Source organism: Sphingobium chungangianum, assembly GCF_977014255.1.
The window spans coordinates 557211-667758 of record NZ_CDRNIV010000006.1; the positions used below are offsets into that span (position 1 = coordinate 557211).

Here is a 110548-nt window from a genome sequence, read left to right on the forward strand (position 1 = left end):
TGATCGCCGCAGGGTGGCGCCTGTTCACCATGCCATGGAAGCGCGCGTTGAAGATTGGCGCGGCGGTCGCGATGGTCATCCCCATTCCCTTGCTGTTTCTCTTGCCTGCTTTGATGAACCCGGAGCGGCCCTTTGCCGATCTGCTGCGTGCTATCGGTATTGCCCTGATGGCAGGCGGCACCGTGTCATTGCTGGGGGGCATGTCCGCGGCGTGGCTGCGCAAGCGCAAGGCGTGAGTTTTCGGACGCAGATACTGACGCTTTACCCGGAAATGTTTCCGGGACCGCTGGGCGTGTCGCTGGCGGGGCGCGCTCTGGCGGAAGGGAAATGGTCGTGCGATCCGATCCACATCCGCGATTTTGCGACCGACAAGCACCGCACCGTGGATGATACGCCTGCTGGCGGCGGCGCGGGGATGGTGTTGCGCGCCGACATCCTTGGGCTGGCTATCGATCATGCGCTGGCGCAGGGGCCTGACCTGCCGGTGATCGCCATGACGCCGCGCGGCAAGCCGATCACCCAGGCCCGCGTGCGCGAACTAGCGGCGGGTCCGGGCGCGACGATATTGTGCGGGCGGTTCGAGGGCTTTGACGAGCGTATTTTCGAGGCGCGTGCCGTGGAGCAGATCAGCATGGGCGACATCATTTTGTCCGGCGGCGAGATGGGCGCGCTGATGCTGCTCGATGCTTGCATTCGGCTGCTTCCCGGAGTAATGGGCGCGGCTTCCAGTGGGGATGAGGAGAGCTTCGAAAGCGGCCTTCTCGAATATCCGCACTATACCCGGCCCGCTTTGTGGGAAGGGCGCGCGATCCCTGAAGTGTTGCGATCGGGGGATCATGCGAAGATCGCCGCCTGGCGGAAACAAAGGGCGGAGGATGACACACGGCTAAGGCGGCCGGACCTTTGGGAACGTCATATCGGCGTTCGGGACCAGCCGCCCTCTGGTGCGCAACGCAAAAGGTAGGACTTTAAGTCATGAACTTGATCCAGCAGATCGAGGCCGAAAACATCGCGGCTCTCGCCAAGGATATCCCGGAATTCCGCCCCGGCGACACGCTGCGCGTCGGCGTGAAGGTCATCGAAGGTGACCGCAGCCGCGTCCAGAATTATGAAGGCGTGTGCATCGCCCGCTCGAACAAGGGCATGGGCAGCAACTTCACCGTGCGCAAGATTTCGTTCGGTGAAGGCGTGGAGCGCGTGTTCCCGCTCTACTCGCCGAACCTCGATTCGATCACCGTCGTCCGCCGTGGCGTCGTGCGTCGTGCGAAGCTCTATTATCTGCGTGGCCGTACCGGCAAGCGCGCTCGCATCGCCGAGCGCCGCGACGTCCGCACCGAGGATTGATCCTCCTCACGGCTTTACGGTCGCTAAGTTGAACAGGCGGCGCTCGCAAGAGCGCCGCCTGTCTGCTTTTGGGGCCGATTGACCTGATCAGATACTATTGGACTTCGGCAGGAAGCGTCGCCTTTTCTGGTCGCGTCTTCCACAATGACCAGCCTACGCCGCCAGCAAGGATAGCGAAGGTGACGGCCAGCGAGACCGGCGGCGGGATTTTGGCCAGGCCCAACGCGTCGGCGACAAATATCTTCGATCCAATGAAGATCAGCAGCAGGCTGAGCGCATATTTGAGATAGTGGAAACGCTCCACCATCGCGGCCAGGGCGAAATACAGCGCGCGCAGGCCAAGGATCGCAAAGATGTTGGACGTATAGACGATGAACGGGTCCGTGGTGATCGCGAAGATCGCCGGCACCGAATCGACCGCGAACACCACATCGACAAATTCGATCATGACCAGCGCCAGGAACAGCGGCGTGAAGAACAAAGCCATCTTTCCGGTCCGGGGATCGACCTGCCTCACCCAGAAATGCCGACCGTGCAGAGTGTCGGTCACCCTCATGCGGCGCTTGACCCAGCGCAGCACCGGCGACGCGCCGACGTCATAGTCCTTTTCCGCGGTCAACCACATCTTGATGCCGGTCGCGATCAGGAAGGCGGCGAAGAAATAGAGCAGCCAACCCCATTGCTGCACCGCCGCCGCGCCGAAGCCGATCATCACCGCGCGCAACAGGATGACGCCCAATATGCCCCAGAAGAGCACCCGATGCTGATAGAGACGCGGTATGCCGAAATAGGTGAATATCATCGCGATGACGAAGACATTGTCCATCGCCAGGCTTTTTTCGACCACAAAGCCGGTGACGTAATTGAGGCCCGCCGTCGCGCCCATCTGCCACCATATCCAGGCACCGAACCCAAGGCCGAGAAGGATGTAGAAGGCGGAAAGGGTAAGGCTCTCGCGCACGCCAATCTCGCGTTCGCGTCGGTGCAGGACGCCGAGGTCCAGCGCCAGCAGCGCGATCACGATGCTAAAAAAGGATAGCCACATCCAGAGCGGCGTACCGAGCCAGACCAGAGATAGGAAATCCATGGCGTCAGCTCCCGTTCCAGGCGGGGCGCGCCATCGACCGGCGCAGGCGCGCGTTCAGTTGATCCCTGCGCTGCAACAGCCTTTCGATGCGGCGGGGATCAGGCGCTGAGCGCAGTCGCTCCATCCGCAGCCGGTCATCGACGCGCTGCGCCAGAAGCATGAGAATAAAGGTAAAAGGCTTCATATGTGCCATCCTCTTTCGTGCGTTTCGCTCGATCGGATGACAGGGAGGGATAAGGAGCCTGCACCGGTGTCACCCGATGCGGTCCGACATCACGTCGCTTCTAGGGAGAAGCAGCGCCAGAGGGGCCCGGTCCGCAGAGATTGGAATAACCGGTTCGCGGGCGGGGCGCAAGTCCGGCGGGCGACCTAGGGCTGATCGACATTCAGTTCTGGCGGCCTGCAAATGGCGGTTCTCCGCGCTTCCGGTGCTCACGTACTTTGAGTACGCTGCGCTCCGGGTCGCGGAAAATCACCATTTTCGGCTCGCCATCTCCTGAATGTCGATCGGCCCTAGTGCTAGGCTGGTTGTCGGCTCGTGAACCACAGCCCGCCCAAGCTGATCGCGGCTGCCGCTGACATATAGAGGCCGACGAGCGCCACGCCCTGCACCTGGATCAGCCAGGTGGCGACGATCGGGGCGAGTGCGCCGCCGATGATGCCGCCGAGGTTGAAGGAGAAGGAGGCGCCGGTGTAGCGCAGCTGGACCGGAAAGAGGTGGGGCAGATAAGCGCCCAATGGCCCGTAGACGAAGCCCATCAGGAACAGGGCGAGGCTGAGGATCAGGAAGATCGGTAGCAGCTGGCCCGTGCCCATGGCGGGGCCGAAGATGACGCCCATCAGGACGGTGCCGATGCAGCCTGCGACCAGCACGCGGGTGGGGCTGGTCTTGTCCGCCCACCATCCGGCGATGATGATGCTGAGAGCCATGAAAAGGATCGCGCCGAGCTGGATCGCCAGGAAGGTCTCACGATCGATCTTGAGGGTGGTGGTGCCATAGCCAAGGGCAAAGGCGGTCGCGATATAATAGACGGCGAAGCAGGCGACGACGGCGAAGGTGCCCGCGATCGCTGCGCCCAAGTGGTTCGAGAGGAGCGTCGCGAGGGGGAGTGCGGGCGGCGGCGCTTCGGCTTGGGCGGCGGCGAACTCGGGGGTTTCGGTGAGTTTCAGGCGGACCCAGAGGCCAAGGAACACCAGCACCGCGCTGCCAAGGAAGGGCAGGCGCCAGCCCCAGGCGAAGAAATCCTTGTCCGTCAGGAACATGCCCAGGATCAGGAATAGGCCGTTGGCGGCGAGGAAGCCGACTGGCGCGCCGAGCTGGGGGAACATGCCGAAGCGGGCGCGCCATCCGGGCGGGGCGTTTTCCACCGCCAGCAGCGCCGCGCCGCCCCATTCGCCGCCAAGGCCGAAGCCCTGACCGAAGCGCAGGATGCACAGGATGAGCGGCGCCCACCAGCCGATCATCTGGTAGGTAGGCAGAAAACCAATGGCGAGCGTCGATCCGCCCATCAGCATGAGCGAGGTGACGAGCGTCGCCTTGCGGCCGATGCGGTCGCCATAATGGCCGAACACCGCCGCGCCCAGGGGCCGGGCGAAGAAGGCGAGGGCGAGGGAGCCATAAGCGGCGAGCAGCTGCGCCGAAGGGGAGGAGGCGGGGAAGAAGAGGGGGCCGAACACGAGGCTGGCGGCGGTGGCGTAGATGTAGAAGTCGTAAAACTCGACCGCCGTGCCGATCAGGCTGGCTGCCAGCACCCGCTTGTGGCGCAGCATCGCGCCTATTCCGTCCGCAGCCATGTCTTCCCCGCCCCTTGCCATGTCTTAAGTCTTCTTCGCTCGTTTCTGGTTCAGCAGTTCATAGGCCATTACAGCACAGGCCACGGCCGCGTTCAGGCTGTCCGCTTTGCCCAGCATCGGCATTTTTACCAGCTGGTCGCACTCGGCCTCATAGGATTCGGGCAGGCCCTGCGCTTCGTTGCCGACGAGCAGGAAGGAGGGGCTGGCATAGCGCGGCTCCTGATAATCCTGCGTGGCCTTGAGGCTGGTGCCGATGAGTTCGCCCGGACCCTGCCGCAGCCACGCCAAGAATTCGCCCCAGCGCGCCTGGGTGATCGACTGGGTGAAGAGCGCGCCCATGCTGGCACGGACGGACTCTACCGAGAAGGGGTCGACGCAATCGTCGATCAGGATGAGGCCGCCAGCGCCCACCGCGTCGCCGGTGCGCAATATGGTGCCGAGGTTGCCGGGATCGCGGAGCGACTGGGCGACGATCCAGATGTCGGCCTTGCTTCGGTCGAGCTTGGCCAGCGGGGTCAGCCGGTCACTATAGACGCCGACGACGGCTTGCGCATTATCCTTGCCGGAAATCTTGGAAAGAATGTCCGGCGTGGTTTCGATGACATCGCCGCCCGACGCCTCCATCGCCGCGATCAAGTCGGCGGCGAGGGGATGGGTCGACCCGGCGTGGAAGAGCATTTCCGGCAGCACGCCTTCCTCGCGCGCTTCGGTGAGGATGCGTAAGCCCTCGGCCAGGAAAAGCCCTTCGGCCTTGCGGAACTTCTTTTCACGCAAGCTGCGGACACGCTTCACCAGCGGGTTGGAAAATCCGGTGATCTCGCGTGCCACTGCGCCTGCTTTCCTCCTTGGAATGAGGCGGCCTCTCTATCGGGCCGGGGCGGAGCGCGGAAGAGCTATTCTTCGCCGAACTTGTCTTCGACCAGCGTGACCAGCTTTCCCAGCGATTCTTCCGCGCTGGGGCCGGTGGCGCTGATGACGATCGAATCGCCCAGCGCCGCGCCCAGCATCATGAGGCCCATGATCGATGTGCCGGTCACTTCGCTGCCATCCTTGCGCACGGTGATCTGGGCGGGAAGGCCGCTGGCCAGCGTCACGAACTTGGCGCTGGCGCGCGCGTGGAGGCCGCGCTTGTTGCTGATCAGGACTTCCTGACTGATTTCGCTCATGTAGTGCTGCCCAACAATTCGGATGCGACGCTGATATATTTTTGGCCGGCTTCACGCGCGGCGGCGACGGCCTGGCGCACGTCCATGACCTTGCGCGCGCTTTCCAGGCGGATGAGCATGGGCAGGTTGATGCCCGCGATAACCTCGATCTCGCCCGCCTTCAGCAGCGATATCGCAAGGTTGGACGGGGTGCCGCCGAACAGATCGGTGAGGAGGATGACGCCAGAACCGTCATTCACCCGCTCCACCGCCGAAGCGATGTCGGCGCGGCGCACCTCCATATCGTCTTCCGGGCCGATGCAGATGGTCGCGATCTGCTGTTGCGGGCCGACCACATGCTCCATCGCGACGACGAATTCCGTCGCCAGCGACCCATGAGTGACGAGAACAAGTCCTATCATCTACTTACCGGCCCACATTGTTTCATGATTTAAGCTTTCGGGCCTCCCGGCTCGCGCTTCTCCAGACTATCCTGGGGCGCTGATTCCATATTGCGGTGCGAGACCGTGGGCGAAAAGCCCGCCTCTTGCAAGTATTTGGCGACCCGTTCGGCGACATGGACCGAACGGTGCCGTCCTCCGGTGCAGCCGAACGCGACGGTCACATAGGATTTGCCGCTGTCCTCATAGCGGGGAATGAGCAGGGCCAGCAGTTCCTCCATCCGGTGCACTGCTTCCTCATAGGCGGGGTCTTCGATGATATAGGCGGCGACATCGGGGTCCAATCCGGTCCGGGGCCGCAGTTCCGCTTCCCAATGCGGATTGCGCAGGAAGCGCATGTCGAAGACCAGATCCGCGTTCAGGGGCACGCCCCGCGAAAAGCCGAAAGATATGATCGTCAGCACCGGGGCAGACAGCCCCTCGCGCGAAAAGCGGTTGCGGATTTCCTGTTGCAGCGCGTTGCTTGTCAGGCTGGTCGTGTCGATGATATGCGTCGCCCAGCGGCGCAGCGGATCGGTCAGCTCCCGTTCGCGGGCGAGCCCGTGGGTCGCGGGGCGATCCGAAGCCAGCGGGTGACGGCGGCGCGTCTCGGCGAAGCGGCGCTCCAGTTCCATGTCGGAACAGTCGAGAAAGAGCGTCTCGACGTCATGGCCTTTGCGCGTTCGCAGGGCCTTTATGCGCTGAACGATCGTGTGCGCATCGAACCCACGGGTCCGCGCGTCGATGCCCAGTGCGAGGGGACGGTCATCCAGTTCCTCGTGACCGGCGGGCACGGGCGTGTCCAGTAGCCGCTCCAGCAGGAGGAGGGGAAGGTTGTCCACGACTTCCCAGCCCATATCCTCCAGCGTCTTGAGCGCCGTCGTCTTGCCCGCGCCGGAAAGGCCGGACACCAGCAGGATGGTCTTGGGCGTCCGTGCGGTCACGCCAGCCCCATCGTTTTTAGCGCGAGTTCGACCTTGATCGGCGCCGATGCTTCAAAGGGTGAAACCTTGACCACCGGCAGGGGGGCACCGGCGACGAGCCATTCTTCTGGGTCGCCCGGCATGCGATCAATGTCCTGCGAAAGGTCGATGATCAACGCCAGCCGCGCCCCGTCGATCGACGGCAAGTCTACGACTCCGACGCCGCGCACCTCCATCTTTCCGGCGATCGTGGCTGGCGCGGACGCCTCCAGCTGCCCCCCGCTGGATCGCACGATGGTGTAATCGTCGCTGATGAGCGTGGCGCCGCGGTCGATCAGACGCAGGGCGAGATCCGATTTGCCCGCGCCGCTCGCGCCGCAGATCAGCACGGCCCGCCCGTCTATCGCGACGCTTGTCGCATGCATTGTTTCGGTTGAGTCTTGCGCCGCCATGTCCCTGAACGCATCCTAGACCTTGAGACGGTGCGTGTGAATCGAATTGACGCAAAGAATTCACGCAAAGGTCAAAAACTTCGAGCAGCCGTCCTATTCCGAGACAATACCGGGGTCGCGTTCAACCCCCATGGGAAGGCGCAGCATGAAACAGGCGCCCTGCTGATTATCCTCGCGGTCGGCAATGCTGATCTTGCCCTGATGCCCTTCGACGATGGACCGGGCGATGGCGAGGCCGAGACCTGAATGCTTGCCGAAGCTCTCCATTTCCGGGCGGACACTATGAAAGCGGCGGAAGACATGCTCGCGTTGGGACTCGGGTACGCCGGGGCCTTCATCCTCGACGCTGACGAGGACTTCATGATCGGCCACGGTCGCGACGATCTGCACCAGCCCGCCATCGGGTGAGAAGGAGATGGCGTTGTCGATCAGATTGTCGAGCACGCGGAGCAGGCGCTGCTCTTCACCCAGCACGACGGCGACATCCTTGCGCGGGCGGGCGAAGGCGAGGCGGATGCCGCGCGGAACGCCCCTTGCCTCGCGCGCGACCACCATGCGCTCGATGAGGAGGCCGAGGTCGATCGGCTCGAACCGGGTGCGGGAAAGCTGCGCGTCGATGCGGGAGGCTTCGGCAATGTCGGTGACGAGCCGGTCCAGCCGCCGCACGTCATCCTGGGCAATCGCCATCAACTGATCGCGCAGTTCCGGCTTGTCGATCCGTTCCAGCGCGTCGAGGGCGGAGCGGAGCGAGGCGATGGGGTTTTTAAGCTCATGGCTGACATCGGCGGCAAAGGCGTCGGTGGCGTCGATCCGCTGTCGCAGCGCGTGGCTCATGTCCGACAGCGCGCGGGCGAGCATGCCGATTTCGTCGCGCCGCTCCGGCAAGCGGGGCACTGTGACCTCCCGCGCGCGGCCAAGGCGGACGCGTACCGCTGCGCGGGCGAGGCGCTGCAGCGGCTGCACAATGGTCCGGGCGAGGAAAAGCGACAGCAGCACCGACGCCAGCACGGCCGTGGCGATCACGATGCCCAGCCTCAGCCGCTCGGCGCGCACCGTCCGGGTGATGTCGCGGGCATTTTCGGTCGCGAGGAGGCTGCCGCCGTCCTTCATGCCTGTAGCGGCGGAGATCATGAAGGTGCGGTCGGGCGCATAGCGGTTCATCGCCTGCGGCTGGCCGGTCTTGCGGGCGAGCAGCAGCTCTGGCCAGGCATTGGCGCGATCGATGGCAGGTTCTTCGAAATTGGGCGGTCGGTCGGCAAAGACGACGCGGTCCACCGCCTTGTCCAGAAAACGCGCGACATGGCGGCGCCACCCTTCTTCCGACGGCAGGGTCAGCCGGTAACGAGGAGCATCCATAGCAAAGCTGTCGGCGATCAGCCGTCCGTCCGGTCCATAGCGGCGAACGCGATCACGCGTCTGCCTGGCATAGGCGGCGATCAGGGCATTGTGCCGTTCGGCCGGTGCCGTCTCCAGGCCGATCGCCAGCAGCTTCAACTCGCGCGCGGACTGGTCGAGGCGCGCGTCCACGATCCGGGTGCGATAGCTGTCCAGATAGAAGAAGCCGCCCGCCAGCAGGGCCAGCGCGAACACGTTGACCGCCAGGATGCGCGGCGTCAGGCTGATCCGGCCCGACCAGCGCAACCCGCCGTCCTGCGGATCACTCTTCGGAGAATCGGTATCCGGCGCCATAGAGCGTATCGATTGCGTTGAATTCAGGATCGGCCTCACGGAATTTGCGGCGGAGCCGCTTGATGTGGCTGTCGATGGTGCGGTCGTCGACATAGACGTCATCCTGATACGCCGCATCCATCAACTGGTTGCGATTCTTGACGACGCCGGGGCGCGCCGCAAGTGTTTCGAGGATCAGGAATTCGGTAACGGTCAGCGTCACGTCCTGGCCCATCCATTTGACGCGATGGCGGGCGGGGTCCATTTCAAGCCGTCCGCGTATGATCGGGTCGGCTGCGGGCTCGTCACTGGCATCGGCCATCCGGCCCACCTCCGCCCGGCGCAGGATGGCGCGGATGCGGGCGATCAGCAGGCGTTGGGAAAAGGGCTTGGCGATATAATCGTCGGCGCCCATGGCAAGGCCCAGCGCTTCGTCCAGCTCATCGGTCTTGGACGTCAGGAAGATCACAGGCATCTGGCTTTTTTCGCGCAGGCGCCGGAGCAGTTCCAGGCCGTCCATGCCCGGCATCTTGATGTCGAACACGGCAAGATCGGCCGGGTTGTCGAGCAACGCCTTCAGTGCTGCCTCCGGGTCCGAATAGAGGCGCGTCATGAAGCCCTCGGCCTGTAGCGCGATGGACACGGAAGTCAGGATATTCTTGTCATCATCCACAAGGGCGATGGTTGGAGTCATGCTTCTTCCCAATGATCTTGGCCGCCCTGCTCAGGCCTTCCTGTCCAGCGTTAGACGATGGCTGCCCTGCTCGCAAGAAAGGGGTAGGACGGCAATTATGCGGTTTGCGCCACTTAATCTGGGACAAACGGCTTGCTGGCGGGATTTGACGCTGGGGGTGCAAAGGCTTATTGGGCCTCCCATCTGCAGGAATGTCGCCGCCCACAAGGGAGAGCGGCGCTGGGAGCGGATCGGTCGCAAGCGTTCGTTGTTGGCGAGCCGGAGTAATCACATCAGGAGCTAAGGCGTGCAGGCCAAATCCTCAATTACCCTGGATCAGCAGGGCATTTCCACGACCGCTGAACAACATTGGAATCTCGGCACTGCGCCGCTCGTCGAAGCTGCCATCGCAAATGGCGAGGGCATCCTGTCGAAGGATGGCCCGCTGGTCGTGAAGACCGGCAAGCACACCGGCCGTTCGGCCAACGACAAGTTCATCGTCAAGGACGCCGAGACCGAATCGACCGTATGGTGGGGCAAGACCAACGTTCCCATGACGCCGGAGCATTTCGCCGCGCTGAAGGAAGATTTTTTCAAGGCGCTGGGCGAGAAGAGCAAGCTCTACGTCGCCGACCTGTTCGGCGGTTCGCAGCCCGAGCATCGTGTCAACGTCCGCGTCATCAACGAACTCGCCTGGCACAATCTGTTCATCCGCACGCTGCTCGTGCGCCCTGGCCACGAAGAGCTGAGCGCCTTCGCGCCTGAATATACGATCATCGACCTGCCCTCCTTCCGGGCGGACCCGGCGCGTCACGGATCGCGCAGCGAAACGGTGATCGCGGTCAATTTCACCGAAAAGCTGATCCTGATCGGCGGCACCAAATATGCTGGCGAAATGAAGAAGTCGGTGTTCGGCATCCTCAACTATCTGCTGCCGACCAAGGGCGTGATGCCGATGCACTGTTCGGCCAATATCGGGTCGAACGGCGACACGGCGGTCTTCTTCGGCCTGTCGGGCACCGGCAAGACGACGCTGTCGGCCGACGCCAGCCGCACCCTCATCGGTGATGACGAGCATGGCTGGTCGGACACGGCGGTCTTCAATTTCGAAGGCGGCTGCTATGCCAAGATGATCAACCTGTCGGCCGAGGCTGAACCGGAGATTTTCGCCACCACCAAGCGTTTCGGCACGGTGTTGGAAAATGTCGTCATCCACGAGCATACGCGCGAGATCGACCTCGACGACAACAGCCTGGCTGAAAACAGCCGTGGTTCCTATCCGATCGACTTCATCCCGAATGCCTCGGAAAAGAATCTGGGGCCGGTGCCCAAGAACATCATCTTCCTGACCGCCGACGCCTATGGCGTTCTGCCGCCGATCGCGCGGTTGACCCCGGATCAGGCGATGTATCACTTCCTGTCGGGCTACACCGCTCGCGTGGCGGGTACGGAAATCGGCGTTACCGAGCCTTCGGCGACCTTCTCCACCTGCTTTGGCGCGCCGTTCATGCCGCGTCACCCTTCGGTCTACGGCAACCTGCTCAAGGACCGGATCAACAAGGGCGGCGTGACCTGCTGGCTGGTCAACACCGGCTGGACCGGCGGCAAATATGGCGTTGGCAAGCGCATGCCGATCAAGGTGACGCGCGCCCTGCTGAACGCGGCACTGGACGGCAGCCTCAATGATGTCGAGTTCCGGATCGATCCCAATTTCGGGTTTGAGGTGCCGGTCGCGGTGCCGGGCGTTGATGCGACCATCCTTGATCCGCGTGCGACCTGGGCCGATCAGGCGGCCTATGACGAGACGGCGGGCAAGCTGGTTAAGCAGTTCGTGGACAATTTCGCCCAGTTCGAAGAGCATGTCGATGCTTCGGTGCGGCAGGCTGCGCTGACGGCGGCCTGACAAGCGGGCTGCCCGCTTCCGAAGGTTGAAAAAGAGCCGGGAGCAGTGCTTCCGGCTCTTTTGCTTTCGGGCGGCGGCTTGCGGTGCTATTCTGGTGCCCAATTCAACGGGATTATGGCGATGTTTGACCAACTGATAAACAGCGTGGGCGGATTGGAAGCAGTGGCGGCGAAGCTGGGGCTTTCGGCCGAGCAGATGCAGGCGCTGATGACCGAGATTGGCGGCAAGATCGCGTCTGGTGAAACCGATGTCGCGGCGCTCGCCACCACGGCGGCCGAACATGGCGTGTCGGCGGACAAGTTGCAGGAACTGTTCGCGCAGTTCGGCGGCCCCGAGGCGATTCTGGGCAAGCTTGGTGGCCTGTTCGACAGCGATGGCGACGGCAGCCCGATCGGCGAACTCAGCAGGCTGGCCAAGGGGCTGTTCGGCTGAAAATCTGGCTGAAGCTGGCGGGGCATGATCGTCAGCTATCGGCCATGAAAGTTTTTTCACCTTGCCTTGGCGGGGCTGAAAAGGCATTCGCGCCGCCATCACTTATTGCGAAAGCCACGCAACTGGCGTCCTGACCGGGCGTTGGCGAAGTGGATTTGGCAGGAGACAAGGTTTTGAGCGACGTGACGATCGAAAAGCCGGTACTGGAGCCGACCGGCGCCCTGACTGTCGAAACCGTGCTGTCGGTGCGGCATTGGAACGAGCATCTGTTCAGCTTCCGCATCAGCCGCCCGGCAAGCTTCCGCTTCCGTTCGGGCGAGTTCGTGATGATCGGGTTGCAGGGCGACAATGGCAAGCCGCTGCTGCGCGCCTATTCCGTGGCGAGCCCCGCTTGGGACGAGGAATTGGAGTTCCTGTCGATCAAGGTGCAGGACGGGCCGCTGACGTCCAAGCTCCAGCTGATCCAGCCGGGCGACCAGATCTATCTTGGCCGCAAGCCGACCGGCACGCTGGTGACCGACGCGCTGCTGCCGGGCAAGCGGCTGTTCATGCTGTCGACCGGCACCGGCCTGGCGCCCTTCCTCAGCCTGGCGCGCGATCCGGACGTGTACGACTTTTATGAAGAGGTCGTCGTGGTCCACTCCGTCCGCCGGGTCAGCGACCTTGCCTTCCATGACGAGATGACCGGCAAGCTGGCGGAAGACCCGCTTGTCTCCGAACAGGCCGCGAACCAGTTCCATTATGTGCCGACCGTCACGCGCGAACCGTTCCGTAACAATGTGCGCATCGACAAGCTGGTCGAAAGCGGGGCGCTGTTCGAAGGCATCTCGGGCGACAAGAAGTTCAACCCGGAGACTGACCGCGTGATGATGTGCGGCAGCATGGAGATGATCAAGCAGTTCGCCGCGTTCTTCGAGGGCGAAGGTTTTGTTGAGGGCTCCAACGCGGCGCCGGGCGCTTTCGTGATCGAGCGTGCTTTCGTCGGGTAAACGGGCGGAGGTCAGTGGTACGGGAGGGGCTGGCGGCGACGCTGGCCCTTTTTGTTGGGGTATGGGCGAACCTCTGCGCAGGACCATTTGTAATCACTGCACTTCCGTCATCCCAGAGAAAGCTGGGATATCGTGAGGCTAGGCCGAGCGCCATCGACTGAGATGCCAGCTTGCGCTAGCATGACGGGATGGGAGTGTCGGCTAACGACCATATCCAGACAGTGACATTGCCGCCGACAGCAAAAAAGCCGACATTTTCACCTCATGGCGAAGGCCACGCCGTAAACGAAAGAAGCTACGCAGAATATGTAAGCCGCGAATGCGGCCATGCCGTAGGGCTTGATTGCTCGAAAAGTCACAACAGCCGTAGCTAACGCTAAGGCCACGAAAAATCCGCCAACGAGCCAAGGTGATTGCTTCCCCATCGAAGGCAGCATCGAAATATACATTAGAATACCGAAGCAGAGCGCGCCGAACGTTGGCTTAATCCATTCGATCATTCCACGCTCTCTCCGGCGGTCGGTAACGTGACCTTTATGACCTAAACCGGCCAGTCCGCAATCCACCCGTTCAAGTCATCACTCTCCCGATTATGGGAGGGCTAGGTGAGGGTGCGAGCGGAGCGAGCTTCTGGGTTATGCCTCACATAACAAGGCAGATGTTGCGCCAGCCCACCCCCTGACCCCTTCAAACGAGTCCCGTGCCTCGTTTGAACGCTAGCGGGAGGGGGGATGACACCTCAGGCTAATTCCACCTTTAGCACCGACGCCTCCGCTCCAACCACGCGCACCCGGCTCCCCGCTGGCGCGTCGGGGCCTCGGCAGGACCAGACGCTGTCGCCCACCTTCACGCGGCCGTGGCCTGCTTCGATGGGTTCGACCACCAGCACGATCTCGCCGATCAGGCGGGCGGTGCGGTCATTGAGCAATGGGTCCTGCGAGTTCACAGGATTGGCTACATACCAGCGGCGACCGCCCCAGACCGACACCAGGCAAAGCAGGGCGAAGATCAGCAATTGCACCGGCACGGACACCGGCAGCAGCAGCGCGATCAGCCCCGTCACCGCCGCCGCCAGCGCGACCCAGATCAGGAACACGCCGGGGATCATCACTTCGGCCACGCCGAGCAGGGCGGCGAAGACCAGCCAGCCCCAATGATCGTCCAGCATGCCGAGCCAGTCCATCAGCTCTGACCCTGCGCGAAGGGGCTGCGGCGGGGCGGAGCGGGGGGCGAGGTCGGTGCGCCGTCACCGCCCAGCGCTTCCTTGGCGAGCGCGCCAATGCCGCCCAGCGTGCCGATCAGCTGCGTCGCCTCTACCGGGAACAGGATGGTCTTGGCATTGGGCGAGGTGGCGAATTGGCTCACCGCATCGACATATTTCTGGGCGACGAAATAGTTGATCGCCTGTGCGTTGCCGTTCGCGATCGCTTCCGACACCATCTGGGTCGCCTTGGCCTCCGCCTCGGCCTCGCGTTCGCGCGCTTCGGCGTCGCGGAAGGCAGCTTCGCGGCGGCCTTCGGCTTCCAGGATCTGACTTTGCTTCTGCCCTTCGGCCTTCAGGATTTCAGAAGCGCGCAGACCTTCGGATTCCAGGATCAGCGCGCGCTTTTCGCGTTCGGCCTTCATCTGGCGGCCCATGGCGTTGACGATGTCGGCTGGCGGGCGGATGTCCTTCAGCTCCACGCGCGTGATCTTGATGCCCCAGGCGTTGGTGGCATGATCCACCACCGAGAGGAGCCGGGCGTTGATCTCGTCACGTTTGGAGAGGGTTTCGTCGAGGTCCATCGAGCCCATCACCGTGCGCAGGTTGGTGGTCGCCAGCTGCATGATCGCGACATACAGTTCGGAGACTTCATAGGCGGCCTTTGCGGCGTCCAGCACCTGGAAGAAGACGACGCCATCGACCGACACCATGGCGTTATCCTTGGTGATGATCTCCTGCCCCGGAATATCGACCACCTGCTCCATCATGTTGATCTTGCGCCCGACGGCGTAGAAGAAGGCCGGGTAGAAATTGAGGCCAGGGCGCGCGACTTCGGTGAAACGGCCGAAGCGTTCTATGGTATATTGATAGCCCTGACGCACCACCTTGACGCTCACGGCCAGATAGAAGAGCACCAGGAAAGTCACCGTTAGCGCGAAGGTCGTCAGCATCTTTTTCCCCCTTAAGAAGCGCTTGACTATGACGCGGATTCGTTAACGGGGAAAGTCAAACCGTCACGAAGGCGGTTGGGCCATACAGGAGACTGCCATGTTGCTGCGCCACGCCCGATCGTTGCTGTTCCTGCCGGCGTCGAACAGGCGCGCCATTGCCAAGGTGCGTACGCTTTCCTGCGACATGGTCATGCTGGACCTGGAAGACGCGGTGGCTGATGACCGTAAGGAAGAGGCGCGCGCCAACGCGGTCGAAGCTGCCGCTGAAGGCTTTGGCAAACGGCTGTGCGCCGTGCGGATCAATGCTGAAGGGACGCCGTGGCACGGCCCGGAAATGATCGCGGTCAAGCGTTCCTCGGCCAACTATGTCATCCTGCCCAAGGTCGAAAGCGGCAAGCAGGTGCGCGACGTGTTCAGCGTCTGCCAGAAGCCGGTCATCGCCATGATCGAGAGCGCGGCTGGCGTTCTTGCCGCCACGTCGATCGCGGCGGAGGAGGGCACGGCTGGACTGTTCATGGGCACCAATGACCTGCGGCAGGACCTTGGCATTCCTCCTTCGGCGGGTCGGGAAGGGCTGAGCTTCGCCTTGCAGTCCGTGATCCTGAGCGCGCGGGCGGCGCGGATTGCGGTATTCGATGGCGTGTTCAACCGGCTGGACGATGAAGCGGGGTTCGAAGCGGAATGCGCCGCCGGGCATGCCCTTGGTTTTGACGGGAAGACGCTGATCCACCCGAGCCAGGTGCCGGTCGCCAATCAGGTGTTCGGGCCGGACGCGCAGGCGGTGGCTGATGCCCGGCGGCTGATCGAGGCGGCGACGGGCGGGGCTGAGCGGTTTGAGGGGCGCATGATCGAGGGGATGCATGTTGAGGAGGCCCGGGCGCTTGTTGCTCGGGCTGAGGCGGCGGTGGGTTGAGCCATCTTGTTCCCCTCCCGCAAGCGGGAGGGGTTAGGGGTGGGCGCGAGCGAAGCGAGCTTCTGAACTCGCGTCAAATGCAAATCTGGCGTTGCGCAGGCCCACCCCCGACCCCTCCCGCCTGCGGGAGGGGGGATATGGCCTCTATCGCTCCGTAGCGTTGGCCGCATTCCCCGCCTCTGAAGGCTCCGCCACTCCCTTCGCCGCAAAAACACGCAAGCTATCCAGCACCTTCTTCGCGATCGGCTGATATTGCTCGCTCAGCATCTCCGGGTAAACGAAGGTGGCGGTGACGATCCCCCCGTTCGGCTGGCGGAGCAGGCGGACGGCGACATTATTGCCTTCGCCATCGTTTGCCGTGCCGCGATATTCATTGTCGCCGATAAAGTCGCCATCGACGCCTTCTGAACCGCTGCTCATCGATTGGACAACCTGCTGGAGCGTCTGCTGTTCTCCGTTGCGCTGCCAGAAGACGCGGACGTCGGCGCCTGCGCCGGGGTCCTGAAAGACCGTGCCATCGGGCGTGCTTGCGGCGGCATCCTGTTCCCAGCCTTCGGGGAAGCTGACCGAAAAGCCGCGATCGTCATTCACATAATTGCGGTTCTCGGCAGCCTCCGCCTTGCTCTCCGCCAGCGCCTTTGCCGTGGCGGCATTGGCTGCGGCGGCCAGTTCCTCCTGGCTGGGCATATCCGACACCGGCTCGGCGCGTCCGCAGGCGGCCAGCAGGAGGACGGAGAGGAGGGCGGCTTGGCTGAGCTTTTTCATGCCCTGTCCAAAGCATAGGCGGCCCGACATTTCAACGTCGCAACGATGCCGAGCGGCGGATGAGCGCTGCGCCGCGACGGGCGCGGTTCAGGCGGCGCTGTCGATCCCGAGTTCGGCGAGCTTGCGGTAAAGGGTCGAACGGCCGATGCCGAGGCGGCGGGCGACCTCCGTCATGCGGCCGCGATAATGGCCGATGGCGAGGCGGATGACATCCGCTTCGATCTCCGCAAGCTGGCGGACATGGCCGTCGCCTTCGAACAGGGTGATGCCGGCCGCTTCCCGGTGCGTCTGCGGCACGGTGCGCAGGCGGGGATGGAGCGGCTCGCCACTGGCGCGCGTCCGGATGTGGGCGGCGATCTGTGGAAAATCCTGCGGCGTCAGGGCGTCGCCTTCGCACAGGACGGCGGCGCGGAAGAGCGCGTTCTGAAGCTGGCGCACATTGCCCGGCCATTCATGCTGCATCAGCAGCGCGAGCGCATCGTCGGTCAGGCCCAGGCCACGCAGCCCCGGCTGGGTGGCGATGCGGGCCAGAAGATGACGGCAGAGCGCGGGCACGTCGCCGATCCGCTCCCGCAGCGGCGGGATGGTCAGCTGCACGACGTTCAGACGATAATAGAGGTCCTCGCGGAAGCGGCCCGCTTCGATTTCATCGACCAGCCGCTTGTTGGTGGCGGCGATGATTCGCACATCGACATGGACCGGCCGCCGCGCGCCGAGGGGCTGCACTTCACCATCCTGAAGGACGCGCAGCAGCTTCACTTGCGCGTCGAGCGGCATTTCGCTGACTTCATCGAGGAAAATCGTGCCCATGTCGGCGGCGACGAACTTGCCGACCTGACGCTCGAAGGCGCCGGTGAAGGCGCCGCGTTCGTGGCCGAACAGGTCGGATTCGACCAGGTTGGCCGGGATGGCCCCGCAATTGACCGTGATCATCGCCTGCTTGTGGCGGGGCGAGGCCGCGTGAATGGCGCGGGCGATGACGTCCTTGCCGACGCCGCTTTCGCCTTCGATCAGGACGGGCACGCGGGCGCGCGCGGCCTTTGCCGCAATGGCGAGGGCAGCGCGGAATTGCGGCGCGGCGCCGACCACATCCTCGAACGACAGGGCGGCGGAGATTTTTTCGGTGAGCGGGCGCAGTTCGCCCTTGCCATGCTCCTGCGACAGGGTGGCGTTGAGCGCGGCGAGCAACCTTTCGGGCGCGACCGGCTTGGCCAGATAGTCTGTCGCACCAGCGCGCATTGCATCGACGGCAACCGCTACACTGTTATGCGCGGTCAGGATCAATATGGGCAGGGCAGGGCGGCGGCTGCGCAATTCGCGGACGAGGCCGGTGGCTTCCGGACCCGGGATCCACTGGTCGAGCAGCACCGCATCGAGCCGCATGCCGTCCTGCGTGCCGAGCATGGCGATCGCCATGTCACCGTCGCTGGCGAAGATCGTGCGCCACCCGGCGCGTGCGGCGAGCGCCGACACAAGCCTGCGCTGGGCAGGCTCTTCATCGATCAGCATCAGCATGGGAACGCCGTCGCGCGCCATCTTACCCCTCTTCTTGTTTCGTGGCAGCAGCCTAGCCCAAGGGGGTAAAGGCGCCCTTAACCGGAAAGTTTTTCTTGCGTTGTTTCGAGGTTGAGGGGGGAGAACCTTGTCGATAAGAGGGGCGCGCTTAAAAACACAGGCGACTAAGGGAATGGAAATGGCGTCAGAAGGAAATATGGAGAGCGCGACCCAGACCTATTCGGGGTTCGTGTCCCTCGTGAAGTGGGGCACCACCGCATGCGTGGTGCTGGCTGCGATCGTCGTCCTGCTGATCTCCAGCTAAGACTGGAGCGGCGAGGGGGATGTCGATGAAGATCGCAATCATCAAGGAGCTTGCCGAAGGTGAGCGCCGCGTGGCCGGTACGCCGGAAACCGTCAAGAAGTTCAAGGCGCTGGGCGCCGATGTCGCGGTGGAAGCAGGCGCGGGCCTGACCGCCGCCATCGCTGACGCCGACTATGCCGCGATGGGCGCAACGATTGCCGATCGCGCCGCGACGGTGGCGGGCGCGGACATTATCCTGGGCGTTCAGGGGCCGGACGTCGCGACCATTACCGGCGCGAAGCCCGGCGCGTGGATCGTCGCGGGCCTCAACCCCTTCGTGGAGCGCGCGCGCGTCGATGCTTATGCATCGGCGGGTTATGAGGCGCTGGCGATGGAATTCATGCCGCGCATCACCCGCGCTCAATCGATGGACATACTTTCCTCGCAATCGAACCTTGCTGGCTACAAGGCGGTGCTGGACGCGGCGGCCGAATATGGCCGCGCTTTCCCGATGATGATGACGGCGGCGGGCACGATATCCCCGGCCAAGGCGTTCGTCATGGGCGTGGGCGTCGCCGGGCTTCAGGCGATTGCCACGGCCAAGCGGCTGGGCGCGCAGGTGTCGGCGACCGACGTGCGCTCCGCCACCAAGGAGCAGATCGAAAGCCTTGGCGCGAAGGCGGTTTTCGTCGAAAGCGTCGCGGGTATCGAGGGCGAGGGCAAGGGCGGCTATGCCACCGAAATGTCCGAGGATTACCAGAAAGCGCAGGCCGAACTGGTGTCCAGCCACATCGCCAAGCAGGACATCGTCATCACCACCGCGCTGATACCGGGCCGGGCCGCGCCGCGCCTCATCACCGACGCGCAGATCGCGACGATGAAGCCGGGCAGCGTGATCGTCGATCTCGCCGTCGAGCAGGGCGGCAATGTCGAGGGCGCGGTGCTGGGCCAGGTGGTCGAGCGTCATGGCGTCAAGATCGTCGGGCACAAGAATGTGCCTTCGCGGCTTGCCGCCGATGCGTCGGCCCTGTTCGCGCGCAACCTCTATAATTTCCTCTCCGCCTTCTGGAACAAGGACCAGAACGCGCCGGTGCTGGACGAGGAAATCGGCAATGCCATCCGTCTGACGCAGGGCGGCAAGGTCGTCAGCGACCGATTGCAGTAAAGGGCTGCTCCTCTCCCGTGCCTTGCGCGGGGGAGGAGGTCTTCGTTTTAGGGACGAGCAGTAGCGGCGGCCCTGCCGTGCGAATCTCCGTTTCGATCGGCCTCAACATGACCTTCAAAAGGCAGGAATGAGCGGGCTTCTCCTCTTCTATTTCCTTCTTGCCTGCGCGGTTGGTGCGATAGCCGCGTGGCGCCTGTCGATGGACGAGCTGAGCGGCCGAGTCGTCCCGCTATTCCTGCTCACCCCTGCTGGCATTGCCGGAACTCTGGTGGTTGCGGCGGAAGTGAGCAGCAGTTGGGCGCGCTATCTGAGCCTGATCGCCCTCATTCTTGCCAGCGCTTCCTTTTGCGGCGGCTATGTCGCGACGCGCCGGGCTGAAAAATCGCAACAGGCGGAAAAACGCCCGTGAGCCCGAGCTTTGACGCGATCATCCTTGCTCAAACCGTGGCGGCGGCGCTGTTCGTTTTCGCGCTGTGGCCGCTGGGCACCGTGGCTGGCAGGCGGCGGCGCCAGACGGCTCTGGCAGGGACGGTGATCCTGTCCGCAGCCGCCGTCTACGACATGGACGTGCTCAACGCGCCGGAGATTATCGGCGCGCTACTGATCGGCGGGGCGTTTGGCCTGTTACTCGGACGGGAATGGCCGGAAAGCCGGTTGACGGCGCTGCTGACGATTTTCGCCGGGTTTGCGGGAGCGGCGATGATTTCCGCCGCCGCCGCCGCTTGGCTCAATCCCTTCGCCTTCGGACTGGTTGATGAGGGAAGCGCCGATGTCGCGACGCGCCATTTGCTGGCTCTCGGCGCGGTGGCGCTGACGGGAAGTGGCGCCTGTGCCGCTGCTGTCTTCGCGCTGCTGAGGCGAGGGGGCGGAAATATGGCATTGCTCGCGATCAGCATCGGCATGGTCGGCTGGGCCGCCGCAGCCTTCGCTTTTCTGCTGGAAAATATGGGCCTGGCCGTTGCCGGAGGGCTTGGCGGAGCGGCGGGAACGGGAATCGCGCTGCGCTTATGCGGTGGCGCGCGCGGGAAGGGGCTTGCCGATGCGCAGGCCCGTCCGTAACGCTGAAGCGGACAGACGCCGGGGCACTCCCGGACGGCAATTGGGGTAAGGCGCACCATGCAGAAGCTCGGCCTGATCGGCGGTCTCAGCTGGACATCGACGGCACGTTATTATCAGATCATCAATCAGGCGGTGTACCGCGCGAAGGGCGGGCAGCACAGCGCGCCCCTGCTGATCGAAAGTCTCGACTTCGCCGACATCGGCCGCTCCACCACGGAGGAGGAGTGGGCGCATGCCGCGCAGGTGCTGACCGCGTCCGCCCGACGGCTGGAGCAGGCGGGGGCCAAGGCGCTGTTGATCTGCGCCAACAGCATGCATCGCGTCTATGACGAAGTGCAGGGCGGGGTGGACACGCCGATCATCAACATCGCCGATGCGGTCGGCCGCAAGATGAAGGCCGACGGCGTGCAAAGGGCCGCGCTGATCGGCACCCGCAACGTCATGACCGAGAAATTCTACCGCCAGCGGCTGGTTGGCCATGGCATTTCGCTGCTGCCTGCGGACCTGGAACTCGCCGAGCGGATCGACCGCATCGTTTATGAGGAACTGACGATCGGCAAGGTCAGCCGCGAATCCGAACGCTATATGCGGTCGGAATTGACCGACATCGCCAAGGAGAATGTGCAGGCGGCGATCCTTGCCTGCACCGAACTGGAAATGATCGTGGATGTGAAGGCGAACGTGCTGCCTATCTATGACGGCACGGCGATCCACGCGCGGGCCGGGGTGGATGTTATCCTGGGCGACTGATCCCTTCAGAGCATCGTGCGCCTGTCTGAATTACCTAACCCGTTCGGGCTGAGCTTGTCGAAGCCCTCTTCTTTCGAGAGGAAACAGAGCCCTTCGACAGGCTCAGGGCGAACGGTAACGGGGTGCGATGTTCCAGCCGATCAAAGGGAACGGCTTGGCCGAGCAGACAAGAAAAGGGGACGCCCTCTCGGACGTCCCCTTCCTCCCCTTTTTAGCTTGTCTCAGAATGCCGTGCTGATCGAGCAGGCCGCAGGGCCAAGGATCACGACGAACAGCGTCGGCAGAATGAAAAGGATGAGCGGCACCGTCATGATGGCGGGCAGACGCGCGGCCTTTTCCTCGGCGCGCATCATGCGTTCATGGCGGAATTCAGCGGACAGCACGCGCAAGGCCGAAGCGAGCGGCGTGCCGTATTTTTCCGTCTGGATCATGGTCGTGACCACGCCCTTGATCGCATCCAGCTTCACGCGGTTGGCTAGATTTTCGAAGGCCATGCGCCGTTCGGTCAGGAAGCTGAGTTCTATCGCCGTCAGCTGGAACTCGTCACCCAGCTCGGGATAGGCCTTGCCCAATTCCTTGGCGACGCGGCTGAAGGCGGCATCGACGGTCAGGCCCGCTTCGGCGCAGATGACGAGCAGGTCGAGTGCGTCGGGCAACCCCTTGCGGATCGCGGCGGAGCGCTTCTGGATCTTGTTGTCGATGAAGATGTCGGGCGCCTTGTAGGCCAGTAGCAGAGCCACGGCGAAGGCCATGAAACGCTTCGCGCCGCCCCAGTCGGGATAAATGCCGACACCGTAGAGCAGCAGCGCGGCCAGACCGCCGATGACGATCGGCAGCACCATGCGACCGAAGATGACGGCGACCGCCAAATCCTTCGACCGGATGCCCGCCTGCGCCAGCTTCAGCTGGGCTTCCTTCAGCTGGTCGTCCTGCAACACCTTCAGGCTGGACAGGAAGGACCGCATCTGGTCGGTCGTCTGGCTCTTCTTGACCAGCTTGGCGCGGCGGCGCGCGGTGGACGCGGTGATCCCCGCCTTCAACTGTTCGCGCCGTTCATTGAGCGCCTTGACCCGCTTTGCCATCGGGTCGCGCACGGTCATCACCGTATAGAGCACGAACAGCATGGCCAGCGTCGCCATGGCGGCAAGCAAGGTGCCGAAATCCGTGGCGTTCATGCCGAAAAGAGTGCCGGCGGGGGAAGCGGTTTCCATGTCTTTCTATCCCCCGTCAGATTTCGAAGTTGATCATCTGCGCCATGATGAAGACGCCTATGCTCATCCAGCACATGCCGCCCAGACCGATGACCTGCATCGTCGACATCCCAAACAGGCCGGCCGGATCGGGCGTGAAGAAGGGGTGCATGTAACTGAAGTTAATGTAACAGATCATGCCGAACACCAGGAACGGCAACGCGCCGATAATGTAGGCCGACGCCTTGGATTCCGACGACATGGCGCGAATTTTCAGCTTCATCTGCGCGCGCTGACGCAGCACGGTCGCGAGGTTGGACAGGGTTTCGGCAAGGTTGCCGCCCGTTTCCCGCTGGATCGCGAGGCTGATGACGAAGAACTGGAATTCCGGCGTGCCGAGGCGATCGGCCGTTTCCTGCAACGCCTGATCCATCGTCTTGCCGATCTTGATGCGTTCGGTGATCAGCTTGAATTCCTCACCCACTGGCCCAGGCACTTCGTTTGCCACGACGCCCAGCGTTTCGGTGATGGGCAGGCCCGATCGCAGACCGCGTGTCAGCAGTTCGAGCGCGTCGGGGAATTTCATCGTGAACTGCATCACCCGCTTCTTGATCAGGCGGCCGACCCACATGTGGGGCAGGGCGAGCCCTGCGGCCAGGCTGACCATGATGGCGAGCAGCGGAGCGAAGCCGCGCACGAACAGAAAGGCGCAGATGCCCAGAGCAATGAAGGCGCAGGAGGTCATATATTGGCTGACCGTCCATTTCTTGCCGGTCATGCGGATGCGCTTGGCCAGATTTTCCGGATTGGGAACCAGCGAAACGAGCATCTTCATCTCGTTGCCGGGCTGCCGGTTGGAAATGGCCTTGCGCATGCGCGCTTCCATCAGCGCGTCGGTCGATCCGCTGTGACGTTCGCGGATCAGGGCGACACGGCGCTTGCTGGCCTTTTCAGCCGAGGGGCCAGCAAAGGCCATCGCTACCAGACCCAGGAAGGCCGCCAGCAGCATGATCAGCAATATCGAATTGCTCATGGTATCGCCCGTTCCGTAAAGGGGCATGCCGCCAGATGACGGCATGCCAGAACCAAATCTAGGCCTTGGCCTTGTCCTTGCGCGCCGGGATCAGCCCCCGGAGGTCGCCGATCTTGCCGAGCAGGGAGTCGCCCTTTTTCTTTGCGGGCTTGCCATCGACGGCTTCGCTATCCTCGGCGGCCCCCATGGTGGCGTCGAGCAGGCTGACGCACGCGGCGCCGACCTTGCTGCCCTTGGCCGCCTCGGCCAATGTCTTGCCCAGCTTGGCGGCCTGCGCCGCGACCCGCAGGTCGAAGGGGATCAAAATGTCGACCTTGCGTTCGATCGAGGTTTCGAAATCCTTGCGGCTGATTTCCTGCGCGCCTGCATGGACGCGGTTCGCGACCACGATCACGCGCGTTTGGGGCGCGTTGCTTTTCAGCCAGGACAGGATGCGAATCGAATCGCGCGCCGCCGCCAGGGTCAGTTCCGTAACCACCACGGCGACGTTGACGTCGCTCATCAGGTGCGGATGCTGGATCAGCATATGGCGCGGCAGATCGACGACGCTGCATTCAAACGCGGCGCGGAATTCCTCCAGCAGCTGGTAGAAGGCGCCGCCATCGGTCAGCATCGGCTGGCTGATCGGCGCTTCGGCCGACAGGATGGCCAGCGTGTCGCTGGCGCGCACCATCGCGCGTTCGATGAAAAGACCATCGATGCGGCTGGGGTTATCAATCGCGTCGGTCAGGCCACGGCCCGGCTCCAGGTCCATCGCCAGCGCGTTGGTGCCGAAATGAACGTCGAGGTCGAGCAGCGCGGTTGGCCGCTTCTGCTTGTCGCTGAGCAGCCATGCGAGCGAAGTCGCGATGCTGGAAGCGCCGACGCCGCCGCGCGTGCCGATGACCGCTGTGGTGAGATGAGGCCGTTCGGGGCCTGCGTCGCGCGGGGCGAAGAACACGGCCTGCGCTTGTGCCAGTGCGTCGCGCAGCTGATCCGCGCCAAAGGGTTTCAGCAGATAATCCTGAATGCCGCTGGCGACGAGGTCGCGGTACAGGCGTACGTCATTGACCTGACCGGCGGCGATCACCACCGTGCCGGGTTCGCACACTTCGGCAAGGCTGTTGATGTCGTTCAGCGGGTCGCCGCTTTCGGACATATCGACGAACAGGATTTGCGGGCTGGCGCTGACCGACAGGCTCTGCACGGCATTGCGCATGCCGCCCTTGTTCACCTTTTCCGGTGCCCAGCCCATCTCGGCCGCGACCATCGCCAGCAGGTCGTGGCTATGATCGTCGCAAACAAAGGCGTGGAAGGGATCGCGCTGTCCAGACATGGCAGGTTTCCAGGGTGCGTTCATGATCAGCGTCCTAAGTTCTTGAGATCGCCCGAACCGGTCGGCGTCTTTTCACGGTAGGTCGAAATGGCCCGGTTGGATGTCGCTGTGCGCAGGTCGCTTTCGCTGCTCTGGCCGCGCACCAGATCTTCAGGATTGGCGACCATCGCGGCAAGATTGCTGTTCACGGCGCAACCGTAGTTGGAGGTGGCGCCGAGCTGGGATTCGGTTTCCTTCTTGCTCGACCAATCGGGGCAGCCGGGCACGCGTGCCGTTGCACGGCGCACCACCAGCCGGACGCTGCCAGCAGGCGCGGAGCCTGCCGCAGCGGAGCTGTCCTCACCCACCAGCATGCCGTGGCGGGCGACGACATCGGCGATGCTTTCGCGCAATTCAGGACTGTAATAGGCATCGGTAACAATCGCGACCTGATCGCCATAGCCAAGGCCGATGGAAGCGAACCAGTCGTCCAGACGCCGCGCTTCCGAAGGGGCAATGGCGCCGTCAGGGCCAGCCTGAACGTCGAAAGTGTAGGTATCGTGGCTGACGACCGGCTGATGCACCGATTCGACCCCGCGATTGACGCTGGAATTGCAGGCGGCAAGCGGCAGCGCCAACATGGCGAGCGTGCCGAAGCGGAGGATATTTTTGGCGGACAGGGAAGTCATGACTGTCGTCCTTCCGATCAGAAGCTGAAGCCAGGCGCGGCGGCGGCTTTCGCCGAACGCTTGCCTGAGTCGCGGGGAGCTGCCGCCTGCGGGTCGGACGCCGGCGCCGGGCCGGGTTCGCGGCGTGGCAAGGGCGCGCGCGCGCCGCTCACCCCGTCATTCCCCTGCTGGAGCAGAAGGCCCTGGGCAATATTGGCATTGCGGAAGCCATCGGTCGGCAAGTGCACGTCCGACGCGTTCATCGGCTTCACCAGATAAGGGGTGACGACGATGACCAGTTCGGTCTCATGACGCTGGAACCGGCGTGACTTGAACAGGCTGCCAAGGATCGGGATTTCGCCGAAGCCCGGCGTCTTGCTGATCGAGTTGGCGGTGTCGTTGTTGAGCAGGCCAGCGATCATGAAGGCCTGGCCCGAACCCAGTTCGACGGTAGTTTCAGCCGTGCGGCTCTTGAGCGCCGGGACGGTGGTGTTCACCGAGAAGTCGAGGCTCGACACGGTGGGGCGTACGCGCAGCGAGATGCGGCCATCGGCCAGCACGGTCGGCGTGAAGGCAAGCTGCACGCCATATTGTTTGAACTCGATGCTGTTGCCCTGCGTGCCGTTGCTGACCGTGTAGGGATATTCGCCGCCCGCCAGGAAGCTCGCCGTTTCACCCGACAGCGCGGTCAGGTTCGGCTGGGCCAGCGCGGTGGCAAGGCCGCTCGATTCGGCAAGGTCCAGCGCACCCGCGACATCCATGCCGAGCAATTTGGCTACGAAGCCGAGCGACGTGGTGCCGTCGATCGGGCTGTTGAACGTCCATTGACGAGTGATATCGCCATTGGGAAGGCCCGGCACGAAACTACCTGAAGTCGCGAAGCCACGATCGGATCGGTTCATGTAGCCGCTGAAGTTGCCTGATCCCGTCCCCAGACCCCTCAGATTTACGCCGATCTGATGCCCTATGTCGCGGCTGACTTCCGCGATCTTGACCTGAAGATTGACCTGAAGCGGCGTCGCGGTGCGCAGGCGGCTGACCACGGTCACTTCCTTGCCCACAAAGGCCTGCGTCAGCCGTTCGGCCTCCGCTGCATCTTCTGGCGCGGCGACGGTGCCGGTCAGCAGGACCATGCCGTTCATCTTATTGACGGCGATGGCGGCCTCGGGCATCGCGAGCTTCAGCATTTCGTCGATATTCGACAGGTTGTTGCCGACCCGGACGGTGCCGGAAAACAGCACCTTGCCGTTGGTCGCGGTGGCGAAGACGGTGGTTTCACCGGCTGCCTTCGCGATCAAATAGAGCTGGTTCTGGGCACGGACATGGACGTCGACCACATTGGGGTCGCCGATCACCACGTCGGACATCTTTGCGCCGAGGTTGATGACTTTGCTGCCGCCCACCGACATCAGGATCGCATTGTCCTGCATCGATGAAGGTGCGGCGTTGAGTGCGGTGGTTGGCGTGGCGGCCATGGCGGCGGCGAGGCCGAGAGCGATGGCGGGGCCGATGAGCGGTTTGACCGCCTTTTTGCCCGCATCAATGTTGATACGCTTCATCTTATTTCCCCCCGACCGGAACGACGGTCACATTGGTGCCGCGAGCGATGCGGATCACAGGTCCGCTGATGCCGCCCGCGCTGGCCGGTGCGCCGCCCCCTGCGGGCACTTCGACACCGGCGGTCTGCACTGGCTTGGCGGGGACGGAACTGCGCTGGTAGCGAGACACGTCGGCGCCGGTGGAATAGGTGCCGCCCTTGTCGACCGGACGGGCCGCAAGCTTGGCTATGATCTTCTTTTCCGCGTTCGGATTGGCACCATCGGGCAGATCGACGTCGGCGCCAGCGATGGCGGCGTCGAGGTCCGATGCATTGTCGGCGATCGAACGGAGTGTCAGCGACAGCGAACCGATGGTTTGCGCCACCGCGATCTTTTCCGCGATCTTGGGCGTCACTTCGATGGTGACGTTGGAATAGGTTTGTACGACCGGCTTGCCGTCCGCGCCCAGCGCATCCATGCGCTGATCGGTGGCGAGTACGCGGAGGTTACGCAGGATAGTCTCGGAAACCTTCAGCGGGTCACCGTCGCCGCCGCCCGCCACGCTCTGCGTCAGCATCAGGTCGACGCGGTCGCCCGGAAAGACGAAGCCCGCGACCGAATTCTGCGCTGAAACAGGAACGGTGACGGCACGCATGCCCGGCCCGAGCGCTGCGGCAAGGAAACCGCGCTCACCCGGCTTGATCACCGAACCCACGGTCATCGGCTGACCGGCCGAGATGGCGGTGCGCACGACGCTGCCCGCCAGCTTGGCGGGATCGGTCTGGCCCTGAATGTAATAGGCCTGCTCCACCAGATCTTTCGGCCATGGCTGGAAGCGGAAGCTTTCCGCGTCGAGGATGGTGCCCACTGGGAGCGCCTTGGTCGCGACCAGCACATGAGGCTGATCCGCTTCCACCGGCATGGATGAAGCACTAGCCTGGGGCGCGCTAGACGAACTCAGCATGTTGCGCGCGAGAAGAGCTGTTGTGACCGCTATGATAAGCGCCCCCGCCAGCAGCACGATTTTCTTGCCGTCCATGATGAAATTCGCCTCCCTCAGTCAGGCAAGTGTCGCCCGAGCCCCGAATTTTACGCAAAATGGTTAAGATATCGTTCGCCAATCAACCAAAGGGCTGCGACCGATATTGCGATACCGTAAGGAATCTGGGGCTGGCCCAGCCGTCGGGTCGTCCGGTGGTGGACCACGGTGACGATCGTCACCACGCCCCCGACCATGGCCATGACCATCAACATCGACAGCACGGCCTCCCATGGGAACCAAAGCGCCAGCGCGCCCAGCAGTTTGACATCGCCCCCGCCCATGCAACCCATGGCGAAGAGCGCGGCGAAAAGCGCGAACACGGCGAGGGCCAGTGCGACCTGCAAAAGCATGCCGGGCCAGACCGGCATGCCATTGGCGATCCACCACAGTGGAGCCAGTCCAGCGATGACCAGGTTCAGCCGGTTGGATATGATCCGGGACCGCAAATCCGTCACCGATGCGATGACCAGCAGCACGCCAAGGGCGCACAGCAGCGCCGTCGTGAAATATTCCCCCGTCATGAATCTAAACCCTAGACCGAATGGCTTACCAAACCGTAACCATGCGCCCCATGGATTCGCCCGTGTCTGTTCCCCCGGCCTTTGACCGTCGCGCATGGCCGATGGACGGGCGGCTCGATTACTGGACCGCGCCCGATGGCTGGCCGTTGCGCCGCTATCGGCTGGGCGAGGGACAGCGCGGTCGATTGCTGATGCTCGGCGGGCGCGGCGACATGATCGAGAAATATCTGGAAGTCATCCATCACTGGGCGGACCGGGGCTGGGTGGTCACCGCCTTTGATTGGCGCGGGCAGGGCGGCTCGGGCAGGCTGAGCAGCGATCCGCTCTGCGGCCATATCGACGATTTCGCGCTATGGGTTGCGGACCTGGAGGCTTTCGTCGCCGATTGGCGGGCGCAGGGGACAGGGCCATGCGTGATCGTAGCGCACAGCATGGGCGGGCATCTGCTGCTGCGCGCGCTGGCCGAGGGCATGGCCCCGCCCGACGCTGCGGTCGCCGTCGCGCCAATGATGGGCGTCCACACCACGCCGCTGCCACGCTGGCTGGCGGTGCTCATCGCCCGGACCATGTGCGCGCTCGGCTTGTCCCATCGGCAGGCCTGGACCCAGAAGGAAAATTCGCAGCGGCAACGGGCCATGCGGCAGAAGCGGCTGACGCATGATCCGGAACGTTATGCCGACGAACTCTGGTGGCGCGATCATAGTCGGGACGTGGCGCTTGGATCGCCCAGCTGGCGCTGGGTGTTGGAGGCGCTGCAATCGACCTTCGCGCTGGAGAAGGGCGGCAAGCTTGAGCGCATCGCCGTGCCGTTGCTGATCCTTGCCACCAGTGCCGACCGGCTGGTGTCCACGCCCGCCATCCGCCGCATCGCCGCGCGCATTCGGGGCGCGCGCCTGCATGTCTATGGGCCAGAGGCGGCGCATGAGATCTTGCGCGAAATCGACCCGGTACGGCTGGATGCCCTGCGGCGGATCGATGCCTTTCTGGATGAGAACGCGCCAGCATGAGCCGTTTCGACATCGTGATCGTCGGCGGCGGCATAGCAGGCGCCAGCCTGGGCGCGGAACTGGCGGGTCAGCCATCCGTGCTGATCCTGGAACAGGAGGAAAGCGCGGGCTATCACGCCACCGGCCGCTCCGTCGCTTTCTGGGAGGAAACCTATGGCGGGCGGCAGGTGCAGCCGCTCACCACGGCTTCCGGGCCGTTGTTGCGCTCCCCCGATCCGGCTTTTGCAAGCCGATCCTTTCTCACGCCCCGGCAGACGCTGTTCGTCGGGCGGGAGGCCGATAGGGCAGAGCGCGACCAGTTGATGCGGGAATTTTCGGGCTGCGTCGACCTGCGCCCTGTTGATCCCGCCGCGCTGGTAACGGGGCTGCGACCCCATTGGACGATCGGCCTGCTGGAACCGGGCGTGTGCGACATCGACGTCGCCGCGCTGCACCAGGCGTATCTGCGGCGCTTCCACGCGAAGGGCGGCAAATTGCGGCTGGGCACTGCTTTCGAACAGGCGACCCCAACGCCGGGCGGCTGGCGCATTCAGACGAACGGCGGCGTCATCGATTGCGGCATCATCGTGAACGCCGCTGGCGCATGGGCCGATGATGTCGCACGGCGCAGCGGCGTCGCGCCCATCGGCATAGCCCCGCTTCGCCGCACCGTCGTGCAATTGCGCGTGCCCGCCATGCCGTCACCCGACCTGCCACTGGTCATGGACCTTGGCTCCAGCTTCTATTTCAAGCCGGAAGGCGAGGGGCGCATCTGGCTGACCCCGCATGATGAAGAACCTTCGCCGCCCTGTGACGCCGCGCCCGAAGAACTCGCGGTGGCGCAGGCGATCGCCCGTTTCGAAGATGTCGTGGCCTGGCCGGTCGAGGCGGTGGAACGCAAATGGGCGGGGCTGCGCAGCTTCGCGCCGGATCGCGCGCCTGTCTATGGCTTTGACATCGATGCACCGGCTTTCTTCTGGTTCGCGGGGCAGGGCGGTTTCGGCATCCAGACCGCACCCGCAGCAGCGTTGCTGGGATCGGCGCTGGTGACCGGCGGATCGATGTCCGAAGCGGTGAGCGGGATCGATCCCGCCGCTTATTCTCCCGCCCGTTTCAAGTAAACTAAGGCCGGGGTACGGCTATTCGGAACGAAGAGGCGGCCATCACGTTGGGTCAATGGCCGCGCCCATATAGATGGGATACAATAAAGATGCGGCCGATCCTAAAGCATTTTCGAAGCGGATGGTATCATCTGCTGGGTAAGAAAATGCGGAAAACAAAAGACAATTAGAGCATGATCCAATTCAGTCTGATCGGCTCATGCTCTAGGAGTAGGAGAATGCCGTGATGAGAAAGTCGATATTATCAGGGTCGGTCCTGATCCTGTCAGGACTGTTTATGGCAAGTAGCAGCACCAGCTTTGCTCAGCCAACAGAGGAAATTATCGTGACGGGTCGCTATAGCGACGCCCAATCCCTTTCACAGAATGTCAGTTATGCCGATCTCGACCTCAGCACAAAGGCCGGGAAGGACGAACTGCGCCACCGTGTCGCGCTGACCGCCCGCTATCTGTGCGACAAGCTGGGCGAATCGGGTTCCTCGTCAGCCGTCGTGCCCAGTTGTCGGGATGCCGCGGTGAAGGACGCGATGGGACGGGTCGGCACGGTCGAAGAGGGCTTTGCGCCGCGTGGGACGACATGGGTCGCCGGTACGCGCTGGCAACCGCCTTATCCTGCGGACTGGACAGCAAAATATCCCTGAGCCCTGTCGGGGGAGCGGCGTTTCGCTCCCCCGTTCATATGCGGAAGAGTTCGGCGGCCGCGCAGGCGAGTTGATCGGCGCGCTCATTTTCAGGGTGACCGGCATGGCCCTTCACCCATTGCCAGCTGACCTTATGCGGCGCGGCTGCTGCCAGCAGAGCTTGCCATAGCTCGGCATTCTTGACCGGCTTGCGATCGGCGGTCTTCCAACCGTTCTTCTGCCAGCCGAACACCCATTTGGTGATGCCGTCCATCACATATTTGCTGTCGGTGTAGAGCGTCACTTGGCAGGGCCGCTTGAGCGCATTCAGCGCTTCTATGGCGGCCGTCATTTCCATGCGGTTATTGGTGGTCTGTGCCTCTCCGCCGGAGATTTCTTTTTCCGTGGTCCCAGAGCGCATCACCGCGCCCCAGCCGCCGGGGCCGGGATTGCCCTTGCACGCGCCATCGGTGAAGATTTCGACCTGTGACAGCGCGTTCACGCTCGCAGCAACTCCGCCGGAGCGGTCTGCGCATAGAAATCCAGCCGCCGCAGATAGGCCAGCGGGTCCTTGCGCGTGACCAGCGCGTCGGCGGGCGTGTTGATCCAGTCATAGGCTCTCGTCAGCAGGAAGCGGAGCGCCGCACCCCGGCACAGGATCGGGAAGGCGGCCTGCTCGGCATCCGAAAGCCCATGCGCCGCCTGATAGCCAGCGAGCATTGCGGCCGACCGATCGGCAAAGAAGTGCGCGCCATCATTGCTGAACACCCATGCGCTGTGCGTGACGGCCAGGTCATAGGCGCGGATATCGGTGCAGCTGAAATAAAAGTCGATCAGGCCCGTCACCTCATCGCCCAGCATCAGCACATTGTCGGGGAAAAGGTCCGCGTGAATGACGGCGCGCGGCAGCTCGGCGGGCCAGTGCGCGTCGAGATAGACAAGTTCATCCGTGACCCGCTGGCCAAGGCCGGGCGCGATATCATCGAAATGGTCGCCGCACTTTGCCGCCAGATCGTGCCAGCCAGCGATGTCGAGCGCGTTGCGGCGTTCGCCCGCAAAGCCTTCCGCCGCGCGATGCAGCTGGCCCAGCGCCGCGCCTGCGGCTTTCGCCTGTCCGGCGGTCGGCTCGGTGACGGATATGCCGGTCAGGAACTCGATCAGGCAGGCGGGTCGTCCGCCGAGCTGTTGCAGGCGCTTGCCCTCTCGGTCCGCGATAAAGCGCGGCACCAGACAGCCGCGCGCGCCGAGATGATCGAGCAGGTCCATGAAGAAGGGCAGATCCGCTTCATCCACCCGCTTCTCGTAGAGAGTTAGGATATAGCGGTGGCCATTGCCGTCCGCGCCGGTGGTTTCCAGCAGATAGTTGCTGTTTTCCACCCCCTCGGCGATCCCCTTGGCGGAGACCAGCCGTCCCGCGTCATAGCGAGTCAGGAAGGCGTCGATTTCCTCGGCCGGGACATGGGTATAGACCGCCATAGTCTTACGCCGCTCCCAATTCGCGGGGAAGCTTGAACGAGATGGTTTCGCGCGCCGTCTCCACCTGCTCCTCCGTCACGTCGAATCGGGCGGCGAGCCGGTCCACGACTTCGCGCACCAATATTTCGGGGGCGGAGGCGCCTGCGGTCAGGCCGAGGGTCGCTACATTCTCCAGCCACGCAAAATCGATGTCGTCCGCGCGCTGGATCAGCCGGGCCGGCGTGCCCTCGCGTTCGGCCACCTCGACCAGACGCAGCGAGTTGGAGCTGTTGGGCGCGCCGATCACATAGACCGCGTCGCAGGCGGCGGCGATCGCCTTCACCGCCGCCTGTCGGTTCGACGTCGCGTAGCAGATGTCCTCGCCCTTGGGCGCGTGGATCGACGGGAATCGGCGCTGAAGCGCTTCGACGATCGCCGCCGTATCGCCCACCGACAGGGTGGTTTGAGTCAGAAAGGCAAGATTGTCGGGATTTTCGGGGATGAAGCTCTCCGCATCCTCGACCGTTTCGATCAATGTCATGTTGCCTGCATCGACCTGCCCGAAGGTGCCGACGACCTCGGGATGTCCCTTGTGACCAATGAACAGAATATGGCGCCCTGCCTCGACCTGCCGCTCTGCCTGCCGGTGCACCTTGCTGACCAATGGGCAGGTGGCGTCCAGATAGTCAAGGCCGCGTTCTTCCGCCTTTGCAGGCACCGCCTTGGGCACGCCGTGGGCGGAAAAGACCACGGGTACGCCGTCGGGCACCTGATCCAGTTCCTCGACGAAAATCGCGCCCTGCGCCCGCAGATTGTCCACGACATATTTATTATGGACGATCTCGTGTCGGACATAGACGGGCGCGCCATATTTCTCGATCGCCTTTTCGACGATGATGATGGCGCGGTCCACGCCAGCGCAAAAGCCGCGAGGGGCGGCGATCAATAGCTTTAAGGGAAGACGGGCGGTCATGGCTGCCGCTTAGGCCAATGTCGCGCCGGAAGGAAGGGGTGAGGGGAGGCGCGTTCCTTTCGGTTGCGTGAGCGGCGGGGTGCGGATAAGAAGCCCCAGCCTGTTCCCAAGGGATTGCCTCGTGACCTTTTCTCGACTTGCGCTGACCGGAATGCTCGCCCTTGCCCTTGCGGGCTGCTCGCGCCGGGGAGAAATCGATGCCACGGGTGGCGTCGTCGCCGTCCGCTCGGCCTGCCCGACCGCCGCGATCCCCGCCTATACGGGTGACGTGACGCTGTTCAATCCTGCTGGCAGCACCGACGCCCGCGCGATCGACGTGGTGGCGAACATCACCGACCTGCGCGCCACCTGCTCGGAAGGGGCGCAATTCTACAGCGAGGCGACCTTCACGGTGAACGCCCGCCGTTCCGACGCCACCGCCGCGCGGCAGGTGACACTGCCCTTCTTCTCCGCCGTGGTGCGTGGCGGCAACGCCGTCGTCGCCAAGCGCGTCGGTCAGGTCGTGCTGGACTTCCCCGCTGGTCAGTATCGCGCCACCGCGACCGCGAAGGCAGGCTCCTATGTCGATAAGGCCGCAGCGACGCTGCCCGCCGACATTCAGGCGAAGATCACGCAGAAGCGCAAGGCGGGCGATGCCGACGCGGCCATCGATCCCTTCGCCCAGCCCGACGTCAAGGCGGCGCTGCAACGAACCAGTTTCGAGCTGCTCGTGGGCTTCAACCTGACCCAGGACCAGCTCCGATATAACGCGACACGTTAAGAGCGAACCCAATCTTCCGTTCGCCCTGAGCTTGTCGAAGGGCTCTACTTCTTGCAGGGAAGGATGACGCTTCGATTTTAGCCCAGCCCGGACGGGTCTTGTGCTTTTCGAGGAAACACCCTTGTCTCTCTACATTCGTTTCACTGCCCATCTGAATGCCGTGCTGGACGCGCTGGAGGCGGATGGCACCTTGCCCGCTGGTCTCAATCGCAAGCCGGTCACGGTCGAGCCGCCCCGAGATGCCAGCCATGGCGACCTCGCCACCAACGCGGCCATGGTCCTCGCCAAGCCCGCAGGCACCAACCCGCGCGCGCTGGCGGAAAAGATCGTCGCGGGCCTGCAAAAGCTGGACGAGGTGGAAAGCGCCACAATCGCTGGCCCCGGCTTCATCAACCTGGCGCTGAACGACGCCACCTGGCGCGCGGAACTGGCGGCGATTCACGCCGAGGCTGCGGATTACGGCCGATCCGACACGGGCAAGGGCGTCACCGTCAACGTCGAATATGTCTCCGCCAACCCCACCGGCCCCATGCATATGGGTCACTGCCGAGGCGCCGTCGTCGGCGATGCGCTCGCGACCCTGCTCGAATATGCCGGGCACAAGGTCATTCGCGAATATTATATCAACGACGCAGGCGGCCAGGTCGATGTGCTCGCCCGCTCGGCCCATGTCCGCTATCGCGAAGCGCTGGGCGAAGATGTGGGCGCGATCCCGGAAGGCCTCTATCCCGGCGACTATCTGGTCCCAGTCGGCCAGGCGCTCGCCGCCGAATATGGCGACAAGTTCGTAGGCGCACCCGAAAGCGAATGGCTCGTCCCGTTCCGGACCAAAGCGGTGGCCGCGATGATGGAGATGATCCGCAGCGATCTCGCATTGCTTGGCATCCACCACGACATCTTCGCGTCCGAAGCCGAACTGCAAGCCGCCGGAAAGCCCGAAGCCGCCGAGAAATGGCTGCGCGATCATGACCTCGTCTATGACGGCGTCCTCGAAGCGCCCAAGGGCGAAACGCCCGAAGATTGGGAACCGGTCGAACTTCCCCTGTTCCGCTCCACCAAATTCGGCGACGATCAGGACCGCCCGATCAAGAAGTCGAACGGCGCCTGGACCTATTTCGGTGCCGACATGGCGTACCATTTCCAGAAGGCGCAGACCGCCGACCAGCTGATCGACATTTGGGGCGCCGACCATGCGGGCACGGTGAAGCGCATCCAGGCCGCCGTCGCCGCGCTGACCGAGGGCAAGGCGCGCTTCGACGTCAAGCTCATACAGATGGTCCGCCTGCTGCGCGAAGGCGAGCCGGTGAAAATGTCCAAGCGCGCGGGCAATTTCGTGACGCTCGCCGATGTCGTCCGCGAAGTGGGCAAGGACGTCGTCCGTTTCACCATGCTGACGCGCAAGGCCGACGCCCAGATGGACTTCGACTTTGCCAAGGTGGTGGAGGCGTCGAAGGACAATCCTGTCTTCTACGTCCAATATGCCCACGCCCGCATTTCTTCGCTTGGCCGCCGCGCCGAAGAGGCACAAATTGCACTTCCCGCGCCCGACCTGTCCCGCCTTGGGACTGAAGAACTTAATCTTGTTAAGTTAGCGGCGCAGTTCCCGCGGGTGGTGGAAGGGGCTGCATCGGCCCGTGAGCCGCATAGAATCGCTTTTTATCTCAACGACTTGGCTTCTGAATTCCATAGCTGGTGGAATTTGGGGAACGACAATCCGCGCGCCCGCGTCATCCTGACGGACGATCCGGACGTAACTTCTGCGCGCCTTTTCTTAAGCCGTGGAATCGGGCAAATCATCCGTAATGGCCTAGCCCTGATGGGCGTGGCTGCGGTGACGGAAATGCAATAGCCAAGCGGAGGCACGGATAAATGGGCGACTTTGCGAGGGGGCGGCTCGATCTGGACGACGACGAGCGTCTGCCCTGGCTGGAGCCTGGTATCGAGGATGAGGAGGATGAGGGCCTGTCCCCCGTCCGCCTTCTCGGCTTCATCCTGGTTGCGCTCGTCCTGCTGGGCGGCGTGGTCGCTGGCGTGTGGCTTCTCAAGAATCGTTCGGCAGGCGGCGGCGAAGGCAAGCTGATCGCCGCGCCTGCGGGCGACTACAAGGTTCCCGCGCGCGAGGCCGATGCGAAGAAGTTCGAGGGCGAGGGCGATGCCAGCTTCGCCGCCAGCGAAGGCGTCTTGCGCGATGGCCGCATCGATCCCAGCCGTGTGCCTGAAGCGCCCGTGACCGCCACGGCTCCTGCAAAGACGCGCCAGGCCGTGCCCGGCAAACCATCGCAGAGCGTAACCGCGCGCGTTGCCGACGAAACCAACGTCCGCCCCGCCGCCGCGCAGCCCGTGCACAAGGGCGGGGCCGTGATCCAGCTCGGCGCCTATGGCAGCCAGTCCGGCGCGCGCGATGCCTGGACCCGCCTCTCCAAACGCTTCGCCTATCTCGCCCCGCTCACCATGTCGGTCGAGCCTACGGAAGTCGGCGGCAGCACCCTCTACCGCCTCCGTGCGACGGCGGGGGCTCAGGCGAATACGCTCTGCGGCAAGCTCAAGGTGGCTGGCGAAAGCTGCATCGTGGTGAACTAAGCACCTTGTTCCCTCTCCCCTTCAGGGGAGAGGGCTAGGGAGAGGGGAACAACGGTGCGGGATCGAAAGTCGCTAGGTTTTGCAAAGCAACTGCGATCTACCCTAACCCCCGCCGAAACCTGCCTCTGGTATCACCTGCGCGCTAAGCGCTTCGTTGGTGCCAAGTTCCGCCGCCAGACCGTAATTGGCCCGTACATAGCCGACTTCACGTGTCGAGCTGCGATGCTCGTAATAGAGATTGACGGCGACACCCATGGCTCAACCGACGAATATGACGCAGATCGCACTGTCTATCTAAGCGAGCAAGGCTGGAGCGTCATCCGCTTCACCAACACCGATGTTATGCACAACCCGGAAGCCGTCCTTTCAACGATAGCTCAGCGCATTCCCCTCTCCCTAACCCTCTCCTCTGAAGGGGAGAGGGAACATGTCGCTCCTTAACTCTCGCCTCAACAACCCCTTCGACACGACGCTCCTTCGCCGCTACCATCCGCCCTCATGAAACCGGTAATCTTCGGCCTCTCCGGCGAGATGCTCACTGCTGACGAACGCGCCTTCTTCGCCGATGCGCAGCCTGCGGGCTATATCCTCTTTCGTCGCAACATAGCCGACCGCGCCCAATTACGCGCGCTGACGGACGACCTGCGCGCCCTCCACGGCCGCGACGATCTGCTAATCATGATCGATCAGGAAGGCGGCCGCGTCGCCCGCATGCAGGCGCCTGTCTGGCCCAGCTTCCCGCCCGGCGCCGTATTCGATCGCCTCTATGACATCGCCCCGTCCAGCGCGATCGCAGCCGCCCGCGCCAATGCCCATGCCATCGCGGTGACGCTGGCCGAAGTGGGCATCAATGTCGATGCACTCCCCCTGCTCGACGTGCGGCAGGACGGGGCCAGCGACATCATGGGCGACCGCACCTTGGGCGCCGAGCCGATGCGGGTCGCCGCGCTTGGCCGCGCTACTCTCGAAGGATTGGCCAGGGGCGGGGTCGTCGGCATCATCAAGCATATGCCAGGCCATGGCCGCGCCATGGTGGACAGCCATCATGAATTGCCGATCGTGACCGCGAGCGAGGAAGAACTCGCCATCGACCTCGCGCCCTTTCAGACATTGAAGGACGCAGCCATCGGCATGACCGCCCACGTCATCTATACCAGTTGGGACCCGGACTTGCCCGCCAGCCTCTCCGCCTCGGTGATCGAAACGATCATTCGTCAGCGGATCGGCTTTAACGGCCTTCTCATGTCGGACGACCTCGACATGAAGGCGCTGAACGGCAGCATTCCCGAATTGGCGGCGGGCGTCGTCGCGGCCGGGTGTGACCTGGCGCTCAACTGCTGGGCGCGGATGGAAGACATGATCGGCATCGCCAATAGTCTTCCCGATATCAGCACGCAGTCGAAGGCCCGGCTAGACCGCGCCATGGCGTCGGCGCAACTCGATCAGGACAGCCCGCCCCTCGAACAGCTGCTTGCCACCCGCGACAGCCTACTCTCCGTGGTGGTTGCGTGAAGGCGAACGCCATCGGGTTCCTTCCGGCGAAGCCACGGAGAGGTCTTGCCACCGACGAAGCCGCTAATCCCGCTGCCCTCATCCTCAATTTTCAGGCAACTTTCAGAGCGCTGCGCGCGCCTCAAACCCTCCGCGTCTCCGCGCCTCCGCGTGAAAAATCACTCTTCGCGCAGCCCACGCGCCAGAGAGCCGCCTGAACCATGGACGACCTCTTCATCCCTCCGCCGCAGCCACGCGAAGACATGCTGAACGTCAGCTTCGAAAGCTGGGAAGGGCCGCTTGACCTTCTCCTCGCGCTGGCTCGGTCACAGAAGGTCGACCTGCGGGAAATCTCTATCCTCGCGCTGGTCGAACAATATCTGGCCCATATTGAGGGCGCGCGGAAGCTGAAGCTGGAGCTGGCGGCCGATTATCTGGTGATGGCGGCGTGGCTCGCTTACCTCAAATCCTCGCTGCTGCTGCCCAAGCAGGCCCAGCCTGATCCCAACCCCGACGAACTCGCGCTGCGCCTGCAATTGCGGCTTCAGCGGTTGCAGGCCATGCGAGAGGCCGGTGCCCGCCTGATGGCGCGCGATCGCGTCGGCCGGGACGTGTTCGTCCGCCCCCGTCCGGAGGGGCTTCGCCTCGTGCGCAAGGCGAAATGGGCCGCCAGCCTCTACGATCTATTGCAATGCTATGGGCAGGTGCGCGCGCGGACGCAGCCCGTCGTCCACATGGTCGTCGCTCGGCCGGTCATGACCCTCGACGAAGCGATCCAGCGTGTCAGCGCGCTGGTCGGGTCGGCGATCGACTGGACGGTGCTGGAATCCTTCCTGCCCGATGGTCAGGACGGGCCAATGGCGCGTTCGGCGCTCGCCAGCAGCTTTGTCGCGGCGCTGGAACTGGCGCGGCAGGGGCGGCTGGAAATCCAGCAGGACGGTATTTTCGAGCCCATTTACCTGCGCGCCGCGCTACCCGAACAAAGTGGGGGACGTTTGTTGTAATGCAGGAACCGGACGATTTCATGCGCGCGGTGGAGGCCGCCCTGTTCGTTGCTGAACATCCGTTGACCACCGTCGAATTGCGGCAGCATGTGGGGGATGCCGGGGACATCGCCGCCGTGCTTGCCGCGCTGTCGGATCATTATGCCGGGCGCGGCATCAATCTCGTCGAACGCGGCGGGCGCTGGCATTTTCAGACGGCGGCGGACCTTGCCCACATCCTGCGGCGGGAAAAGGATGAGACTCGCAAACTGTCCCGCGCCGCGATGGAGACGCTGGCCATCATCGCCTATCATGAACCTGTCAGCCGCGCGGAGGTCGAGGCCATTCGCGGCGTGCAGGTGGCCAAGGGAACGCTGGACGTGCTGATGGAAGCGGGCTGGGTCCGGCCAGCGGGCAGGCGGGAAGTGCCGGGCCGTCCACTGATTTACGCCACCACGCACGAATTTCTGTCACATTTCGGTCTTAGCAGCCGCCGGGATCTGCCGGGCATGGACGATCTGCGCGCTGCCGGATTGCTCGATCCCGTCGATCTCGCGCTGGAGGGCCTGGGGGCTCAATCCGTTCTGGAAAATGATGAGGAAGAAGCCTAGAAAGGGCTTACTGTCAGGAGAAAGTTAAAATGGGTTCCTTTTCGTTGATGCACTGGGTCATCGTTCTCCTGGTGGTCATGCTGTTGTTTGGCGGCGGCCGTATTTCTGGGCTGATGGGCGACGTTGCCAAGGGCATCAAGAGCTTCAAGAAGGGTATGGCCGACGATGACGACGACATCGCGCCCGCCAAGCCTGCTACGCGGATCGAAGGACATCGTGTTCCTGAACAGGACGCACCGACCGCCACGTCCGAAGAAAAGACCAAGGCCTGATTTTCATTTCACGCCCAAGCGGTAGGCGCGCATGTTCGATATCGGTTCGACCGAACTTCTGCTGATCGTGATCGTCGCGGTGGTCGTGATCGGTCCAAAGGATTTGCCGCGCGCCTTGTACAAGGTGGGGCAGATCGTCGGCAAGGCGCGCGGAATGGCGCGCCATTTCCGTACCGGCATCGATGCCATGGTGCGGGAAGTCGAGGTGGAAGAACTGGAAAAGAAGTGGGCCGATCAGAACCGGCGCATCATGCAGGAACATCCGGCCGACGCTTCCGCCACTCCCGCGATGGAGCCATTGCCGGCCTCTTCGAACGATCCCGCGCCCGCCGCCACCACATCTCCGCCGCCCTTCGTGGCGCAATCGGCGCCCGTTGCTCCGGCTCCTGCTGCCGACGGCCCACCCTATATCGCGGCGCAGTCCGCTCCGGCCGGTAAGGGCGACGCGCAGGCATGAAGGATATCGACGATTCCAAGGCGCCGCTGCTCGACCATCTGATCGAACTACGCGGGCGCCTTCTGAAATGCGTATGGGCGTTGTTCATCACCGGCGCGGTCTGCTTCTATTTTTCCGACAAGCTCTTCGCCTTTCTGGTGCATCCTTTGAAGGAAGCCTTTGGCGACGCGGGCGGGCGGCTGGTCTATACCAAGCTGTACGAGGCCTTTTTCGTGCAGGTGAAGGTGGCGATCTTCGGCGCTTTCTGCATCTCCTTCCCGATCATCGCGAACCAGCTTTGGGCCTTCATCGCGCCGGGCCTTTATGCCAAGGAAAAGAAGGCGTTACTGCCATTTCTGGTGATGACCCCGGTGCTGTTCCTGATGGGCGCCAGCCTGGCTTATTATATCGTGATGCCGACCGCGTTCCATTTTTTCCTTGGATTCCAAGGAAAAAGCAGCGGTCTTCAGGTAGAGGCGCTCCCCAGCGCCGATGCCTACCTTACGTTAGTTATGCAGTTCATCCTTGCATTCGGCATCAGCTTCCTGATGCCCGTCCTGCTGATGCTGCTCAATCGCGCCGGTTTCGTCACCCGCGCCCAGTTGATTGGCCTGCGCCGCTATATGATCGTCGGCGCCTTCATTCTCGCCGCCGTACTGACGCCGCCCGACGTCGTGTCGCAGCTGATGCTCGCCATTCCCCTATTGCTGCTTTACGAAATCACGATCGTCGCGATCTGGTTCACCGATCGCAAGCAGGCGCGGGAAGCTGCCGTCGCAGCCGCGGACGGAGCCGACGCTTCCACCAGCTAAAAAAAAGGCCCGCCATTAGGGCGGGCCGCAAGGGTGGGAGCCTGTTTACGCTGCTTACTTCGCCGCGTCTTCCACGGCCGCGCCAGCGCTCTGCACGTCTTTGCCAGCGCCTTCGACGGTGTTGCATGCAGCCACCATCAGCGAACCGGTAAGCAGCAGAGCGGCAAGGATCTTCTTGGTCATGGTCGTCTCCTAGGAAAAAACTCGAGCCGGACAGCCTCGCTATCCAGCGGCTGAGGAGGAGAACCCACGGCCGCGAAATACGTTCCGCATCCGGAAATATCTGATTTTGAATGGAAAAGGCCCAAAAAATCTGAGCCCGGAACGCGTCGGGGGGGGGGAGATGCGTTCCGGGCTCATGTTTTTTTGGATAGCAAGAGCGGGGGGCAAAAGATTTGCTATCCGGTATGCAGAACCCTCCATCACAAGATTTGGTTCCGCTGTTTTGCAATTCGGCTATATTTTTTATTTTCTAGCAAAATCAGCTATTTGGAGAATGCATGGGAAAATATCTCACGCTGGCTTCTTCAGATGAGCGGCCGTCCGCTATTTCTATATTCGGGCCGGATGGTAGACGGCGGGAGTGTGTCCTGAGGCGCTGGGGGCGGAACGATAATAGGTGCTGTCACATCGGCACCGACGGGCTCGGCGTAACGCTCAGCGATGCGTGGACTCGTCGGCCAAGCGCGAACAGAAGGGCCGGACTGCCATTCCCGGCCGGGATAGGGGGTGCGAAACGCCGCCTCCGTGCCGTTATATCCGGGCATCTGATAGAAGATGTGCGCGCCGATCACGGCGACGGCGCGCTTCGATGCAGCCCATCCTGGCCGCACTGCCAGCGTGTGGTAGAAGGTCGCGAGCCCCACTGGGGCATAGACACGGCCCGCAAGCGCCTGTTCCGCTATGCGGCGGGCGCGCGTCCAGCTTTGCACATGGTTGGCCCGGCCCATGGACCCGTCGCAGCTGAAGGTGAATTGACACAGGGAATCGGTGCGCTCCGACCCCTGATAGACGACGCCGCATACGCTATGGGGCCAGAGCGGATTGCGAACGCGGTTGAGAACAACCTGAGCGACGGCGCGCTGGCCTTCTTCGGGTTCGTTGCCCGCCTCATAATAGATGGCGGAGGTCAGGCAGTGGATTGCCCGGTAGCTGTCCAGCGGCGTTTGCCCACGAAAGGCTGCGGCTGGAGCGGCATCGACGTTGCCGAGCTTCAGGACATGTGGGCTGTTGCCGGGTGAAGCGGGCAAATCCTGAAAGATGCCGTCAACGAAGAAGTAGGCAGAACCGGGGAAATTTTCGCCCGGCTTTTCCGCGACAGCATCGCGTGACGCTGCGTCAGCCAGCATATCTAGCGGAGCGGCAGTGATCAGGCGCGGCAAGGCAAGCGCGATCACCGCCAGCGCGGCTAATGCCATATGCCATAATCGCGCGCGCGCCATGTCTGAAGCCGTCTGCTTTCACAAATTCATCGCGGCGGTGTGCCGCACGACCCGTCCTTAGCGCAAAAGCCTTGCCACTTTCTTCCCGCCCGATGCGATCTTTGTGCGGCAATGAAAACGGCTCTTTGGGTGGATGAGCATTCCCTTGCTTGGCAAGCGTGCATCCGCTCCGCTATGCGGGGAACATGCTGGTTCAGAATGATAGCCTCGCCCTGATTGGCAACACGCCGCTGGTACGCCTTACCGGCCCATCGGAAGAGACGGGCTGCGACATCTTCGCCAAGTGCGAATTCGCCAACCCCGGCGCGTCGGTAAAGGACCGCGCAGCGCTCTTCATCGTCAATGATGCGGAGGAAAGGGGCTGTTGCAGCCGGGCGGCACCATTGTCGAAGGGACAGCGGGCAATACCGGCATCGGGCTTGCGCTGGTAGCCAATGCGAAGGGCTATAAGACGATCATCGTCATGCCCGAGACCCAGAGCCGGGAGAAGATGGACACGCTGCGCGCACTGGGCGCGGAACTGGTGACCGTGCCTGCGGCGGCCTATTCCAACCCCGGTCATTTCGTCCACACGTCGCGCCGGATCGCCGAAGAGACGGAGAATGCGGTCTGGGCCAATCAGTTCGACAATATCGCGAATCGCAAGGCGCATATCGTCGGTACGGCCGAGGAAATCTGGCTACAGCTGGAGGGGCAGATCGACGGCTTCACTTGTGCAGCGGGCACTGGTGGCACGATCGCTGGGGTCGGGCTCGGCCTCAAGGCGCATGACGAGAATATCACCATCGCGCTGACCGATCCCTATGGCGCGGCGCTCTATAATTATTATGCCCATGGCGAGTTGAAGGCGGAAGGGTCGTCGGTGGCCGAGGGCATCGGGCAGGGCCGTATTACCGCCAATCTGGAAGGCGCGCCGATCGACACGCAGTTCCGCATTTCCGATGAGGAAGGGCTGCACTGGGTCGAGCGATTGCTGGCGGAGGAAGGGCTTTGTCTTGGCCTGTCCTCAGGGATCAACGTCGCAGGCGCGGTGGCGCTGGCGAGAGAGCTGGGGCCGGGCAAGCGGATCGTCACCATCCTGTGCGACACAGGCTTCCGTTATCTGTCCACCCTCTACAATCGTGAGTGGCTGGAAGCGAAGGGCTTGACGGTCTTCCCCTGGCTCGCGCACAATCGCTGATCGCCGACAAGGGTCGCGGCGACAAGATAAAGAGCGCTTAATGGCTGAACATCCCCGCCGACAGGAAGGGTTGCAGCGTGTCCAGATCGGCCTGACGGGGCTGGCGGGCGTGGTGCTCCTCGTAGGTTTGGCGAATATCGTGATCGACAAGGCGCGGATCGATGATCCGGCGGTGCCACCGCCGACCGTGCCGACCCTGGACGTCAATGCAGTCGCGCCCAAGGAACCTTTGGCGGAGCTGGGCGTGCAGCCCGCGCCGGAACAGCAGCCGATCGTCCCGGATCTCCAGCCGGACCCCAATCTGAGCAAGCCGATGGATCGCGACCCACAGCCATCCGGCCGCTGAAGGTCCGAACCGGGCCGTGCATTGCTTGAAGGCGGCGCCACGCACATTCCTGATGCTTTGGCTGGGATCGGCGCCGGTCCTGCTCAGTGGCCCGCGCTGATCCCGGTTCCAATCGCTGTCATGCTGGGCTGGAGGCTGGGTGGCTTCGCGCGGTATGGGCCGAGGACACTGATCGGCGGGATTTTCTGGGCAATGTTGGGATTAGCGATTTTGGCGCGGTTAAGCTGTTGACGCGGGGAGGTGTTGCCTTGCCAAACTCGTCTCAAGGAGCGCGAAAATTGATATAGAACCAGAACAAAACGGGATTTCCCAAAATCTCCCGACTTTTCCCTTTTCTTGTGCCCCGGCCCTTGGTATCTAATTCGCATAGGGGTTTGTCAGGCTTTGCTAGTCCTGCGCACCGGGCCGCAATGACGCGGGTTGGTGAGCGGCTGCCTGCGCCCTTGCGAACAGAGGGGCAGCAGTCCGCACGTGCCGGAAATCATTCTCTTTACAGGCAACGCGTTCAGCGTAGCGGACGGCAAGGGCCGTTTCGTGCTGCCTCTGGAGATGCGTCGGCAGGTCAAGCTGTCCAGCGGCGGCGAAACGCGGCTGTATCTCTCCGTCCATGGCGACAACCCCTGCGCCACGGGCTTTGGAGAATCGCATCGCCGTTTCCTGTTCACCGAAGTCGAGGAACTGGCTCGCGAGGCAAGGGCGCACGGCCGCGACTATAATGCCGATCTGGAACTTGAACGCCGACTCGGCACGATCGAGGAAGTGAATTTCGACGACGGCGGCCGTTTCGCCATGCATCCCGACATCAAGGATGAATATGGCATCACCGATGCTGTCTTCTTCTATGGCGTTGGCCGTTACATCCAGATCTGGAAGCCGGAAACGCTGGTCGACAGCAAGGATCGTCCGGAATTGATCCGCAATAAGGTGCGCCGCTGGCTGGACCAGCGGACGGCGGGGGACGGCAAGTGACCGCTCCTGCCGATCTGGATCGTCACATCCCGGTTCTGCTCAATGAAGTGCTGCATGCCCTCGCCATCAACCCCGGCGAGATTCATGTTGATGGCACGTTCGGCGCGGGCGGTTATTCCAGTGCGATGGCGGAACGGGGCGCGAAGGTTTTTGCCTTCGACCGCGATCCCGACGCCATCCGGGAAGGCGAGGCGCTGGCGAAGGAGAAGGGCATCACCCTGATCGCCGGGGAATTTTCCCGCATGGAGCAGTTGCTGGGCGATCGCGGCATTGCCTCGGTATCGGGTGTGACGCTCGACATCGGCGTGTCTTCGATGCAGCTCGATCGCCCGGAGCGCGGCTTTTCCTTTCAGGCGGACGGCCCCCTCACCATGACGATGAGCCAGAACGGGATGAGCGCCGCCGATTTCCTGAACAACGCCCCTGAGCAGGAGATTGCCGACGTCCTCTATCGCTATGGCGAGGAGCCGCGCTCGCGCCGGGTAGCCCGCGCGATCGTGGAGGCTCGCCCGTTGGAGCGCACCGGTCAACTCGCCAGCGTCGTTCGCCGGGCGCTGGGCCACAAGCCGCACGACAAGAAGGACCCGGCAACCCGCACCTTCCAGGCGATCCGCATCCATGTGAATCGCGAGCTGGAAGAATTGGAGCGTGGGCTGGAAGCGGCGGAAGCGATGCTGGAAGAGGGTGGTCGATTGGCCGTGGTGACTTTCCACAGCCTGGAAGACCGTATCGTCAAGCAGTTCTTGCGCCAGCGCAGCGGCGGGGAAGGCGCGGGATCGCGCCACCTGCCGGAACGCAAGGCCGCCGCCGAGCCCACCTTTCACAAACCGGCCAAAGCTATTCGCCCCGGCGAGGCAGAGCTGGCCCGCAACCCGCGCGCACGCTCCGCGACCCTGCGCAGCGCCGTTCGTACATCAGCGTCCATTTCTCAGCCAAGTTCTTCCAGGAGCGCCCGCCCATGATTGCGGTGAAGAGGTTGCAGAGCCTGATCTGGATCCTGCTCGTAGCGCTGGGTGCGCTTGGTGCCTATCTGGTATCGCTGAAAGTCGCGACCGAGCGTAATGAACTGATGAAGGTGCAGACGCAGATCGCGCGGGCGCGGGCGGACATCCGTTATCTGGAAACGGAATTCAGCGCGCGGGCGAGCATGCGGCAGCTGGAGCGCTGGAATCAGGATGATTTCATGTACGCGACGCCGACCGCGCAGCAATATCTTGGCGGTGAGCGGGCGCTGGCTAACCTGGATGGCATCCAGCCCAACGGCCCCGACTATGTCGCGCCGCCTGTGATGGTGGCGATGGTCGAAAGCCCTGCCGACCTGCCATCTGCGCCGCAGGCCGCTCCGGCGAGTCCCGCAGCTACCCAAATTCGCAGCGATATCGCCGTGATCCGTGAAGCGCATGCGGCCGACAATGTCGAAAAGATTGCTAAGCCCGCCGCCAAGACTCCTGCGGAAAAGGCGAAGGACGATGCGGACGTGTCGAAGCCCAATCCGGTGGCTCGCCATGCGGAGCGGATGGCGATGCTGGATGCCAAGCTGCTTGACGACAGCACCATCGGCGACATCAGCGCCAAGGCGGCGCGCGAACGCAAGAAAGGCGCGCGCTGATGGCGACGATCATCGTTCAGCCGGGCGGCGCCAGGGCGGGCAAGCAGCGGGTTGATCTGACTGCGGTTGCGCACAACCGGCTGATGTTGCTGCTGATCCTGTTCATGGCGATCACGGCGGTGGTGATTCTACGGCTCACCTGGGTGGGCATCTTCGCGCATGGCGCAAGCGGCGATGGCGCCGTTTCGGGCCTGCTTCCCGCCCGCGCTGACATTGTCGATCGCAATGGCGTGCCACTCGCCCGCACGATGGACGCCTATTCCATTGCGGTGCGCCCGTCGAAGCTGATCGGCGAGCCCGCCGAACTTGCGCGCAAGCTGCACGAGATTTTTCCCGATGAGCCTGAGGCGGCGTTCTACAAGAAGCTGACCGGCAAGGGTTGGGCCTATCTGCGCCGCCGTGCGCTGCCCGAGGAAGTGGCGGCGGTGAATGCGCTGGGCGAGATCGGCATCGAATTTCCCCGTGAGAAGGAACGCCTGTATCCCCAGCGCAGCCTGGCGGCGCATGTCCTCGGCTTTGCGCCCAATGCCGACGGGCAGGGTGGCATGGGGGTCGAGGCGGCGTTCAATGACCGGCTGACCGATCCGGCGCTGCGTGGTCAGCCTTTTGCCATTTCGATCGACAGCCGGGTGCAGGGCGCGCTGGAGAGCGAGCTTTACGCGCAGATGGTCGCGCAAAATGCCAAGGGCGCGGGCGGCATCATCATGGACGTGAATACCGGCGAAGTGATTGCGATGGCGTCGATCCCCGTGTTCGATCCCAACAAGCTTCAGAATTACGCTGGCAAGAAATGCAGCGAATCGCCACTCTGCAACCATATGGTTCAGGCGCGCTACGAACTCGGTTCGACGTTCAAGCCATTGTCGATCGGCGAGGCGATGGATCGCGGTGTCGTCACTTCGATGGCGAAGCGCTACGACGCGACCGCCCCGCTTGCGGTGGCCGGGTTCAAGATCAAGGACGACCACGCGCTCGGCCGTTGGATCAATGTGCCGGAAATATTGGTGCACAGCTCCAACATCGGAACGGCACGGATCGCCGATGAAATGGGCGCCGCGCCGATGCAGCAACTGTTCCGCAACCTGCAATTCGACCAGCGGGCGCCGATCGAGCTGAAAGAACGCGCCAAGAGCATTTGGCCCTATAATTGGGGCCGCATAACGACGATGACTGTGTCCTATGGTCATGGCATCGCGGTGACGCCGCTGCACCTTGCCGCCGCCTATGCGGCATTGGTCAATGGCGGCATCTGGCGGCCTGCCACCTTGCGCAAGCTGCACGCCAATGAAGTGCCCGAAGGCCACCGCGTCTTTTCGGCCGCCACCAGCGCGCGGATGCGGCAACTGTTGCGGATGATCGTCGCCGCAGGTACAGGTCGCAGCGCCGACGCCAAGGGATTCCGGGTGGGCGGCAAGACGGGTTCCGCCGAGAAGCCTGAAGAAGGCCGGTACAATAAGAGTTCACTGGTGACGACTTTCGCGTCCGCATTTCCGATGGATAATCCCCGCTACGTCGTGCTGACGATGATGGACGAGCCCAAGGGCAACGCGCAGACTTTCGGCCTGCGCACGGCTGCCTGGACGGCCGCACCGGTGGTCAAGCGCGTGATCGAACGCACTGCGCCGATGCTGGGTGTGCTGCCCGACGAACGGCGGGACGTCGATATTTCCGACCTCATGCCCCTGCTTGGGCAAGACAAGGACAAGGATTGAGATGCGCCTCGGGTCGCTTATCGAGGGGCTGGATGTGAAGCTCGACACGGGGGCGCCGCTAGACGCTTCGGTGTCGGGCTTCGCGATCGATAACCGGAAGGTTGCGCCGGGCACGGTCTTTGGCGCCTTCCAGGGACTGCGGGTGAATGGCGAGGATTTTATTGCCGACGCCGTGCGCGCGGGCGCTGTTGCGGTCGTCGCGCGGCCGGAGGCGAAGGTGGAGGGGGCGGTCCATATCGCCCATGACAATCCCCGCCGCCTTTTCGCCTTGCTCGCCGCTCGCTATTTCGCGCCCTTCCCGGAAGTAACCGTTGCCGTCACCGGCACCAACGGCAAGACGTCGACCGTGGAACTGGCCCGCCAGCTATGGCGGATGCTCGGCCATCATTCCGCTTCGATCGGGACGCTCGGCGTCACCACATCAGTCGATCAGGTATCGACGGGCCTGACGACGCCGGACATCGTTACCTTCCTGTCCAACATGTCGGGGCTGAGGCGCGAGGGCGTCACCCACGCAGCCTTCGAAGCGTCGAGCCATGGCCTTGCGCAATATCGGACGGAAGGACTGCCGGTGTCCGCGGCCGCCTTCACCAACCTGTCGCGCGACCATCTCGATTATCATGGCGACATGGACAGCTATTTCGACGCCAAGATGCGGCTGTTCGATGAGGTGGTCGCGCCCGACGGCGCGGCCGTCGTCTGGGCCGATGACGCATGGTCCGACAAGGTCATCCAGCGAGCTACGAAGCGGGGGCTTCGTGTGCTGAGCGTCGGGGTGCAGGGGCAGGCTTTGCGCCTTGCCAACCGCACCCCGACCCAGTTGGGCCAGACGCTGGAAGTCGAGGCCGAGGGTAAGCTCTACAAGGTCAATCTGCCGCTGATCGGCGCCTATCAGGCCGCGAACGCCTTGACTGCCGCTGGGCTCGTCATCGCAGGCGGCGAGGATGTGGCGAAGGTTCTGGAACTGTTGAGCCGGGTTCAGCCGGTGCGCGGTCGCCTGGAGCGGGCGGTGATCACCAAGGCGGGCGCCCCCGTCTATGTCGATTATGCGCATACGCCCGATGGACTGCGCGCCGCGATTGAAGCGCTGCGCCCCCATACGCGCGGCAAGCTGATCGCGCTGTTCGGCGCTGGCGGCGATCGCGATGCTGGCAAGCGCCCGCAGATGGGCAAGGTTGCCGCAGAGTTGGCTGATCATGTCATCGTCACCGATGATAATCCCCGTTCGGAAGATCCTTCCGCCATTCGCGCCGCCGTCATGGCGGGGGCGTCGGGCGCGGAGGAGATCGGTGGTCGCCGCGCCGCGATCGCCGCCGCCATTGCGCGGGCCGGTGGGGATGATATCGTGCTGCTCGCGGGCAAGGGGCATGAACAGGGGCAGATCATCGGCGATCGGGTGTTGCCGTTCGACGATGTCACTGTTGCCCGGGAGTGCGCTGGGTGAGCGAGCTTTGGACTTCCGAGGAAATAGCGCAGGCTACAGGGGGTGCCGCTTCGGCACCCTTCGCCGTTTCGGGCGTCGCCTTCGATAGCCGCGAGGTAACCCACGGTGACCTGTTTGTCGCGATGAAGGGCGAGACGACGGACGGCCATCATTTCATCGACAAGGCTTTCGGTCAGGGCGCCGCTGGCGCGATCGTCAGCGAGCCTGTTTCTCAACCTCATATACTGGTCGCCGACAGTGCCGCTGCGTTGGAAGCGCTGGGTCGCGCTTCGCGTACGCGCATGCAGGGCAAGGTGGTCGGGGTCACGGGGTCAGTCGGCAAGACGGGCACCAAGGAAGCCTTGTTCCAGGCGCTGGACCGCATCTGCCCGGGTCAGGTGCATCGTTCGGTCAAGAGCTACAATAATCATGTCGGCGTGCCGCTCAGCCTATCGCGCATGCCCCGTGCGTCGGCCTTTGGCGTGTTCGAAATGGGCATGAACCATGCCGGTGAACTGGCGCAGCTGACGCGGCAGGTGCGGCCGCATGTCGCCATCGTGACCGCAATCGCCCCGGCGCACATCGAATTTTTCGGCACCGAAGAGAAGATCGCGCAGGCCAAGGCGGAGATATTCGAAGGGCTTGAGCCCGACGGTACGGCGATCATCCCCTATGACAGCCCGCATGTCGCGACGCTCTACGCAAAGGCAGAGCAGCATGCCTCCCGCATCCTGACCTTCGGTTTTGACGAAGAGGCCGATGTGCGCGCGCGTGACATGGTTCCGGCGGCGAACGGCGGCACATTGGTAACGGCCACGCTGCCCAGCGCCGAACTCTGCTTCACCGTGGGTGCGCCCGGCGAACATTGGGTTTCCAACGCGCTGGCCGTGCTGGCGGCGGTCGAAGCCTTGGGCGGCGATCTGGCTGCTGCGGGTCTGGCGCTCGCTGAAATGCCGGGCCTGCCGGGCCGTGGCGAGCGGCGGTCTGTCGCGGTCACGGGCGGCGAAGCGCTGCTGATCGATGAAAGCTACAATGCCAATCCGTTGAGCATGGCCGCTACGCTCAAGCAGTTAGGCAGGGAAAATGCGAGCCGCCGCATCGCCGTGCTGGGCGGCATGCGGGAATTGGGCGATCGCAGCCACGAACTCCATGCCGGACTTGCCGAGCCGCTTGCCGCCGGTCAGGTCGACTACGCCATTCTAGTGGGCGATGAAATGAAACCGCTGGCTGAGGCGCTGCACGGTCAGCCGTTGGCCTTTGATCATGTGCCGGATACGGCGGCGGCCACCGATCTTATTCGGACGGAAATGCGCGCTGGCGACGCCATATTGGTCAAGGGCTCGAACGGCATCGGCCTGTCGCGCCTGGTCGCCGCGCTTGGGGAACATAGGAACTAATGCTCTACTGGCTCGCCCAGACCATGGATTTCGCGGGGGTTTTCAACCTCATCCGCTATCTTAGCTTCCGTGCGGGTGCGACGATCGCGACGGCCTTCATCATCGGCCTTGTGCTGGGTCCGCGCTTTATCGGCTGGCTGCGGGTGCGGCAGGGCAAGGGGCAGCCGATCCGTGATGATGGTCCGCAGACCCATCTGGCAAAGCGCGGCACGCCGACCATGGGCGGGCTGATGATCCTCACCTCCATGATCACATCGGTGCTGCTCTGGATGGATTTGTCATCCATCTATGTTTGGGCTTGCCTGTTCGTGACGCTGGGTTTCGGCGCGATCGGCTTCCTTGATGATTATGACAAGGTGACGAAGGCCAGCCACAAGGGGCTGTCGGGCAAGATGCGCCTGGCGTTCGAGTTCCTGATTGCGGGCATAGCCGCCTGGTTGATCGTCAACCAGCACGGGAATACGGCGCTCTACCTGCCCTTCTACAATGGCCCGGCGATCGAGCTTGGCCCCTTCTACTTCCTCTTCGCCGCATTCGTGATCGTGGCGTTCGGCAACGCTGTGAACCTGACCGATGGTCTCGATGGCCTTGCGACCATGCCGGTGATCATCGCCTGCATGGCGTTCATGGCGATCGTCTATCTGGTCGGCCGCGCGGACTTTGCGGCCTATCTTGGCATCCCGCATGTGCCGGGCGCGGGCAATCTCACCATATTATGCGGTGCGATCATTGGCGCGGGCCTAGCCTTCCTCTGGTTCAACGCCCCTCCCGCCGCCGTCTTTATGGGCGATACCGGCAGCCTCGCGCTGGGCGGCACCATCGGCGTGATCGCGGTGACCGCGCATCATGAAATCGTGCTGGGCGTTATCGGCGGACTGTTTGTGGTCGAGGCGATGAGCGTGATCATCCAGGTCTTCTTCTACAAGCGCACGGGCAAGCGTGTGTTCAAGATGGCGCCGATCCACCATCATTTCGAGCAGTTGGGCTGGGCCGAACCGACGGTCGTGATCCGCTTCTGGATCATCTCCTTCGTGCTGGCCCTTGCCGGTCTCGCTACGCTGAAGCTGCGGTGAGCTGGATGACTCTACCTCCTCCGCCTTCGCTGGCAAAACATATGCGGTCCTTGGCCTGGCGCGGTCCGGACTGGCGACCGTAGAGGCGCTTGTGGCCAGCGGTGCACGCGTTGTCGCCTGGGACAATCGGGACGAAGCGCGCGCGGCTGTCGCGGACAAGGCCGAACTTGCGGACCCGCTGGAGATCGATCTCGCGGGCTTTGACGGCGTTGTCGTTTCCCCCGGCGTGCCTCTCAACAAGCATCCGATTGCCATGCATGCCAAGCTCGCCGGCGTCCCCGTCATCGGCGACATCGAGCTGTTTGCGCTCGCCCGTCCAACACTTCCCGCACATCGGGTGGTCGGTATTACTGGCACCAACGGCAAGTCGACTACGACGGCGCTGGTTCACCACATCATAGAGACAGCAGGCATCCCGACCCGCATGGGCGGCAATATAGGCCTGCCGATTTTAGGGCAGGAGCCGTTGCCGGAGGGCGGCATCTATGTGTTGGAACTGTCGAGCTATCAGATTGACCTGACGCAGAGCCTGGACTGCGATGTTGCCGTGCTGCTCAATATCACGCCGGATCATCTCGATCGCTATAATGGCTTTGAAGGCTATGTCGCGTCCAAGGCGCGGTTGTTCGGCATGCAGTCGCCCGACCATGTCGCGGTGATCGCGACGGAGGATGAACCGAGCCGATCCATCGCGGCTCAGCCGGGCGCTCGGCGGGTAGAGGTGAAGGCTGGGGACATCGATCCCGCCGCGCAGGCGAACTGGCCGTCGCTTCAGGGACCGCACAACGCGCAGAACGCAGCGATAGCCCTCGCCGTCGGGCGCGCGCTGGGCATCGATGAAGCGACGATCGAGGCCGCGCTGCAAAGCTATGCCAGCCTGCCGCACCGGATGCAGCGCGTGAAGGAACTGAACGGCGTTCTTTACGTCAACGACAGCAAGGCGACCAACCCGGCCTCGACGGCGCCCGCGCTCGCAGCCTATCCGCCCGTCGATGGCCGCCCGCGCCTGCACTGGATCGTGGGGGGGCTGGCAAAGACAGACAATCTGGACGAATGCGCGCCATGGTTCGGCAATGTCGCGGCCGCTTATACCATCGGTGAAGCGGGTCATATGTTCGCCGATCTGCTCAAAGATCATATGGCGGTGGATGATAGTGAGATGCTATCGGCCGCCGTTCGCCGCGCGGCGCGTCTAGCACAGCCGGGTGACGTCGTGCTCCTTTCGCCAGCCTGTGCCAGTTTCGACCAATTCCGGGATTTCGAGGCGCGAGGCGATGCCTTCGTCGCGGCCGTCGCGGCGCTGGAAGAAGGGGCCCTGGACGGCTAAGGGCGGCGCAGGGGCGCAGAAGGGGCGATTACAATGTTCAGGGCAGGCGAACTGGTGAAGGGGTTCAAGAACCGCACCGTTCCGCGCGAGCGCACGGCCCTGGCCATCTGGTTCTGGGAAATTGACCGCGTCCTATTGTCGCTGATCGTCGCCCTGATGGCGATCGGTCTGGTTGCGGTCGCGGCAGCTTCGCCCGTGGCGGCGATCGACCGTTCGACCAGCAGCGTGTCCGTCACGCCTCTCATCTATTTTTATCGCCAGCTTATGTGGGTCTTCATCGGCCTGCCGATCATGCTGGTCATATCGATGTTGCCCCGTCAGCAGGCCCGGCGGTTGGCCATGTTCATGACGGCCTTCTTCATCGTGATGTTGCTGTGCGTGCCGGTCCTCGGATCAACCGTTAACGGCGCGCGGCGCTGGATCGATCTGCCCGGATTTCGCTTTCAGCCCTCGGAATTCCTGAAGCCTGTCTATGTCGTCTCCATGGCTTGGCTGCTTTCGCTGCGGGGCAAGGACATGTCCCTGCCGGTCATTCCGCTGACCGGCGTGTTGACGCTGTTGATCGCGGCGATCCTGATGAAGCAGCCCGACTTCGGCCAGACGGTCATTTTTCTTGCATGCTGGGGATGCCTGTTGCTGCTGTCCGGTGTGTCGATGCGGTTCATCGGCATGATGGGTGGCGTGGCGCTGGCTGGCCTGATCGCCATGTACATGTTCTACGAAAATGGCCGTCAGCGCATCAATGACTTCCTGGGCATCGGCGTCGCGCAGGACACGGGTCCGGACCAGACCGAACTTGCATTCCGCACGATCACCCATGGCGGATTCACGGGGGTGGGGCCGGGCGGCGGCCAGGAGAAATTCCGCCTGCCCGAAGCGCATACCGACTATATCTTTTCCGTGATCGGTGAAGAGTTCGGCCTCCTCGCCTGCATCGGCATCGCCTGCGTCTATCTGGCGATCGTCGTCCGCGTGCTGCTGCGCATGCTGGACGAGGATGATAATTTCACGATCCTGGCGGCAGCGGGCCTTACCACGCAGTTCGGGTTGCAGGCGATCATCAACATGGGCGTCAATGCCCAGATATTTCCTTCGAAGGGCATGACGCTGCCCTTTATCAGCTATGGCGGCTCCTCTATGCTGGCCCTTTGTATCGGGGTCGGCCTGCTGCTTGCGTTCACACGGCGCAATCCCTTCATGGGGCGGCATACCGTCGTCAAATGGAGTGGTCGATGAGCATTTCCCGTCACTTCGTCCTCGCCGCGGGTGGGACGGGCGGTCACATGATTCCGGCGCATGCTGTGGCCGAGGAGTTGATGGCGCGCGGCCACCATGTCGCTTTGGTCACGGATGAGCGCGGCGCCAAGATCCCGGGCATCTTCGATCGCGCGCAGGTCCATGTCCTGCCTGCTGGCCGCATGACCAAGAACCCGAAAAGCTGGCTGGGCGCGCTTAAGGCCATCCTTGCAGGCCGCGCCATGGCCCGCCGGCTCAACGAGACCTTCCGCCCCACCGCTGTCGTCGGCTTTGGCGGCTATCCCGCCATGCCTGCGCTGTTGGGCGCGCTGGCGGATGGCATCCCGACCGCCATCCACGAACAGAATGCCGTGCTAGGCCGCGTAAACCGTTTCCTCGCCCGCCGCGTCGATGCGATTGCTACGGCTTACCCGAAGGTCGAGCGCCTGCGCGACAAATATGCGGGCAAGGTCCATTTGGTCGGAAATCCGGTCCGCGAGGAAGTGAAGGCGCTGCGGGACGAGGAGTTTCCGGCGCTGACGGACGAGAGCGTATTCCGCGTGCTCGTGATCGGCGGCAGTCAGGGTGCCAGCATTCTTTCGTCGGTTGTGCCGGACGGCCTTGGCATGTTGCCGCTCAGCCTGCGCCGTCGTTTGCAGGTGACGCAGCAATGCCGGGCCGAGGATATCGAGCGGGTTCGGCGCTTCTACGCCGACCTGGAAATTCCCGCTGACCTGGCGACCTATTTCAACGATGTGCCGGAAAAGCTCAGCTGGTCGCATCTGGTGATCGCTCGCGCGGGAGCATCGACGCTGGCGGAACTTACCTGCGCGGGGCGCCCGGCGATCCTTGTCCCGCTGCCGAGCGCGATGGATGACCATCAGACGGTCAACGCGCGGGAGATGACGGAAGCGGGTGGCGCGCGGACTATCCCGCAGTCGCGCTTCACCGCCGTGGAACTCGCCAAGCAGATGCAAAAGATGGCGATGGAGCCCGGCGCGCTTCAGAACGCAGCCAAGCGCGCTCGTGCCTGCGGCCGTCCCCATGCGGCGCGTGACATGGCCGACCTGCTGGAAAGCATCGGCCCCGCGCCGATCATGAACGATCCTTTGAAGGTCGGGCCGATCCCGACCAGCCTGAATTTGCAGGGCGTCCCTGCATGAATATGAACCCCCTTTGTCATCCCGGCTCGCGCGGGAATGACGGAGTTTTCCCGGAGATTAAGGCATGAAGGGTGTCGGCACCGACATCGGCACGATCCATTTCATCGGCATTGGCGGCATCGGCATGTCCGGTATCGCCGAGGTGATGCACAATCTGGGTTACAAGGTTCAAGGGTCCGACGTGGCCGAGGGCTATGTCGTCGAAGGTTTGCGCAAGAAGGGCATCGACGTGATGATCGGCCACAAGGCCGAAAATCTGGGCGATGCCGCCGTGGTCGTGACTTCGACCGCGATCAAGAAGGGCAATCCCGAAGTTGATCTGGCGCTGGAAAAGCGCGTCCCCGTCATTCGCCGTGCAGAAATGCTGGCGGAGCTGATGCGGCTCAAATCCACCGTCGCGGTCGCGGGCACGCATGGCAAGACCACGACCACCTCAATGGTCGCGGCACTGCTCGACGCTGGCGGGGTGGACCCGACCGTCATCAACGGCGGCATCATCAACAGCTACGGCTCCAACGCCCGCCTCGGCAAGAGCGACTGGATGGTGGTCGAGGCCGATGAGAGCGACGGCAGCTTCCTCCGCCTCGACGGCACGCTGGCGGTCGTCACCAACATCGATCCCGAGCATCTCGACCATTATGGCAGCTTCGACAAGGTGAAGGACGCCTTCGTCGAGTTCGTCGAAAATGTGCCCTTCTATGGTGCCGCGATGCTCTGCCTCGATCATCCAGAGGTGCAAGCGATCCTGCCGCGCGTGCAGGACCGTCGCATCGTCACCTATGGTTTCTCGGCGCAGGCCGATATTCGCGGCGAGAATGTGCAGCCGATCCCCGGCGGCAACCGCTTCGATGTGCAAATCCGCGAGCGCGACGGTTCGCTCCGCCGGATCGAAGGGATCGAAATGCCGATGCCCGGCCGCCACAACGTGCTGAACGCCATGGCGGCGATCGGTGTGGCGCTGCAAATGGGCATTGATGATGCGACGATCCAGACGGGCTTTGCGAAGTTTGGCGGGGTGAAGCGTCGTTTCACTAAAGTCGGAGAGATTCCGACGGGACAGGGGGTCGCGACCGTCATCGACGATTATGGCCACCACCCGGTCGAGATAAAGGCCGTGCTGGCGGCCGCGCGCGAGGGTGCCAAGGGCCGCGTTATCGCGGTGGTACAGCCGCACCGCTATACCCGCCTTCGCGACCTGATGGATGAATTTCAGCAGGCGTTCAACGACGCCGACATCGTCTATGCGGCCCCGGTCTATCCGGCGGGCGAGCAGCCGATCGAAGGCGTGGATAGCGCTGAGTTGGTCGCGGGTCTGAAGCGTCGGGGGCATCGCCACGCTGCGACGGTCGAGGGCGCGGACGATCTGGCCCGCGTAATCGCTGACGATCTTCAGGCTGACGACATGGTCATCTGCCTTGGCGCGGGTGACATCACCAAATGGGCCGCAGGTCTGGCCACAGCCGTCGCGGCGAAAGCCGCTTGATGAGTCGGTATCAAACCTTGGCGCCGGGAGCATTGGGTTGACCACGACAGTGGCGCCCCTTCCTCCGGTTCGCGGGTCGCTGAAGGCTGACGCCCCGCTGGCTCCGCTCGTATGGTTCAAGGCGGGCGGCGTCGCACAGTGGCTGTTCGAGCCCAAGGATGCTGAGGATTTGGCGGACTTTCTCGCCCATCTTGATCCAGCCGTCCCGGTGATGGCGCTTGGCCTTGGCTCCAACCTGATCGTGCGTGACGGAGGCGTTCCGGGCGTCGTCGTGCGTCTGGGCAAACCCTTCGCGAAGGTTGAGCAGATCGACGCCACCTCGCTCCGCTGTGGGGGAGGGGCGTCCGGCATCCTCGTATCCTCGACCGCGCGGGATGCGGGCATTGCAGGGCTTGAGTTCCTGCGCTCGATCCCCGGCACGGTGGGCGGTTTCGTGCGAATGAATGGCGGCGCCTATGGGCGCGAGACTTGCGACATTCTGGTCGAGTGCGACGTAGTGCTGCGCTCCGGCGAGCGGGTGACGCTGCCGCTCGACGCCTTGGGCTATACCTATCGGCACAGTAGCCTGCCCGAAGGGGCGGTGGTGGTCAGCGCCCTGTTCCGGGGTGGTCCCGGTGATCCTGCCGCTATTCAGGCCGAAATGGACCGCATCGCCGCAGCGCGAGAGGAAAGCCAACCGCTCCGCAGCAAGACCGGCGGATCGACCTTCAAGAATCCGGACGGTCACAAGGCCTGGGCTCTGGTCGATGAGGCGGGTTGCCGGGGACTGCAATTGGGTAGCGCTCAGGTTTCGGAAAAGCATACCAACTTCCTCCTCAACCTTGGCGATGCCACCAGCGCGGACATTGAAGCACTGGGCGAGGAAGTGCGCCGCCGGGTGAAGGCAAAGAGCGGCGTCGAGCTTGAATGGGAAATCCAGCGGGTGGGGGTGAAGAAGTGATCCGCCCCACCCGCCCGTCATCCCAGCGAAAGCTGGGATCTCCTTCCTCCTTCCCAGCTTTCGCTGGGATGACGAATATTTCTGTTCTGGAGTTCTACCAATGACCCGTGGCCCCTGGCATGTCGCCGTCCTGATGGGAGGCTGGTCCGCCGAGCGCCCAGTGTCGCTGATGAGCGGCGAGGGCGTCGCAAAGGCGCTGGAATCGCGCGGGCATCAGGTCACGCGGATCGACATGGACCACAATGTCGCCGCCCGTCTCGCTGAAACCAAAGCGGATGTCGTTTTCAACGCGCTTCATGGCGTTCCGGGCGAGGATGGCACGGTACAGGGCATGATGGACCTGATGGGTCTCACCTATACTCATTCGGGCCTCGCCACCTCTGTGATCGCGATCGACAAGCAACTGACCAAGCAGGCGCTGGTGCCCCACGGCATCCCGATGCCCGGCGGCCACATCATCGACAGCGCCAGCCTGTTCGAAGCCGATCCCCTGCCGCGTCCCTATGTGGTGAAGCCCGTCAATGAAGGCAGCTCCGTCGGTGTCGCCATTGTAACGCAGGACGGCAATTACGGTTCGCCCATCGGCCGCGATGTGGAAGGCCCCTGGCAGCATTTCGACCAGCTCCTTGCGGAACCCTATATCCGGGGCCGGGAACTAACCACCGCCGTTCTGGGCGATGAAGCGCTGCTCGTGACGGAACTCCGTCCAAAGAGCGGCTTTTATGATTTCGACGCCAAATATACCGACGGCATGACCGAGCATGTCTGCCCGGCCGAAATTCCGAATGACATCGGCGAAGCGTGCAAGGCCATCGCCCTGCGCGCGCATCAACTGCTGGGCTGCAAGGGCGCTTCGCGATCCGATTTCCGCTGGGACGATACGCAAGGGGTAGAGGGGCTCTACCTTCTGGAGGTGAACACCCAGCCCGGCATGACGCCGCTCAGCCTCGTGCCGGAGCAGGCGGCGAAACTGGGCATTGACTATGCCGAGCTGGTCGAGCGTATTGTCGAGGATGCGCTGATGCAGAAACAGGGCGCTAAGGGGGCAGGGCATGGCTGAAGCACGCATCCGGCGGGGAGGCACGGCGCGTCTGACGGGTGCGGGTGGACCTCGCGGCCGTAATGGATCGGGGCGGGGCAAGCCGGGCAAGCGTCGTTCCTGGTTTGGTCGCATGCTTCATGCACTTCCAGTCAGCGAAGACACGCTGCAACGCATGGCGAGCTGGGCCATAGTTGGCATCGTCGTCGCCGCAGCCGGTGGCATCGCCATGCTGCTGGGCGTGCCGGCAATGGCCGGGCAGAAGGCGGCGGAGGTCGCAGCCAATGCCGGTTTCGAGGTTCAGAAGGTCGAAGTGCGCGGCGTCGAACGAATGGACGAACTGCCAGTCTATAATATCGCGCTCGGCCAGGTGGACCGCTCCATGCTGTCGCTCGACCTGCCCAAGGTCCGCGACGAAATGCTGAAGCTCGGCTGGGTCAAGGACGCGCGCATTTCGCGGCGCCTGCCGGACACGCTGGTGGTCGATATCGTGGAGCGCGATCCGGTCGCTGTGTGGCAGCATGATGGGCAGTTGCACCTGATCGACGTCCAGGGCGTCGTGCTTCAATCGGTGTCTACGGATGCGATGCCCGACTTGCCGCTGGTCGTCGGCCCCGATGCCAATCGCCAGACTGCGGGCCTCAACAAGCTTATGGAAAATGCGCCCGCGCTGAAGCCCATGCTGGCCGGTGCGACCTGGGTCGGGAACCGCCGCTGGGATTTGCGTTTTCAGTCCGGCGAAACCCTTTCGCTGCCGGAAGGAGACAGGGCCTCTGCGACCGCGCTCGTCAATTTCGCGCGCATGGACGGCGTTAACCGCCTGCTGGGTCGAGGCATCGTGAAGTTCGACATGCGCGACCCGGATCGCTTCATCCTGCGTCTGCCGCAGAACCAGGTGAGCGATAAAGCCGAAGTCAATGCTCCCGCCGCGCCTCAGGGCGAGGAAGGCTGACGCGCATGGCCCAGCCCAAGGTCGATAAACTCGTCACCGCGATCGACATCGGATCGTGGAAGGTTTCCGCGCTTATTGCTGGCCGGACCGAAACGGGTGAACTCGCGATATTGGGCACGGGCCAACGGGAAAGCCGTGGCGTCCGCCGGGGCTTCATCGCCGACATGGAGCGCACCGAACTGGCAGTGCGTGAAACGGTCGAGCAGGCGGAGCGCGTCGCTGGCACCAATATCGAGGATGTGTGGGTCAGCTTCTCTGGCGGGAGCCTCGTTAGCGACGTTGTGACGGTCGAGCGCGACATGGGCGGTTATCGCGTCGAGCAGCCCGACATCGACGATCTGCTTGCGACAGGCCAGCAGGGCATCGATCCCGATGGGCGGGTCGTGCTTCATGCGCAGCCGACCTGCTTCACAATCAATGGCAAGGTGCCGGTCAAGAAACCGCTCGGCATGCATGCGGACCTGCTGGGCGTCGATATTCATGTCGTGCTGGCGGACGGCGCGCCGCTCGCCAATCTCGACCTGTGCGTGCGTGGGGCCTATCTCAACGTCAATTCGATTGTCGCTTCGCCGATCGCGACCGGCCTTGCCTGCCTTTCCGAGGAGGAAAGGGACTTGGGCGTCGCGCTGGTGGAACTGGGCGCGGGCGTGACCAATGTCTCGCTCTATGCAGGCGGCATGCTGGTGGGCCTGCACAGCATTCCGATCGGCGCATCCGACATTACCGACGACATAGCCTCTGCCTTCGGCATTCGCCGCAGCCAGGCTGAGCGGATCAAATGCTTCTACGGTTCGGCCATGCAGAACCGCCGCGACTTCCGCGAGATGATTGAGATCGCGGCGCCCCACGGTGATGTCGCCGTGCCGGGGCAGAGCGCTGGTCCCAATGCGGACGGGGGCAAGATCACGCGGGCCGCGCTGGTCGCCGTCATCTGCGAACGGCTGAATCAGTTGATGACGGAGGTCAACGGGGCGCTCGCGGGCATGGGCTTCAATACGCCGACGGGACGCCAGGTCGTGCTGACCGGCGGCGGCGCGGAAATGAAGGGCATTGCCGACTATGCTCAAGGTGCGCTGGGCCGGGCCGTCCGGATCGGCAGGCCTCGTGGATTGGCTGCGTTGCCGGAGGCGCATAGCGGCCCTGCCTTCGCAACGCTCGCCGGTCTGGCGCTTTACGGCGCATCAAACCCGGTTGATCTTAGAACGATAGCGCCTGCGCCCCAAACCGTTCATCGTATCAATGCGCCGCAATGGTGGCAGCGGATGGTGCGGGCGATGAAGACAAACTATTGAATAAATCTAAAGCCAGACGAACTTTGCTAGTGAAATACGCTATTTTCTGTTGCATTAACTTTCGATGACAGTTTCGCTCATGTCGCCGAAGCTGGAGGGAGCTAGAATTTATGAGCATTGAGATCAGCCCACCGCATGTGGACGAGTTGAAGCCTCGCATCGCGGTGATCGGCGTAGGCGGCGCGGGCGGCAACGCCATCGCGAACATGATCGCCGCGTCGGTTGAGGGCGTGGATTTCATCGTCGCCAACACCGACGCGCAGGCGCTGAACGCCTCGCCCGCCGAGCGCCGCATTCAGCTTGGCCCGCAGATCACCGAGGGTCTGGGCGCAGGTTCGCGTCCGGAAATCGGCAAAGCGGCGGCTGAGGAAACCATTGTCTCGGTCGAAGAGGCGCTGAACGGCGCGCATATGTGCTTTATCGCCGCTGGCATGGGCGGCGGCACCGGAACCGGCGCTGCGCCCGTCATCGCCAAGGCGGCGCGCGACAAGGGCATCCTGACCGTCGGCGTGGTGACCAAGCCCTTCACCTTCGAGGGCAATCGCCGCATGAAGTCGGCTGAGAGTGGCATCGAGGAACTGCAAAAGCATGTCGATACCCTCATCGTCATCCCGAACCAGAACCTGTTCTTGATCGCGAACCCGAACACCACCTTCAAGGAAGCCTTCCAGATGGCTGACGAGGTGTTGCAGCAGGGCGTTCGTGGCATCACCGACCTCATGGTCATGCCGGGCCTCATCAACCTCGACTTTGCCGACGTGCGTTCGGTGATGGGGGAAATGGGCAAGGCGATGATGGGTACTGGCGAAGCCGAAGGCGACGGCCGTGCGCTTCAGGCTGCGGAAAAGGCGATCGCTAACCCGCTGCTCGATGGCGTGTCGATGCGCGGCGCGAAGGGGGTCATCGTTTCCATCGTAGGCGGCGACGACATGCGTCTGATGGAAGTGGACGAAGCCGCGAACCATATTCGCGAACTGGTAGATCCGGACGCGAACATCATCTGGGGTTCGGCCTTCAATGACGGCCTCAATGGCAAGATCCGCGTTTCGGTTGTCGCCACCGGCATCGATAGCGAGGCTACTGGTGGCGCGGCGCCGCTGACCCAGCCGTTCAGCTTTGCCAGCCGCCCCGCCGTTGCGGTTCCCGCCGCAGCATCGCGTCCGGCCCCGCAGCCTGCTCCGGCTTCAGCCCCCGAATCCGAGCCCGAAACGCTCGAACTCGATGTGCCTGCCGCGCCCGAGCCCGCGCCGATTGCGCCCCCGGTCGAGGAACGGGCCGCCGCAGCGCCCCGGCCCACCCCGGCGGCTGCCTCGGCGCGTCCTGCTGCCGTGTTTTCGGATGAGGACCCGTCGCAGGATGAACTGCTGCTCGGCGCAGAGGAAGTCGAAGCACAGCCTGCACCGGCTCCGGCTCCCGCGCCTCAGGCTGCGCCGCGCGCTGCTTCTGGCGGAACCCTGTTCGAACGTATGGCCGGTCTCACGCGAGGTTCCGACAAGAATGCCGGAGTGAGCGACGATGCCGGATCGACGCCCGACATACCGCGGTTCCTCAACCGTCAAAGCAATCAATAAGACGGCGATCCACAGGCTGTCTTATGTTTTAAAGCGCGCCATCGACTGCATCGGGCGGCCGGGCGCGCTTTATCTTGCGGTAAATTTCCCATTCACGCATTGATCCGGTAAAGGGCTAGTGTGAAACGCTCAGCTTTATGGATCCTTGGTGGCCTGCTCCTGACAGGAACCGCCCAGGCACAGCCCGCTCAGATCCAGTCGATCAGGCCGTCAGGCGCTGAAAATCTCAGCCGGAACCTGTCTCGCCTTGCATCCAATCCGCGCGACGTCGATGCGCTGGTCGGAGCGGGTGAGGCTGCGATCGAGATGGATGACATGCGGGCGGCGGCTGGCTTCTTCTCGCGTGCCGATGCGATCCAGCCCAACAATGGGCGAGTGAAGGCCGGGCTTGGCCGGGTCGCGCTCAAGGCGCAAAATCCTGCCGAGGCCTTGCGCTTGTTCGATCAGGCTACCCGTCTCGGCTACGGCGAGGCAACGCTGTTGGCGGACCGTGGCCTTGCGCGGGACATGACCGGAGATCAGGCCGGTGCGCAGCGGGATTATCAAGCGGCCCTCAAGCGCGCGCCGGATGATGCCGAACTAACCTATCGCTATGCCGCGTCGCTGGGGATTTCGGGTCAGGTCGATGCGGCCGAAAAGGCGCTCCAGCCCCTCCTGTACAAGAGTGATCGCGCCGCTTGGCGATACCGCGCGTTCATTCTGGCGATGAACAACAAGCAGGCCGAGGCGCGAAAGATCGCCAGCCAAACCTTGCCCGCGCAACTTGCCGCAGCCTTGGCGCCCTATATGGAGAAAATGCCCTATCTCACCCCGGCGCAGAAAGCGGCGGCGGTGCATTTCGGTCACTTCCCGACCAATGTGGGGACGTCGCTGGCGGCTGCGACGCCCAGGCCTTCAGCGCCGACGGTGGCCTCGGCTCCAGTTCAGGCGGCATCTCCGGCCCCCGCGCAGCCCGCCATTCCGGCGGCGCGCGCGCAACTGCCACAGCCAAGCCGACCTTCGCCAGCGCCCACGCCAACGCCGCCCGCTCGTCCAGTTCTTGCCAGCCCCGCGCCCTCTACGTTCGCGCAGACGTCGACTGAAACGCGCCCTGCACAGGTACAGGGGCCGCCCGCTTCAATTCAGGATCCCGCCCCGCGTCCGGCCGCTCCGCTACCCGCGTCTCACGGCCAGCCCAGCGCCCCAGCACCAGCAGCTGTTCCAGCGTCGCAGCAGCCCGCTGCCGCTCCCATCCAGCGCCAGCAGCCCGATCCGCAAGCGACCCGGACATTGGCCGACATCATACACGCCATCGACGTCCCGGACTCCGAACGCCAGGCGAGCGTAGCCGCTGTCGACCTGTCCGAGATCGAAGCGCTTCAGGCCGCCCGCCGCGCCGAACGGCAGGCAGCCGCCGACAAGGCGAAGAAGGCAGCCACGACGGCCAAGGAAAAGGCCGACGCAGCAGCCAAGGCCAAAGCAAAGGCGGAGGCTGACGCCAAGGCGAAGAAAGCCGCCGAGGAAAAGGCGCGACTCGCCGCCAATCCGTCGCGCAACTGGGTGCAGATCGGCACGGGTGCCAACCGCAATGCACTGGGCTTCACGCTCAAAGCTCTTCGCCGGAAATATGATGCTGTTGCGCCGCAGGACGGCTGGGTCGCCAGCTGGGGCCGTACCAACCGTCTGCTGATCGGTCCCTTCGCCAGCTTCACGCGCGCCAAGACGGTGGAAGCGAAGCTGAAGTCCGCCGGTGCCGATGCCTTCGCCTGGCAAAGCGACGCGGGCGAGGTGGTCGAACGGCTGGGAGGCAAGTAAGAGCGTTCGGATGACGACGCTCGCCCCCTACGCCTCGCACCCCGCCCGAAGCCGTGGCCGCCTGCATCCCGAAGCGGGAGGCGAGACGCGTGGTCCCCGTGACATTTTCCAGCGCGACCGAGATCGCATCATCCATTCCATCGCCTTCCGCAGGTTGCGGCACAAAACGCAGGTATTTGTGTCCCCCGATGGCGATCATTTCCGCGTTCGCCTGACCCACAGTCTGGAGGTGGCGCAGATCGGCCGCACCACGGCACGCACCCTGGGCCTTAATGAAGATCTGACCGAGGCACTCTGTCTCGCTCACGACATCGGCCACCCACCCTTCGGCCATGCTGGCGAAGACGCGCTGGAAGCGGCGCTGGATGATCATGGTGGATTCGATCACAACGCGCACACCCTGCGCACGCTCATGCTGCTCGAATCGCCCTATCCCTGTTTCCAGGGGCTTAATCTCAGCTGGGAGATGCTGGAGGGCCTTGCCAAGCATAATGGTCCCGTCGACCATCCAGGCTGGGCAATGCGGGAAGTCGATGCGCTCTTTCCGCTGGAGCTATCCTCTCATGCCTCGCTGGAGGCGCAACTGGCGGCGATCGCCGACGATATCGCCTATGACAATCACGACATTGACGATGGCCTGCGCGCTGGGTTGCTGACACTGGATCAGCTGCTCGCCGTGCCCGTCGTCAAACATTGCTGGGACCGGGTGCGCGCCCGCTATCCGGACATCCCGCAGGATCGCCTGCTTCGCGAACTGGTGCGGGAACAGATCGGCCTCATGGCGAACGATCTCATCGCTTCCACCCGGCGGAACATCGCCGAGGCCCGCGTAGAAACGGTCGAGGATGTGCGATCCGCCGGACGCTCTCTGGTCTGCTTCTCGCCTGAACTCGCGGCGCAGGAACGCGACCTGAAGCGCTTCATGTATGCATCGCTCTATCACCATCCATCGCAACTCGCCGCGGCGAACCGTGCGCGGATCATCGTGCGCGACCTGTTCCGGGCCTATCAGCAGCAGCCGGAACTCATGCCGTCCGAATGGCAGGACGATCGCCTGTTGAATGAGCCGGGTCGCAGCAGGCATATCGGCGATTTCATCGCGGGCATGACCGATCGCTATGCGGAAAAGCGCCATGCGGAAATCTTCGGAGAGATGGCTCTCGCCTGAAGCGACGGTTGCGCTCGCCCTGAACGCGCCCTAGCCTTCGTCTGGCATGGCCCTTCACCCACAAATCGCCGCGCTCGCAGCCGGGTTGGAAGACCTCGCCGGATTCCTGCGCGGCCGGGGTGATCGCAAATGGTCGGGCCGGGTGGAGTTGTGCGCCCATCTCGTGGCTGATTCCAACTTCACCGGGGTCGAGCATTTCCTGCGCCTGTTCGAGGGCGAGGACAGTCTTGGCCAGCTCATTCTGGGGGATCCTGCGGCCGATGCCCGGCTGGATGAACTGCGCAAGATGACGCGCACCCTCGCCGATCGGTTGGTGAGGGAAGAACGGGCAACCGATTGAGCAATTGACGCCGCCTCCCATTTCCCGCAATGCGAGAGGGTCACCGGCGCCCGATAGATTCGGGTCCGGACATGATGCGGGAGAGCATGGGAAGCCTTTCAGGCCACCCCGTCGCCGAAGGAGCAACCGCCCCGGAATCTCTCAGGCCAAAGGACCGCATCATGGGCAGGCACTCTGGAAAGCGGACGGGTCATTCCGTCCCACCGAAGGGGTAAGCCATCCGGTCGCTGGACCGGTGGTCAAAGCTCTCAGGTTCCGTGACAGAGGGGGTGGCAGACGCCGGGATTCCGACTCCGGATCATTAGTCTGTCGCCATGACCCTTGCCACGAAAGGCCGCTCTCATGTCCGGCAATGACGACATCGCCCATATCGAAGAAGAATTGCCGCTGCAGGACCTGCCGCTCGACGCCTGGCATCGTGCCAAGGGCGCGCGCATGGTCGGCTTTGCGGGCTATCATATGCCCATCCAATATGAAGGCATCATGGCCGAACATGCCTGGACCCGCGAGCATGCCGGGCTGTTCGACGTCAGCCATATGGGTCAGCTCACCTTTTCTGGTGAAGGCGTTGACGATGCGCTGGAGCATTTGCTGCCGAGCGACATCAAGGGTCTGAAGGCTTTTCGCCAGCGTTACTCAATGCTGCTTGATCAAGAGGGCGGCATCCTCGACGATCTCATGGTCTCGCGCCTTGGTGCGGGGGCGTTTGACGGCGCGGACATCTATATGGTCGTCAATGGCGCGACCAAATATGACGATATGGGCTGGATGATCGAACATCTGCCTGATGAGGTCGTCATGAACCATATGGACGAGCAGGCGCTGCTCGCCCTTCAAGGTCCTGAAGCGGGCGAGGCGCTGGCCAGCCTGATCCCTGACACCGCCGACCTCATTTTCATGCAGTCGGGCCTTTTCACCTGGCGGGGCGTTCCGCTGTGGGTCAGCCGTTCCGGTTATACCGGCGAAGACGGGTTCGAGATCAGCATATCCGCCGCCGACGTTGCGCTGCTGGCCGATGCGCTATGCGCCTTGCCCCAGGTAAAGCCGATCGGGCTGGGCGCGCGCGATTCGCTTCGGCTTGAGGCGGGGCTTCCTCTTTACGGCCACGACCTGACGCCCGCTGTCAGCACCATCGGCGCGGATCTTGGCTTTGCCATCCAGAAGCGCCGTCGGGAAGAGGGCGGCTTCATCGGTCATGCGCGAGTCATGAAGGAACTGGCCGATGGACCGGGGGCCAAGCGCGTGGGCCTGAAGATCGAAGGCCGCCTGCCCGCCCGCGAAGGGGCGCCCATCTTCGCCGATGGTATCAAGGTGGGAGAGGTGACATCGGGCGGCTTTGCGCCAACCGTGGGCGCTCCCATCGCCATGGGCTGGGTCAGCTTGCCGCACAGCGCCATCGACACCGCGCTGGAAATCGAAGTGCGCGGCAAGCGCATCGCCGCCACCGTCGCGCCCATGCCATTCGTGCCGCATCGTTACCGCCGCAAGGCCTGAATTTCCTGGTTTTTTGTTGGTCGTGATTTTCAAGTAATCACTCCGAGGGGAGCAGTAAAATGAGCCGTTATTTCACCGACGAACATGAATGGATCGACGTAGAGGGCGAGATCGCCACTGTCGGCATCACCGATTATGCGCAGGAGCAGTTGGGCGACATCGTGTTCGTCGAACTGCCTGCCGAGGGCGTTAGCTTCGAAAAGGGGGACGATGCCGCCGTCGTGGAATCCGTCAAGGCGGCTTCGGACGTCTATGCGCCGATTTCCGGCGAGGTCGTCGAAGCAAATGGCGCGCTGGAGGAAGAGCCCGCCCTTGTGAATAGCGATGCCGAAGAGGATGGCTGGTTCTTCAAGCTGCGCATCGCCGATGCGAGCGAGCTGGAAGGCCTGATGAACGAAGCCGCTTACAAAAAGTTCGTGGCCTCGCTCTAAAATTAAGCCCCTCCCTTTCAAGGGAGGGGGAAGGGGTGGGTCGCGACCGAAGGGAGCGTCCGCCCTCACGTCACGGAGCAGCGCTCGCTGCGCTCGCGACCCACCCCCGACCCCTCCCGCCTGCGGGAGGGGGGAGATAAGTGAAATGCGCTACCTACCCCTTACCGACACAGACAGGCAGGACATGCTGTCCGTCATCGGCGCGTCGTCGGTCGATGACCTGTTCGTCGATGTGCCCGCAGAGGCCCGCCTTTCCGGCAAGATCGCGGGATTGCCCGATCATGCCAGCGAACTGGCGGTGGAGCGCCACATGGCGGCTCTCGCGCGGAAGAATCTGTCGGCGGGGGAAGCGCCTTTCTTCCTCGGCGCGGGCGCATATCGGCATCATGTTCCCGCCAGCGTGGATCATTTGATCCAGCGCGGCGAGTTCCTTACCGCCTACACGCCTTACCAGCCCGAAATCGCGCAGGGCACATTGCAGGTGCTGTTCGAATTCCAGACGCAGGTCGCGCGTCTGCTGGGTTGTGATGTTGCCAACGCGTCCATGTATGACGGCTCGACCGCCTGCTGGGAGGCGATCGGCATGGCCCGCCGTATCACCAAGCGTGGCAAGGCGATCCTGTCCTCCGGTCTGCACCCGCATTATGTTTCCGTCGCCAACACCATGGCGAAGTTCACCGGCGACGCGCTGGTGCATGAAGCGCCGACCCTAAACGCTGCCACCGATATCGATGCGCTGATCGCCGGGATTGACAAGGATACGAGCTGCGTCGTCGTCCAGTATCCCGACATTCTCGGCCGCATCACTGACCTGGCCCCGCTCGCCGATGCCGCTCATGAAGCAGGCGCGCTGCTGGTCGCGGTCGTGACCGAACCGGTCGCGCTGGGCGCGATCAAGGCGCCGGGTCATATGGGCGCGGACATCGTCGTGGGCGAAGGCCAGTCGATCGGCGTCGGCCTCCAGTTCGGCGGTCCTTATCTCGGCCTCTTCGCAGCCAAGCAGAAATATGTCCGCCAGATGCCCGGCCGCCTTTGTGGCGAGACGGTGGATGCGGCGGGCAAGCGCGGCTTCGTGCTGACCCTCTCCACCCGCGAGCAGCATATCCGCCGTGAGAAGGCGACGTCGAACATCTGCACCAATTCGGGCCTCTGCGCGCTGGCGTTCAGCATCCATATGACGTTGCTGGGCGAAAAGGGCCTGCGGGACCTCGCGACGCTGAACCATGGCCTCGCCGTTCAGGCAGCCGAGCGTCTGGCCCAGGTGCCGGGCGTCAAGCTGCTCAACGACAGCTTCTTCAATGAGTTCACGCTGGTCCTGTCGAAGGATGCCCGTGATGTCGTCCGCAACCTCGCCGACAAGGGCGTTCTTGGCGGCGTGTCGCTTGGCCGCCTGTTCCCGGATGCGGCGGAGATCGGCAACGGCCTGGTTGTCGCCGTCACGGAGACCGTGACCTCGGAGGATATCGAAGCCTTTGCCAAGGCGCTTGAGGAGGAACTGGCATGACCATGCTCAAGGAAGGCCGCCCCACCGCGCCGCAAGCCATCACCGGGGCCGACAGCGCCCCGGTCACCGCGACGGGCAACCGCGCGCTGATGCTGGAAGAAGCGCTGATCTTCGAGATCGGCTCGACCCAAACCACCGGCGTTGACTTCGCCGAGGCGCCCAAGGTCGCCAGCCGCCTCGGGAATCTCGCTCGCACCGAAAGCATCGGTCTGCCCGGCCTGTCCGAGCAGGAGACGGTGCGCCACTATACCCGCCTCAGCCGCCAGAATTACGCCATCGACCTTGGCCTGTTCCCGCTCGGCAGCTGCACGATGAAGCACAACCCGCGCCTTAACGAGAAAGTCGCGCGGATGCCCGGTTTCGCGGACCTCCACCCGCTTAGCCCCCAATCGACGGTTCAGGGCGCGCTGGCGGTGATCCATGAACTTGCCGAATGGTTGATCAAGCTGACCGGCATGCACTCGGTCGCGATGAGCCCCAAGGCGGGCGCGCACGGCGAACTGTGCGGCCTGCTGGCAATCCGCGCGGCGCTCGAAGCCCGTGGCGATGCGCGCAGTGTTATCCTCGTCCCGGAAAGCGCTCACGGCACCAACCCGGCGACCGCGGCCTTCTGCGGCTATAAGGTCGAAGATATTCCCGCGACCCCGGATGGCCGCGTCGATCTGGCGGCGCTCAAGGCCCGCCTCGGGCCTGACGTGGCGGCGGTGATGATTACCAATCCCAACACCTGCGGCCTGTTCGAGCGCGAGATGAAAACCATCTCCGACGCGGTTCACGCCGCCGGGGCCTTCGTCTATTGCGATGGCGCGAACTTCAACGCCATCGTCGGCCGGGTTCGCCCCGGCGACCTGGGCGTCGATGCGATGCACATCAACCTGCACAAGACCTTCTCCACCCCCCATGGCGGCGGCGGTCCCGGCTCCGGCCCGGTGGTGCTCAGCCAGGCGCTCACCCCCTTCGCGCCGCTGCCCTTCGTCGAAAAGCAGGGCGACAAGTTCATACTGATCGAGGAAGAGACGGCGGACGAACATCACGCCAGCAGCTTCGGCCGCATGGTCGCCTTCCATGGCCAGATGGGCATGTTCACCCGCGCGCTGACCTATATCCTCAGCCACGGCGCCGATGGCCTGCGTCAGGTGGCGAGCGATGCGGTGCTGAACGCCAACTACATCCTGCGCAGCCTGGACGATGTACTGGACGCACCCTTCGGGCAGAGTGGCCCCTGCATGCATGAGGCGCTGTTCAGCGACAAGGGTCTGGCCGAAGGCTTCACCACGCTCGACATCGCCAAGGGCCTGATCGACGAAGGCTTCCACCCGATGACCATGTATTTCCCGTTGGTAGTCCACGGCGCGATGCTGGTTGAACCGACGGAGACCGAAAGCAAGGCTGCGCTCGACCAGTTCATCCTAGCGCTGCGCAGCCTCGCCGAACGCGCGAAGGCGGGTGACGAAGCGCTGAAGGGGGCGCCCTATTTCGCACCCCGCCGCCGCCTCGACGAAACGCTTGCCGCGCGCAAGCCAGTCCTTAGCTGGAGCGATCCGGCGCTCGCGGAAGCGGCCGAATGACGGACGGGCCGGAGCCGTGGGAACCCGGCTCCGGTCCCGTGGCGTCGGGCAAGCGCCATGCGCCCGCGACGCAGCGCAACCGCGACGCCATCCTGGCGATATTGCGTGAGGCGCTTCCACCTGTCGGCCTGGTTCTGGAGGTGGCGAGCGGCAGCGGCGAACATGTCCGCTATTTCGCGGCGGCGCTGCCCAGCCTCGAATGGCAGCCAAGCGACCCCGATCCCGTTGCGCTGGCATCAATTGAGGCATGGCGCGCCGAGGCACTGCTACCGAATCTTCGCGCCCCCATCAGACTTGATGCCGCCGCCACATGGCCGGTCACAAAGGCCGACGCGATCCTTTGCATCAACATGACCCATATTAGCCCATGGGCGGCGACCCTTGGCCTGATGGCGGGGGCGGGGAGGGCGCTGCCGCCGGGTGGATTGCTCTACCTCTATGGACCATTCATCCGCGATGATGTCGAAACCGCGCCCAGCAACCTTGCCTTCGACGCTTCGCTAAAGGCGCGCGATCCGCAATGGGGATTGCGCCGCGTCGAGGATGTTGTCGCCGCCGCAGCGGCGAGCGGGCTGGCGTTGGACCGGCTTGTAGAGATGCCCGCCAACAATCTGTCGCTGCTGTTCCGAATGGCTTCTTCCTGAAAGCCGACCCGCGCTGACCCTTCGACAAGTTCAGGGTGAATGCGTATGGGAAGCGCAATGCCCAATCAATTCCTGCCCCTTGTGACCGCCGAACTCACCGCGCCCGCCGATCCGCGCGCGGCGGCGATGGGCGGGGCTCTGGCGGCGCAATATCCGCATGCCGCCCGCGCTGTGCTCTTTTACGGCTCCTGCCTGCGGGAGCAGAATCTCGACGGGCTGATGCTCGATTTTTACCTCATCGTGTCGGATTATCGCACGGCCTATGGAAAGCGCTGGCTCGCTACGGCTAACCGCCTGATCCCGCCCAATGTCTTTCCGTTCGAGCATAATGGCCTGATGGCGAAATATGCCGTGCTGTCGGAAGTGGACTTCGCGCGCCTCAACAGCCCAGCCGCTGACAATGTCTCTGTGTGGGCGCGCTTTGCCCAACCTTCCCGGCTGCTGTGGGCAGCGGACGACCTCGCCCGTCAGCGAGCGGTCAGCGCAGTGGCGGGCGCCGCGCCCACTTTGTTGTCGCTCGCCCTTCCCATGACGGATGCGCAGGACGCGCTATCGCTCTGGAAAGCTGGCTTCACGCTCACCTACAACGCCGAATTGCGGGCGGAGAAGAAGGGGCGTTCGGTTTCGATCGTCGATGCCGACCCCGATCGCTATCGCCGCTTCGGAGAAGCCGCCTTGGCACAGGGCCTGCCGCCATCGCCGCCGGAACCCGCAAAGCGTTGGCGCGCGCTGCAACGACGCGGCAAATATCTGTCCGTCATCCGCCTTGCCAAGGCCAGCTTCACCTATGCGGGCGGCATCGACTATCTGGCGTGGAAGATAAATCGCCATGCCGGAACCGCGATCCAGATAAAGTCCTGGCAGCGTCGTTGGCCCCTGATCGGTGCGCTTACTCTGCTGCCGCGGCTGTTCCGGGGTGGTGCGATCCGCTAAGCGCATTGGACAGCGCGTGTGACAGGCCCTTCAGTGTGTAAGGCTTGCGCAACACCTCATGTCCGCCAAAGTCAGCGCCCTCCGCAATGTCCCCCGCATAACCGGTCACGAACAACACTGGCAGGCTGGCATAGGCGGCGGGAAGGGTGCGGACCATTTCCGGGCCGGTCATTTCCGGCATCAGCACGTCGCTTATGATCAACCCGATGTCGCGATGACTGGTCAGCAGCTTCGCCGCTTTCGACGGATGGTCGCAGGCGACGGGCAAATGGCCCAGTTCCGCGAGCGCCGCCATCGTCTGGTTCAGCACGCGGGGATCATCCTCCACCACCAATATGCGTGTCGGCGGATGCAGTACCGGCTCGCGTTCGGGCAGCGACGGGTCCGTTTGTAGCGCGCTGTCCGTGACTGCCTTGCGCGGCAGATATATGGAAACGCAGGTGCCTTCACCGACCTGGGATTCGATACGGATTTCACCCTGGCTCTGTCGGACGAAACCGAAAATCTGGCTGAGCCCCAGGCCTGTGCCCTTGCCCACCGGCTTGGTGGTGAAGAAGGGCTCGAACACGCGGGCCAGCACATCGGGCGTCATGCCACAGCCATCGTCCCTGACGCTCAGCGTGACATAATCTCCCTCGGCACATTCGCCGATCTCGTGGTCCGCCAGATGCACTTGGCCGGTGCCGATCACCAGCCGCCCGCGTCCATCCATTGCGTCACGCGCATTGACGCACAGGTTCAGAATGGCATTCTCCATCTGATGCTGATCGACGAAGATGCGCCAGCCCTTGGATTGGTTCTCTATCGAAACGGTGATCTGATCGCCGATCGACCGGTCAATCAACTCCACCATGCCGCTGACCAGAGCGTCGGGGTCCACGGCACTGGGCAGCAGCGGTTCTGACCGCGCAAAAGCAAGCAGGCGGCGGGTCAGGGCGGCGGCCCGATTGGCGCCTTCCATCGCATTGTCCAGGTGCCGCGCAGCCTCCTGCGGTTTCAGCCGCAGTCGGCGCTTGGCCAGTTCCAGCCCGCCGACGACCACCGCCAGCATATTGTTGAAGTCATGAGCTATGCCGCCGGTCAGCTGGCCGACGGCATCCATCTTCTGCATCTGGCGCAGCGTTTCTTCGGCCGCCGCGCGCTCGGACGTTTCCTTCTTCAGCTGTTCATAGGCATCGGATAGCTCGGCCGTACGCGCCGTTACCGCTTCCTCCAGCCGATCGGCGCGTTCAGCCTCCATCTCCGCCATGCGCCGCGCGTTACGACGCTCGGTATAGGCGGCATTGGCGACCCATAGCGCGAACAGGACGCATACGAACAGCACCAACCCGAACAGCCGCGACGTGCGGTCCACAAATTGCGTGCGGTTGCCTGCCAGACTTACCGCAAGGCTACGCTCTCGCAGGCGGGCATTTTCCGCCTGAATGACGCGGTCGAGCAACATGGTGATGTGTTTCAGGTCTTCCGACCTCCCCGCCTTGTGGAACTGCGCGAGCGCCGCCATCTTCTGGTCATAGGTCGTGCGCAGCCCTATTTCGTTCAGCGTCTTGCCGCGCTGGATGAACGCCTGCTGTAACTCGCGGACATTGGCGCGTTGCCATCCTGATCGACGGGTGGCGTAGTTCAGCAGCTTGAGCTGGCTGGACGCGGTGCGCCACTGATCCTGGAAAAGACGGCCGACATCGGGATCAAGGCTGATCACATATCGCGCCAGCGTGACTTCCGCGCGCGCGGTTTTTGCTTCGAAAGCTCTGGCGAGGGCGATGATTTCGAAGCTGCGCCGTTGTTCCTGCAACGCCCGTTCATGGTCGCGGGATGCATTGCTGGCGCTGTAAAGCAGGGTGCCCAGCGCCCCCACCAGCAGTATCACGAGGACCAGCGGAAGAAAGCGCCGTACCGCAGCCCGCCAGCCAGAATCCTGGTCGTCTATGTAATAGCTGTCTGCCATCAACCCCAGATCTTAGTCGAACAGCATTAAAGGCGAAATATCAAGGAATAAAAGGTTCCAAGGGGCAATAACGCCTCATCTGCCCCTTATCTCCCTGTATCGCGGCGATGGTTATCCGCGCGATCAACCGATTGCGCCGGTTGCCTTCCCCGCCGCCTCGAACATGCCGATAATCTGGCCAACCTGTTCGTCGCTATGCTCCGCGCAAAGCGAGCAACGGAGCAGGAAGGTCCCTGCCGGTGTGGCTGGCGGGCGCGCCATATTTACATAGAGCCCCAGCTCCAGCAGCGCTTGCCACATGGCGACCGCCTGCGTCTGATCCGTCAGGATCACGGCAATGATCGCCGATTGCGGCGTTTCCGTGCCCAGTTTGAAGCCAAGATCGGTGAGGCCCTTGTGCAGGCGCTGGCTGTTCTTCCACAGATGCGCGCGCTTTTCGCCCGCGTGCATCAGCTTGCGGATGGACGTTGCGGCTGTCGCGACGACGCTAGGCGGTAGCGAAGCGGTGAAGACATAGGGGCGGCAGACGAGGCGCAGCACCTCGAACTTGGGGTGGTTCGATACGCAGAAGCCGCCAACCGTGCCGACCGACTTGGAGAAGGTGCCGACAACGAAGTCCACATCCTTCTCGACGCCTTGCTCCTCATAGACGCCGCGTCCATTGGCGCCGAAAAAGCCCATGCCGTGCGCTTCGTCGACCAGGATCATGCAATTGGGATGCTTGCGCACCGCCGCTACCATCTCGGGCAGGGGGGCGACGTCGCCCAACATGGAGTAGACGCCTTCCAGCACCACCAGCTTCTGCGCATCGGCGGGCAGGCGGCCAAGGCGCTTGTCCAGATCCTCGACGCTGTTGTGGCGGAAACGGACGATTTCGGCGTCACCCAGAAAACAGCCGTCATAGATGGACGCATGGCTGTCGGCATCCAGCACCACATAGTCGCCCCGGCCCGCCAACGTGGAGATCATGCCGAGGTTGGCCTGATAGCCGGTCGAAAACACCATGGCGCCCGACGTGCCATAGAACTCCATCAGCGCGTCTTCGACTTCTTTATGGCCCTGATAGGTGCCGTTGAGTACGCGGCTGCCGGTTGTGCCTGCCCCAAACTCGTCCAACGCCTTCTTGCCCGCCGCGACGACATCGGGGTCGAAAGTCATGCCCATATAGTTATAGGTGCCGAGTAGGATGGTGTCCTTGCCCTTGATCACCGCCTTGGTGGGGGACTTCACCTCGTCCATGACGATCGCGAAGGGATCGCGCACGCCAGTCGCCAGCAGCGCCTCGCGCTCGGCGATCAGCGGATCGAATTTGGAGAAGAGGTCGCGCGCGCCAGCCACTTCGGCAGGCGTGTGGGCGTCGGTGGCGGTTTCAGCAGCGTCGGTCATCGCATATATCCGTTCGGTTCGAGCAGCATCGAGCATGTCGAGATGCGTCAGGCGAGAAGTTTTCCCGTCATCTCGACCGCCGGTCCTCGGCAAAGACGAACCGGCTCGATGCGAACGGGGAAGGCTAGATTAGCCCTTCAACTTTGCTACAGCGTCCACAAGCTGGCCGATATTCTCGATCTCAGCCTGCATGTTCATCGTGATGATGATATCGAACTCATCCTCGATCGCCGCGACGAAGTCCATGACGGTCAGGCTGTCCCACTCCAGGTCGCCCGCAAAGCTGGTTGCCTCGCTCAGTTCGACGCCCTTCTTGTTGAAAGGAGCGATCTGCGCGGCGATGCTGTCGAAAATCTGCTGGCGATCCGTCATTATCTGTTCAAAGCTTTCCCATGAAAGGGCGACTTTTGCCCCCAAGTCCCGCCTTTTGGCAAGGGAATAAGGCGGCAATCGGGCAGCATCGCGCCCGATTATGAGCCGCCCCGCGCGCGCCTTTAGCGGAAATTGTCGGCGTAGGCCTGGATCTTCAGCGTCTTGGGCGGCGTCGGGATGAAAGCGTAGCCGATCTCATACTTGTCGGCATAGGCGCGCGCCGCGTCCGGCGAGGGGAAGGTCAGCTTGACCTGGCTCTGCGTATCACCCGATCCGGCCCAGCCGGTCAGCGGGTCCGGCTTCTTCGCCTCGCTCGGCGCAAATTCCAGAACCCATTTGTCAGTCCGCGCCTTGCCGGACTGAAGGGCGTTCTTCTGAATCTGATAGATGCGCGCAGCCATCGTGGCGTCAAACTCCTGGGAAGGGCGATGCGTCCGTTGCACCAGCGGACGGGCGGAAGTCAAGGCTTGCCACGGGCGTCGGCGCGTTTCGTGCGCAGCGTGGCGGCGGCGGCAGCCGGGTCGTCGGGCCAGGGATGCCGGGGATAGCGCCCGCGCATCTCCTTTGCGACCGCGCCCCAGCTTCCCGACCAGAAACCCGGCAAGTCCCGCGTAGTCTGGATCGGTCGCCCGGCGGGAGAGGTCAGAGACAGGACCAGCGGTATGCGCTCGCTGCCAACCACCGGATGCTCGGCAAGCCCAAACAGCGCTTGCACGCGAAGCTCCACGCGCGGCCCGCCCTCGGCCGCATAGTCGATCTCATGACTGCTCCCGGCGGGCGACTGAAATGCCGGAGGAGCCAGCCTGTCGAGCTGCTGTTTGCCATCCCAGCCGATAATACCCTCCAGAACGCCGGACAATTGTGATCGGTCAATGTCGGACAGTCGCCGCTTGCCCGCGAGCAGGGGCGCAAGCCAATCGTCGAGCGTTGCCAGCAGCGAAGCATCCGACAGCGCCTCTATCCCTGCAAAAGCCCCCCGAATCCGCAGAGACCGCGCGGCATCGGACCAAGGCAGCAGGTCGAGCCCGCCCTGTCTGACGCCGTCCAGCAGAGCCGAGACGACAGCATCTGGGTCCGGCCTATCGTCTGATCCCGACGACAACCGCACCGCGCCCAGCCGCCTTTCCCGCAGCGCCTCGATGCCGCCCGTCTCCGCCCGGAACCGCACCGTCCGATGTTCCTTCACCCGCCCGCCGAACAGGCGCAGCACTTCGAGCTCGCCGATCGGCGCGGCGGAGAGGATACGCGCCCCAGCCGCGCTTCCCTGTACTTCCCCCACCGCGAGCCATTCCTCACGCGCCAGCGGGCTCAGCGGATCGATCCGAAACCCACGCCCGCCAACGCTGGCCCATTCCGCACCATCGGCGGAGCGCCGCTTGGCCACCCGGTCAGGAAAGGCCAGCGCAAGACATAGCCCCGCATCATGCTCGCCCGCCGCTGCCTTCTGCCCGGAGCCGACCAGCTTCGCCCAGCGCTTCGCCATCGCGCGCGCGGCATCGGCCCGCTTCCCGCTTTCCCGCCGCCAGCGCGTCCGCCGTTGCGACAGATCGACATCCTGCCCGCCAACCCCGCGCTCTCCCAGCAGCACGGCCACCTCTGCCGCGACTTCCGCCAGCCCCAGCTCGCCCGCGCGCGCCAGCATATGTCCGATCCGCGGCTCCACCGGCAATCGCGCTAGTGCTTTGCCATGCGCCGTGATCCGCCCGTCATCGTCCAGCGCTTCCAGCACCGTCAGCCGCTTGCGCGCCTCATCCAGCGCAGCGGACGGCGGCGGGTCGAGCCATCGCAAGCTCGCCGGATCGTTCACCCCCCAAAGCGCGCAATCGAGCAGCAGGCTGGAAAGGTCGCTCTCCAATATCTCGGGCGGATCGAAGGGCGGCATGCCCGCAGTCGCCGCCGCTTCCCACAACCGATAGGCGACGCCCGGCCGCTGCCTTGCGGCACGCCCCGCGCGCTGGGTCGCCGCCGCCTGGCTCGCCCGCTCCGTGACGAGCCGCGTCACCCCCGCCGCCCGGTCATAACGCGGCCGCCGCGCAAGCCCGGAGTCGATCACGATCCGCACCCCATCAATCGTAAGGCTGGTTTCCGCGATCGAGGTCGCAAGGATCACCTTCCGCCGTCCCTCCCGCGAAGGACGGATAGCGGCCCGCTGCGCCGCCGGGTCCAGACTGCCGTGCAGCCGATGCACCTCGACGCCAAGGCCCTCCAGCCGCTCCGCCGTCCGCTCAATCTCCGCCACGCCGGGCAGGAAGGCGAGCAGGTCGCCCTCCGCCTCTTCCGCCAGCGCTCTTCGCACGGCCCCGGCCATCTCATCCTCGATCCGCTTTTCCGCCGCCCGGCCGATATGCCGCAACTCCAGCGGCTGTATCCGCCCTTCGCTTTCCAGCACCGGCGCATCGTCCAGCAACGCCGCAAAGCGCGCCCCATCCAGCGTCGCCGACATCGGCACGATGCGCAGGTCCGGCCGCAATGCCGCCTGTGCATCCAGCGCCAGCGCCAGCCCAAAGTCGCTGTCCAAACTCCGCTCATGCACTTCATCGAACAGGACCGCCGATACGCCCGTAAGCTCCGGATCATCCTGAATGCGGCGGACGAAAATGCCCTCCGTCAGGACCAGCAGGCGCGTGGCGGCCGACTGCCTGCTGTCCATCCGCGTCGCATAACCGACGATCCCGCCCGGAACGCTGCCCATCAGTTCGGCAATGCGCTCTGCCGCCGCGCGAGCCGCCAGCCTGCGGGGGACAGCAGCAGCACCTGCCCCGTGCACCATGGCTCATCCAGCAGCGCGGGCGCCACCGCCGTCGTCTTGCCTGCTCCCGGCGGCGCGACCAGAACGGCACTATTCCCCCGCCGCAAGGCGTCCAGCAGCCGGGGAAGAACATCGTGGATCGGCAGCGCGGCACTCATGTCCGTCCCTCTCGCGCCAATCGGCATCCGGTGCAATCCCACTATGCGAGGCGAAAGGTCGCCCTCAAAAGAATGAGCTTATCCGAATAGCAGCTTATGCATCGGGTTTCCCGGATCGAGCAGCATCTTCGCCGTCAGCCCCAGCGACATGATGATCAGCAGGGGCCGTATCAACTTACTGCCGAACCGCATGGCCAGCCGCGATCCGATCTGGCTGCCAGTGATGCTGCCGACGGCCATGGTCAGTCCCGCAATCCACATAACATGGCCGCCCAGCATCATCGTCAACAGGCCCGCCACATTGCTAGCCAAATTCGCGGCCTTTGTCTGAGCCGTCGCGCGGACGAGGCCGAGGCCCCCCAGCGCGAGGAAAATGGTCGCGTAAAATGCTCCGGCACCGGGTCCGAAGAAGCCATCATAAAAGCCGATAGCGCCGATCAACAGGCTCAGTCCCGCCAGTCCCACCCGGCTGTGCCGGTCCATTTCGCTGATTCGGGGGGAGAAGGTGAAATAGCCCGCCAGCGCGATCAACAGCGCGGGCATCAATCCCGCCAAAATAGTCGGGTCCACCCGCTGGATCAGCCAGGCGCCACCCACTGACCCTATAAATGCCGCAATAATGGGCCAGCGATAGGCTCTCAGGTCCATGTGCCCGGCGCGTGCATAAGCGACGCAGGCGCCAAAGGTGCCTAGCGATGATTGCAACTTGTTGGTGCCCACCGCCGCAACCGGAGGCACGCCCGCCGCCAGCAATGCGGGCAGGGAGATCAGCCCGCCGCCGCCCGCCATGGCGTCGATGCACCCGGATATCAAAGCCGCAGCCATCAGGAAGGCTAGCGTCTCGGGAGAAAGGATTAAGTCCAACGGCGCCTCACCTCAGCTATCCGCCGCGCCACTTGGCGTCGATGCGCGTCGAGCCTGCGGCCTCTGGAACAGGAGGCGGCGTGGCTCAATAAGCGCGGGCGATAGCGAACTCGACGGCTTCGGTCAGCGCTGCCTTCGCCTTGCCCGTATCGAACCGGCCCAAAGCATCGATGGCGCGCTGGCCATAGAGGCGCGCCCGTGCGAGCGTATCGTCAATCGCGCCGGTTTTGCGAAGCAGCTGCGTCGCATGCGCCAGATCCTCGTCGCTCACCCGGTTGCCTGCAATCGCCTGCTTCCAGAAAGCGCGATCCTCTTCCGATCCGCGCGCATAGGCCAGGATCACAGGCAGTGTCACTTTGCCGTCGCGGAAATCGTCGCCCGCATCCTTCCCCATGGTCGCGCCGTCCGATTCATAATCGATGGCATCATCGATCAGCTGGAATGCGATGCCCAGGTTCCGGCCATAGACGTCCAGCGCCTTTTCCTCGGCCTCGTCCCGATCCGCGACCACGGCGGATATGCGGCAGGCGGCGGCGAACAGGGCGGCAGTCTTCGCGCCGATAATGTCCAGATATTGCTCTTCGCTCGTGTCGATACGACGCTGAGCGGTCAACTGATTGACCTCGCCCTCCGCGATCACAGCGGATGCATTGGACAGGATCTTCAGGATCTTGAGCGACTCGGCCTCGACCATCAGCTCAAAAGCGCGGGAAAACAGGAAGTCGCCCACCAATACGCTGGCGCTGTTGCCCCAGATGATGTTCGCTGTCTTGCGGCCCCGGCGCAGACCAGACCCATCGACCACATCATCATGCAGCAGGGTCGCGGTGTGAATGAACTCAACCGCCGCCGCCAGCTTGTAATGGCGGCTGCCCGCATAGCCGACCAGCTGCGCGCAGGCGAGGGTCAGCATCGGCCGCATCCGCTTGCCGCCGCCCGCGATCAGATGGCCTGCCAATTCCGGGATCAGCGGAATGCGCGACTGCATCCGGTCCAGAATCACCGCATTGACCTGGTTCATGCCGTCGGCAACCAGCGTCATCATGGGGGTGAGCGACGGCGCGCCGTTGGCGCGGCCGATGGGGTGGACGTTCCCGGAGATGGGGCCGGAGGCAGGTGCGGTCATGACCCGGCCCATGTGGCGGTGCAAAATGCAGTTGGCAAGCGGGAATAGCTTGCACGGAGCGACGGATGGAGCAAAAAGCGCGCGGATATTTGGAGGATGAGCGTGGACGACACTTTGAAGCGGTATCGCGAGAGCATCGACAACATCGACGCTGCCCTCGTGTTCATGCTCGCCGAGCGCTTCAAGATCACGCAGGCTGTCGGCGAATATAAGGCGACGCACGCACTGCCACCCGCCGATCCGGGCCGGGAGGAACGACAGATCAGCCGCCTGCGCCAGCTCGCGACGGACGCCAATCTCGATCCCGACTTTACCGAGAAATTTCTGCGCTTCATCATCGATGAGGTGATCCGCCATCACGAACGGTTGCGGGACGCCTAAGGGAATTTTTTTCTCCCCGTTCGCCCTGAGCTTGTCGAGCCGGAGGCCGGCGAAGCCAACGGTCTTACTTCTCTTCGGGAGCAAGTAAGGCCCTCATGCCGAATGCAAGGGCTCTGTTGGAACCTCACTGTTGATCCGACGCCCGAAAGGCGCCGTGCCTCAAGCCGGTTCGCTGACCGTTTCCCGCTTCCCTTGCGATCGCCCCAGCAGCACGCCCGTCAGCGCCAGCGCAAAGCCTGCCAACTGAACCGGCGCCAGCCTTTCGCCGAACAGCAGCCAGGCTTCCACCGCGGCAAGCGGCGGGACCAGCAGCAACAGCATCGACATCCGCGTCGGTCCCTGCGTCCGCACCAGCCAAACCAGCAGCGAAAGGCCGCCCGCCGACAGGCCCAGCACTGACCAGGCCAGGCCCAGCCATAACAGGGGCGCGCCATCCCAACGTGACTCTCCCGCAACCAGCGCCGCCGCGATCGCGATAATCGCGCCGCCTGCATTCTGCACCGCGCCGGAAATCCAGATGCCGTCACCCGCTATGGAGCCCCGTTGCACCAGCGTGCCCGCAGCCATGGCGACCACCGCAAGCAATCCAGCGATCGCAGGCAGAATCGGCACCGCCCCCGCGCCCGACTTCTCGATGGCAGGCAGCAATACGCAAACCACGCCCGCGATTGCGATCGCCAGCCCCGCCCATCCGCGCGCCAGCAGCCGATCGCCCAGCAGGAACGCGCCCGCCACCGCCACCATCAATGGTTGCAGCGCGCCGAGCAGCGACATGATGCCTGCAGGCATGCCGTTATACACCGCCCACCAACTGACGGTCAGGTAAACGCCATGCAGCATCGCGCCCGCCGCCAGGTGCAGCATCAGCCGCTTGCCCCGTGGCAACCTCTGACCCGCCCGCCAGGCAACGAAGCCCAACAACAGCGCCGTCAGCGTCATGCGCACGCTCAGGATCAGTTCCGGCGCGCCATGGGGCACCGTCCCACGCGCGACGATGAACCCTGTCGACCAGATCAGGACGAACAGCAGCGAAGCGCCGAAACCGATCACTCGCGCCCGGCCCGTATCGCCGCCCCCGCTGCAAAGGGCGTGATCGCGACGAGCAGCAGCGACGCAGCGCCCAGGAACTTCAGCGCCGCTCCGCTCCCATCGCCCAGCGTCCCCGCGCCAAATATCAGCAACGGCACCGCCAACGGCAGCGCCAGCAATCCGGCCAGCGCCCCGCTCGACCGCAGCCCCGCCGTCAAACTCGCCACCAGCAGCCCCAGCCCCGCCAGCGCTGGCGTGCCGATCAGCAGCCCCAGTTCCAGCATCCCGACCGTCGCGCCATCCAGCTTCAGCAGCGCGCCAGCGGGCAACGTCGCGATCATCAGCGCAGGGCCAAAGCCAAGCCAATGCGCGATCAGCCGCGCCAGCATCACCATTTCATCACCCACGCCGCGCAAGGCTATCTGGTCAAGCACCCCCGCATCCCGGTCAGGCGCGACCAGCCGATCCACCGGCAACAGGCTCGCCAGCAGCGCCGCGATCCACAACATCCCGCCACCCGACCGCCGCAGCAGCGCGGCGTCCGGCCCAACTGCAAAAGGATAAAGGCTCGCCACCAGCAGCAGGAAAGCCACCGGCAGCCACAGTCCCGCCGACTGCCACGCCTGCCTCAAGTCCCGCGCGACCAGCAGCGCCACCACCCTCACGCCGCCTCCTCCGCGACATAAGCGCTAAGGTCGATCACCACGGGCGAAGCCATCGGCAGCGGCTGATGCGACGCCGCAACCACGATCCCGCCTCCCGCCAGATGCGCCGCCACTGCCGCGCCAAGCAGCCCGAGCGACGCATCGTCCAGCCCATTGCCCGGCTCGTCCAGCAGCCACAGCCTAGCACCACTAGCAATCACCCGCGCCAGCGCCGCCCGTTTGCGCTGCCCGGTCGAGAGCATCCGCACCGGAATCCCGCCAAGCGGCCCCAGCGCCATAGCCTCCAGCGCCCGGTCCAGCGCGCGCCCACTCGCCCCATCCAGCCGCGCCCAAAAACCAAGCGCCTCGCGCAAAGGCTCTTCCAGATCCAGCGCCAGCCGCTCATCGGCCAGCGCGATCCTGCCCCGCCGCTCGATCGTCCCTGCCATCGGCCGCAGCAGCCCCGCGCAAATGCGCATCAGGCTCGACTTGCCGATCCCGTTCGGCCCACGCAGCAGGGCGCTGCCCCCCGGCTCCAACGCCAGGTCAACGCCCCGGAACAGCAGCCGCCCGCCACGCGCGCAGGCGATGCCCGACAGGCGCAGCGCCGCGTCGCTCATGGCGCGACCATGTCCTCCAACACGTGCATATCGATGTCGGAAAGGCCGAAATGATGGCCGATCTCATGCACCACCACATGGGTGATCAGCGCGTCGAGCGGCACACCCGTTTCCACCCATTCATCCAGCAACGGCCGCCGGAAAAGATGCACCATGGGTGGACCGTCGCCCGTCTGCTCGGGCTCCCCCACCGCCCGCCCGGTATAAAGCCCGGTCAGCCCGAACGGATCGTCAATCTCCATCTCCTTCAATATCCTTTCGTCGGCAAAATCCTCGACAAACAGGACCACGTTGGACAGATGGGACCGGAAAGGATCGGGCAACCGCCCCAGCGCCTCAAGCGCCAGTCGTTCGATCTGCGCGACGGTTGGCGCGAAAAGAGGGGGTTGACCGGCGTCTGACATGGCTGCGACATAGGCGAAACAATATTATGAGGATAGAGCCATGATTGGTAAACTGTCCGGCGACGAACGGGCGCAGGGGCTTGCTTCTCTTGCCGATTGGACGCTGGTGAACAACCCCGAAGGCATCAAGCGGCGCTTCACCTTCGCGGACTTCAATGCCGCGTTCGGCTTCATGACCCGCGTCGCGCTTCTGGCTGAGCAGGCGAACCACCATCCCGAATGGTTCAACGTCTATAACCGCGTGGACATCACCCTGACGACGCATGACGCCGACGGCCTGTCGCGCCGTGACATAGATCTTGCAAAGGCGATCGACGCGCTGCTCACCGCCTGAGCGGACGGCTCGATCAGGGTTGCCCTTCGATGCGATCCTCATAACCATGCAGCGCAGCGGTCACTGCCGGGTCACCGGCATAGAGGCGGCGCAGCATGGCGAGTTTCGCATCGGTCCCGGTGCATAGTTCGGCGATGCTTTCCATCAGGAACACGCGCCTTTCCCCATCATAGGGTTTCTCGCCCCGGAAATGGTCGCAACTGTCCCGATCGACCATGAAGCTGGTGACTTCTTGCGGGAAGGGCGTCGCCAGCGCAGCGTCGGGAGAGGGAGGCAGGTCCAGCGATCCACGCGGTGCGGGCTGCGCCTGCACGGTTACCTCGGCCGAAGGGCGCTGCGGCGCCGCGACCACCTCGATCGGCTCACCCTCGATAGCGTTGGCGGAAAGCACGGGCTCTGGGGTAGTCGCATTGTCTGCAGACGCGGCATCGCCAGACGCGTCACGGCAAGCCGCGGTCAGCGCCAGAATCATCACCAATGGAACCAGCCCCACCCGTGCGCCCACCGATTTCCTCCCGCAAAATGGCAATGAGATCAGCGACATGCGGCAGTCGCTGTTCCTCCTCATCGAGAATCGCCATGAATGCGGCTTGCCTATAATCGCGCACGCGTTCTTCCGAAAGGCGGCTTGCCGCGGGTAATGCGGAAATTACGATATCCAGCAGCCGTTCGACACCATGAAGGCGTCCCCACAAATAGTCATTCTCCCGATAGGCTCTGCTGAAAAATGCACCGAAATTATTGAATTCAATACCTTTTAACGTGGCTTCGGCCCCGCCTGACCGAATAGCGCTGCAATCCTCCGGGGAAATCCGGTCCACCTTCACCGGATCATATTCTTCCATGGCGTGGCCCTGGAGCAACGGTAGGGTGGCGATGTCGTAAAAGGGGAAGCCGAGATAGGAGAGCAGCATGATCCGCCGCTCCGCCTTGGGAAGTCCCGCGAGCGCGTCGGCCAGCATCATCTCCGCCACATCATCCCGGGCCTTCAGGTCGCGTACCTGTGCGATCGCGTCCAGCGCCGCCGCCGGGTCGGACGGCACTTCCTTAGCAGCGGCCCGGATCGCGCCATTGTAGAAATCCGTGCCTTCGCATTCGGTATAATGCGCCATCGATTCATAGATGGCGTCGTGCATCTTCTGGATCGCGGCGTTGCCAGCCTCAGAATCGATTTCCAGCGTGTCGGCCAGCCGCCGGGCCAGAAAGCGCAGGCGGCGGATGCGAAAACTCAGGTCATGGGTGCGGAAGAAGGCGACCGGCGGCGATCCTGGCCCGACATCCTCTATCAGCTTGTCCGCACCGATCGTCCGGACATGCGACCACAGCGCCTGCCGGAAATTTTCCCGCATCAGCGGGCTGTCCTCATCGCTCAGACGGAACAGCAAACCGGCCAGATCCTCGACGATGCCCGACAGCTTCAGATGACCATAGGCCGGAAAGGCGAAGCCTGCCGAGTTCGCGGCCCGCAGCTGCGCCTTCGCACGCCAGGCGGACAGCCGCGCGGGCGTCGGACGGTCCAGGAACAGCATGCCGCCAATCGTGTTTTCGACCTCCGCCTCAATCCCCGGCCTCAGGGCATTCAGAATGCGTACCATCCGGCGAATGCGCGAAGAATGGCGATCGATCGCTTCCAGATTGTCGCGGATCGGCTGCTCGCGCGGAATGTCGCTGAGCGCGCCGAAAATCGTGCGGAAAAAACCGGGCAGCTGAGCCTTGTCCTCTGGCGTTGCGTCTTCCTGCTCGCCCTCCCGGTTCAACCGGATCGATCGACGGCCCGGCTTCGGATCAATATAGACGAAGCGCCGATCGACCTCGCGCCGCGACGGACGGTTGCGGAGAGCGCCGATCGCCTGTGCGAAGGGTGCGTTGGCCAGCACCGATCCGTCGATCAGTATCGCGTCCTCTGCGTTGCCGCGCGCCCAATGACGGGGCAGGGCATGGGCCAGAAACGCGTCCCGGGTCGGCCATGCGCGGTGCCGCTGTTTCAGCACCCGATCCAGTTCGCGCACCGTGAAGGGGGGGAATGCGCCGGGGAAGCTCGCCGTCGCCCGCGCGGCGAATACCAACTCGGCCGGATCGGCGAACAGGCGGTCGCCACGCCCCCGCGCGTGGAAACCGATGGAAAGACGATGTTCGGTTTCCACCACCTGGGGCGGGCTGTGGAGGTTCAGGCTTTGCGGATGGCCTTCGAAATCCGTGACGGTGACGAACAGGTCCAACGGGTGCCCCTCGGGCAGTAGCGGCGGCCCGCGCTCGGCCGCTTCCATCGCATCGAAGGCGTCAAGCATCATCGCCGTGAAGATTTCGCCACCAAAGGGCGGTTCAAACCATCTGGACCGGATGAAATTCGACAGCTTGTGCCGCACTTCCTCGCGCGTATCGGGTGCGACGGTTCTCTCCACTGTGTCGCCGGGCCGCCGCGCGGCCATCCACACCAGCGGCGTTGCCCAGAATTTGCTGATCCGCCGCGCTGGACGCGCATCCGGGTCCAGCAACTGCTCCACATCGGCATTTTCCAGCCACAGATCGGTCAATGGCTCGAGCGACTGCCCGGTTTCGATCGCCTGCGCCAGAAATATGCCGTTGATGCCGCCCGCGCTCGCCCCGGCGATGATGTCGGGCATTACGCGCAACCGGATGCCGCTTGCCGCTTCCAGGTCTTCCAGCAGCTTCCTGTAAACCGCTTCGCTGCCCTTACTGCTCGGGGTGCCGTCATGGAAACCCCGGCTTGCCCGCGCCAGCCGCCAGACTTCCTTGGTGATGCCGTGCATATAGACGGCCAGACTGATCCCCCCATAGCAGACCAGCGCCAGTCGAAGTTCCCGCTCTTTCATGCGGCGCGACTCCCAGTCGCTGGACTATAATCTGCCCCGATCAGCCCCAAACCTCTTCCCCGTTCGCCTTGAGCCTGTCGAAGCCTGTCCCGAGCGCCTGCTGCAAGCAGGCAGTCGAAGGGGGCTTCACTTGTCCTTGATACCCCAGGCAAAGGCTTCGTCAGGTCCAGTCCGGACGAAAACACCGAACTCACAACCGAAACTCCGCCCAGATCGGCAAATGATCCGAAGCCTTGCGCGACGCCGCACTGTCATGCACGCCGCTGTTCACCAGCTTCAATTGCCCGCAATGCATGATCCGGTCGAGATGCGCCACGGGCCGCCGCGCATGAAAGCTCCGTCCGCAAGGCGCGAAACTATAATGGCGCGCAAAGTCCGCCAGACACCCCCGATTGGCGCTCCATTCGTTCAGATCGCCCATCAGCACGGTCGGCATTGCGTCTCGTTGCGCCGCCGCATGGATGACCGCCGCCGCCTGCTTGCGTCGCCACAGGCCCGACAGGTCGAGATGCATGCCAAATACGCGCAGCTTCGCCTTGCCCAGTTCAACCTCCGCCATCGTCGCGCCACGCGGTTCCAGGCAGGGCAGGTGCAGCACGTCATGGGTGCGGATATCCGCCTCCTTCCGCACCAATATCGCGTTGCCATGCCAGCCCATCGAATCGACATGCACGTTCAACGGCACCGGCTTATACTGGCTCATCGATTCCAACAGCCACGGCGGGATGGCGGCCGATCGAACGCCAAATCGGCGATCCGCTTCCTGCAACGCGATCACGTCCGCGTCCAACTCTCCCAGCACCTCCAGCACTCGTTCGGGGCTGCGGCGGCGGTCAGTGCCAATGGCTTTGCGGATATTATAGCTGGCAACGCGTAACGACTTCATGGCGAGACAATGCGCCACATCCGCATGAGTTTCCAGCGCTCTTGGACGGTCTCCGAACTTCTTCGTCATAAGGCGGGCGGGGCGAGGGGGGTGGTCCATCCGTTCTTTGTTCTTGAAACGTTCACCATGGCAAGTCATAGCTCCCCCATGGCCAAGGCAAAGCGCAAATTCGTCTGTCAGCAGTGCGGCACGCTCTCCTCCCGCTGGCAGGGGCAATGCGATGACTGCGGCGAATGGAACAGCATTGTCGAGGAAGCGTCCGAGACCATCTTTTCCGCGCGCCATGATCTGCAAAGCGGCGGGCGCGCCCTGACCCTCGTAGGCCTGAACAGTCAGGTTGAACTGCCCCAGCGCACCAGCACCGGCATCGCGGAGTTCGACCGCGCCTTGGGAGGCGGCATCGTTCCGGGTTCCGCCACGTTGATCGGCGGCGATCCGGGGATCGGCAAGTCCACCCTGTTGCTTCAGGCGGCCGCCCGCATCGCCGCGCGCGGCCTTTCCGTTGCTTACATCAGCGGTGAAGAAGCGGCGGATCAGGTGCGCCTGCGGGCGCAGCGCCTCGGCCTTGGCAACGCGCCCGTGCAACTCGCCAGCGCAACCTCCGTCCGCGACATCCTGACCACGCTGGGGGAGGGGGAGCCGCCCGCGCTGCTCGTCATCGACTCCATCCAGACGATGCACAGCGACCTTATCGAAGGCGCGCCGGGCACCGTCAGTCAGGTGCGCGCATCCAGCCAGGAACTCATCCGCTTCGCCAAGCAGCGCGGCACAGCCGTCATCCTCGTCGGCCATGTGACCAAGGATGGCAGCATCGCCGGGCCGCGCGTTCTTGAGCATATGGTCGACACGGTGCTGAGCTTCGAAGGCGAGCGCAGCCATCAATATCGCATCCTGCGCGCTATCAAGAACCGCTTCGGCGGCACCGACGAGATCGGCGTATTCGCGATGGTAGCGGAGGGGCTGGAGGAAGTCTCCAACCCATCGGCGCTGTTCCTCACCCATCGCGACGAAACAGTGACCGGCGCGACAGTCTTTCCCGCGCTCGAGGGCACACGCCCCGTGTTGGTGGAGATACAGGCGCTTGTCGTCCGTCTTTCCAGCGGCGCCACGCCCCGGCGCGCGGTGGTGGGCTGGGACAGCGGCCGCCTCGCCATGGTCCTCGCCGTACTGGAAGCGCGCTGCGGCCTCAGCTTCTCCACCTGCGAAGTCTATCTGAACGTCGCTGGCGGCTACCGCCTGTCCGATCCCGCCGCCGACTTGGCGGTTGCCGCCGCGCTCATATCGGCGCTGGCGGAACGGCCGGTGCCCGCCGATCTGGTCCTCTTCGGCGAAATCGCGCTTTCGGGGGAAATCCGCCCCGTCGCTCATGCCCCGCTGCGCCTGCGCGAATCGGCCAAGCTTGGCTTTGAACGCGCCTATGTTCCTTCAGCAGTCGCTGACGGGGTGAAGGGAATAGCGGTCAGCGGCTACCGCGCGCTAAGCCAACTGGTTGACCAGATGCTCGGCCGCGGATAGCCCGGCGCTCATGAACGCCGTCGATATCCTCGTCCTTCTCGCCATCGGCGGGTGCACAGTCTTGGGCTTGCTTCGTGGTTTCGTTCTTGAAACCCTTTCGCTCATCGCCTGGGTCCTCGGCATCTTCGCCATCCGCCTCTTCCACCCCTCCGCCACCGAACTCCTCACCCCCCTGGTCGGAACCACCGGAGGCGCGTCAATTCTCGCATTCCTTCTTGTTTTCGGCATCACCTTCGGCGCAGGAAAGCTCCTCGCCCACGCCATCGGCCGCCGCACCCGTCAGTCGATTCTTGGCCCAATCGACCGCGTCCTCGGCGGCGGCTTCGGCGCCATCAAGGGATTGATCGGCGCAACGCTGGTCTTCCTCGCATTCAGCCTGACCTACGACACCTTCTATGGCAGCGGAGAGCGCCGCCCCGATTGGCTTTCCGACGCCCGCACCTATCCGCTGCTCAACGCCAGCGGCCAAGCCATCAGCGAATTCGTGGCCGAACGCCGCGCCAGAAAGCCGGACGGCGAAAGCGATTGATCGCTATAGCCAGCCCTTTGCGCGGTAAGCGTCCGCTGTTGCTTTCAATCCCTCTTCGGTAGCAACTTCAGGCACCCACAATTTTTTGGGAGGCTGCTTGCGCTTTGTGACCACCCAATCGGGATGGCAGAAATAGCTGACTCGATCCTGCGTGAGTTTCGCGCCTTTGCCCCGCAGCATGCGATCCAGCCGCGCGCCGAGGCCCAGTGCCCAGTTGGGCGTGGCAAAAGTCCGCACGGGCCTTCCGACCGCTCGTCCGATCGCCTGTCCAAAGTCCAGATGATCCCACCCGCCCGGCGTGCCGTCATCCGCCTCATAACTGTGAGCAAGGCTCATTTCCGTCTCGCCAGCAAGCCGCAGCAGCAACCGGCCAAGGTCGCTTACCTCGATCAGGGACAGCCGCCCGCCGGGAGGAAGGAGCATGATGCCCCGCTTGGCCATCCGGAACAGCTCCAGCATTTCCCGATCACCCGGCCCATAGATCGCCGGCGGGCGCACGATCGTCCAATCCAGTCCGCTCGCCTTGACGTGACGTTCGGCGAGCGCTTTGGACCAGCCATAGTCGGACAGTTTAGGTTCCCGCGCAGCCAGCGATGACACATGGACCAATCGCCGGACGCCACGCTGCCGCATGGCATCGATGACCGCCATCGTCCCACGCGCGTTCCCGGCCTCGAACCCGTCGCGATCGGCCGCGTTTACGACGCCTGCAATATGGACCACCACGTCGGCGTCGCGTATCAGTGTGTTCAGCGCCGCACGGTCCTCAAGCGATCCGGGCACCCACTTTAGCCGGGCGCGAGGCGGCTGCGCCTTTCGGGTGATGGCTGTCACATGATGCCCAGCGTCCAAAGCCTGATTGAGCGTTTCGGCGCCGACAAAACCTGTCGCGCCGGTCATGGCAATGCGTAATTTCATGGGGATCAGACCATGGCCATCTGGTCGCGATGAACGAGTACGGATCGGGGCAGGTGGCCCAGCAAAGCCGCAATATCCTCACTGCGTTTGCCTGCGACCCTCGCCGCTTCCTCGCTGTCATACTCGCTTAGCCCACGCGCGATCACTCGGCCATCCGGCGCGACGATATCAACGACATCACCTCGCACGAATGCGCCTTCTATCTTCGCCACACCCGCAGGCAGCAAGCTGTTCCCGCGTCCTAACGCTTTTTCCGCACCGGCATCGACGATGATGCGCCCGCGAACGGTCAAACGCCCGGCAAGCCATCCCTTCCGCGCCCGCTTGGCAGGGGCCGCGAGGAAGATCGATCCTTTTCCGCCATTGATCCAATGTGACAGCGGAGCATCGACCTTGCCGGAAATGATGGCGAGATGCGCTCCGGCCCCTGTCGCGATCCGCGCCGCCTCGATCTTGGAGGTCATGCCTCCCGACCCCATTCCGGACGCGGATCCACTGTCCGCCATATTTGCGATCCGCGCGTCAATGCGCTCGATTGTGTCTATCAACATGGCGCTCGCATCGACATGCGGGTTGGCGGTGTAAAGCCCATCGACGTCGGAAAGCAGTACCACCGCGTCGGCCCGTGCTGCCTGTCCGATACGCGCCGCCAGCCGGTCGTTGTCGCCAAAGCGGATCTCCGCTGTGGCGACGCTGTCATTCTCATTGACCACCGGCACCACATTGAGTGTGATCAGGCGTTCCAAGGTCGCCGATGCGTTGAGATAGCGCCGCCGATGCTCAAGATCGTCCAGCGTCACCAGCATCTGCGCGGCGGTGATCCCCTTGTCCTGCAACAACCGAGCCCAACATTGCGACAGTGCGATCTGTCCCGTTGCCGCTGCGGCCTGAGCGTCTTCCAGACTGCCGCGTCCACCCTTCGGCAGCTTCAATCGCCGTGCGCCCAGAGCGATTGCGCCTGACGAAACGATAATGATCTGCTGCCCGGCTGCTTCGCGGTCAGCGACATCTTCGACCAAGGTTCGGAGCCACGCTTCGCGAACCTCGCCATTCCCATCGACCAGCAGGGCTGAGCCGATCTTGATGACCAGTCGCCGAACTTGAGAGGGGGGAAGCCTGAAAGAGAGGAAGTCACGGGATCAGTTCCGTTCGCCTGGAACGTGAAGAATAAGTGGCGATTGATGAGTGTTCAGATCGGCGACCATGAAGCGTCGCCTTCGTCACTGGCCTCTTCCTCCATCGGTCTGCCGTCTGCAAGCAATGGCAGGACAGCATCCAGCAGCGGTTGCACACCTTCGCCAGTCGCGCCTGAAATGATGAATATCTTCTCCACGTCAGCCTCGCGCCGGAGCTGGGCGGCGATGTCCTCCATCAATTCCGGCCCGAGCAGGTCGCCCTTGTTAAGGGCGACGATCTGCGGCTTGTCGGCGAGCCCCTCGCCATAGGCTTCCAATTCATCCTGCACGATCCGGAACTGTTCGACCGGATCGTCCCCAGTGGCATCAACGAGGTGCAGCAGCACGCGGCAGCGCTCGATATGGCCAAGGAATCGGTCGCCGATGCCCGCACCTTCGGCTGCACCCTCGATCAAGCCAGGGATGTCTGCCAGGACGAATTCCTTGTCACGGTGCGTGACGACGCCGAGCTGCGGTTTGGTGGTAGTAAAGGCATAGGCCCCCACCTTGGCCTTGGTATTGGTCACCTGATTGATGAAGGTCGACTTGCCAGCGTTCGGCATACCGACCAAACCGACGTCGGCGAGCAATTTCAGCCGCAGCCAGACCCACATTTCCTGTCCCGGCCAGCCCGTTCCATGCTGTCGCGGCGCACGGTTGGTGCTTGTCTTGTAAGACAGGTTGCCCCGGCCGCCATCGCCGCCGCGCAACAGGACCAAGCGTTGCCCTACCTCTGTGAAGTCGGCGAGAAGCTCCTGATCTTCATAGTCGGGATAACCATCCTCGTCCTCGGTGCCCTCGATAGGCTGGGGATCGGACAGGATCTGCGTTCCCACGGGCACCTTGACGACGAGGTCGTTTCCGCCTGCGCCGTAACGATTCTTTCCCGCACCCGGCATCCCGCGCTGCGCCTTGAAATGCTGGGTGTAGCGGAAGTCGATGAGGGTATTGAGGCCAGCTACGGCTTCGAAGATGATATCTCCGCCCTTCCCGCCATTGCCGCCATCAGGGCCGCCATATTCGACATATTTTTCACGCCGGAAACTGACCGCGCCGGGGCCACCCCAGCCGGATTTTATGTATATTTTCGCCTGATCCAGAAAATGCATGGGCTGGCCCATAGCCGCTTATGACGCGGAATTAAACCTCGCCGTCTGCTATCGCTCGAAACTCATCTTTTCCATGCGGGACGGCGTCTGCCGACGCCGTCCTTCTTCGTTCAGGCCGCGAGCGCGGGCATGGCGTCGTGATAAAGGTCCATTGCAGGATCAATCATCATGCGCCCGGGCACGCCTTCTTCAAAAATCAGGCATTCAGCCGCATTTCCACGCGCCGGACTGTAACGTTGCTCCGCCCGGCCGGTGTAACGAAAGCCGATTTTCCGAAGCACATTGCCTGATGCCGGATTGTCAGCGAAATGCACCGCGCGAATCCCGCTGACGCCTGCTGCTCGGGCCATGCCGTAGACCGCGCTGGCGGCCTCCGTCGCAAAGCCCAGCCCCCAATAGGGACGCGCTATCCAATAGCCGAGTTCAGGCGTGCCATCCTCGGTCAAATGGATGCCGCACCCGCCGACCAGACGTGGGGCACCGCGAGTGCGGGAAAAAGCCAGAAGACGCGGCAGGCGTGTGTCCTGCGGAAGGGCAAGGAAGCTGCGCGCGTCATCAATGCCATAGGGCGCAGGCACGCGGACAAGGTTGCGCAGGACCGCCGGATCGCCAATCGCTTCGGCCAGCGCGGATGCGTCTTCCATCCAGCCGGGTCTCAGAAGCAGGCGGGGGGTACGGGCGAACATTTGAAAATCTCTCCTCTGATCGACACGCCAATGGCCGTAAAAAGTTACGGCTTGACGACTTCTTTCCTCTGGCTGTGCCCCGCCCGCATGACGCGTGAGAAGGCTCAGGGTTCCAGAGGTTTGAGGGAAAATGAGGGGAGGTGCCGCCGAACGGAAAAAGGGGCGCTCCCGGATGGGGCGCCCCTTTTCCGTTCGGATTATCAGAGATGGTCCAAGACCATCTTCCGGAAGGATCGCCCCAATGATGAGGGACGATCCGTCATTTAACGTCCGTTATTCGGCTGCTTCAGCCATGGCATCGACCGACACATATTTACGGCCGAGCTTGCCAGTATGGAATACCACACGACCTTCGCCCAGTGCGAAGAGGGTGTGATCCTTGCCCATGCCAACATTGCGGCCGGGATATACGCGCGTGCCGCGCTGGCGAATGATGATGTTGCCGCCGATCACTTCCTGACCGCCGAACTTCTTAACGCCAAGGCGCTTCGATTCCGAATCGCGACCGTTGCGCGATGAACCGCCAGCTTTCTTATGTGCCATGACTCAAACTCCTCGAAACTGGACTGCGGCTCAAGCGATCGACACGATCTTCAGGATCGTGTGGTTCTGGCGATGGCCGTTCTTGCGGCGGTAATTGTGACGACGGCGCTTCTTGAAAACGATAACCTTTTCGCCCTTCGCCTGCGCGATGATTTCGGCGGCGACGGTCAGCTTGCTGGCGTCCTTCACGTCGCTGCCTTCGCCGGCGAACAGGACGTCATCCAGCGTCACCTTATCACCAGCCTCACCGGCCAGCTTCTCGACGACGATCTTGTCTCCGGCGGCGACGCGATACTGCTTGCCGCCCGTGCGCACGACTGCGAACATGGCTCTTCTCTTCTTGTTCAAATCTGCTTTACGCAAATCGCCGAGGACATGACATCCTGTTGACCCGCGCGGGAATGTGGCCCGGTAGTGGACTGACTCGCTTATGTCAACCGGGAAGCCCCCTTCTTAAGGGTGGTTTTTGCGCAGGTCAGTGCCTATCTTCCCGTCTCGAAGGGAACCCGACGCGCATGATGCCGACATCGTATAGTACTGGCAGCATGAGAGGCAGGCTTCTCTTCATGCTGACCCTGTGGATGGCGATCGGTGTTGCGTTATTAAGTGCCCTGACGCCATTGGGGCCGCCGTCCAGCATAGCAACGGGCTCGGCGTTCAATCCTGCCACCACAGGCGTGGTGCTGAAGGCCCGGACCCAATCGGCACCGGCCGACTACCGCCTGACCCAGCCCGATGGTTCGGGCGACAACCCCTTGTTATCGCCATTGATGCCATGGTTGGTATCTGTAGCGGGCCTGTTGGCCGTCGTGGGGTGGTCGCGATCTAATCCCTTATATGTCCGCACCCGCCCCTCGCTCTTGCGCGGGGGTATTTCACACGCCTTTCACGCTCGCGCTCCGCCTGCCCTGACTTAACGCCCACTCCGTTAATCGTCAGGCAGGAGAGATCCATGACCTGCAGACGGTCACGCCGCAGCAACCGACGGCCGCCATGGTGGTTCATACCCACCGTGTTCACTGGGCTGGGTGCTGCCGGAGCCTTGTTGTCAGCCGCTATGCTAGCGGTCGCAGAATGAAAATATGATAGGCTGCCGGTGAAGGTTCAGAGGGCCGCACCGGCAGACAGGGAAGGACGTCCATGCCTCATCACACGCCCCTGATCGGAACAATCGTCGCGGGCCTCGTTGTTGCTTTCATAATGGGTGCCATTGCCCATCGTCTCAAACTTTCGCCGCTGGTCGGTTATCTTATCGCGGGGATCATGGTTGGTCCTTTCACCCCAGGCTTTGTCGCCAACACCAGTCTGGCCAACGAATTGGCCGAGATTGGTGTCATTCTGCTGATGTTCGGGGTGGGACTTCATTTTTCGCTGCGTGACTTGCTGTCGGTGAAGAATATCGCCGTACCCGGCGCCATCGGGCAGATCGCGGTTGCAACGCTGCTCGGCATGGGACTGTCGCACTATATGGGCTGGCCAGTGATGGGCGGCATTGTGTTCGGCCTCGCTCTTTCGGTCGCGAGTACGGTCGTCTTGCTGCGCGCCTTGCAGGGGGCGGATCTTGTGGAGACACGGCGGGGGCGCATAGCTGTTGGCTGGCTGATCGTCGAGGATCTGGTGATGGTGCTGGCGTTGGTACTGCTACCCGCGCTGGCGAAGGTTATAAACCATGCAGACGCATCGGCCGGGATGGGTGACCTGCTGGCACCGCTGCTAAGTACCCTGCTGAAGGTCGCCGGTTTTGTCGCCCTGATGCTTGTGGTGGGCCGACGGGTCATTCCTTGGGCGTTGCACTGGGTAGTTCACACCGGATCGCGGGAGTTGTTTCGCCTGGCTGTGCTTGCCATCGCCCTTGGCGTGGCTTTCGGCGCGGCCGTGGCGTTCGATGTGTCATTTGCCTTGGGCGCCTTCTTCGCGGGCATGATCCTGGGCGAGACGCCGCTCAGCCGCCGCGCGACGGAGGAAACGCTGCCGCTGCGCGACGCATTCGCAGTGTTGTTCTTCGTGTCGGTGGGCATGCTGTTCAATCCATCGGTGCTTGTCGAACAGCCGTTGCCCCTGCTTGCGACCGTGGCGATCATCATCGTCGGTAAGTCTATCGCCGCGTTCGCGATCGTGCGCGCCTTCGGCCATCCGGGAGATACTGCGCTGACGATCGCGGCGAGCCTGGCGCAGATCGGCGAGTTTTCCTTCATCCTCGCCACATTGGGCACTGGCTTGGGCGTGCTGCCTGCGGAAGGACGCGACTTGATCCTTGCGGGCGCGATTGTGTCGATCTTTTTGAATCCGTTCATCTTCTCGATGATCGTGCGGGCGCATAAGAAGGAGGAGATTGAGGAAGAAGCAGAAGCGGAAAAGGCGCGCCAGCGTCCGCACATCGGACATGTGATCCTGGTCGGATATGGCCGGGTCGGCAAGATGATTGCGGAGCGCCTGTCCGAACGCAATGCCCATTTCGTTGTGCTGGAGACGGACCCGGAACGAGCAGAGGAGGCCGCGGAGGCGGGCCATCCGGTAGTGCGGGGAAGTGCACTGGAGGACCGTTATTTGATGGCTGCTGGCATTTGCGAGGCTCGACGGTTGCTGATCGCGGTGCCGGAAGGGTTTGAAGGTGGTGCGATCCATGAGCATGCGCGTCACCTCAATCCCAACCTGCAGGTGATTGCGCGAGCGCATAGTGATGCAGAGGTCGCGCATCTGGAAGGGATTGGCGTGCCCCATGTAGTCATGGGAGAGCGCGAGCTGGCAGCGCGGATGCTTCAGTTATCCGGCGCGGGCTGAACGTCGGTTGAGGCTGTCTCAGTCAACAATGTGCTCCTGTAAAGCCAGGAGCACATTGTTTTGGGAGCGGTGTCTTATCCGCGTGGCTTGCGAGGCGGGCCTTTGCGGGGGCCGCCCTTGAAAGGCCGGGCGCCATAAGCTGGCTTCGGACCACGACCTTCATTCGGGCGGCCCTTGCCACGTGGCGGCCCTTCGCGGCGGTTCTCGCGCGCTGTGTCCCGAGGTGTTCCCTCAATCTGTTCGAACTGGACTTCAGCGCCCTCGTCGCTCGCCTCGCCCGTCCGCTTCACCGAGCCGACGAAGCGGGATACGATGGCGCTGGGGATTTCGAACAGCGTCTCGTTGGCGGCGATCCGGATCGCGCCGATGTCCTGGCGTGACACATGGCCTCGGCGGCAGATCAGCGGCAGGATCCAACGCGGGTCGGCATTGTGACGGCGGCCGATGTCCATGCGGAACCAGACGGTATCCTCAAAGCCCGGACGAGGCCCATCGCGGCGCGGCGGGGCTTCGCTGGCGTCGAGCAGTTCTTCGGGCGCGGGGAGGGCGGCGCGGGCGCTTTTCACCAGCATCGCCGCGATCTCCTTGGCGGACTTGGTTTCCAGCAACTCGGCGCCCAGTGTCCAATCCAGCTCGTCCAGCTCGGCGCGCTCCATCAGCTTTTCGCGCAGGCGAGAATTGTCCTGCTCCTGGATCGCTTCCTTGCTCGGCGGAGTGCCCCATTCGACCGGGATTTTGGCGCCACGCAGCATGGATTCGACACGGCGGCGGCGAGGGTAGGGGACGATGAGGACAGCCGTGCCCTTCTTGCCTGCGCGCCCGGTGCGGCCGGAACGGTGCTGCATCGTTTCTGCATCGCGCGGGATTTCGACGTGCACGACGAGGCTGAGGTTGGGAAGGTCGATACCGCGCGCTGCGACGTCGGTGGCCACGCACACACGAGCGCGGCGGTCGCGGAGGGCTTGCAGCGCATGATTGCGCTCATTCTGGCTATGCTCACCCGACAGCGCCACGGCGGCGAAACCGCGTTCAGTGAGGCTGGCATGGAGGTGGCGGACATTGTCGCGGGTGGCGCAGAAGAGGATCGCGGTTTCTGCCTCATGATAGCGCAGCAGATTGACCACCGCGTTCTCGATGTCGGCGGGGGCGACCGTCACGGCCTGATAGGTGATATCGCCATGGCCGCGTTCGTCGCTGACAGTGGAGATGCGCAGCGCGTCTTTCTGGTAGCGCTTGGCGAGCGCAACAATCGGCTTAGGCATGGTGGCGGAGAAGAGGAGGGTGCGGCGACCTTCGGGCGTGCCGTCGAGGATCTCTTCCAGATCTTCGCGGAAGCCCATGTCGAGCATTTCGTCAGCTTCATCAAGGACGACGGTCTTGAGCCCCGACAGGTCCAGTGCGCCGCGTTCGAGATGGTCGCGCAGGCGGCCGGGGGTGCCGACGACGATGTGCGCGCCGTGGGAAAGGGCGCGGCGTTCCTTGGCGGCGTCCATGCCGCCGACGCAGGTAGCGATGCGGGCGCGGGCTTCGCCATAGAGCCATTCCAGTTCACGGCTGACTTGCAGCGCCAGTTCGCGGGTGGGGGCGATGGCGAGCGCGAGCGGTTTTCCTGCCACGGGCAGGCGCATCTCTTCACCAAGCAATTCGCCCGCCATGGCAAGGCCAAAAGCGACCGTCTTGCCTGAGCCGGTCTGCGCCGAGACGATGAGGTCGCGGCCTTCCGCTTCGGGCTGGGTGACTTCGGCTTGGACGGGGGTCAGGCTTTCATAGCCTTTCCGCGTCAGGGCGTCCGAGAGGAGGGGCGGGAGATGTTCAAAAGACATTATATTTTCCGTCGGTAAAGCGACCCGCCATTCCCGACGGATACATGATGACCTGATGTGCTTCGGCCGCTGCCGGAGCCCGGGATGCAAGGTCACACACCCCGAAGTTCACACCGTCCCTGAGGGACTTCTGCTCAAGGCAGAAATGGGTGCCGGAAGGCACCCAAATAAGAAGGCCGCCTTCCCCCGCAAAGCGGGAAGGCGGCCCCTATATTAACTATTGCGAGGGATCAGACCGAAGCGACTTCCGCCACATCGACCTTCACGCCCGGACCCATCGACGACGATAGGGCGATCTTGCGGACATACTTGCCCTTCGAACCCGACGGCTTCGCCTTGACGATTGCGTCAACGAAGGCGTCGAAATTCTTGCGCAGGTCTTCGGCCGAGAAGCTCGCCTTGCCGAGACCGGCGTGGATGATGCCAGCCTTTTCGACGCGGAATTCGATCTGACCACCCTTGGCGGCCTTCACGGCTTCGGCGACGTTCGGGGTGACGGTGCCGAGCTTCGGGTTCGGCATCAGGCCCTTGGGACCCAGAACCTTACCCAGACGGCCGACCAGACCCATCATGTCGGGCGTGGCGATGACGCGCTGGAAGTCGATGTTGCCAGCCTGGATGCTGTCCAGCAGATCCTCGGCGCCCACGATGTCGGCGCCAGCGGCGGTCGCGGCTTCAGCCTTGTCGCCACGGGCGAACACGGCGACGCGAACGTCCTTGCCGGTGCCTGCGGGCAGGGTGACGACGCCACGGACCATCTGGTCGGCGTGACGGGGATCGACGCCCAGGTTGATCGCGATTTCGACGCTTTCGTCGAACTTGGCGGTCGCGTGGGTCTTGATCAGGCCCAGCGCCTCGTCAACGCCGTGCAGCTTTTCGCGGTCAACCGCAGTGGCGAGAGCCTTCGCCTTCTTCGTCAGCTTTGCCATGGTCTTAGCCCTCCACCACTTCGAGGCCCATCGCGCGAGCGGAGCCTTCGATGATCTTCGTCGCTGCGTCGATGTCGTTCGCGTTCAGGTCAACCATCTTGGCCTGGGCGATTTCAGCGAGCTGAGCGCGGGTGATCTTGCCAGCGACAACCTTGCCCGGTTCCTTGGAACCCGACTTCAGGTTGACGGCCTTCTTGATCAGATAGGTGGCGGGCGGCTGCTTCGTGACGAAGCTGAACGAGCGGTCCGCATAAACGGTGATGATGGTCGGCAGCGGCGTGCCCTTGTCCATCTTTTCCGTCGAGGCGTTGAACGCCTTGCAGAATTCCATGATGTTCACACCGCGCTGACCCAGCGCCGGACCGATCGGCGGCGAGGGGTTGGCGGCTCCAGCGGGCACCTGGAGCTTGATATAGCCCGTAATCTTCTTGGCCATTTTCACTCACTCTGTTGCTGGGAGGATCGCAAGCGATCCGCCCGGTTCAAGTTTAGCGGTCAAGCAGTTCCCAAAGAGAACCTCCCGCACTGCATTATCCTAGCCCCTTAAGGGGAGAGGATACCGTAGCTTGCCAGTTTGCTGGCTAGCGTAGGTTGGAGAGGGGGTTAGCCCTCTCCCGCTGCGACTAACCTCGCCTTGCGGCTCGGTAAGTCTCGCTGCCCTCTCCCGCTTGCGGGAGAGGGAAATGGGTTACTTCGACAGTTCGACCTGTTCGAAGTCCAGTTCGACCGGCGTGGCGCGGCCGAAGATCGACACGGACACCTTGACGCGGTTCTTTTCGAAATCCAGTTCCTCGACGGTGCCGTTGAAGCTCGCGAAGGGACCGTCCAGCACCTTGACGCTGTCGCCGATTTCGTAATCGACACTGACCTTGTGCTTGGGCGCGGCTTCGGCGGCCTTCTGCGCGCCGAAATAGCGGGCGGCTTCGCCTTCGCTGATCGCCTGTGGCTTACCCGACGAACCGAGGAAGCCGGTGACCTTCGGCGTGTTCTTGACGAGGTGGTAGATGTCGTCGTTCATCGCGAGCTTCGCAAGCACGTAGCCCGGCATGAACTTGCGTTCGACCTGCACCTTCTTGCCGCGTTTCACTTCGGTCACGGTCTCGGTGGGGACTTCCACCTGTTCGACCAGCTGGGAGAGGCCCATGCGCTCGGCTTCGGACAGGATCGATTCCTTGACCTTGTTTTCGAAGCCCGAATAGGCGTGGATGATGTACCAGCGCGCCATGTTACCGTCTCAAACTCCTACCAGGCGATTTACTGGGAAATCGCGGTAATCCAAAACTTCAAGCCTGTCCGGCGGCGAACGCCAGCAGCCAGCGAACGATCGCCCCGAAAAAGGTGTCGATGCCGAAGAAGAAGAGGCCGAGCAGTGTGGTCATGATACCGACCATCACCGCAGTCATGACCGTTTCACGGCCCGTGGGCCACACGATCTTCGACGCTTCGGTCTTCACCTGATTGACGAATTCGCCCGGAGAAACCTTCGCCATCACTGCCTCAACAACTTTCGAACAAACACCAAAGCGCGAAGCAACAGTCCGCCCTCCGGACCCCGCCATGTCGGCGTCCCGGGGTGCGGCCGCTGGCTCCGCGACCCATCTTCGCTGGGGCAACTAACCGCGAACCTTTGAAAAATCAAGGATCAGCGCTCAGCGACCTGGCAGGAGTGGAGGGACTCGAACCCCCGGCATTCGGTTTTGGAGACCGACGCTCTACCAGCTGAGCTACACTCCTGTACCGGCGAAGGAGGGCGCTTTAGCGTGGCCTGCGGGGGAGAGCAAGCAGGAAACTTTAGAGGAAAATGCCGCCCTTCATCACGCGGCGGGTGCGGCCCTGTACCGGCATCCGATCGAAGGGCGTGTTGCCCGCCTGCGCCGCCATTTTCGTGGAATCTATGATCCATGGCGCATCGGGGTCTATGAAGATGAGGTCGGCGGCGCTACCGGCGGCGAAGCTTCCCGCATCGACGCCCAGGATGCGGGCCGGATTGGCGCTGAGCAGCATCATAAGGCGCGTCATCGACAGATGTCCTTCGCGCACGAGATTCAGCGACAGGGCTAGCAACGTCTCGGCTCCAGCCATGCCGGGAGAAGCGTCGGCGAAGGGTAACCTCTTATCCTCGGGGCCACGGGGATCATGACTGGAGGTGATCACATCCACCGTCCCGTCGGCGACCGCGACGATCGAGGCCCTGCGGTCATCCTCCGACCTTAGCGGAGGCGACAGGCGCGCGAAGGTGCGGAAGTTGGTGACGGCATTGTCGGCGAGGTAAAGATAGGCTGGGCTGATTCCGCAGGTGACCCTTACGCCTTCGGCCTTCGCCGCGCGTATCAGATCAAAGCCCGCCTTGGTCGTCACGAGCCGGAAGTGGATGGCGGCGCCCGTTTCCTTCGCCAGCATGAGGTCGCGCGCGATCGCGATCGCTTCGGCGCACGCAGGTGCGTGGGGCAGGCCCAACCGGGTCGCCGTTTCGCCGCTGGTTGCGACTGCCTTGCCCGCGAGGCCGCTGTCTTCGGCATGCGTGATGACGGTCAGGCCAAGGCCCGACGCATAGGCGAGTACCCGCATCATCACGCCTGAATCCGCGATCCATTGGCGTCCGGTAGCCACAGCCTTGGCGCCCGCTGCCTGCATCATGCCGATTTCCGCCAGCTCGCCCCCTTTGAGGCCCCGTGTGGCGGCAGCGATTGGATGCACCCAGAAATCGGGCTTTCCCGCGCGCGCGGCCTGACGGATGAGGCCAGCCTCATCCAGCGGGGAGGACTGGTCGGGCATCAGGGCGGCCCGCGTGATCCCGCCGAAGTGGAAGGCAGGCTTGTCGGTAGCGAACACGCCCAGATCGATGAGGCCCGGAGCCACCACCAGCCCGGCGGCGTCGATCGTTTCGGCGTCGTCCGGCACATCGACATTGCCCGAGGCGATGATCTGATCGCCTTCGATCAGGATCGCGCCAGTGCGGACGTCGCGGGCAGCGGGGTCGGCCAGCTTCGCGTTGATGATGGCAAGCTTGCTCATGCCCAACCCTCCACGCCGCGCGCGCCACGGGTCAGCACATCCAGACAGGCCATGCGGATTGCGACGCCCATTTCCACCTGTTCAGTGATGGCGGAGCGATCCGGATCATCCGCCACCACGCTCGATATCTCGACGCCGCGGTTCATGGGGCCAGGGTGCATGACCAATGCGTCGGGCTTGGCAATGGCAAGCCGTTCGGGCGTCAGGCCGTAAAGCATGTGATATTCGCGAGGCGAGGGGATGAAGGCGCCGTCCATCCGTTCATTTTGAAGGCGCAGCATCATCACGACATCGGCGCCATCCAACCCTTCGTCCATTCGATTATAGGGCGTGGCGCCCAGCATCTCCACCTCGGGCGGCATCAAGGTCGGGGGCGCGACGGCCCGTACCTGCGCGCCCAAAGCTGCGAGGCAGAGCATGTTCGATCGCGCGACGCGGCTATGCAGCACATCCCCGCAAATCGCGACGATAAGGCCCTCAAATCCTCCCTTGCGGCGGCGGATGGTGAGGGCGTCAAGCAGGGCCTGGGTCGGATGTTGGTGCCAGCCGTCCCCAGCATTGAGGACCGGGCAGTCCACCATGTCCGAGATCAGGGCAACGGCGCCCGAACTCGCATGACGAATGACGATCACGTCGGCGGCCATCGCGTTGAGAGTCATGGCGGTGTCGATCAGGGTCTCCCCCTTCTTCACGCTCGACTGCCCGGCATGCATGTTCACGACGTCGGCGCCCAGACGTTTGCCCGCGATTTCGAACGACAGCAGGGTGCGGGTGCTGTTTTCGAAGAAGGCATTGATTTGCGTCATTCCGGCTAGGCGGTCGTCATGCTTGCGCGCATTGTCCCGGTTGGTCCGCGCCCAATGTTCTGCCTCATCCAGCAGGAAACGGATTTCCCAAGGCTTCAGGTCGGCGATGGAGAGAAGATGCCGATGCGGAAACAACGCTCGGCCGGTCAGGTCGGACGAGGTGGGGGGAACGGTTATGTCGGGCATGAACGGACCCTTTAGGCGAGGGCAGGAAAGAGGGCAAGACGGGATGCTTGGAAGTTCCGTCCGCTTTCCTATCTGCTTGGGATGCGGATTTTCACGATCGGGTATGAAGGGGCTACGCAGGGCGAGCTGATAGCGGCGCTGCGGCAGGCAGGCGTCACCTTGCTGGCGGACATCAGGGCGGTTCCGCTTTCGCGGCGGCCGGGATTTTCCAAGAACATTCTGGCGGCGGGGCTGAAGGAGGCCGGGATCGAATATGTCGGGCTGAAGGCGCTGGGCACGCCCGCCGAGGGTCGGGAGGCGGCTCGCAAGGGCAATCATGCGAAACTTCGGGAGATTTATTCGGGGCAACTCGACCTGCCGGAAGCTATCGTCCAGGCGGAACAGTTGCGCGACTTGGCGCGAGAGCGGCCCACGGCTTTGCTGTGCTTTGAGCGGGAGGCGGACGGATGCCATCGCTCCTTATTGCTGGAATATCTTTTCCCAGACGACGAGCGTGTGGACCTGAAGCCCTGAACCGTTAGAAGCGCCGCGCGACGGCTCCGGCGGTCCAGCCCATGCCCACCGCCAGCAAAATGGCGGTAAGGCCGTACAAGAAGGACCATCGTTCGGCGGCCACCGCCATGAAGCGTTCGAACCCTGACTTGCGGATGGTGATGTCGCGGACGGCGGCGGCAACGACCCTCCCGTCCTGCACGAGGAAGGTTTCTGCTGTATAATCGCCGACGATGACGCGCGCGGGCAGCGGAATGCGCGCCCGGTATAGCACCCCATCGGTGATTTCCACCGAGCCGGGCCGTTCGGCGAACAATCCCGATCGTTCGCGCAGATCAATCAACCCGGCCTGGAAGCGATCAAGCTCTGCGCTCTCATTGAGAGAGGACGGGGACAGTTGCAGCTTGTCCACGCCCAGTTCGTAAATGGCTGCCGTTCGTTCATCGACAACATTGGCGATCGGACGGGAAGAGGCGACCGCATAAAAGCTGGGTGCGGAGCGGAAGCGGGCGCTGTCCGCATTGACCCAGATGCCAGCGACCTTTTGTTTCTCGCGCATGGTGATGGATTGGTCGGGGCCTTTCAGCACGACCAATATGTCCGCGGGTTTGCTGGGCCGTCGGCCGTCGGGATAGACGATCGCTCCAAACAGCAGGAGGTCGGCGCCGGTGAAGCTGTACTGGATTTCCACTTCCCGTTGCGAGACGTCGGGGACGAGCATCGGCTCTCCTGCCGCGCCGAGCAGTGTCGAGAGGGGGAGGAGCAGTGCGAGACGGGCGCGCAGGTTCAACGCACTTCCACCGTGTAAATCTCATCCGGGCGGAAACCGAGACCCAACGCCATGCGCGCGGCGACCAGCAGCACGATCACCGACAATAATATGCGCAGATATTCAGGGCGAACGGTCATCGAGATGCGGGTGCCGATCTGTGCCCCCGTCACGCTGCCGATCAGAAGCAGCATTGCGAGGACGAGATCGACTGCCTTCGTGGTCATGGCGTGCATCATCGTCGTTGCCATGGTGACGAACAATATCTGAAACAGCGAAGTGCCCACCACCGACTGGGTGGTCATGCCAAGCAGGTACAGCATGGCGGGCACAAGAATGAAGCCGCCGCCGACGCCCAGCAGGGTTGTTAGTATACCCGTCGCAACACCGAGCAGCAACGGCGCGAGGGGAGAGATATAAAGGCCCGAGCGATAGAAGCGCCACCGCATCGGCAGCGCGGCGACCAAGGGGTGATGGCGGCGCTTGCGGGCCTGCATGCGTTTGCCCGTTTTCAACAGGATCAGCGCCTGGACGGACTCCTTCGCCATCAACATGCCGATGCCGCCGAGCATCAGGACATAAAGGATGCCGATAGCCGTATCGATCTGCCCTATGGACTGGAGCAGCCGGAACAACAGCACGCCGATGCCCGCTCCAATGATGCCGCCACCGATCAGGACGCCGCCCATCCGGAAATCGACGGTGCCCCTCGCCATGTGGGTAACGACGCCCGATACGCTGGCACCGGTGACCTGGGACGCGGCGGACGCGGCCGCCACGGTTGGTGGAATGCCGTAGAAGATCAGCAGGGGCGTGGTCAGGAAACCGCCGCCGACGCCGAACATGCCGGAGAGAAGGCCGACCACACCGCCCAGGGCAATGATCACCAGCGCGTTCACCGACAGATTGGCGATGGGCAGGTAGAGATCCATGTGCCTACAGGGTTAGGCCGAATGGATGGCAAGATAAAGGCGCTGCGCGTCCGCCCCGCGTTAAAAATCCGCGCCGAGGGTAAGGGTGAGCCCGGATGAGGGCGATGCCTCTCCAGCTACGCGCTGCCGCCATTCAATGCTGAGCCGCGATGCGACGCGGGGGAGGGGCAGGCGAAACTGAACCTCCGGACCGATATCAACGCGCTCCACCCGCGGTTGCGCGCCTCCCGATACGCTGAGGCCGGTGCGTACGGGCGTCCCCGCTATAGGCGTAAGCAGGGAAAGTTTGCCGTCAGCGAACAGATCGCGCCGGTTGAACCCGACCAGGCCCGCCTGTCCATAACCCTCCGCTTCCAATTTGCCCAGAACTGGAGCGGGGCCGAAGCCGCCCACCGCAAACACCGCATTGGCATTGCGTGCGCCATTTCCCAGGGATATCCGCCGCTCCGCCGCGATGGAGATCGGAATTAATCTGGAAGGTTGCCAAGCTATGCCTGCTGCAGCCTCAGGCGAGGCGGGACGATTGAAGGCGCGGCTCACGCGGCCATAGAGGGCGGCGCGGCCGGTGCTGGCTGGCGTCAGATCATAATCGAGCCGGAGTCCCGCTTGCGACCCGCCGAGCCTGCCGCCTGTGACAAGATCCTGCGGATTTGCGCTGCCGTCGCGCCAGAGGAGCCACGCGCTGCCGCGCCAGCGGTGCACTTTGGTGCCGTCCGAGGGCGTTAGTGGCCACGCGGGTGGGGTGGGCTGAACAAAGGTGGATGGCCTGCTGGCCTGAGCGGCTTTTTCGATTTCCGGATCGAAAGGCGCTTGGCCGTCCCCAGACTTGCTCATGGCACTTTGCAACGAAGTGATAACGGCTGGGGTAATGCCCCCTCTCGGCGCCGCGGTGCGTATCTTGTTCACCGACCAATCAGCAACGGGCAATTGGGTTGGCGTGGCCGCAATCGGCACAACTTTTAGCGTAGAAGACCCCGTCAGGCGTGCTGCCGCAACCGGGATCGGTCGTGGCAGCAAGGGCGCGACGGTACCTCCAAACATGGCGCTCGCGACCCGAATGATCACCCAGCCGGTCATAAGCACAAGGAAAAAGCGGACAGGCCGTCCGCTGGCGCTGTTGGTCATGTTGATCTTTAAAGCTGGGGGAAGCGATGCTGTGTCTTGTCCCAGAGCAGCGGCTTTCCGAACAAGGAGTGAAGGTAGAGGAAGACCGCGCGGCGGGCCGCAAGCATCGCGATCAGATTGGCGAGAATGGAACGGGGGATCGCGCCGATCCCATAAATCCATCCGTAGCTGCGGCCGACAAAAATGGCCCGCATCGCGGCGCGCCAGGTCATGAAGGCAAAGTTCAGCCAGAGCAGCAGTTCGACGAACGGGGAAGGCTGGAAAGCGGCTTCGAGGCCGAACCAGCTTGCCATAAGCAGCAGGCCCCAAAGCAGAAAGGCGACGTAGGCAGCGAAGAGGACAAAGGCGGCGATCGCCGCGCGCCGGTCACGGATGCGCATCCACCATTCGGTGGGACCACCCTGCCAGCCCATGCGGTCCCAACCGGCAAGCGAGATTCCGATCATCCAGCGTGCTTTCTGGCGGACGGCGCCATCCAGGCTGTCCGGAAAATATTCACGCGTGGCGACAAGCTCGCCCGCAGCGTCGCGCATCCGCACGAAAACGCCGCGCCCGCCCATATTCTTGATTCGGAGGCCAACTTCATAATCTTCCGTGAGGGAAGCCGGGTCGAACGGACCCCCGTTGGCCGGATTGACGAGCCGTTCGAGTGTCAGCCGTTCGAATGCGCAGGCAACTCCGGCGGACGGAACCGACGCACCCACAGCTTCGCGGATCGTCAAATATTTCCCATGACTCTCGGCAAACTCGTCGCAATAATGATTGGCGATGGAGCGTGCCCACCAGCCGCCTTCTCCGGTGAGTGGAAGAACCGGCAACTGAACCAGTTGGAAGCGATCGATCATCACATCGAATAGCCGGACTTCGTCGGCGTGGACGACATCTTCGGCGTCGTGCAAGACTACGGCCTTGAACATTCTGCCGGTGCGCGCCTCCTCTTCCTGCATGGCGCGCCAGAGGAGGTTGAGACAGTCCGCCTTGGTCGTGGGACCCGGCCGTTCATTGATACAGACCACGAGACGATCGTCCTGGTCCGCGATCGGGTTGACGGCCGCCAAGGTGGCAAGGTCATTGGGATAGACGCCGACGAAAATGCGATAGTCGCCAACGGACCATTGGTTGAGCGCATTGCGCAACATCGGGCCGATCACATCTGCTTCACCCCAGGCGGGAACGAAGATGCCTATCTTGCCGGGCTTTGAAGAGGCAGGCAGCGTGGCCGTCGTCATGCGCCTATGGCGAGAATAGACCGCGATGTTTCGCCACCAGCGGCGGCCCAAGAACATGACATCCACGAGAAAATCGTCGATCCCGCCGATGGCCAGTCCCACCACGGCGAACAATAAAATCTCATGATAAATGATCGCCAGAACCGCCGTCAGCGATTGCGCCATGTTGAAATGCCCCCTGCAAGCCGAGGCGCATTGGCAAATTACTTTGGGATTTCATAGCCCTCGCGCATATTTTTTGCACAGGGCGAAAAGCTTTGATTATTTCACTGAAGGCTCCGACCGGGCGCGATTTCCGTCAAGTTGCTCCAGTAGCGCGTTGGATGGAATGGCCTCATTGATGCGGCAGTGCTAACGTCTCCACTGCCGGAAAGACGACTCG

115 protein-coding genes, 1 tRNA gene, 2 pseudogenes and 1 riboswitch (1 of these 119 running past the window's edge) are annotated in these 110548 nt (G+C 63.4%); of the genes and pseudogenes, 59 read left to right on the forward strand and 59 right to left on the reverse strand.

Annotated features, from left to right (window positions below):
• The 3 genes in view from ACWNC0_RS09695 to rplS are tightly spaced (at most 11 nt apart) and all read left to right on the forward strand, a layout consistent with a single transcriptional unit that may run on beyond the window.
• Positions 1–236 carry the 3' portion of a hypothetical protein gene (locus ACWNC0_RS09695; RefSeq protein WP_449471256.1) on the forward strand. Its footprint begins 37 nt before the window's first position, so 236 of the gene's 273 nt are visible here — the last part of the coding sequence; its start codon lies off the left edge, out of view; it ends in the stop codon at positions 234–236.
• Positions 233–964 carry a tRNA (guanosine(37)-N1)-methyltransferase TrmD gene (gene trmD / locus ACWNC0_RS09700; protein ID WP_449471258.1) on the forward strand — a complete coding sequence of 244 codons (732 nt, stop codon included), beginning with the start codon at positions 233–235 and terminating at the stop codon, positions 962–964. Before ACWNC0_RS09695 ends, trmD begins: the two co-directional genes overlap by 4 nt.
• A gap of 11 nt (positions 965–975) precedes the next feature.
• On the forward strand, positions 976–1344 hold the full coding sequence (gene rplS, locus ACWNC0_RS09705; RefSeq protein ID WP_449471260.1) for a 50S ribosomal protein L19: 369 nt from the start codon (positions 976–978) through the stop codon (positions 1342–1344).
• Between the two features lie 94 nt (positions 1345–1438).
• Here the strand turns inward: rplS and ACWNC0_RS09710 are convergent, their stop codons facing one another.
• The 10 genes from ACWNC0_RS09710 to ACWNC0_RS09755 form a co-directional block, all read right to left on the reverse strand.
• A complete protein-coding gene (locus tag ACWNC0_RS09710) occupies positions 1439–2431 on the reverse strand; it encodes a TerC family protein (protein ID WP_449471261.1) in 993 nt (330 codons plus the stop codon).
• Positions 2432–2435: 4 nt separating this feature from the next.
• Positions 2436–2615 carry a hypothetical protein gene (locus tag ACWNC0_RS09715; protein WP_449471262.1) on the reverse strand — a complete coding sequence of 60 codons (180 nt, stop codon included), beginning with the start codon at positions 2613–2615 and terminating at the stop codon, positions 2436–2438.
• A 335-nt stretch (positions 2616–2950) separates the two neighbouring features.
• Positions 2951–4225 (reverse strand): MFS transporter, encoded by a 1275-nt coding sequence (locus ACWNC0_RS09720; protein ID WP_449471264.1) that lies wholly within the window; start codon positions 4223–4225, stop codon positions 2951–2953.
• A gap of 24 nt (positions 4226–4249) precedes the next feature.
• Complete coding sequence (locus tag ACWNC0_RS09725) at positions 4250–5053, reverse strand: TrmH family RNA methyltransferase (RefSeq protein ID WP_449471265.1); 804 nt, start codon at positions 5051–5053, stop codon at positions 4250–4252.
• A 65-nt stretch (positions 5054–5118) separates the two neighbouring features.
• Complete coding sequence (locus ACWNC0_RS09730) at positions 5119–5391, reverse strand: HPr family phosphocarrier protein (protein WP_449471266.1); 273 nt, start codon at positions 5389–5391, stop codon at positions 5119–5121.
• Positions 5388–5792, reverse strand: a complete 405-nt coding sequence (locus tag ACWNC0_RS09735; RefSeq protein ID WP_097091003.1) for a PTS sugar transporter subunit IIA — start codon at positions 5790–5792, stop codon at positions 5388–5390. Before ACWNC0_RS09735 ends, ACWNC0_RS09730 begins: the two co-directional genes overlap by 4 nt.
• 29 nt (positions 5793–5821) lie before the next feature.
• Positions 5822–6754 (reverse strand): RNase adapter RapZ, encoded by a 933-nt coding sequence (rapZ, locus tag ACWNC0_RS09740; RefSeq protein WP_449471268.1) that lies wholly within the window; start codon positions 6752–6754, stop codon positions 5822–5824.
• A complete protein-coding gene (locus ACWNC0_RS09745; protein WP_449471270.1) occupies positions 6751–7185 on the reverse strand; it encodes an HPr kinase/phosphorylase in 435 nt (144 codons plus the stop codon). Before ACWNC0_RS09745 ends, rapZ begins: the two co-directional genes overlap by 4 nt.
• A gap of 93 nt (positions 7186–7278) precedes the next feature.
• A complete protein-coding gene (locus ACWNC0_RS09750; protein ID WP_449471271.1) occupies positions 7279–8874 on the reverse strand; it encodes an ATP-binding protein in 1596 nt (531 codons plus the stop codon).
• A complete protein-coding gene (locus ACWNC0_RS09755; RefSeq protein ID WP_449471273.1) occupies positions 8843–9547 on the reverse strand; it encodes a response regulator in 705 nt (234 codons plus the stop codon). The genes ACWNC0_RS09750 and ACWNC0_RS09755 overlap by 32 nt, the downstream gene beginning before the upstream one ends.
• A 286-nt stretch (positions 9548–9833) precedes the next feature.
• Between ACWNC0_RS09755 and ACWNC0_RS09760 the strand changes: the two genes are divergently transcribed.
• The 3 genes from ACWNC0_RS09760 to ACWNC0_RS09770 all read left to right on the forward strand — a co-directional run bounded on the left by ACWNC0_RS09760 (position 9834) and on the right by ACWNC0_RS09770 (position 12850).
• Positions 9834–11429, forward strand: coding sequence for a phosphoenolpyruvate carboxykinase (locus ACWNC0_RS09760; RefSeq protein WP_449471274.1), 1596 nt, complete (start codon positions 9834–9836; stop codon positions 11427–11429).
• A 114-nt stretch (positions 11430–11543) separates the two neighbouring features.
• Positions 11544–11861 (forward strand): hypothetical protein, encoded by a 318-nt coding sequence (locus ACWNC0_RS09765; RefSeq protein WP_449471275.1) that lies wholly within the window; start codon positions 11544–11546, stop codon positions 11859–11861.
• Positions 11862–12034: 173 nt separating this feature from the next.
• Entirely contained in the window at positions 12035–12850 is an 816-nt protein-coding gene (locus tag ACWNC0_RS09770; protein ID WP_449471277.1) for a ferredoxin--NADP reductase, read from the forward strand.
• A gap of 257 nt (positions 12851–13107) precedes the next feature.
• Here the strand turns inward: ACWNC0_RS09770 and ACWNC0_RS09775 are convergent, their stop codons facing one another.
• From ACWNC0_RS09775 to ACWNC0_RS09785, 3 genes are all read right to left on the reverse strand, one after another.
• On the reverse strand, positions 13108–13350 hold the full coding sequence (locus ACWNC0_RS09775) for a hypothetical protein (protein WP_449471279.1): 243 nt from the start codon (positions 13348–13350) through the stop codon (positions 13108–13110).
• A gap of 239 nt (positions 13351–13589) precedes the next feature.
• Entirely contained in the window at positions 13590–14033 is a 444-nt protein-coding gene (locus ACWNC0_RS09780) for an NfeD family protein (RefSeq protein WP_449471281.1), read from the reverse strand.
• A complete protein-coding gene (locus ACWNC0_RS09785; RefSeq protein ID WP_449471282.1) occupies positions 14033–15004 on the reverse strand; it encodes an SPFH domain-containing protein in 972 nt (323 codons plus the stop codon). The genes ACWNC0_RS09780 and ACWNC0_RS09785 overlap by 1 nt, the downstream gene beginning before the upstream one ends.
• Before the next feature lie 97 nt (positions 15005–15101).
• Between ACWNC0_RS09785 and ACWNC0_RS09790 the strand changes: the two genes are divergently transcribed.
• A complete protein-coding gene (locus ACWNC0_RS09790) occupies positions 15102–15917 on the forward strand; it encodes an HpcH/HpaI aldolase/citrate lyase family protein (protein ID WP_449471284.1) in 816 nt (271 codons plus the stop codon).
• A 144-nt stretch (positions 15918–16061) separates the two neighbouring features.
• On the opposite strand, the gene ACWNC0_RS09795 is transcribed toward ACWNC0_RS09790, so the two are convergent.
• Together ACWNC0_RS09795 and ACWNC0_RS09800 are read right to left on the reverse strand one after the other, a co-directional pair.
• A complete protein-coding gene (locus ACWNC0_RS09795) occupies positions 16062–16682 on the reverse strand; it encodes a hypothetical protein (RefSeq protein ID WP_449471286.1) in 621 nt (206 codons plus the stop codon).
• A gap of 87 nt (positions 16683–16769) precedes the next feature.
• On the reverse strand, positions 16770–18218 hold the full coding sequence (locus ACWNC0_RS09800; RefSeq protein ID WP_449471287.1) for a sigma-54-dependent transcriptional regulator: 1449 nt from the start codon (positions 18216–18218) through the stop codon (positions 16770–16772).
• 157 nt (positions 18219–18375) lie between these two features.
• Here ACWNC0_RS09800 and ACWNC0_RS09805 point away from each other — a divergent pair, with 157 nt between their 5' ends.
• The 5 genes from ACWNC0_RS09805 to ACWNC0_RS09825 all read left to right on the forward strand — a co-directional run bounded on the left by ACWNC0_RS09805 (position 18376) and on the right by ACWNC0_RS09825 (position 21454).
• On the forward strand, positions 18376–18501 hold the full coding sequence (locus ACWNC0_RS09805) for an aa3-type cytochrome c oxidase subunit IV (RefSeq protein WP_449471288.1): 126 nt from the start codon (positions 18376–18378) through the stop codon (positions 18499–18501).
• Positions 18502–18526: 25 nt separating this feature from the next.
• Entirely contained in the window at positions 18527–19645 is a 1119-nt protein-coding gene (locus tag ACWNC0_RS09810; protein WP_449471290.1) for an NAD(P) transhydrogenase subunit alpha, read from the forward strand.
• A gap of 127 nt (positions 19646–19772) precedes the next feature.
• A complete protein-coding gene (locus ACWNC0_RS09815) occupies positions 19773–20054 on the forward strand; it encodes a proton-translocating transhydrogenase family protein (protein WP_449471291.1) in 282 nt (93 codons plus the stop codon).
• Positions 20051–20704: a hypothetical protein gene (locus ACWNC0_RS09820; RefSeq protein ID WP_449471292.1), complete on the forward strand. Its 654-nt coding sequence runs from the start codon at positions 20051–20053 to the stop codon at positions 20702–20704. Before ACWNC0_RS09815 ends, ACWNC0_RS09820 begins: the two co-directional genes overlap by 4 nt.
• A gap of 57 nt (positions 20705–20761) precedes the next feature.
• Positions 20762–21454 carry an aspartate/glutamate racemase family protein gene (locus ACWNC0_RS09825; RefSeq protein WP_449471293.1) on the forward strand — a complete coding sequence of 231 codons (693 nt, stop codon included), beginning with the start codon at positions 20762–20764 and terminating at the stop codon, positions 21452–21454.
• Between the two features lie 221 nt (positions 21455–21675).
• Here the strand turns inward: ACWNC0_RS09825 and ACWNC0_RS09830 are convergent, their stop codons facing one another.
• From ACWNC0_RS09830 to ACWNC0_RS09860, 7 genes are read right to left on the reverse strand one after another with little or no spacing between them, the layout of a single operon-like run.
• Positions 21676–22665, reverse strand: a complete 990-nt coding sequence (locus ACWNC0_RS09830; protein WP_196225418.1) for a type II secretion system F family protein — start codon at positions 22663–22665, stop codon at positions 21676–21678.
• A gap of 16 nt (positions 22666–22681) precedes the next feature.
• Positions 22682–23677, reverse strand: a complete 996-nt coding sequence (locus tag ACWNC0_RS09835; RefSeq protein ID WP_449471295.1) for a type II secretion system F family protein — start codon at positions 23675–23677, stop codon at positions 22682–22684.
• A gap of 58 nt (positions 23678–23735) precedes the next feature.
• Positions 23736–25016, reverse strand: a complete 1281-nt coding sequence (locus ACWNC0_RS09840; RefSeq protein ID WP_449471297.1) for a pilus assembly protein CpaE — start codon at positions 25014–25016, stop codon at positions 23736–23738.
• A gap of 2 nt (positions 25017–25018) precedes the next feature.
• Positions 25019–25660, reverse strand: coding sequence for a CpaD family pilus assembly protein (locus ACWNC0_RS09845; RefSeq protein WP_449471299.1), 642 nt, complete (start codon positions 25658–25660; stop codon positions 25019–25021).
• A 17-nt stretch (positions 25661–25677) separates the two neighbouring features.
• Positions 25678–27198, reverse strand: a complete 1521-nt coding sequence (locus tag ACWNC0_RS09850; RefSeq protein ID WP_449471301.1) for a type II and III secretion system protein family protein — start codon at positions 27196–27198, stop codon at positions 25678–25680.
• A gap of 1 nt (position 27199) precedes the next feature.
• Positions 27200–28216, reverse strand: coding sequence for a Flp pilus assembly protein CpaB (gene cpaB, locus ACWNC0_RS09855; RefSeq protein WP_449471303.1), 1017 nt, complete (start codon positions 28214–28216; stop codon positions 27200–27202).
• Between the two features lie 50 nt (positions 28217–28266).
• On the reverse strand, positions 28267–28740 hold the full coding sequence (locus ACWNC0_RS09860) for an A24 family peptidase (RefSeq protein WP_449471304.1): 474 nt from the start codon (positions 28738–28740) through the stop codon (positions 28267–28269).
• A gap of 41 nt (positions 28741–28781) precedes the next feature.
• Between ACWNC0_RS09860 and ACWNC0_RS09865 the strand changes: the two genes are divergently transcribed.
• The 3 genes from ACWNC0_RS09865 (at position 28782) to ACWNC0_RS09875 (ending at position 31487) form a co-directional block, all read left to right on the forward strand.
• Positions 28782–29747, forward strand: coding sequence for an alpha/beta hydrolase (locus ACWNC0_RS09865; RefSeq protein ID WP_449471306.1), 966 nt, complete (start codon positions 28782–28784; stop codon positions 29745–29747).
• On the forward strand, positions 29744–30847 hold the full coding sequence (locus tag ACWNC0_RS09870) for an NAD(P)/FAD-dependent oxidoreductase (RefSeq protein ID WP_449471308.1): 1104 nt from the start codon (positions 29744–29746) through the stop codon (positions 30845–30847). The genes ACWNC0_RS09865 and ACWNC0_RS09870 overlap by 4 nt, the downstream gene beginning before the upstream one ends.
• 277 nt (positions 30848–31124) lie before the next feature.
• Complete coding sequence (locus ACWNC0_RS09875; RefSeq protein ID WP_449471309.1) at positions 31125–31487, forward strand: UrcA family protein; 363 nt, start codon at positions 31125–31127, stop codon at positions 31485–31487.
• A gap of 34 nt (positions 31488–31521) precedes the next feature.
• On the opposite strand, the gene rnhA is transcribed toward ACWNC0_RS09875, so the two are convergent.
• The 3 genes from rnhA to ispH are packed head-to-tail and all read right to left on the reverse strand — an operon-like array spanning position 31522 to position 33894.
• Positions 31522–31968, reverse strand: a complete 447-nt coding sequence (gene rnhA / locus ACWNC0_RS09880; protein ID WP_449471310.1) for a ribonuclease HI — start codon at positions 31966–31968, stop codon at positions 31522–31524.
• On the reverse strand, positions 31965–32942 hold the full coding sequence (gene thrB, locus ACWNC0_RS09885) for a homoserine kinase (RefSeq protein WP_449471312.1): 978 nt from the start codon (positions 32940–32942) through the stop codon (positions 31965–31967). Before thrB ends, rnhA begins: the two co-directional genes overlap by 4 nt.
• Before the next feature lie 4 nt (positions 32943–32946).
• Entirely contained in the window at positions 32947–33894 is a 948-nt protein-coding gene (ispH, locus tag ACWNC0_RS09890; protein ID WP_449471314.1) for a 4-hydroxy-3-methylbut-2-enyl diphosphate reductase, read from the reverse strand.
• Positions 33895–34045: 151 nt separating this feature from the next.
• Here ispH and ACWNC0_RS09895 point away from each other — a divergent pair, with 151 nt between their 5' ends.
• The 10 genes from ACWNC0_RS09895 to tatC all read left to right on the forward strand — a co-directional run bounded on the left by ACWNC0_RS09895 (position 34046) and on the right by tatC (position 41839).
• Positions 34046–34654 (forward strand): hypothetical protein, encoded by a 609-nt coding sequence (locus tag ACWNC0_RS09895; protein WP_449474591.1) that lies wholly within the window; start codon positions 34046–34048, stop codon positions 34652–34654.
• Between the two features lie 121 nt (positions 34655–34775).
• Entirely contained in the window at positions 34776–36503 is a 1728-nt protein-coding gene (gene argS, locus ACWNC0_RS09900; protein ID WP_449471315.1) for an arginine--tRNA ligase, read from the forward strand.
• A gap of 20 nt (positions 36504–36523) precedes the next feature.
• On the forward strand, positions 36524–37234 hold the full coding sequence (locus ACWNC0_RS09905; RefSeq protein ID WP_449471317.1) for an SPOR domain-containing protein: 711 nt from the start codon (positions 36524–36526) through the stop codon (positions 37232–37234).
• A 54-nt stretch (positions 37235–37288) separates the two neighbouring features.
• A complete protein-coding gene (locus tag ACWNC0_RS09910) occupies positions 37289–37675 on the forward strand; it encodes an endonuclease domain-containing protein (protein ID WP_449471319.1) in 387 nt (128 codons plus the stop codon).
• 57 nt (positions 37676–37732) lie between these two features.
• Positions 37733–38746: a beta-N-acetylhexosaminidase gene (gene nagZ, locus ACWNC0_RS09915; RefSeq protein ID WP_449471320.1), complete on the forward strand. Its 1014-nt coding sequence runs from the start codon at positions 37733–37735 to the stop codon at positions 38744–38746.
• Positions 38747–38946: 200 nt separating this feature from the next.
• On the forward strand, positions 38947–39729 hold the full coding sequence (locus ACWNC0_RS09920; protein WP_449471321.1) for a segregation and condensation protein A: 783 nt from the start codon (positions 38947–38949) through the stop codon (positions 39727–39729).
• The gene (gene scpB, locus ACWNC0_RS09925; protein ID WP_449471322.1) at positions 39729–40319 is read left to right on the forward strand and encodes an SMC-Scp complex subunit ScpB; all 591 of its coding nucleotides are present in this window, start codon (positions 39729–39731) and stop codon (positions 40317–40319) included. Before ACWNC0_RS09920 ends, scpB begins: the two co-directional genes overlap by 1 nt.
• 29 nt (positions 40320–40348) lie before the next feature.
• Positions 40349–40591, forward strand: coding sequence for a twin-arginine translocase TatA/TatE family subunit (locus ACWNC0_RS09930; protein WP_196225436.1), 243 nt, complete (start codon positions 40349–40351; stop codon positions 40589–40591).
• A 31-nt stretch (positions 40592–40622) separates the two neighbouring features.
• Complete coding sequence (gene tatB / locus ACWNC0_RS09935; RefSeq protein ID WP_449471324.1) at positions 40623–41048, forward strand: Sec-independent protein translocase protein TatB; 426 nt, start codon at positions 40623–40625, stop codon at positions 41046–41048.
• The gene (gene tatC / locus ACWNC0_RS09940) at positions 41045–41839 is read left to right on the forward strand and encodes a twin-arginine translocase subunit TatC (RefSeq protein ID WP_449471326.1); all 795 of its coding nucleotides are present in this window, start codon (positions 41045–41047) and stop codon (positions 41837–41839) included. Before tatB ends, tatC begins: the two co-directional genes overlap by 4 nt.
• A gap of 54 nt (positions 41840–41893) precedes the next feature.
• Here tatC and ACWNC0_RS09945 read toward each other — a convergent pair whose 3' ends face one another.
• A complete protein-coding gene (locus ACWNC0_RS09945; RefSeq protein ID WP_196225439.1) occupies positions 41894–42022 on the reverse strand; it encodes an entericidin A/B family lipoprotein in 129 nt (42 codons plus the stop codon).
• Positions 42023–42366: 344 nt separating this feature from the next.
• Positions 42367–43281: a cell wall hydrolase gene (locus ACWNC0_RS09950; RefSeq protein ID WP_449471328.1), complete on the reverse strand. Its 915-nt coding sequence runs from the start codon at positions 43279–43281 to the stop codon at positions 42367–42369.
• Between the two features lie 185 nt (positions 43282–43466).
• On the opposite strand from ACWNC0_RS09950, the pseudogene ACWNC0_RS09955 reads away from it, so the two are divergent.
• The 27 genes and pseudogenes from ACWNC0_RS09955 to ACWNC0_RS10085 all read left to right on the forward strand — a co-directional run bounded on the left by ACWNC0_RS09955 (position 43467) and on the right by ACWNC0_RS10085 (position 73869).
• Positions 43467–44461 (forward strand): annotated as a pseudogene (locus ACWNC0_RS09955) (cysteine synthase A).
• A 40-nt stretch (positions 44462–44501) separates the two neighbouring features.
• Entirely contained in the window at positions 44502–44807 is a 306-nt protein-coding gene (locus ACWNC0_RS09960; RefSeq protein WP_449471330.1) for a hypothetical protein, read from the forward strand.
• 471 nt (positions 44808–45278) lie between these two features.
• The gene (locus ACWNC0_RS09965; protein ID WP_449471332.1) at positions 45279–45776 is read left to right on the forward strand and encodes a division/cell wall cluster transcriptional repressor MraZ; all 498 of its coding nucleotides are present in this window, start codon (positions 45279–45281) and stop codon (positions 45774–45776) included.
• Positions 45773–46738, forward strand: coding sequence for a 16S rRNA (cytosine(1402)-N(4))-methyltransferase RsmH (gene rsmH, locus ACWNC0_RS09970; protein WP_449471334.1), 966 nt, complete (start codon positions 45773–45775; stop codon positions 46736–46738). The genes ACWNC0_RS09965 and rsmH overlap by 4 nt, the downstream gene beginning before the upstream one ends.
• Entirely contained in the window at positions 46735–47385 is a 651-nt protein-coding gene (locus tag ACWNC0_RS09975) for a colicin transporter (RefSeq protein WP_449471335.1), read from the forward strand. Before rsmH ends, ACWNC0_RS09975 begins: the two co-directional genes overlap by 4 nt.
• Positions 47385–49097 carry a peptidoglycan D,D-transpeptidase FtsI family protein gene (locus ACWNC0_RS09980; protein ID WP_449471336.1) on the forward strand — a complete coding sequence of 571 codons (1713 nt, stop codon included), beginning with the start codon at positions 47385–47387 and terminating at the stop codon, positions 49095–49097. The genes ACWNC0_RS09975 and ACWNC0_RS09980 overlap by 1 nt, the downstream gene beginning before the upstream one ends.
• Position 49098: 1 nt before the next feature.
• The gene (locus ACWNC0_RS09985) at positions 49099–50541 is read left to right on the forward strand and encodes a UDP-N-acetylmuramoyl-L-alanyl-D-glutamate--2,6-diaminopimelate ligase (protein WP_449471338.1); all 1443 of its coding nucleotides are present in this window, start codon (positions 49099–49101) and stop codon (positions 50539–50541) included.
• Complete coding sequence (locus ACWNC0_RS09990) at positions 50538–51917, forward strand: UDP-N-acetylmuramoyl-tripeptide--D-alanyl-D-alanine ligase (protein WP_449471340.1); 1380 nt, start codon at positions 50538–50540, stop codon at positions 51915–51917. The genes ACWNC0_RS09985 and ACWNC0_RS09990 overlap by 4 nt, the downstream gene beginning before the upstream one ends.
• Positions 51917–52990: a phospho-N-acetylmuramoyl-pentapeptide-transferase gene (gene mraY, locus ACWNC0_RS09995; protein WP_449471341.1), complete on the forward strand. Its 1074-nt coding sequence runs from the start codon at positions 51917–51919 to the stop codon at positions 52988–52990. Before ACWNC0_RS09990 ends, mraY begins: the two co-directional genes overlap by 1 nt.
• Before the next feature lies 1 nt (position 52991).
• Entirely contained in the window at positions 52992–54317 is a 1326-nt protein-coding gene (murD, locus tag ACWNC0_RS10000) for a UDP-N-acetylmuramoyl-L-alanine--D-glutamate ligase (RefSeq protein WP_449474592.1), read from the forward strand.
• 33 nt (positions 54318–54350) lie between these two features.
• Complete coding sequence (locus ACWNC0_RS10005) at positions 54351–55553, forward strand: FtsW/RodA/SpoVE family cell cycle protein (RefSeq protein ID WP_449471343.1); 1203 nt, start codon at positions 54351–54353, stop codon at positions 55551–55553.
• On the forward strand, positions 55550–56716 hold the full coding sequence (gene murG / locus ACWNC0_RS10010; protein ID WP_449471344.1) for an undecaprenyldiphospho-muramoylpentapeptide beta-N-acetylglucosaminyltransferase: 1167 nt from the start codon (positions 55550–55552) through the stop codon (positions 56714–56716). Before ACWNC0_RS10005 ends, murG begins: the two co-directional genes overlap by 4 nt.
• A 64-nt stretch (positions 56717–56780) precedes the next feature.
• The gene (gene murC / locus ACWNC0_RS10015) at positions 56781–58199 is read left to right on the forward strand and encodes a UDP-N-acetylmuramate--L-alanine ligase (RefSeq protein ID WP_449471346.1); all 1419 of its coding nucleotides are present in this window, start codon (positions 56781–56783) and stop codon (positions 58197–58199) included.
• Positions 58200–58248: 49 nt separating this feature from the next.
• Positions 58249–59139, forward strand: a complete 891-nt coding sequence (murB, locus tag ACWNC0_RS10020; protein WP_449474593.1) for a UDP-N-acetylmuramate dehydrogenase — start codon at positions 58249–58251, stop codon at positions 59137–59139.
• A gap of 100 nt (positions 59140–59239) precedes the next feature.
• A complete protein-coding gene (locus ACWNC0_RS10025) occupies positions 59240–60199 on the forward strand; it encodes a D-alanine--D-alanine ligase (RefSeq protein ID WP_449471348.1) in 960 nt (319 codons plus the stop codon).
• Positions 60192–61130 carry a cell division protein FtsQ/DivIB gene (locus ACWNC0_RS10030; RefSeq protein ID WP_449471349.1) on the forward strand — a complete coding sequence of 313 codons (939 nt, stop codon included), beginning with the start codon at positions 60192–60194 and terminating at the stop codon, positions 61128–61130. The genes ACWNC0_RS10025 and ACWNC0_RS10030 overlap by 8 nt, the downstream gene beginning before the upstream one ends.
• Positions 61131–61135: 5 nt before the next feature.
• Complete coding sequence (gene ftsA, locus ACWNC0_RS10035; protein ID WP_449471351.1) at positions 61136–62422, forward strand: cell division protein FtsA; 1287 nt, start codon at positions 61136–61138, stop codon at positions 62420–62422.
• A 110-nt stretch (positions 62423–62532) separates the two neighbouring features.
• Positions 62533–63993 (forward strand): cell division protein FtsZ, encoded by a 1461-nt coding sequence (ftsZ, locus tag ACWNC0_RS10040; RefSeq protein WP_449471353.1) that lies wholly within the window; start codon positions 62533–62535, stop codon positions 63991–63993.
• Positions 63994–64113: 120 nt separating this feature from the next.
• On the forward strand, positions 64114–65787 hold the full coding sequence (locus ACWNC0_RS10045; protein ID WP_449471355.1) for a tetratricopeptide repeat protein: 1674 nt from the start codon (positions 64114–64116) through the stop codon (positions 65785–65787).
• Positions 65788–65797: 10 nt separating this feature from the next.
• Positions 65798–66955 (forward strand): deoxyguanosinetriphosphate triphosphohydrolase, encoded by a 1158-nt coding sequence (locus ACWNC0_RS10050; protein ID WP_449471357.1) that lies wholly within the window; start codon positions 65798–65800, stop codon positions 66953–66955.
• A gap of 46 nt (positions 66956–67001) precedes the next feature.
• The gene (locus ACWNC0_RS10055) at positions 67002–67295 is read left to right on the forward strand and encodes a hypothetical protein (RefSeq protein ID WP_449471359.1); all 294 of its coding nucleotides are present in this window, start codon (positions 67002–67004) and stop codon (positions 67293–67295) included.
• A gap of 67 nt (positions 67296–67362) precedes the next feature.
• Positions 67363–67462: riboswitch (glycine riboswitch) on the forward strand.
• A 175-nt stretch (positions 67463–67637) separates the two neighbouring features.
• A complete protein-coding gene (gene gcvT / locus ACWNC0_RS10060; protein ID WP_449471361.1) occupies positions 67638–68789 on the forward strand; it encodes a glycine cleavage system aminomethyltransferase GcvT in 1152 nt (383 codons plus the stop codon).
• Positions 68790–68848: 59 nt separating this feature from the next.
• On the forward strand, positions 68849–69220 hold the full coding sequence (gene gcvH / locus ACWNC0_RS10065; protein ID WP_449471362.1) for a glycine cleavage system protein GcvH: 372 nt from the start codon (positions 68849–68851) through the stop codon (positions 69218–69220).
• A 145-nt stretch (positions 69221–69365) separates the two neighbouring features.
• Complete coding sequence (gcvPA, locus tag ACWNC0_RS10070; protein WP_449471364.1) at positions 69366–70724, forward strand: aminomethyl-transferring glycine dehydrogenase subunit GcvPA; 1359 nt, start codon at positions 69366–69368, stop codon at positions 70722–70724.
• The gene (gene gcvPB, locus ACWNC0_RS10075) at positions 70721–72292 is read left to right on the forward strand and encodes an aminomethyl-transferring glycine dehydrogenase subunit GcvPB (RefSeq protein WP_449471365.1); all 1572 of its coding nucleotides are present in this window, start codon (positions 70721–70723) and stop codon (positions 72290–72292) included. The genes gcvPA and gcvPB overlap by 4 nt, the downstream gene beginning before the upstream one ends.
• Positions 72289–72936, forward strand: coding sequence for a DUF938 domain-containing protein (locus ACWNC0_RS10080; RefSeq protein WP_449471366.1), 648 nt, complete (start codon positions 72289–72291; stop codon positions 72934–72936). Before gcvPB ends, ACWNC0_RS10080 begins: the two co-directional genes overlap by 4 nt.
• Before the next feature lie 57 nt (positions 72937–72993).
• A complete protein-coding gene (locus tag ACWNC0_RS10085; RefSeq protein WP_449471368.1) occupies positions 72994–73869 on the forward strand; it encodes a hypothetical protein in 876 nt (291 codons plus the stop codon).
• On the opposite strand, the gene ACWNC0_RS10090 is transcribed toward ACWNC0_RS10085, so the two are convergent.
• The 7 genes and pseudogenes from ACWNC0_RS10090 to ACWNC0_RS10120 form a co-directional block, all read right to left on the reverse strand.
• On the reverse strand, positions 73826–75817 hold the full coding sequence (locus ACWNC0_RS10090) for an ATP-binding protein (RefSeq protein ID WP_449471369.1): 1992 nt from the start codon (positions 75815–75817) through the stop codon (positions 73826–73828). The two genes, ACWNC0_RS10085 and ACWNC0_RS10090, sit on opposite strands and share 44 nt — an antisense overlap.
• Before the next feature lie 123 nt (positions 75818–75940).
• The gene (gene spt, locus ACWNC0_RS10095) at positions 75941–77203 is read right to left on the reverse strand and encodes a serine palmitoyltransferase (RefSeq protein ID WP_449471370.1); all 1263 of its coding nucleotides are present in this window, start codon (positions 77201–77203) and stop codon (positions 75941–75943) included.
• A 129-nt stretch (positions 77204–77332) separates the two neighbouring features.
• The gene (locus tag ACWNC0_RS10100) at positions 77333–77575 is read right to left on the reverse strand and encodes an acyl carrier protein (protein WP_449471372.1); all 243 of its coding nucleotides are present in this window, start codon (positions 77573–77575) and stop codon (positions 77333–77335) included.
• A gap of 122 nt (positions 77576–77697) precedes the next feature.
• Positions 77698–77976, reverse strand: coding sequence for an NADH dehydrogenase ubiquinone Fe-S protein 4 (locus ACWNC0_RS10105; protein ID WP_449471374.1), 279 nt, complete (start codon positions 77974–77976; stop codon positions 77698–77700).
• Between the two features lie 59 nt (positions 77977–78035).
• A pseudogene (hrpB, locus tag ACWNC0_RS10110) lies at positions 78036–80482 on the reverse strand (ATP-dependent helicase HrpB).
• 78 nt (positions 80483–80560) lie between these two features.
• A complete protein-coding gene (locus ACWNC0_RS10115; RefSeq protein ID WP_449471376.1) occupies positions 80561–81307 on the reverse strand; it encodes a TSUP family transporter in 747 nt (248 codons plus the stop codon).
• Positions 81308–81431: 124 nt separating this feature from the next.
• Positions 81432–82472 carry a polyprenyl synthetase family protein gene (locus tag ACWNC0_RS10120; RefSeq protein ID WP_449471377.1) on the reverse strand — a complete coding sequence of 347 codons (1041 nt, stop codon included), beginning with the start codon at positions 82470–82472 and terminating at the stop codon, positions 81432–81434.
• A 96-nt stretch (positions 82473–82568) separates the two neighbouring features.
• On the opposite strand from ACWNC0_RS10120, the gene ACWNC0_RS10125 reads away from it, so the two are divergent.
• Positions 82569–82853 (forward strand): chorismate mutase, encoded by a 285-nt coding sequence (locus ACWNC0_RS10125; RefSeq protein WP_196225472.1) that lies wholly within the window; start codon positions 82569–82571, stop codon positions 82851–82853.
• A 159-nt stretch (positions 82854–83012) separates the two neighbouring features.
• Here ACWNC0_RS10125 and ACWNC0_RS10130 read toward each other — a convergent pair whose 3' ends face one another.
• The 4 genes from ACWNC0_RS10130 to ACWNC0_RS10145 are packed head-to-tail and all read right to left on the reverse strand — an operon-like array spanning position 83013 to position 85550.
• Positions 83013–83903, reverse strand: coding sequence for a DMT family transporter (locus ACWNC0_RS10130; protein WP_449471379.1), 891 nt, complete (start codon positions 83901–83903; stop codon positions 83013–83015).
• Entirely contained in the window at positions 83900–84547 is a 648-nt protein-coding gene (locus ACWNC0_RS10135; protein ID WP_449471381.1) for a heme exporter protein CcmB, read from the reverse strand. The genes ACWNC0_RS10130 and ACWNC0_RS10135 overlap by 4 nt, the downstream gene beginning before the upstream one ends.
• A complete protein-coding gene (gene ccmA, locus ACWNC0_RS10140) occupies positions 84544–85146 on the reverse strand; it encodes a heme ABC exporter ATP-binding protein CcmA (RefSeq protein ID WP_449471382.1) in 603 nt (200 codons plus the stop codon). The genes ACWNC0_RS10135 and ccmA overlap by 4 nt, the downstream gene beginning before the upstream one ends.
• A complete protein-coding gene (locus ACWNC0_RS10145) occupies positions 85143–85550 on the reverse strand; it encodes a metallopeptidase family protein (RefSeq protein WP_449471384.1) in 408 nt (135 codons plus the stop codon). Before ACWNC0_RS10145 ends, ccmA begins: the two co-directional genes overlap by 4 nt.
• Positions 85551–85590: 40 nt before the next feature.
• On the opposite strand from ACWNC0_RS10145, the gene ACWNC0_RS10150 reads away from it, so the two are divergent.
• Positions 85591–85884, forward strand: a complete 294-nt coding sequence (locus tag ACWNC0_RS10150; protein ID WP_449471385.1) for a 4a-hydroxytetrahydrobiopterin dehydratase — start codon at positions 85591–85593, stop codon at positions 85882–85884.
• 13 nt (positions 85885–85897) lie between these two features.
• Here the strand turns inward: ACWNC0_RS10150 and ACWNC0_RS10155 are convergent, their stop codons facing one another.
• From ACWNC0_RS10155 to ACWNC0_RS10165, 3 genes are all read right to left on the reverse strand, one after another.
• The gene (locus ACWNC0_RS10155) at positions 85898–86356 is read right to left on the reverse strand and encodes a hypothetical protein (RefSeq protein WP_449474594.1); all 459 of its coding nucleotides are present in this window, start codon (positions 86354–86356) and stop codon (positions 85898–85900) included.
• Entirely contained in the window at positions 86325–88718 is a 2394-nt protein-coding gene (locus tag ACWNC0_RS10160) for a patatin-like protein (RefSeq protein WP_449471386.1), read from the reverse strand. The genes ACWNC0_RS10155 and ACWNC0_RS10160 overlap by 32 nt, the downstream gene beginning before the upstream one ends.
• Positions 88719–88908: 190 nt before the next feature.
• Complete coding sequence (locus ACWNC0_RS10165) at positions 88909–89604, reverse strand: endonuclease/exonuclease/phosphatase family protein (protein ID WP_449474595.1); 696 nt, start codon at positions 89602–89604, stop codon at positions 88909–88911.
• A 147-nt stretch (positions 89605–89751) separates the two neighbouring features.
• On the opposite strand from ACWNC0_RS10165, the gene radA reads away from it, so the two are divergent.
• Together radA and ACWNC0_RS10175 are read left to right on the forward strand one after the other, a co-directional pair.
• A complete protein-coding gene (gene radA / locus ACWNC0_RS10170) occupies positions 89752–91119 on the forward strand; it encodes a DNA repair protein RadA (RefSeq protein ID WP_196225480.1) in 1368 nt (455 codons plus the stop codon).
• A gap of 10 nt (positions 91120–91129) precedes the next feature.
• Positions 91130–91648: a CvpA family protein gene (locus ACWNC0_RS10175; RefSeq protein ID WP_449471388.1), complete on the forward strand. Its 519-nt coding sequence runs from the start codon at positions 91130–91132 to the stop codon at positions 91646–91648.
• A gap of 3 nt (positions 91649–91651) precedes the next feature.
• Here ACWNC0_RS10175 and ACWNC0_RS10180 read toward each other — a convergent pair whose 3' ends face one another.
• The 6 genes from ACWNC0_RS10180 to rplU all read right to left on the reverse strand — a co-directional run bounded on the left by ACWNC0_RS10180 (position 91652) and on the right by rplU (position 96406).
• Positions 91652–92566, reverse strand: coding sequence for an NAD-dependent epimerase/dehydratase family protein (locus tag ACWNC0_RS10180; protein ID WP_449471389.1), 915 nt, complete (start codon positions 92564–92566; stop codon positions 91652–91654).
• Positions 92567–92571: 5 nt separating this feature from the next.
• Positions 92572–93657, reverse strand: a complete 1086-nt coding sequence (gene proB / locus ACWNC0_RS10185; RefSeq protein WP_449474596.1) for a glutamate 5-kinase — start codon at positions 93655–93657, stop codon at positions 92572–92574.
• 98 nt (positions 93658–93755) lie between these two features.
• Positions 93756–94850 carry a GTPase ObgE gene (gene obgE / locus ACWNC0_RS10190; RefSeq protein ID WP_449471391.1) on the reverse strand — a complete coding sequence of 365 codons (1095 nt, stop codon included), beginning with the start codon at positions 94848–94850 and terminating at the stop codon, positions 93756–93758.
• A gap of 110 nt (positions 94851–94960) precedes the next feature.
• Complete coding sequence (locus ACWNC0_RS10195) at positions 94961–95536, reverse strand: GNAT family N-acetyltransferase (protein WP_449471392.1); 576 nt, start codon at positions 95534–95536, stop codon at positions 94961–94963.
• A 273-nt stretch (positions 95537–95809) separates the two neighbouring features.
• Positions 95810–96079 (reverse strand): 50S ribosomal protein L27, encoded by a 270-nt coding sequence (rpmA, locus tag ACWNC0_RS10200; RefSeq protein WP_007683600.1) that lies wholly within the window; start codon positions 96077–96079, stop codon positions 95810–95812.
• A gap of 30 nt (positions 96080–96109) precedes the next feature.
• Positions 96110–96406: a 50S ribosomal protein L21 gene (gene rplU / locus ACWNC0_RS10205; protein WP_340265563.1), complete on the reverse strand. Its 297-nt coding sequence runs from the start codon at positions 96404–96406 to the stop codon at positions 96110–96112.
• 239 nt (positions 96407–96645) lie between these two features.
• Between rplU and ACWNC0_RS10210 the strand changes: the two genes are divergently transcribed.
• Both ACWNC0_RS10210 and ybaL read left to right on the forward strand, forming a co-directional pair.
• Entirely contained in the window at positions 96646–96996 is a 351-nt protein-coding gene (locus ACWNC0_RS10210; RefSeq protein ID WP_449471394.1) for a hypothetical protein, read from the forward strand.
• 223 nt (positions 96997–97219) lie between these two features.
• Positions 97220–98860, forward strand: coding sequence for a YbaL family putative K(+) efflux transporter (ybaL, locus tag ACWNC0_RS10215; RefSeq protein WP_449471396.1), 1641 nt, complete (start codon positions 97220–97222; stop codon positions 98858–98860).
• 74 nt (positions 98861–98934) lie between these two features.
• On the opposite strand, the gene ACWNC0_RS10220 is transcribed toward ybaL, so the two are convergent.
• The 8 genes from ACWNC0_RS10220 to ACWNC0_RS10255 all read right to left on the reverse strand — a co-directional run bounded on the left by ACWNC0_RS10220 (position 98935) and on the right by ACWNC0_RS10255 (position 105619).
• Entirely contained in the window at positions 98935–100683 is a 1749-nt protein-coding gene (locus ACWNC0_RS10220; protein WP_449471398.1) for a DEAD/DEAH box helicase, read from the reverse strand.
• Between the two features lie 230 nt (positions 100684–100913).
• On the reverse strand, positions 100914–101612 hold the full coding sequence (gene rplA / locus ACWNC0_RS10225; protein ID WP_196225489.1) for a 50S ribosomal protein L1: 699 nt from the start codon (positions 101610–101612) through the stop codon (positions 100914–100916).
• Between the two features lie 4 nt (positions 101613–101616).
• A complete protein-coding gene (rplK, locus tag ACWNC0_RS10230; protein WP_037464038.1) occupies positions 101617–102048 on the reverse strand; it encodes a 50S ribosomal protein L11 in 432 nt (143 codons plus the stop codon).
• Positions 102049–102300: 252 nt separating this feature from the next.
• Positions 102301–102837, reverse strand: coding sequence for a transcription termination/antitermination protein NusG (gene nusG, locus ACWNC0_RS10235; RefSeq protein ID WP_449471400.1), 537 nt, complete (start codon positions 102835–102837; stop codon positions 102301–102303).
• Positions 102838–102895: 58 nt separating this feature from the next.
• Positions 102896–103102: a preprotein translocase subunit SecE gene (gene secE, locus ACWNC0_RS10240; protein WP_449471402.1), complete on the reverse strand. Its 207-nt coding sequence runs from the start codon at positions 103100–103102 to the stop codon at positions 102896–102898.
• A 168-nt stretch (positions 103103–103270) separates the two neighbouring features.
• A tRNA-Trp gene (locus tag ACWNC0_RS10245) sits at positions 103271–103346 on the reverse strand.
• A gap of 57 nt (positions 103347–103403) precedes the next feature.
• Positions 103404–104627, reverse strand: a complete 1224-nt coding sequence (locus ACWNC0_RS10250; protein ID WP_449471403.1) for a dihydroorotase — start codon at positions 104625–104627, stop codon at positions 103404–103406.
• Entirely contained in the window at positions 104624–105619 is a 996-nt protein-coding gene (locus ACWNC0_RS10255; protein WP_449471404.1) for an aspartate carbamoyltransferase catalytic subunit, read from the reverse strand. Before ACWNC0_RS10255 ends, ACWNC0_RS10250 begins: the two co-directional genes overlap by 4 nt.
• An 81-nt stretch (positions 105620–105700) precedes the next feature.
• On the opposite strand from ACWNC0_RS10255, the gene ACWNC0_RS10260 reads away from it, so the two are divergent.
• On the forward strand, positions 105701–106132 hold the full coding sequence (locus ACWNC0_RS10260; RefSeq protein ID WP_449471405.1) for a DUF488 domain-containing protein: 432 nt from the start codon (positions 105701–105703) through the stop codon (positions 106130–106132).
• A 4-nt stretch (positions 106133–106136) separates the two neighbouring features.
• Here the strand turns inward: ACWNC0_RS10260 and ACWNC0_RS10265 are convergent, their stop codons facing one another.
• The 4 genes from ACWNC0_RS10265 to ACWNC0_RS10280 form a co-directional block, all read right to left on the reverse strand.
• Positions 106137–106895: a TIGR02186 family protein gene (locus tag ACWNC0_RS10265; RefSeq protein WP_449474597.1), complete on the reverse strand. Its 759-nt coding sequence runs from the start codon at positions 106893–106895 to the stop codon at positions 106137–106139.
• 2 nt (positions 106896–106897) lie between these two features.
• Complete coding sequence (locus tag ACWNC0_RS10270) at positions 106898–107812, reverse strand: sulfite exporter TauE/SafE family protein (RefSeq protein ID WP_449471406.1); 915 nt, start codon at positions 107810–107812, stop codon at positions 106898–106900.
• Between the two features lie 60 nt (positions 107813–107872).
• Positions 107873–108646, reverse strand: a complete 774-nt coding sequence (locus tag ACWNC0_RS10275; protein WP_449471408.1) for a hypothetical protein — start codon at positions 108644–108646, stop codon at positions 107873–107875.
• A 299-nt stretch (positions 108647–108945) separates the two neighbouring features.
• Complete coding sequence (locus ACWNC0_RS10280; protein WP_449471409.1) at positions 108946–110331, reverse strand: glycosyl transferase family protein; 1386 nt, start codon at positions 110329–110331, stop codon at positions 108946–108948.
• Positions 110332–110548: the final 217 nt, after the last annotated feature.

Coding starts and splice junctions, on each gene's coding strand:
- rplS (WP_449471260.1), top strand. CDS start 976: ATGAACTTGATCCAGCAGATCGAGGCCGAAAACATCGCGGCTCTCGCC.
- ACWNC0_RS09710 (WP_449471261.1), bottom strand. CDS start 2,431: ATGGATTTCCTATCTCTGGTCTGGCTCGGTACGCCGCTCTGGATGTGG.
- ACWNC0_RS09715 (WP_449471262.1), bottom strand. CDS start 2,615: ATGAAGCCTTTTACCTTTATTCTCATGCTTCTGGCGCAGCGCGTCGAT.
- ACWNC0_RS09720 (WP_449471264.1), bottom strand. CDS start 4,225: ATGGCTGCGGACGGAATAGGCGCGATGCTGCGCCACAAGCGGGTGCTG.
- ACWNC0_RS09730 (WP_449471266.1), bottom strand. CDS start 5,391: ATGAGCGAAATCAGTCAGGAAGTCCTGATCAGCAACAAGCGCGGCCTC.
- ACWNC0_RS09735 (WP_097091003.1), bottom strand. CDS start 5,792: ATGATAGGACTTGTTCTCGTCACTCATGGGTCGCTGGCGACGGAATTC.
- ACWNC0_RS09745 (WP_449471270.1), bottom strand. CDS start 7,185: ATGGCGGCGCAAGACTCAACCGAAACAATGCATGCGACAAGCGTCGCG.
- ACWNC0_RS09750 (WP_449471271.1), bottom strand. CDS start 8,874: ATGGCGCCGGATACCGATTCTCCGAAGAGTGATCCGCAGGACGGCGGG.
- ACWNC0_RS09755 (WP_449471273.1), bottom strand. CDS start 9,547: ATGACTCCAACCATCGCCCTTGTGGATGATGACAAGAATATCCTGACT.
- ACWNC0_RS09765 (WP_449471275.1), top strand. CDS start 11,544: ATGGCGATGTTTGACCAACTGATAAACAGCGTGGGCGGATTGGAAGCA.
- ACWNC0_RS09775 (WP_449471279.1), bottom strand. CDS start 13,350: ATGATCGAATGGATTAAGCCAACGTTCGGCGCGCTCTGCTTCGGTATT.
- ACWNC0_RS09780 (WP_449471281.1), bottom strand. CDS start 14,033: ATGGACTGGCTCGGCATGCTGGACGATCATTGGGGCTGGCTGGTCTTC.
- ACWNC0_RS09785 (WP_449471282.1), bottom strand. CDS start 15,004: ATGCTGACGACCTTCGCGCTAACGGTGACTTTCCTGGTGCTCTTCTAT.
- ACWNC0_RS09790 (WP_449471284.1), top strand. CDS start 15,102: ATGTTGCTGCGCCACGCCCGATCGTTGCTGTTCCTGCCGGCGTCGAAC.
- ACWNC0_RS09795 (WP_449471286.1), bottom strand. CDS start 16,682: ATGAAAAAGCTCAGCCAAGCCGCCCTCCTCTCCGTCCTCCTGCTGGCC.
- ACWNC0_RS09800 (WP_449471287.1), bottom strand. CDS start 18,218: ATGGCGCGCGACGGCGTTCCCATGCTGATGCTGATCGATGAAGAGCCT.
- ACWNC0_RS09805 (WP_449471288.1), top strand. CDS start 18,376: ATGGCGTCAGAAGGAAATATGGAGAGCGCGACCCAGACCTATTCGGGG.
- ACWNC0_RS09810 (WP_449471290.1), top strand. CDS start 18,527: ATGAAGATCGCAATCATCAAGGAGCTTGCCGAAGGTGAGCGCCGCGTG.
- ACWNC0_RS09815 (WP_449471291.1), top strand. CDS start 19,773: ATGAGCGGGCTTCTCCTCTTCTATTTCCTTCTTGCCTGCGCGGTTGGT.
- ACWNC0_RS09825 (WP_449471293.1), top strand. CDS start 20,762: ATGCAGAAGCTCGGCCTGATCGGCGGTCTCAGCTGGACATCGACGGCA.
- ACWNC0_RS09830 (WP_196225418.1), bottom strand. CDS start 22,665: ATGGAAACCGCTTCCCCCGCCGGCACTCTTTTCGGCATGAACGCCACG.
- ACWNC0_RS09835 (WP_449471295.1), bottom strand. CDS start 23,677: ATGAGCAATTCGATATTGCTGATCATGCTGCTGGCGGCCTTCCTGGGT.
- ACWNC0_RS09840 (WP_449471297.1), bottom strand. CDS start 25,016: ATGAACGCACCCTGGAAACCTGCCATGTCTGGACAGCGCGATCCCTTC.
- ACWNC0_RS09845 (WP_449471299.1), bottom strand. CDS start 25,660: ATGACTTCCCTGTCCGCCAAAAATATCCTCCGCTTCGGCACGCTCGCC.
- ACWNC0_RS09850 (WP_449471301.1), bottom strand. CDS start 27,198: ATGAAGCGTATCAACATTGATGCGGGCAAAAAGGCGGTCAAACCGCTC.
- cpaB (WP_449471303.1), bottom strand. CDS start 28,216: ATGGACGGCAAGAAAATCGTGCTGCTGGCGGGGGCGCTTATCATAGCG.
- ACWNC0_RS09860 (WP_449471304.1), bottom strand. CDS start 28,740: ATGACGGGGGAATATTTCACGACGGCGCTGCTGTGCGCCCTTGGCGTG.
- ACWNC0_RS09865 (WP_449471306.1), top strand. CDS start 28,782: ATGCGCCCCATGGATTCGCCCGTGTCTGTTCCCCCGGCCTTTGACCGT.
- ACWNC0_RS09870 (WP_449471308.1), top strand. CDS start 29,744: ATGAGCCGTTTCGACATCGTGATCGTCGGCGGCGGCATAGCAGGCGCC.
- ACWNC0_RS09875 (WP_449471309.1), top strand. CDS start 31,125: ATGGCAAGTAGCAGCACCAGCTTTGCTCAGCCAACAGAGGAAATTATC.
- thrB (WP_449471312.1), bottom strand. CDS start 32,942: ATGGCGGTCTATACCCATGTCCCGGCCGAGGAAATCGACGCCTTCCTG.
- ispH (WP_449471314.1), bottom strand. CDS start 33,894: ATGACCGCCCGTCTTCCCTTAAAGCTATTGATCGCCGCCCCTCGCGGC.
- ACWNC0_RS09895 (WP_449474591.1), top strand. CDS start 34,046: ATGCTCGCCCTTGCCCTTGCGGGCTGCTCGCGCCGGGGAGAAATCGAT.
- ACWNC0_RS09905 (WP_449471317.1), top strand. CDS start 36,524: ATGGGCGACTTTGCGAGGGGGCGGCTCGATCTGGACGACGACGAGCGT.
- nagZ (WP_449471320.1), top strand. CDS start 37,733: ATGAAACCGGTAATCTTCGGCCTCTCCGGCGAGATGCTCACTGCTGAC.
- ACWNC0_RS09920 (WP_449471321.1), top strand. CDS start 38,947: ATGGACGACCTCTTCATCCCTCCGCCGCAGCCACGCGAAGACATGCTG.
- scpB (WP_449471322.1), top strand. CDS start 39,729: ATGCAGGAACCGGACGATTTCATGCGCGCGGTGGAGGCCGCCCTGTTC.
- ACWNC0_RS09930 (WP_196225436.1), top strand. CDS start 40,349: ATGGGTTCCTTTTCGTTGATGCACTGGGTCATCGTTCTCCTGGTGGTC.
- tatB (WP_449471324.1), top strand. CDS start 40,623: ATGTTCGATATCGGTTCGACCGAACTTCTGCTGATCGTGATCGTCGCG.
- tatC (WP_449471326.1), top strand. CDS start 41,045: ATGAAGGATATCGACGATTCCAAGGCGCCGCTGCTCGACCATCTGATC.
- ACWNC0_RS09945 (WP_196225439.1), bottom strand. CDS start 42,022: ATGACCAAGAAGATCCTTGCCGCTCTGCTGCTTACCGGTTCGCTGATG.
- ACWNC0_RS09950 (WP_449471328.1), bottom strand. CDS start 43,281: ATGGCGCGCGCGCGATTATGGCATATGGCATTAGCCGCGCTGGCGGTG.
- ACWNC0_RS09960 (WP_449471330.1), top strand. CDS start 44,502: ATGGCTGAACATCCCCGCCGACAGGAAGGGTTGCAGCGTGTCCAGATC.
- ACWNC0_RS09975 (WP_449471335.1), top strand. CDS start 46,735: ATGATTGCGGTGAAGAGGTTGCAGAGCCTGATCTGGATCCTGCTCGTA.
- ACWNC0_RS09980 (WP_449471336.1), top strand. CDS start 47,385: ATGGCGACGATCATCGTTCAGCCGGGCGGCGCCAGGGCGGGCAAGCAG.
- ACWNC0_RS09985 (WP_449471338.1), top strand. CDS start 49,099: ATGCGCCTCGGGTCGCTTATCGAGGGGCTGGATGTGAAGCTCGACACG.
- mraY (WP_449471341.1), top strand. CDS start 51,917: ATGCTCTACTGGCTCGCCCAGACCATGGATTTCGCGGGGGTTTTCAAC.
- ACWNC0_RS10005 (WP_449471343.1), top strand. CDS start 54,351: ATGTTCAGGGCAGGCGAACTGGTGAAGGGGTTCAAGAACCGCACCGTT.
- murG (WP_449471344.1), top strand. CDS start 55,550: ATGAGCATTTCCCGTCACTTCGTCCTCGCCGCGGGTGGGACGGGCGGT.
- murC (WP_449471346.1), top strand. CDS start 56,781: ATGAAGGGTGTCGGCACCGACATCGGCACGATCCATTTCATCGGCATT.
- ACWNC0_RS10025 (WP_449471348.1), top strand. CDS start 59,240: ATGACCCGTGGCCCCTGGCATGTCGCCGTCCTGATGGGAGGCTGGTCC.
- ACWNC0_RS10030 (WP_449471349.1), top strand. CDS start 60,192: ATGGCTGAAGCACGCATCCGGCGGGGAGGCACGGCGCGTCTGACGGGT.
- ftsA (WP_449471351.1), top strand. CDS start 61,136: ATGGCCCAGCCCAAGGTCGATAAACTCGTCACCGCGATCGACATCGGA.
- ftsZ (WP_449471353.1), top strand. CDS start 62,533: ATGAGCATTGAGATCAGCCCACCGCATGTGGACGAGTTGAAGCCTCGC.
- ACWNC0_RS10050 (WP_449471357.1), top strand. CDS start 65,798: ATGACGACGCTCGCCCCCTACGCCTCGCACCCCGCCCGAAGCCGTGGC.
- ACWNC0_RS10055 (WP_449471359.1), top strand. CDS start 67,002: ATGGCCCTTCACCCACAAATCGCCGCGCTCGCAGCCGGGTTGGAAGAC.
- gcvT (WP_449471361.1), top strand. CDS start 67,638: ATGTCCGGCAATGACGACATCGCCCATATCGAAGAAGAATTGCCGCTG.
- gcvH (WP_449471362.1), top strand. CDS start 68,849: ATGAGCCGTTATTTCACCGACGAACATGAATGGATCGACGTAGAGGGC.
- gcvPA (WP_449471364.1), top strand. CDS start 69,366: ATGCGCTACCTACCCCTTACCGACACAGACAGGCAGGACATGCTGTCC.
- gcvPB (WP_449471365.1), top strand. CDS start 70,721: ATGACCATGCTCAAGGAAGGCCGCCCCACCGCGCCGCAAGCCATCACC.
- ACWNC0_RS10080 (WP_449471366.1), top strand. CDS start 72,289: ATGACGGACGGGCCGGAGCCGTGGGAACCCGGCTCCGGTCCCGTGGCG.
- ACWNC0_RS10085 (WP_449471368.1), top strand. CDS start 72,994: ATGCCCAATCAATTCCTGCCCCTTGTGACCGCCGAACTCACCGCGCCC.
- ACWNC0_RS10090 (WP_449471369.1), bottom strand. CDS start 75,817: ATGGCAGACAGCTATTACATAGACGACCAGGATTCTGGCTGGCGGGCT.
- spt (WP_449471370.1), bottom strand. CDS start 77,203: ATGACCGACGCTGCTGAAACCGCCACCGACGCCCACACGCCTGCCGAA.
- ACWNC0_RS10100 (WP_449471372.1), bottom strand. CDS start 77,575: ATGACGGATCGCCAGCAGATTTTCGACAGCATCGCCGCGCAGATCGCT.
- ACWNC0_RS10105 (WP_449471374.1), bottom strand. CDS start 77,976: ATGGCTGCGCGCATCTATCAGATTCAGAAGAACGCCCTTCAGTCCGGC.
- ACWNC0_RS10115 (WP_449471376.1), bottom strand. CDS start 81,307: ATGGCTGCGGCTTTGATATCCGGGTGCATCGACGCCATGGCGGGCGGC.
- ACWNC0_RS10120 (WP_449471377.1), bottom strand. CDS start 82,472: ATGACCGCACCTGCCTCCGGCCCCATCTCCGGGAACGTCCACCCCATC.
- ACWNC0_RS10125 (WP_196225472.1), top strand. CDS start 82,569: ATGAGCGTGGACGACACTTTGAAGCGGTATCGCGAGAGCATCGACAAC.
- ccmA (WP_449471382.1), bottom strand. CDS start 85,146: ATGAGCGACGCGGCGCTGCGCCTGTCGGGCATCGCCTGCGCGCGTGGC.
- ACWNC0_RS10145 (WP_449471384.1), bottom strand. CDS start 85,550: ATGTCAGACGCCGGTCAACCCCCTCTTTTCGCGCCAACCGTCGCGCAG.
- ACWNC0_RS10150 (WP_449471385.1), top strand. CDS start 85,591: ATGATTGGTAAACTGTCCGGCGACGAACGGGCGCAGGGGCTTGCTTCT.
- ACWNC0_RS10155 (WP_449474594.1), bottom strand. CDS start 86,356: ATGATTCTGGCGCTGACCGCGGCTTGCCGTGACGCGTCTGGCGATGCC.
- ACWNC0_RS10160 (WP_449471386.1), bottom strand. CDS start 88,718: ATGAAAGAGCGGGAACTTCGACTGGCGCTGGTCTGCTATGGGGGGATC.
- ACWNC0_RS10165 (WP_449474595.1), bottom strand. CDS start 89,604: ATGAAGTCGTTACGCGTTGCCAGCTATAATATCCGCAAAGCCATTGGC.
- radA (WP_196225480.1), top strand. CDS start 89,752: ATGGCCAAGGCAAAGCGCAAATTCGTCTGTCAGCAGTGCGGCACGCTC.
- ACWNC0_RS10175 (WP_449471388.1), top strand. CDS start 91,130: ATGAACGCCGTCGATATCCTCGTCCTTCTCGCCATCGGCGGGTGCACA.
- ACWNC0_RS10180 (WP_449471389.1), bottom strand. CDS start 92,566: ATGAAATTACGCATTGCCATGACCGGCGCGACAGGTTTTGTCGGCGCC.
- obgE (WP_449471391.1), bottom strand. CDS start 94,850: ATGCATTTTCTGGATCAGGCGAAAATATACATAAAATCCGGCTGGGGT.
- ACWNC0_RS10195 (WP_449471392.1), bottom strand. CDS start 95,536: ATGTTCGCCCGTACCCCCCGCCTGCTTCTGAGACCCGGCTGGATGGAA.
- rpmA (WP_007683600.1), bottom strand. CDS start 96,079: ATGGCACATAAGAAAGCTGGCGGTTCATCGCGCAACGGTCGCGATTCG.
- rplU (WP_340265563.1), bottom strand. CDS start 96,406: ATGTTCGCAGTCGTGCGCACGGGCGGCAAGCAGTATCGCGTCGCCGCC.
- ACWNC0_RS10210 (WP_449471394.1), top strand. CDS start 96,646: ATGCTGACCCTGTGGATGGCGATCGGTGTTGCGTTATTAAGTGCCCTG.
- ybaL (WP_449471396.1), top strand. CDS start 97,220: ATGCCTCATCACACGCCCCTGATCGGAACAATCGTCGCGGGCCTCGTT.
- ACWNC0_RS10220 (WP_449471398.1), bottom strand. CDS start 100,683: ATGTCTTTTGAACATCTCCCGCCCCTCCTCTCGGACGCCCTGACGCGG.
- rplA (WP_196225489.1), bottom strand. CDS start 101,612: ATGGCAAAGCTGACGAAGAAGGCGAAGGCTCTCGCCACTGCGGTTGAC.
- rplK (WP_037464038.1), bottom strand. CDS start 102,048: ATGGCCAAGAAGATTACGGGCTATATCAAGCTCCAGGTGCCCGCTGGA.
- nusG (WP_449471400.1), bottom strand. CDS start 102,837: ATGGCGCGCTGGTACATCATCCACGCCTATTCGGGCTTCGAAAACAAG.
- secE (WP_449471402.1), bottom strand. CDS start 103,102: ATGGCGAAGGTTTCTCCGGGCGAATTCGTCAATCAGGTGAAGACCGAA.
- ACWNC0_RS10250 (WP_449471403.1), bottom strand. CDS start 104,627: ATGAGCAAGCTTGCCATCATCAACGCGAAGCTGGCCGACCCCGCTGCC.
- ACWNC0_RS10255 (WP_449471404.1), bottom strand. CDS start 105,619: ATGCCCGACATAACCGTTCCCCCCACCTCGTCCGACCTGACCGGCCGA.
- ACWNC0_RS10260 (WP_449471405.1), top strand. CDS start 105,701: ATGCGGATTTTCACGATCGGGTATGAAGGGGCTACGCAGGGCGAGCTG.
- ACWNC0_RS10270 (WP_449471406.1), bottom strand. CDS start 107,812: ATGGATCTCTACCTGCCCATCGCCAATCTGTCGGTGAACGCGCTGGTG.
- ACWNC0_RS10275 (WP_449471408.1), bottom strand. CDS start 108,646: ATGAGCAAGTCTGGGGACGGCCAAGCGCCTTTCGATCCGGAAATCGAA.
- ACWNC0_RS10280 (WP_449471409.1), bottom strand. CDS start 110,331: ATGGCGCAATCGCTGACGGCGGTTCTGGCGATCATTTATCATGAGATT.